The organism is Bradyrhizobium sp. KZN70725 (assembly GCF_055264925.1).
In genome coordinates, this window is sequence record NZ_JBUYWT010000012.1 from 1 (window position 1) to 112597 (window position 112597).

The window sequence follows — 112597 nt, forward strand, 5'->3', positions numbered from 1 at the left end:
AGCAGTTCCGACGTGTCGCAACCCGCTTCGAAAAAACGGCCCGGAATTACCGGGCCGTCGTCACTCTCGCTGCCATTGTTCTATGGATGCGCTAGTGTCCACACCACCTAGAGCGCCGAATGCTGCTGAAATAACGTGGTTGGAGTGCGTTTCCGGGGACGGGAGGGGTCCCACATAGGGGACATCCGAAACCGCTCCATGCTCGACGTCCGGAATCAGTTCTGACGACTACGTTTCGTCTTCAACGGGACGACGTTTGCAGGGGGAGGATTGACGAGGTTCGAGACGTGTTGATTGAGGGCCGCAACTGCGTTCGCGATTTCCGGAAGGAAGTCATAATGCGAGTATGTTCGCGAAACCTTCGATCCGACAGCGTGGCCGATGGCGTGCTCCTTGACCTCAAACGGGATTGCGGGTTGCAACTGGTCCAGGATCGTCCGGAACGTTCGCCGCAAGTCGTGCGTGACGAACGGGCGCATATGCGGCAGCTGCTCCCGCATTTTCTTCTGCAGTAGCTCCGTCATCTGGCCCCATGCGTTGAAAGGACCCTTGCCGCGGTCTGCCGCAAACACGTACGGACATTTATGGATGCGTGGTTGGGCTTCCACGATGTCCAGGGCGAGAGGAGGGAGCTTGATCTCCGCCGGATGTCCCTTTGCGCCCTCAACAACGGGAAGATGCCAGACTCCGGCGCGCAAGTGCTCCCGCCGGAGTGTGTTGGCTTTCTCTCGTCGCTGGCCTGTCAGGAGCAGCACGCGACACAACGCGCCGAATGTACCCATTTCCGCAGTCACGCGCCAGAAGACGACGATTTCCTCGTTCGTGAGCACACGCGTTCTAGCTCGCTTGTCGTATTTGCTCATGCCCTTGATGACCGGGCTGACGTAGTTTTCGGTCGGATCGAGGTTGAGCGCGTAGTAGTTCGCCATGGTCCGAAAGATCGTCAGGATCGCGTCTCGCATTGACGGGCTATCGATTGTGTCGTCGAGATGCTTGACGAGAGCCGCGCGGCGCACGAGCGCAAACTCTTGGTCCTTGAAGGCCGGTATGAGATGTTTTCGAATACGCTGCTCCATGACGTCGCCCGTGAGCAGTCCGCCTTCCTTGATGTGCTTCTCGATGAACGTTTCGGCGACGTCCTGAAACAAGGAGGGAATGTCCGCGGCCATGGCCTTCTGAGGATCGCGGAGGAAGTCAATCGCTGCGTCGCGGGCCTGCGTGATCCCCATGACGGGATATCGGCCCAGCTTTGTGATGCGCGTCTGCCCGTTGGACAGGTACCACATGACGCGCCACGTCATGCTGCCTTCCGGATTAATGCGCAAGATCAAGCCCCGGACTCGATCATCGTAGTAGTCTTTCGCGACGATTACCGGAGCGCCGTCTTGGCCCGTCTTTGTGCCGGGCTCGAGTTTGTCGATCCTGCTGTCAGTGAAATTGATGCGCTTGATGGAACGGGACATTGTGGGGAACGCAAATAATTGTTGAGTGTAAGTAGAGTGGAACGCGTTGACAGGCAGTGCCCGTCAATGACAGTCAGTATATCTGAAAATCGAGAAAATGATAGTAAAAACATCGACTTAACTGCTGTCTTTCGCAGTCCTTGACAGGGGTTAGCAAGTTAAGGGAATGACAATCGGCAATAATTATTGAGTATCTTGCGGCCGGCGATTCCCGTTAAGGGACCGTGTCGCCGCTTTGGCAAATTTTCGGCGATTTTTGGGGACATTGAACCGCATGTGCGGCATCGTCGGCATTCTTGGACGCGCTCCGGTCGCGGAGCAATTGGTGGATTCGCTCAAGCGGCTCGAATATCGCGGCTATGATTCCGCGGGTGTCGCCACGCTGGAGAATGGCGGCCTGGCGCGGCGCCGCGCCGAAGGCAAGCTGAAGAATCTCGAGGCCCGGCTCGAGGCCAAGCCGCTCGGCGGCCATACCGGCATCGGCCACACCCGCTGGGCCACGCACGGGCGGCCGACCGAGAACAACGCGCACCCGCACGCCACCGAGCGCGTCGCCGTGGTGCATAACGGCATCATAGAGAATTTCCGCGAGCTGCGCGAGGAACTCGAGGCCAAGGGCGCGGCGTTCTCGACCGAGACCGACACCGAGGTCGTGGTGCATCTGGTCGACAATCTGCTGAAGGGCGGCGTCAAGCCGATCGAGGCGGTGAGGGCGGTGCTGTCGCAGCTGCGCGGCGCGTTCGCGCTCGGCTTCATCTTCGCCGGCGAGGATGACCTGATGATCGGCGCCCGCAACGGCCCGCCGCTCGCGGTCGGCCATGGCGAAGGCGAGATGTTTCTCGGGTCCGACGCGATCGCGCTCGGGCCGTTCACCGATACGATCAGCTATCTCGAGGACGGCGATTGGGTGGTGCTGAATCGCAAGGGCGCCACGATCTTCGACAAGGACAACGCCATCGTCCACCGCGAGGCGATCAAGCACACGACGGCAACGGCGCTGGTCGACAAGGCGAACTACCGCCACTTCATGGCGAAGGAGATCCACGAGCAGCCCGAAGTGGTCGGGCACACGCTGGCGCGCTATGTCGACATGGCGACCGAGCGCGTCACCATGCCGGTGAAGCTGCCGTTCGACTTCAAGGATATCCAGCGCGTCTCGGTCACCGCCTGCGGCACCGCGAGCTATGCCGGCTTCGTCGCGAAATACTGGCTGGAGCGGCTGGCACGGCTACCGGTCGAGCTCGATGTCGCCTCCGAATTCCGCTACCGCGAGGCACCGCTGCGCAAGGGCGATCTTGCGATCTTCATCTCGCAATCGGGCGAGACCGCCGACACGCTGGCGGCGCTGCGCTACGCCAAGGCGCAGGGTGCGCACACGCTCTCGGTCGTCAACGTGCCGACCTCGACGATCGCGCGCGAGAGCGAGACCGTGCTGCAGACGCTCGCCGGTCCCGAGATCGGGGTCGCTTCGACCAAGGCGTTCACCTGCCAGCTGATGGTGCTGGCCTCGCTCGCGGTCGCCGCCGGCAAGGCGCGCGGCGAGCTGTCCGATGCCGACGAGGCCAAGCTGGTGCATGGCCTGGTCGAGATCCCGCGCCTGATGTCGGAAGCGCTGACCACCGAAGTGCAGATCGAGAAGCTGGCGCGCGAGATCTCGAAGTCGCGCGACGTGCTCTATCTCGGCCGCGGCACCAGCTATCCGCTGGCGCTGGAGGGCGCACTGAAGCTGAAGGAAATCTCCTACATCCATGCCGAGGGCTACGCCGCCGGCGAGCTCAAGCACGGGCCGATCGCGCTGATCGACGAGCACATGCCGGTCGTGGTGATCGCGCCCTACGACAAGGTGTTCGAGAAGACCGTCTCCAACATGCAGGAGGTCGCCGCCCGCGGCGGCAAGATCATCCTGATGACTGACGCCAAGGGCGCGGCGGAGGCGACCATCCAGTCGCTGGTGACGATCGTGATGCCGGACATGGGGGCGACCTTCGCGCCGATGGTCTACGCCGTTCCGGTGCAGCTGCTCGCCTATCATACCGCTGTCGTGATGGGCACCGATGTCGACCAGCCGCGGAATCTGGCCAAATCGGTCACGGTCGAATAGTCGCAAGCCGCAGCTTCACGCGGCCCTTCAAAAATGCGACAGAATGGCTTAGCTGGGTGGTGGACTACGGCCGCTTCGACGACCCTGGAACCGCAATGACCTCCAACCAAGTGCCTCCCGCCTCGACCGGTGAATTGCCCCCGGATGCCCCGCGCGGGCTGATGGCGCGGTTTCGCAACTATTTCCTGACCGGCCTGGTGGTGGCCGGACCGGTTGCGATCACCCTGTATCTGACCTGGTGGTTCGTGAACTGGGTCGACAATCTGGTCCGGCCGTTCGTGCCCACGGCCTACCGGCCGGAAACCTATCTGCCGTTCGGGCTGCCGGGTTCCGGCCTGATCGTCGCGGTCATCGCGCTGACGCTGCTCGGCTTCCTCACCGCCAATCTGATCGGGCGAACCCTGGTCGATCTCGGCGAACGGCTGCTTGGCCGCATCCCTGCGGTGCGCGCGATCTATCGTGGCCTCAAGCAGGTGTTCGAAACGCTGTTCTCCGGCAACGGCTCGAGCTTTCGCCGCGTCGGCCTCGTCGAGTTTCCCTCGCCCGGCATGTGGTCGATCGTGCTGATCTCGCAGGCGCCGAGCGCCGAACTTGCCGCTAGCCTGCCCGGAGCGGAAGAGCACATCTCGGTGTTCCTGCCGTGCGCGCCGAACCCGACCACCGGCTTCTTCTTCTACGTGCCGAAGAGCAAGATCATCGAGATCGAAATGAGCACCGAGGATGCCGCGACGCTGATCATGTCCGCCGGTGTGGTGCAGCCCGGCGGCACCGCCGATCAGAAGCGCGCCGCGGCGCTCGCCGGCATGGCCAATGCTGCGCGCATTGCGAGCCAGGCTTCGACCAACCAGGCCTCGCTGCAGCCGGCAACTCAGCCCGCGCCGGCCAAGGTCGAATAAGAGGCCCAACTCCATCCTCGTCATTGCGAGGAGCGAAGCGACGAAGCAATCCATGATTCCACATATGCGGACCGATGGATTGCTTCGCTACGCTCGCAATGACGGCGGGAAGGGGCGATGAGCACACCTAGATCAGCGTCTCGTAGAGGTCGTTCCAATCTGGATTCAGCGCCTCGATCAGCGCAATCTTCTTCGCGCGGCTGCCGGCCTTGATCTGCTTCTCACGAGTGATCGCGTTGTACATGGTTTTGTGCAATTCGTACCAGACCAAAATCTTGCAGCCATATTTGGCCGAGAAGCCCTTCACCAATCCCTCGCGATGCTCAAACGCACGCTTGGGCGGATTTGCGGTAACGCCCGTGTAAGCGGTGCCGTGACGCTTGTTGGCGAAGATGTAGACGCATGGTTGTTTCATGATGTCCCCCAGCCGCAAGTATATACCGTCATTGCGAGGAGCGGAGCGACGAAGTAATCCACGCTTCCGCATATGCGGAACGATGGATTGCTTCGCTGCGCTCGCAATGACGATGGGTAGAGCGCTCGCTGACGGGGCTGGCCGCTACCCCGCGCCGATCAGCGGCACGGCTTCGTCGCGTTCGTAGAGGTAGAGCAGGACGCGCAGCGCTTCGCCGCGTTCGCCCTTCAGCTTCGGGTTGTCCTTCATGATCCGCAGCGCCTCGTCGCGGGCCTGGGTGATGAGCTGGCCGTGCACTTCGGAGCGCGCGATGCGGTAGCCGGGCAGGCCGCTCTGGCGGATGCCGAGCACATCGCCTTCGCCGCGCAGCTTCAGATCCTCCTCGGCGATCCGGAATCCATCCGTCGTCTCGCGGATCACTTTCAACCGCGCCTTCGACATCTCGCCGAGCGGCTCCTTGTAGAGCAGCAGGCAGGTCGAGGCCTCCGAGCCGCGGCCAATGCGCCCGCGCAATTGATGCAGCTGCGCAAGCCCGAAACGTTCGGCGTTCTCGATCACCATGATGGTCGCCGCGGGCACGTCGACGCCGACCTCGACCACCGTGGTCGCGACCAGGAGGCCGATCTCGTGCGCGGCGAATTGCGTCATCACGCGGTCCTTCTCGGTGCCCTTCATCTGGCCGTGCACGAGACCGACGCGATCGCCGAACCGCTTCTGCAGGCTCTCGAAACGTTCGGTCGCGTTGGTGAGATGCTCGGTGCCCTCGGCCTCGGATTCATCGACCAGCGGGCAGATCCAGTAGACCAGCTTGCCGGCGCCGAGCGCGCGGCCGACGCCGTCCATGACGTCCTCGATCCGGCTCATCGGCACCGCGCGGGTGTCGATCGGCTGGCGGCCGGCGGGCTTTTCGCGCAGCTCCGAGACGTCCATGTCGCCAAAGTATGTGAGCACCAGCGTGCGCGGGATCGGGGTGGCGCTCAGCACCAGCACGTCGACGGCCTCGCCCTTGGAGGTCAGCGCGAGCCGTTCGCGGACGCCGAAGCGATGCTGCTCGTCGACCACGGCAAGCGCCAGCGCCTTGTAGATCACGTCGTCCTGGATCAGTGCGTGGGTGCCGACCAACAGATCGATCTCGCCGGCCTCGAGCTGTGCCAGCAGCTCGCGGCGCTCTTTGCCTTTCTCGCGGCCGGTGAGGATCGCAACCCGTAGGCCAGCGCTCTCGGCGAGCGGTGCGATGGTCTTGATGTGCTGGCGCGCCAGGATTTCGGTCGGCGCCATCAGCGCGGCCTGCTTGCCGGCTTCCGCAACCGCGGCGGCAGCCAGCAGCGCCACCACGGTTTTGCCGGAACCGACATCGCCCTGCACGAGGCGCAGCATCCGCACCGGCTGCTGCAGGTCCGCGATGATTGCCGCGACCGCCTCTTGCTGCGACCTGGTCAGCGCATAGGGCAGGGCACCGATGATCTTCCGGCGCAGATGACCATCGCCGGCGTTGCGCACACCGCTGGGGCGTCGCAGCGTGGCGCGGATCAGGGCGAGCGCGAGCTGGCCGGCCAGCAGCTCGTCGAATGCGAGACGTGACCAGAACGGACCGTCGGGCAGGATATCGGTCAGCTCGACCGGCACATGCACGCGGGTCAGCGCCTCCCTGATCGGCGGGAAGTTGCAGCGGCGCAGCACCTCGGGGCTGATCCACTCCGGCAGCTCGGGCAGCCTGGTCAGCGCCTGCGCGATGGCGCGGCGGAGCGAGCCGATCGCAAGCCCCTCGGTCAGCGGATAGACCGGATCGATGCCGGACAGTTTTGCAAAGCCCGCTTCATCGACGACGCGATCGGGATGCACGATCTGCGGGATGCCGTCATACATCGCCAGCGTGCCGGAGACGTAGCGCTTCTCGCCGACCGGCAGCAGCTTCTCGACATAGCCGGGCTGGGCACGGAAGAAGGTCAGCACGACGTCGCCGGTGTCGTCGCTGGCATAGACAAGGTAGGGCGCGCGCGAATTGCGCGGCGGCGGCGGGCGATGGCGGTCGACGGTGACCTCGAGCGTCACCATGGTTCCGACCGCGGCGTCGCGGATCTTCGGCCGGGCGCGGCGGTCGATCACGCTCGCCGGCAGATGCAGCAGCAGGTCAACCAGCCGCGGCGTCTCGCTGCGGTCGAGCAGATAGCGCAGCAGCTTGTCCTGCTTCGGGCCGACCCCTTGCAGGGTCGTGACCTGGGCAAACAGCGGATTGAGCAGGGCTGGGCGCATCGACGAATCCAAGACCGTTTCACACCGTCATGCCCGGCCTTGTGCCGGGCATCCACGTCTTTTTTTGGAGCTGATGTCGGCCGGTCCCGTCTACGCCAAGGCTTCGACGGGCGCGCAAGCCCGGCAATGACGGCATGCGCCCAGGGAAACCCCAAAACGCGGCGAATGAGGGCTGACATCGGCCATCGCCATGGCTATATCAAGCCCGCCCGGCACGTCCGGGCTTTTGGCGTTGGATGGATTTTGGGACATGACGGGATCGACACGATCGAGCAGCGGGCTCGATGACCGCCGCAAGCGGCTTTTGTTTCGCTGCTGGCACCGCGGCACCCGGGAGATGGACCTGATCCTCGGCCGCTTCGCCGACGCGACCATTGGCGAGCTGTCCGATCACGAGCTCAGCGAGCTCGAGCATTTGATCGAGGTCCCGGATCCCGACCTCTATGCGGCGCTGACCGGCGACAAGGTGCTGCCGTCCGAATATGCCACCGCGCTGTTTGCCCGCATCAAGGCGTTCCGGGTCGCGGATCCCAGCGCATGAAACAGCCGATGAAATCACCGGCCGCGATGCTCGCGCCCGGCCGGGTGCTGACCATCGCCAACGTCGCCGAGGGCGCCGAAGGGCTCGTCATCTCCGACCTGGCGCGCGCGATCGCGGCGCAGCCGAAGCGGCCGGCGGTCAGCCTTGCCGTGGTGTGCCGTGACGGCACGCGGATGCAGCAGCTCGCCCGCGCGCTGGAGTTCTTTGCGCCCGATATCGCCGTGATGCAGGTTCCGGCCTGGGACTGCCAGCCCTACGACCGCGTCTCGCCGCATTCCGGCATTTTGGCGCAACGGCTCACCGCTTTGGCCAAGTTGTCGCGGCTGGTCGGCAGCGACAAGCCGCTGATCGTGCTCACCACGGTGAATGCGGCCGTGCAGCGGGTCCCGGCGCGCGATCAGGTCGCAGCGCAAGCGCTGTCGGTTGCGCCAGGCAATGTGGTGCCGATGGATTCGGTCGTGGCCTGGCTCGAGCACAATGGCTACACCCGCTCGTCCACGGTGCGCGAGCCCGGCGAATATGCCGTGCGCGGCGGCATCCTCGATCTGTTTCCGGCCGGCCTCGACCAGCCGGTGCGCTTCGACTTCTTCGGCGACAGCCTGGAATCGATCCGCACCTTCGATGCCGAGACCCAGCGCACGCTGCTCGACATGCGCGGGCTCGATCTCGTGCCGGTGTCGGAATTCCAGCTCACGACCGAGACCATCCGGCGCTTCCGCATGGGCTATGTCGCCGCGTTCGGCGCGCCGGGGCGCGACGATCAGCTCTATGAAGCGGTCTCGGAAGGGCGGCGTCACCCCGGCATGGAGCATTGGCTGCCGCTGTTCCAGGAGCGGATGGACACGCTGTTCGATTATCTCGACGGCGCGACGGTCGCGATCGAGCCGCAGGGCGAGGACGCGGCGCGCGAACGCTTCTCGCAGATCGTTGACTACTATGACGCGCGGCGCGAGGCGCTGGAGCATCCGGGCAGCGGCGCGGTCTATAAGCCGCTGCCGCCGGACCAGCTCTATCTGACCGAGGCCGAATGGACCAAGCTGCTCGGCGATGCGCCGCTGGCGCGGCTGACGCCGTTCGCGGTGCCCGAAGGCACGCCCGACGTGTTCGACGCCGGCGCGCGGCAGGGCCGCAACTTCGCCCCCGAACGCGCCGACAGCAATGTCAACGTGTTCGAGGCCGTGGTCGGCCATGTCGGCGCGCTGCAGTCACAGCGCAAGAAGGTGGTGATCGCGTTGTGGAGCGAGGGCTCGCGCGACCGCATGGGCGCGATGCTGCGCGACCACAAGCTTCTGAACACGACCAGCGTCAACACCTGGCGGATCGTGCAGGCGACGCCGCGCAACGAAACCATGCTGGCGGTGCTCGGCATGGAATCCGGCTTCGAGACCGACGAGTTCGCCGTCATCAGCGAGCAGGACATTCTCGGCGACCGCCTGGTGCGGCCGCGCAAGGCGAGCCGCAAGCTCGACAATTTCATCTCGGAGGTGACGAGCCTTGCAACCGGCGATCTCGTGGTCCATGTCGAGCACGGCATCGGCCGCTTCGTCGGGCTGCAGACGCTCGAAGTCTCCGGCGCGCCGCATGACTGTCTCGAGCTGCATTATGCCGCCGAGACAAAACTGTTCCTGCCGGTCGAGAACATCGAGCTGTTGTCGCGCTACGGCTCCGACAGCGCCAATGTCGAGCTCGATCGTCTCGGCGGCGGCGGCTGGCAGGCGCGCAAGGCCAAGTTGAAGAACCGGATCCGCGAGATCGCGGGCGAGTTGATCAAGATCGCGGCCGAGCGGCAGCTGCACGAGGCGCCGAAATTCCCGCTGCAGCCGCACGTCTATGACGAGTTCTGCGCGCGCTTCCCGTATGAGGAGACCGAGGATCAGTTAGGGGCCATCACCTCGACCTTGAAGGACCTCGAGATCGGCCGTCCGATGGACCGGCTGATTTGTGGCGACGTCGGCTTCGGCAAGACCGAAGTGGCGCTGCGCGCGGCGTTCGCCGTGGCGCTGGAGGGCAGGCAGGTCGCGGTGGTGGTGCCGACCACGCTGCTGGCGCGTCAGCACTCGCGGACTTTCACCGAGCGCTTCAAAGGTTTCCCGGTCAATGTGGCGCAGGCGTCGCGGCTGGTGTCGACCAAGGAGCTCAACCAGGTCAAGAAGGGGCTCACCGACGGCAGCGTCGACATCGTCGTCGGCACCCACGCGCTGCTCGGCAAGGCGATCAAGTTCAAGGATCTGGGCCTCCTGATCGTCGACGAGGAGCAGCACTTCGGCGTCAGCCACAAGGAGCGGCTGAAGCAGTTGCGCGCCCAGGTCCACGTGCTGACGCTGTCGGCAACCCCGATCCCGCGCACGCTGCAACTGGCGCTGACCGGCGTCCGGGAGCTCTCGATCATTGCGTCGCCGCCGGTCGATCGTCTTGCGGTGCGCACCTTCGTCGCGCCGCATGATCCCCTGATGATCCGCGAGGCGCTGCTGCGCGAACGCTACCGTGGCGGGCAGGCGTTCTACGTCGTGCCGCGGATCGAAGACCTCGCCGGCGTCAAGGATTTCCTCGACAAGAACGTGCCGGAGATGAAGGTCGCGGTCGCCCACGGCCAGATGCCGCCGACCGTGATCGAGGACATCATGTCCGCGTTCTACGACGGCAAGTACGACATCCTGCTGTCGACCACGATCGTCGAGTCCGGTCTCGACATCCCGAACGCCAATACGCTGATCGTGCACCGCGCCGACATGTTCGGCCTCGCCCAGCTCTACCAGCTGCGCGGCCGCGTCGGCCGCTCCAAGCTGCGCGCCTATGCGCTGTTCACGCTGCCGGCACAGCAGAAGATCACGGCGCAGGCGGAGCGGCGGCTCAAGGTGCTGCAGTCGCTCGAGACGCTGGGCGCCGGCTTCCAGCTCGCCTCGCACGACCTCGACATCCGCGGCGCCGGCAATCTGCTCGGCGAAGAGCAATCCGGCCACATCAAGGAAGTCGGCTTCGAGCTGTACCAGTCGATGCTGGAGGAGGCGATCGTCAACCTCAAGGCCGGCGTCGCCGAGCCGGCCGCCGACCGCTGGTCGCCGCAGATCACGATCGGCATGCCGGTCCTTATCCCCGAGGACTATGTCAACGACCTCAGCGTGCGGCTGTCGCTGTATCGCCGGCTCGCCGATCTCGACACCGACGAGGACATCGACGCCTTCGCCGCCGAAATGCGCGACCGCTTCGGCGTGCTGCCGGACGAGGTGCGCTATCTGTTCAAGGTCGCGGCGATCAAGGCCTATTGCCGAAGGGCCAATGTCGGGAAGGTCGACGCCGGCCCGAAGGGCGCCGTGATCGCATTCCGCGACAACAGCTTTGCCCATCCGGAGCGGCTGGTGAGCTTCATCCGCCAGCACGGCCAGGCCGCCAAGGTGCGGCCCGACATGAAGGTGGTGTTCTTCCAGGAATGGGATACTCCGGAAGAGCGGCTCGCCGGCACCACCGAGATCCTGCGCCAGCTCGCCAACCTCGCCGAGAGCAAGAAGGCGGCTTAACACGCGGTCCGACGCAGGCCTCGGCTCAGGATCGGATCAAATAGGGCGCAACGTGGTCGTCGAGCAGTTTCAGGAACTGCTCGGCGAGAACGCTGAGTTCGCCGATCGTCGGCTTCAGGACTCCGACCTCGTAGTGGATCGCCGGCGCGAAGGGGCGGACGACGAGCTTGCTCGCTCCGCTGGTTCGCCTGAGCGTTTCGGACGCGCTGAGCGCGTCGACGAGGCAGACACCCGCGCCATCGATGACGAGGTTGAGCGCGACGGCAAAGAATTCACACTCGATCGCCGGATGAAACGGCGTACCGCTGGCTTCGAAGGCGCGAGATACCGCGGCATAGGTCGATCGGCTCTGCGAGGTAATGATCAGATCATGTCGCTCGAGAAGATCGGGAGTGACGACTTTCCGGTCAGCCAGTGCATGCGTTGCAGGCATCACGCAGTCCAGGGACATTCGGTAGCGCCGCAATACGACATTGGTGCGGTCGAACGGCGGCTCGGCGACTCCGAAGTCGAATGCACGTGCCGACACCAGGCTCCGGACATTCTCGGAGCTTCGGGTCAGGAGCCTGATCGTTGTTGACGGGCGCTCGCGCTGGAAGCGGCTGACGACGCCCGGAAGCCAGACTATCCCAGGTCCCGGACTCGCGATCGTCAGAACGCCGCGCTTGCCTGCGGAGATTCCGGCAGCGGCGTCCTCCAGTTCGGCAAACCCGGCGAGCGCCCGGATCGCTTCATTGTGCAACAGATGCGCCTCCGGCGTAGGCACGATATGGCGGCTCTCCCGGCGAAACAGCGCAAACCCGACATCTGCCTCCAGCCGTTTCAAGGCCGCACTCACAGCCGGCTGCGATACCCCGAGTGCACGCGCGGCCTCGGTTGCCGATCGATGCTGCATAACAGCATGAAAAATCTCAACAAGACGCCGATCCATAACTAATATCTATATATCGTTTCGATGTCGCTCGTGGTATGAGCATGAAGGGAAACGCCAATAATACAAGGAATTTTCGCACACCACGCCGGCGAAATTCCAAATAATGTTACCGCAATCTGAGCGTGACGAGCATTGGCATTATATTTGCTTATGTTTAGAGATGAAGTCGTCTGGAGGGTCTGCGGGGATGAACACAAGCCACGCATCGTGCGCCGCGTCGGTCCTGGCCGCCGAAGCGGTGGTCAAACGCTTCGGCGCCCACACCGTTCTGAACGGCGTGGATCTTGCGCTGGGCACCGGGCAGTCGACCTGCATCATCGGTCCAAGCGGCTCAGGCAAGACGACCCTTCTGCGATGCATGGCGCTGCTGGAGGCTCCTTCCGACGGGCGCGTCGTGATGGAGGGGGCGACGGTCTCGCAGGCCCGGCCATCGTCCGATGTGCGGCTCGCTGCCCGCAAGGTGCGGCCGGAAATCGGAATGGTGTTCCAGCAGTTCAATCTGTGGCCGCACATGACGGTGCTGGGAAACATCATCGAGGCCCCGATGCGCGTGCGCGGGGTCAGCCGGGATGAGGCGGTCGTCACGGCCGAACGGCTGCTTCAGAAGGTCGGCATGGAGGCGAAGCGCGATGCCTATCCGGCCAGGCTGTCCGGAGGCCAGCAACAACGCGTCGCGATCGCCCGGGCGCTTGCCATGCAGCCGAAGATACTCCTGTTCGACGAGCCGACGTCGGCTCTCGATCCCGAACTTCGCCGCGAGGTGCTGCAGGTCATGCGCACGCTCGCGCTCGAAGGCATGACGATGCTCGTGGTGACGCACGAGATGGGTTTCGCCCGCCGCGTGGCGAGCCATGTCGTGTTCATGGACGAGGGGATGATCGTTGAGCACGGCACGCCGGCCGCCTTTTTCGAACGGCCGACAACCGAGCGCGCCAAGCGCTTTCTCAATCAGTTTGACGAGTGATCACTGCACGACAGGAGATTGAAGCTCATGCCAAATCTGCGCCGACTTGCCTTCGTTTGCGCGCTCTTTCTCTCGATGACGCCGGCGGCTGCCCAGCAGACGCAGTCGCGCCTCTACGAGATCACCAAGAGCGGGGTACTCAGGGTCTGCATCTGGCCGATGTACTATTCAATTTCGTTCCGCAATCCAGATAGCGGACAGCTCGAGGGGATCGACATCGATCTCTCCAAGGAACTCGCCAAGGACATGGGCGTGAAGCTGGACTATGTGGAGACCAGCTTTGGCAGTTTCATCGCCGACCTGCAGGCCAACAAATGCGATCTCGGCATGTTCGGCGTCGGGGCGACGATGAAGCGTGCGCAGGCCGTCGCGTTCTCGGACCCGTATCTGACGAGCGGCGTCTATGCCGTCGTGCGCAAAGGCGGCCCGATCACATCCTGGGCGGATATCGATAAGCCGGGCGTCAACGCCGGCGTCTCGCTCGGCAGCTATGTCGAGAACTTCATGCGGTCCTACTTCAAGAACGCCAAGACCGTCGCGGTCGCACCTCCCGCCACGACCCAGGCTGAGCTGATGGCGCAACGCGTCGACGTCGTCATGACCGATTATCCGGCCTCGATCAAAATGAATGCCCAGTTCGACTGGACTACGACGGTGGCGCCGCCGGAAAACCTGTCCGTGACGCCTTACGCGTACGTCATGAACCAGGGTGACCAGATCTGGCTGAACTACGTGAACCTGTTCGTACGCACCATCAAGCTCGACGGCCGGCTCAAGGCCGCCGCCGAGAAGAACAAGCTCGGACCGATCGTCGCGCCCTGAGACATCAGATGCAAAGCTACAGCTTTCGCTGGGACGTCATCCCGAACAATCTGGGCTTTCTTGCCTCCGGCATGGAAATGACCCTTTTCATTTCAATTGTCACGCTCGTGGTGGCGACCCTGTTGGGGCTCGTCATCGCGATCATGCAGATGTCCCGCTTCCGCATCGCGCGCATCATCGCGCTTTCGGTCGGCGAAATCGTCCGCAATACGCCAATCCTCGTGCAGCTGCTATGGGTCTATTACGTGCTGCCGATCGTCTTCAATGTGAGGATCGATGCGCTGGCCGCATCGATCCTCGGTCTCTCGCTCTATTCGGCGGTGTTCATCTCCGAGGTCTTCAGGGCGGGCATCCAGACCGTTCCGGTCGGGCACCGCGAGGCGGCACAGGTGCTCGGCCTGACGCCCGCGCAGAGCTTTGTGCGGATCGTTGGCCCGCAGGCGATTCGCAGCGTGCTGCCGCCGCTGGCCGCCAATTTCGTCCAGCTCATCAAATATTCCTCGCTTGCGTCCGTGGTGTCGGTCGGCGAGGTCACGCGGCGCGGCATGGAGTTGTCGTCGTCAACGTTCAGGCCGCTGGAAATATTCACCTTCATCGCGGTGGTGTATTTCGCGATCTGCTGGCCGCTCACCCACTCAATCCGCATATGGGAAGCGCGCCTTGCACGACGTTGATCGAGTTCGCCGCGCGGTTTCGAGCGATCGGACCAGCCAGGTCGTCGAGCTGGCGATGCGGCTGATCGGAGTGGCGTCGCCAAATCCGGACGGCGACACGCGCGCCGTCGCGGCGCTGGCGGCCGATCTCCTCAGGGCGCATGTGCCGGGCGTTGCGGTTGAGCTGCATCCGGGGACAGCCGAGATCGTCAACGTCGTCGCGCGGATCAAGGGCCATGCCCCCGGCCGGCGCATCGTGTTCAACGGCCATCTCGACACCTATCCGTTGGGCGGGCGGATGAGCTGGTCGGTCAATCCCAACGGAGAGGTCGTGGGCGGCCGCCTTTACGGCCGCGGCGCGGCCGACATGAAGGGCGGCATTGCGGCATCGATGGCCGCGATGGCCGCACTGGCCGAGCAGCGCGAGGCATGGGCGGGAGAGGTGGTGCTGACGCTCGCCGGCGACGAGGAAAGCATGGGTCCGTACGGGACCAAATATCTGCTCGACCAGGTCTCCCATGCCAGCGGCGACGCCGTGATCATTGGCGACGCCGGTTCGCCGATGGTGCTGCGCTTCGGCGAGAAGGGATTCCTCTGGATCGAGATCGAGGCGGAGGGCAGCGCGGCGCACGGCGCGCATGTCCATCTCGGCATCAATGCGATCGATCGCTTGCGCGAAGCGCTGGACAGAGTGAGTGAGCTGCGCAGCCTGGCCGTTGCGATGCCGGTCAATGTCGCCGACGCCATCCGCCGCGCAAGGCCTGTCTCCGAACCGTTGTGCGGCGCCGGCGAAGCCGACGTCCTGTCGAGCGTCACGGTCAACATCGGAACGGTGAGTGGCGGTTCGTCACCGAACCTGGTGCCGAGCCAGGCGCGAGCGGCCATCGACCTGCGTCTGCCGGTCGGCGTCACGTCGGAAGCCGTTCTCGCGCTGTTGCGAGAGGTGCTCGATCTGCCCGGCATCACATGGCGCGTGTTGCGCTGCTTCGAACCCAATCACACCGACCCCGGTGACGAGATCGTCACGCGCTGCGCAACGGCGGCGACGGACATCATCGGCAGGGCGCCGGCGATCAACATGCGCGTCGGCGGCTCCGATGCGCGCTGGTTTCGCATGGCCGGAATCCCGACGGTCGTCTATGGACCGACACCTCACAACATGGGCGCGCCGGACGAGTACGCTGACATCGCCGAACTGGCGACGGTGTCGCGCGTGCACGCGCTGACCGCCTTCGACATGCTGACAAGAGAGAACAGAGAATGAGCGACGTGGCGGGTTTCGTGGGTCCGGAAACATTCATGGGATTGCCGGCGGGGTTACCGCGGCCGGGCAGCCGCGCTGCCGTGCTCGGCGTGCCGTTCGATTGCGGCACGCATCCGTTCCGCGTCGGCGCCCGGCAAGGTCCCCTGGAGGTCCGGCGGGAGTCGCGGCTCATTCGCCGCTATCATCCGTCGCTCGCCGACGTCGATGTGCTGTCATTGCTGGGTGCAGTCGATGCCGGCGATGTTGCCTTGGTGCCGGGACGCATCGAAGACGCCTTTGTCAAGATCGAGGCTGCCGCTGGCCGGATTCTCGAGCTTGGCGCGGTCCCGGTCGGGATCGGCGGCGACGGTTCGGTCTCGCTTCCGCTGATGCGCGCCGCCGCCCGGTATCACAAGGATCTCGTCGCACTGCATATCGACAGCCATACCGATGCATATCCGTATACGCCGGACGATCGGTACAATGCGGCCACGCAGTTCACCAACGCGGCGCAGGAAGGCGTGGTGAACGCCGGCCGATCCTGGCACATCGGCGTGCGCGGCTTCACCTATTGCCCGGGTGTGCTCGAACATACGCGGTCGCTCGGATTTCGCGTCGTCACGATCGAGGAGCTGATGCGGCGCGGTTTCGCGCAGACCGTCGCGGAATTCAGCCAGGTCGTCGGCGCGCGGCCGGTCTATCTGTGCTGGGACATGGATGTGTTCGATCCATCGGTTGCTCCCGGCGTCTGCACGCCCGCCTGGGGAGGCCTGTCGGCCCGCGAGGGGATCGAATTGCTGCGCAGCCTTTCAGGCTTGAATATCGTCGCGATGGATTTCAACACGGTCAGCCCGCCACAGGACGTTCAGGGGATGGCCGCCCAGCTCTGCGCCCATATGATCATGGAGGCTCTCGTGCTGCTTGCCGCGGGCATGGGGCTGTTGCCGGACTGAAATCGCAGCGGCTTGATCGGTCATGCTACGCCGGCGATGACCGTGCCCTAAAATCCGCGGGCCTTACGACGCCGCGCGCTCCGGCGCTCCGAACAGCCGCCCCAGCAGCGACAGTGCGGAATCGCCCGGCATCAGCGTTGCGACGCTGACGGCGGGCTCGGCGCGGGCGTCGCGGCGGCCGTTCTGGGTGTGGCGCATGACGCTCGCCAATCGCCGCGTGATCGCCTGCGCGTTGCGCAGGTCGGTGCCGGCGAATGCCACGACCAGCGAGCGCTCGTCATGCACGGCACCGAAATCGGCTCGGCGCATCAGCCGGCTGATGATCCGCGCGCCGTCGAACTGCGCGCGCGGCTGCGTGTTGTCGAAGGTGAAGCGTGCCACCGAGAGCGCGCCGCCGCGCTCGGCGGTCTGGTAGACCGCGGTCGCGAAGTCGCGCTCGAACGCGGCCTTGGTGAGCAGGCCGGTGCGGGCATCGATCAGGCCCTTGGCGTCGATCGCCTTCAGCATGCGGCCGAGCCGCGCCTCGAAGGCGTGCTGGCGGATCATCGGCAGCGCCATGTCGGCGATGCGGGTCGGCCCGGCCGTGACGATCTCGAGATTGGGCAGCTCGTATCGCGGCGTCAGCTCGCCCGAGGCGACGATCACCGGCAACGGGCGGAAGCGGACATCCTCGGTCAGCACGGTCAGGAACGCATCCATCACCCGCGGCGTGAAGCCTTCCGCCAGCACGATGCCGTCGATGTCGCGGCTCGAGAGATGCTTGGCGGCGGCCTCGATGCTCAGTGCGCCGACCACGCCGGCGCGTTCGCCGAGCGCGATCGACAGCGTCGGGTAGGCGCCGCCGCGGCCGATCAACAGCGCGGTGGCCTCTCCGATCGGATCGATGTCAGACAGGGCGATCGGTGCCGGCGGCACTAGGCGGCGCATCACGGTAGAATGCAGCGCGCGAACGCGTAAGGACGCGTTGAGCCGGGCGACCAGCCGATCCGGCAGACCCTTGCTCTGGAAGAATGCGATCACGGTGTCGGGCAGGGTGGTCGCGGGATCGACCGCGATCAGCGGCAGATACGGCGCACGGGCGGCGGCGCGCTTGGCGAGGCCCGACAGGGTGACGAAGTCGACCCCCTCGGCGGCCGCGATGATCGCGGCCGGCTTGACCTGCTCGATGGCCCGTCCGACCTCGTTCCAGTCGGTGACCACGACCGGGAAGAGTTTCGTCTCATCGAGGGCTGCGGCAAACGACGGCTTTGTCGACGCCGATACGATGAGGACCGGACCTTGCTGGGACATTCGAACGCTCGAAACCAATGCTTAAGATCAGCAACGGCTGCGATGCTAGTTCGCATGGCTTAATGCGGCGTCAACACAATGATAAGACTAACACAATGATAAGATTTTAACTCAACCCGGCGCCGCCACGGTCGCGAAATGCCTCGACCATCAAGGGGTTAAGCCCAAGTTCTGTGAGGGCGTCGCGGGCGCGCGCATTGTCCTGTGCCCGTCCGGCGAGCCGGTGGCCGCTGAGACGGTCCGGCAATGCGGTGAGCAACGCGCCTTGGCCGAGGCGGCGCGACCACTCCTGCAGCTCCTGGGCGAGGAAGCGGTAGCCGCCGACCGTCATCACCCCCGACGGCGGCGCGGTGATGTTGATGGCCCCGGTCGCGCGATCGATCCGCGCGGCATATTCGGTGTCGGCGAAATCGCGCGGCGGCGGCGCGATCAGGCTGTCGCCGGGCGGAGGCGGCGGCGCATAGGCGGCGACCGGCACCATCGGGCCGCGCAGGCCGAGCGTGCCCTTCGGCGTCAGCAGGATCTCGCCGGCGACCGATGCGCCGGGCGCTTCGCGCGGCGCACTGTGCGGCCCCGGCTTGATCACGGCCGGCGATCCGTCCTCGGCGGTGCGGCGGGCGCCGAACAGCCCGGCCTCGCCGAACAGATAGACGTCGGTCATGGTCACCCGCCGCGAGCTCCAGTGCGCGCTGGAGGCAACTTGCTCGGGCGTACGCCAGAGGCCAATCACGGTGCGCAGGCTGGGCAGGCGCTCCGACAGGCCGCGCTCGTCGAGCCGCAGTACGAGCTGCGCCGGCGCGATCAGCGTGTTGCAGGTGTGATCGTTGAACTGGGTCTCGAACGCTTCCTCGTCGAACGGGTGGTGCAGCACCAGCGTTCCGCCCGACAGCAGCCAGGTCACCAGCGACGCGCAGATGCCGGCGAACGACATCGGCGCGAACGCCGACATGATGGTGGCGCCTTGCGGCAGATCGCTCTCCAGCGACATCGCGAGCCCACCGGCGATCAGGCCGAAATGCGCCCGCGGCACCGGACGAAGACCTTCGCTGGTGACGTCGAAGGAGATCAGCGCCGGCTTGCGGCCGTCCTGGATCATCGGGCGCGAGGCCCGGGAGTCCTCCAGGATCGCCTGGTCGAGCGACGCCATGCCTTCGGGCAGATCGCTCCCGAAGCCGCAGACGTGGCGGATCGAGAACGCTTCCGCCGCGGCGTTCATGGCGATGTCGGCATAGGAGACGCCGTCGATCCGGCCGCAGCTGACGATCGCCCGCGCCGCGGTGCGGTTGAGCACGGACGTCAGCTCGGCCTGCCGCCACAGCAGCGGCAGCGGCACCACCACGAGGCCGACCCGATGCGCGGCAAGGACGGTCAAGGCGAATTCGACCGTGCCGGGCAGCTGCACGGCGATCACCGTGTTGGCCGGCAATCCGCTCTGCACGAAGTGGGCGGCGATCGCCGAGATCGCGCGGTCGGCCTGGGCATAGGTCAGGCGCTTGCGGGTCTGTCCGGTGATGCGCTGCTTGTTGAGCGGGTCGACCAGCGCCAGCGCCTCGGGTTGCCGCGCCAAAGTGCGCTTGAACAAGGTATCGAGCGTTGGCGAGGTGATCGACTGGTTCACAGGTTCAACGTCGGTTGCATCGCTTCGATCGGACCAGGTCATGCCGCATCGGGTCGCAAATCACTTGGAAATCACTTGGACTGCGCGGCGGGCTTCTGCCACCAGGTTTCCGGCAGGTAGCCCGTCAACGCCGTGGTCGAAGGCCGTTCTATCCGATTCCAGCGCGCGATCCATTGCTCTCCCAAGTTAAATAGGGGGATAGCGTAGAAGCCCGACATCAGGGCCCGGTCCAGCGCCCGCACCGCCGAGACGAAGGCCGGCCGCTCGCGCGCCGCGAGCAGCGCCGCGATCATGGCGTCGATGGCGGGATCCTTGGCGCCCATGTAGTTTCGGGTGCCCGGCACATCGGCGGCCTGGCTGCTCCAGTAGAACCACTGCTCGTTGCCTGGCGATAGCGACTGGTCCCAGCGGATGGGGATCATGTCGAAGTCATAGCCGACCCGGCGCTGCTCGAACTGCACCGCGTCGACCACCCGCACCGCGGCTTCGATGCCGGCCCGCTTCAGGTCACGCTGATAGGCGAGGGCGATCCGCTCATGCTCGCGCGTCGTCACCAGGATCTCGATGCGCAGCGGCGTCCCTGTCGAGCGCTGCTTCAAGACCGTGCCGTCGAGCGCATAGCCCGCCTCGGCGAGCAGCGCGAGCGCACTGCGCAGGAGGCCGCGGTCGCGCCCCGACCCGTCGGTGACCGGCAGTCGATAGCGGCCGTCGAGGATATCGGGCTGGATGTGCGACAGATATGGCTTGAGCAGCTCGAGCTCGCGATCGTCGGCGGGGCGGCCATAGGCGGACAGATCCGATCCGGCGAAGAAACCGCCGGCCCGCGAAAACAGTCCGAAATAATAGTTGCGGTTGACCCATTCGAAATCGAACAGCATCGCCAGTGCCTGACGCACCCGCAGGTCGGCGAATTTCGGCCACCGGCTGTTGAAAACCAGGAATTCGGACGGCCGCGGCGTGCCGATCTTGATGGTGTCGCGGATCACCTCGCCGTTGCGCGCCGCCGGGAAGTCATAGCCGTCGTGCCAGCGCAACGGCTCGGTCTCGGTCCGGAAATCATACAGGCCGCGCTTGAAGGCCTCGAACATGCCGTTGGCCTCGCGGTAGTAATCGAGCCTGATCTCGTCGAAGTTCCAGAGGCCGCGGTTGATGGGCAGATCGCGGCCCCAATAATTGGGATCCCGCGTGAAGGTCACGCTGGCGCCGGGCTTGACTGCCGTCACGCGGTAGGGGCCGGACCCGATCGGCGGCGCCAAGGTGGTTTCCTCGAACTTTTCGGGGTCGATAGCGTGCCGCGGCAGGATCGGCATCAGGCCGAGGATCAGCGGCAATTCGCGATCCGCCACGCCGCCGAAATCGAACCGGACCGTGAGCGGGTCGAGCGCCTCGGCCTTTGCGACTTTCGAATAATACTGGCGGTGCATCGGACGGCCATGGTCGCGCAGCAGCGCCAGCGAGAACAGCACGTCGTCGGCCAGTACCGGCCGGCCATCCGAGAAGCGGGCGCGTGGATCGATGTGGAATGTCACATAGCTTCTGGCGTCGTCGGTCTCGACGCTGCGCGCGAGCAGGCCGTACAGCGTGAACGGCTCGTTATTGCCCCGCGCCATCAGGCTTTCGTAGACATAACCGCGCTCATAGCCGTAGCCCCTGACCTGCTGCACGGGGACGCCCCTGATGATCAGGGGATTGAGGCTGTCGTAGGTGCCGATCACGCCCTGGATCAGGCGGCCGCCCTTGGGAGCGTCGGGATTGGCATAGGGCAGGTGGGTAAAGTCGGACGGCAGCGCGGGGGCGCCATGCATCGCGATCGCGTGGCTCTCGGCGGCGGCCGCAGGGACCAGCCCGCTCGTCATGCATCCCAAGACCAGCCAGATGGCGGCCCATGCGGCGCGCCAAGTGTGCCCGGGAACACGTGCGTGAGGCGCCGGATTTGATTCGCGAAACGTCACGTCCGGAGGTTTATCACAGGCCGCTGAAACTCGCCGCGAGATGGGCGCAAATCCGCTTGTCGGCATTGATCTTTCCGCGCGCCGCTGTATTGAAGGCGTGCAATTCGAAGGCGGGAACGCCTGTCACGTATCCGCCTCAATTGACTAGGAGACAGCCGCCCAAACGGCTATGTGTCGGCGCCTGCAGCGGTTTCGGGCTTCCGTTCAGAAAGGGTTTTCCGCAATGAATTTCCGTATCTTGGCCGCCCCGGTCCGGCCGCATGGGCGAATTGTTGCCCTGATGGCGGCGACGGCATTCTCTGCAGCGCTCCTGGTTCCTGTCGCTCGGGCCCAGCAGCCGGCAGCGCCGGCGCCTGCGGCACCGAAGGCTGCGCCCAAGGCGGCACCCAAGGCAGCTCCGAAGGCTCCGGCAGCCCAGGCGCCCGCCCAAGCACCGGCCGCCGGCCAGCCGCCCGCTGCGGCCGCCCAGCCGCCGGCGCAGGATCAGCAGATCCAGCTGATCTACGCCCCCTGGACCAAGTTCTGCCTGAAGGGCCAGGAAGCCAACGCCAAGCAGGTCTGCTTCACCGGCAAGGACGGCCGCATCGAGTCCGGCCAGCCGGTGATCGCCGCCGTGATCATCGAGCCGGAAGGCGAGCCGAAGAAGATCCTGCGCGTCACGCTGCCGCTCGGCATGCAGCTCGTGCACGGCACCCGCATCATCGTCGACGGCAACCCGCCGCAGCAGGCGCCCTATGTGATCTGCTTCCAGAACGGCTGCATGTCCGACTATGAAGCAACGCCCGAGCTGATCGCCAACATGAAGAAGGGCCAGAACCTCGTGGTCCAGGCGATCAATTCCAACGGCGCGCCGCTGACGCTGCCGCTGCCGCTCAACACCGAATTCGCCAAGGCCTATGACGGCCCGCCGACCGATCCGAAGGTGTTCGAGGAAAACTCGAAGAAGCTGCAGGAAGAGTTGCAGAAGCGCGCCGAAGAGCAGCGCAAGAAGCTGGAAGGCGCGGGCGGTGGCTCAGCGCAGGCTCCGGCGCCGGCCAACCCGGCGGCCAAGTAAGCACTTCAATCACGCGTTCAAGAAAACGCGAGATCATCGCGATCAAAAGGCGCCCGGAAGGGCGCCTTTTTTGTCATGCGAAACAGACTGGCTGCTGGCAGCCTGCTGCGCTGGTGATCGTGCAGATCGTGTGCGATGGTCGTCGAAGGGTGCTTCGATTGCGTCGCGCGATGAGCGCGCATCGTTGGTGCCTTGTCCGGACAAGTCCGGCGTCGAAGCACAATCATAAATCCGATACGGGAGGCCAGACGAAAGCGCGAACAGCGCCTTCGATGCGCAAATGCGCGCGTGGTTCTTCCGCGAATCCTGGCCGCCGCTCGCAGTCATGGAAGTCGCGCAATGTCCCAGCAAGTCAGCACGCAGCGGCGGGAACTGCGCTCCCGGCCTCGGGAGCAGCCGGCCGGCGGTGCTTCGGTCGATGCTGGCGTTCGCGTCAGCCAGGACAACGTCCCCGGAACGTTTCATCCCGGCATCGTCCATCTCGCGCTGGCGATGGGCGGCTTCGCAATCGGCATCGCCGAATTCGCGACCATGAGCCTGTTGCCGTTCTTCGCCCACGACCTGCACGTCAGCGAGCCCCAGGCCGGCCACGCGATCAGCGCCTACGCGCTCGGCGTCGTCGTCGGTGCGCCGGTCATCGCGGTGTTGTCGGCGCGCATGACGCGGCGGACGCTGCTGATCGCGCTGATGGGTTTCTTCGCGCTGATGAACGGCCTTTCGGGGCTCGCGCCCGATTATCACACCATGCTGGCGCTGCGCTTCCTGGCGGGGCTGCCGCACGGCGCCTATTTCGGCATCGCCATGCTGGTCGCGGCCTCGCTGGTCCCGACAGACAAGCGCACGGCGGCTGTCGGCCGCGTGCTGCTGGGGCTCACCATCGCTACGACGATCGGCGTTCCGCTCGCCAACGGGGTCGGGCAGGCAATCGGCTGGCGCTGGGCGTTCGCGATCGTTGCCGGCCTCGCGCTCTTGACCGCGGTCCTGGTGCTGATCTTCGCCCCGCGTGATGCCGCCAACCGCAAGGCGAGCCCGCTGCGTGAACTGTCGGCGCTCGGACGCAAGCATGTCTGGCTGACGCTGGCGATCGGCGCCATCGGTTTCGGCGGGCTGTTCTCGGTCTACACCTATCTGGCGTCGACCATGCTGGCGGTGACCCACACCTCGTCCGCGCTGGTGCCGGTCACGCTGTGCGTGTTCGGCGCCGGCCTCACCGCCGGCAACATCATCGTGCCGCGCTTCGCCGACCGCGCGCTGATGGCAACCGCGGGCGGGCTCCTGCTGTGGTCGGCGGCGACGCTCGCGCTGTATCCGCTGGCGGCCGGAAATTTCTGGACGCTGACCGCCGACGTGTTCCTGATCGGGCTGGGCGGGGCGCTCGCCACCGTGTTGCAGACCCGCCTGATGGACGTCGCGGGCGAGGCACAGAGCCTCGCCGCGGCGCTCAACCACTCCGCCTTCAACGTCGCCAATGCGCTGGGTCCGTGGCTCGGCGGAATGGCGGTCGCAGCCGGCTATGGCTGGACGTCGACCGGCCTCGTCGGCGCGGGGCTGGCGCTGGCGGGATTTGTCGTCTGGGCGATCGCGGTTGTCTTGGCCAGGCGCGAGGGGGTGTGAGCGTGGCAGCGCGAACGCCGTGGCATTCGCCGGAGCGCCGCCGGACCTCAGTTCAGCGACGGATTGCGCGGACGGTAGCCGCCCGATTTGTCCTTGATGAAGATCTCCGCCACCTGCGAATGCCGGATCGGCTCGCCGGACTCGTCGGGCAAGAGGTTCTGCTCCGAGACATAGGCGACGTACTCGGTCTCCGAGTTTTCCGCGAGCAAATGGTAGAACGGCTGGTCCTTGTGGGGCCGCATGTCCTCGGGGATCGACAGCCACCATTCCTCGGTGTTGTTGAACTCCGGGTCGATATCAAAAATCACGCCCCGGAAGGAGAACACCCGGTGACGGACGATCTGCCCGATCTGAAACTTGGCGGTGCGCGCTTTGATCATGGCTCGTCGATAGACCAACATTGTGGCCGATGCTAGGGGCTAAGGTCCGAATTAACCCGCGCTTTACCGATTCCAGCCCTGCAAAAACGACCCGAAATCCGGCCGAGAAACTACTTTCAGAATGATCGATATCCTCAATCTGGCGTTGCCGTATTTCGGCTTGATCTTCATCGGTTATGCGTGCGGCAAGGCCAAGGGTTTGCCAGAGAGCGGGCTCGCCTGGATGAATTTCTTCCTGCTTTACGTTTCGTTGCCGGCGCTGCTGTTCGGGATCATGTCCAAGACGCCGTTTGCGGAGCTGAATAACCCGCCATTTCTGATCGCCACCACGCTCGGAACCGTGCTCGCATTCTTCCTGGCGATGGTCGCGGGCAAGCTGATCGGCGGGCTCACGCTGCGCGAGGCGACGCTGGCCGGCCTGTCGGGCGCCTACGGCAATATCGGCTATATGGGGCCTGGCCTCGCGCTCGCCGTGCTCGGTGCCAAGGCGGCGGCGCCGACGGCGCTGATCTTCTGCTGCGACAGCATCTTCCTGTTCTCGATCGTGCCGCTGCTGATCGAGCTGACCGACCGCGACCATCCCTCGCTGCTGCACGCACTCGGCGTGGTGCTGCGACAGATCGTGCAGAACCCGCTGATCATGTCGGCGGTGTTCGGGGCGCTGGTCGCCGCGTTTCACATCCCGATCCCGGTCGCGCTCGATCGCACCATCCAGTTCCTGGAAAACGCCGCCGCGCCGACGGCGCTGTTCGTGCTCGGCATCACTGTGGCGCTGCGGCCGTTCGAGCGGGTGCCGTGGGAGGTCCCGGGCGTGGTCGCGATCAAGCTTTTGATCCATCCGCTGCTGGCGTTCGGCCTGATGCTGCTGTTCGGCCCGTTCGCGCAGCCTTGGGCCGCGACAGCGGTGCTGATGGCTTCGCTGCCGCCGGCGCTCAATGTGTTCGTGATCGCGCGGCAGAACGACACCTGGATCGAGCCCGCGTCGGTCGCGGTGCTGATCGGCACCTTCGCCTCCGTGGTCACGCTGACCAGCGTGATGTGGTTCATCCAGAGCGGACGGCTGGTGTTTCCCTGATCGGCGCGCTTCTTATTTGACGCGTTTTCTTAACGCGAACCGGTACCCACTTCGCTCGAAAACGCTTTGCTTACCGCCGCCACGACGGCGCGAGACCTTCGCGCATCGCGAGGCGCCGCAACGGGCTGCATGCGCCGAGCAGATGCAGGCCGGCAGCGCGCGCCGTCTGCATGCCGAGGAAATCGCTCAGCAGCGACCGGTTGGCGATGTCGATCGCCCAGGTCCGGGTGGCGACATCGGGGCGCCGCGCCGCCTGGTAGCGCGACAGCACATTGGGCGCGCCGGGATCTTCGCCACGACCGATCGCCTGACCGGTGATCTCGGCGATATCGGCGGCATCGCGCAGTCCCATATTGAGGCCCTGCGCGCCGATCGGCGGCAGCACATGGGCGGATTCCCCGACCAGCGCGATCCGGTCCTTGGCGAATTGCCGCGGCCGCTCGATCGCGAGCGGAAACACGTGACGGCCGCCCTGGACCTCGATGCGGCCGAGGATCGAATGCGATTGCCGCTCGGCGGCGAGCGACAATTCGTCGTCGCCGAGTGCCATCAGCCGCTCGGCCTCCTTGGGCGCCGAGACCCAGACCACGCTGCTTCTGACGCCGCTGAGCGGCACGAACACGCAGGGGCCGTGCTCGGTGTGGAACTCGGTCGAGATGTTGTGGTGCGGCCGGGTGTGGGTGACGTTGAAGGTGAGGGCGGACTGCCCGAGCTCGCGGCTTGTCACCTCGATGCCGGCGGCCTCGCGGGACAATGAATTGCGCCCGTCGGCACCGACCACGAGCCGGGCCTGAAGCGACTGGCCCTGCCGCGTCACCACGGTAACCGCGGCATCGTCCGGCCGCACCGAGGCGGCTTCATCGTCGAACCGCGTCAGCGCGGACATTTCGCCGGCGCGGTCCTCGAGCGCCGCGACCAGCGAGCGGTTGTCGATGTTGAAGCCGAATTGCTCGCGGCCGATCTCATCGGACGAAAAGCGCACCTCGGGCGCACGGATCAGGCGGCCGGTATCGTCGACGAGGCGCATGGTCTTGAGCGCCGCCGCTCGGTCGCTGCAGCGCCGCCAGACGTCGAGCCGATCCAGGATATCGGTCGAGGCACCGAGCAGCGCGGTGGTCCGGTTGTCGGCATAGGGCGCGCGGCGCGCCAGCAGCGCAGTCCGCGCACCTGCGTCGGCAAGGGCAATCGCAGCCGTCAATCCGGCCGGACCGCCGCCTATTACGATAACGTCATAATCCAGCGAGCTGTCGGTCATATCAGGACATTTGACATGCTTGGCCCGATTTTCAAGCCATCGGTAACCACCAAGAGTTTCCAACGCTTTGCGCGGCGGAACGCCGCAAGACCGCATATGCAAACCGGTCCGATTCCTGATAGCACTCGGCCGATGGAGCATTCGAGCCAGCCCGATGCGTTGCCAGAACGGATGCGGACCGCCGCATTCACCGTTCATATTTTCACGGCGCTCGGCGCCGGGGTCGCGCTGCTGGCGATGCTGGAGGCGGTGCGCGAGCACTGGGCCAACATGTTCGCCTGGCTCGGGGTCGCGCTCATCATCGACGGGATCGACGGCCCGCTGGCGCGCCGGCTCGACGTGGTGCGGCTGCAGCCGAACTGGTCGGGCGAGGTGCTCGACCTGGTGGTTGATTTCGTCACCTATGTGTTCGTGCCGGCCTATGCGATCACCGCGAGCGGCATGCTGCTGCCGCTGGCGGCGCCGATCCTCGGCATCGGCATCGTGGTCTCCAGCGCGCTGTATTTCGCCGACCGCCGCATGAAGGCCGATGACAACCATTTCCGCGGCTTCCCGGCGCTGTGGAATGCGGCGGCGTTCTACCTGTTCCTGCTGCATCTGCCGCCCGTGCTGTCGACGATCGTGGTCGCGCTCCTGATCGTGCTGACCTTCGCGCCGTTCCACGTGCTGCATCCGCTGCGTGTGTTGCGGCTGCGCTGGCTGACGCTGTGGCTGCTCGGCGCATGGGCGCTGCTCGGCATGTACACGCTCGCCAACGATTTCGTGGTCGGAGCCCCGATCACCTTCGGTCTCTGCGCCATCGCCGTCTACATCATCGGCAGCGATACCGTGATCCGCCGGATGAAAGCCTTCAGAGCATGATGCAACTGATCACCAGCCCGGAAGCCTGGGCGGCGCTGCTGACCCTGACTGCGCTCGAGATCGTGCTCGGCATCGACAACGTGATTTTCCTGTCGGTGATCGTGTCGCGGATCCCGCCGGCGCAGGCCAAGCGCGCGCGGCAGATCGGCCTGCTGCTGGCGCTGGTGTTCCGCATTCTGCTGCTCTCGATCCTGGTCTGGCTGATCGGGCTGACCCAACCGGTGATATCAGTCAGCGACGTCGCGCTGTCGTGGCGCGACATCATCCTGATCGGCGGCGGCCTGTTCCTGATCGCGAAAGCGACCCATGAGATCCACGGCGAGGTCGAGGCGCGCGAGGCGGACGCCGATGACAGGCCGAGCGCCAGCGCGTTCTTCTGGGTGATCGTGCAGATCATCATCATCGACCTGGTGTTCTCGCTTGATTCGATCATCACCGCGATCGGCATGGCGCAGGACATCGAGATCATGATCGCGGCGGTCGTGATCGCCTGCGTCATCATGTACATCTCGTCGGGACCGGTGGCGCGGTTTGTCGCCGAGCATCCGACCACCAAGATGCTGGCGCTGGCCTTCCTGGTGCTGATCGGCGTGGCGCTGGTGGCCGACGGATTCAAATTCCACATTCCGCGCGGCTACATCTATTTCGCGATTGCCTTCTCGGCCGCGGTCGAGGCGTTCAACGTCATGGCCAAGCGCAACCGCAGGAAGCCGGCGCGCTGATGGGCATGATCTCCGCGCAAACGCTGCGCGTTTGTCGCGAGGGAAAGCCGGTTCGCACTTTTCCGGATCGTGGCGTCGCCGGTTCCGGCCCGCTTGGTTGACAAGCCGGCCGCGATGGCATTCGCTCGCTTGACGCTGATATTGAGGGGAGCGACGACATGACCAAGGCTGTGCGCGTGCACCAGGTGGGAGGCCCGGAAGTCCTGACCTACGAGGACGTCGAGGTGGGCGCGCCGGGGACGGGCGAGGTCCGGATCCGCCAGCATGCGGTCGGTCTGAACTTCATCGACGTCTATTTCCGCACCGGCCTCTACAAGGCGCCCGGCCTGCCGTTCATTGCCGGCAATGAGGCTGCAGGCGAGGTGTTGGCCGTGGGTCCGGGCGTGACCAATTTCCACCCCGGCGATCGCGTCGCCTACTACTACAATCTCGGCGGCTACGCGTCCGAGCGCGTCATCCCGGCCGACAAGCTCGTCAAGCTGCCCGACCATATCACCTACGAGCAGGGCGCCGTGCTGATGCTGAAGGGCCTCACGGTCTGGTATCTCCTGCACAAGACCTTCAAGGTCGAGCACGGCCATCGCGTGCTGATCCACGCCGCGGCGGGCGGCATCGGGCTGCTGGCCTGCCAATGGGCGCGGGCACTCGGCGCGCATGTCATCGGTACCGTCGGCTCGAAGGCGAAGGCCGATCTCGCGCTCGCCAATGGCTGCGATCACGTCATCCTCTATAACGAGGAGAACTTCGTCGAACGCGTCAAGCAGATCAGCCGCGGCGAGCTCTGCGACGTCGTCTATGACGGCGTCGGCAAGACCACGTTCCCGGGATCGCTGTCCTGCCTCAGGCCGCGCGGTCTGTTCGTCTCCTTCGGCAACGCGTCGGGCCCGGTGCCGCCGTTCCCGCTCGCCGAACTCAATAACCACGGCTCGCTGTTCGCGACGCGGCCCAAGCTCAACGACTATGTCGGCACCCGCAAGGAATTGCTCGAAGGCGCCGACACGCTGTTCGCCGCCGTGATCAACGGCAAGCTGCACGTGCCGATCAACCACGCCTACGCGCTCAAGGACGCCGCCAAGGCGCATATCGACCTGGAGAGCAGGGCGACGACGGGCGCGGCGATCCTGCGGCCGTAATTCTCGCCGTCATTGCGAGCCACCCGGTCGGCGCAAAGCGCCGCCGGATGACAGGCTCCGCGAAGCAATCCACCTCTCCACCCGGGAAGATGGATTGCTTCGTCGCTTCGCTCCTCGCAATGACGAGGGGGGAGGATCCTACGCCACCCGCCGTGCCGCGCCGACCTTGGTCAGCACTGTATCCAGGCAGTCGACGACAAGGGAAATCTCCTCCCGCGTCACGTTCAGCGCCGGCATGAAGCGCAGCGTGTCCGGCTGCGGCGAGTTGATCAGCACGCCGGCCGCAAACGCCTCGGCAACCACGGCCGCGCCGATCGGCATCTTCAGGTCGAGCGCCAGCAGGAGGCCGCGCCCCCTGATCTCGCCGAGTCCGTGCCGCGACGACAGCCGCTGCAATTCGCGCTCGAGCAAAAGACCGGCATCGACAACCGATTTCAGGAAATCGGGCTTTCCGATCTGATCGAGCACGACAAGCCCCGCGGCGCACATCAGCGGATTGCCGTTGAAGGTGCCGCCCTGATCGCCGTGATCGAAGCACGAGGCATGCTCGGTCGCGAGCAGGGCCGCGAGCGGCACGCCGCCGCCGATGCCCTTGCCGAGCGTCATGATGTCGGGCTCGATCCCGGCGTGCTGATAGCCGAACAGCTTTCCGGTCCGGCCGATGCCGGTCTGGATCTCGTCGACAATGAGCAGCAGGCCGCGCTGCTGGGTCAGCGCCCGCAACTCCTGCAAGAACTCATCCGTCGCGGGCCAGACGCCGGCCTCGCCCTGGATCGGCTCCAGCATGACCGCGACCGTCGACGACGTGATCAGCTTTCGCACCGACTCGATGTCGTTCAGTCTGGCTTTGCGGAAGCCCGAGACCTTCGGCTCGAACAGGGGCTCGAACGCCTTCTTGCCCGAGGCCGACATGGTCGCGAGCGTGCGGCCGTGGAAGCCGCCTTCGAAGGTGATGATCTCATGCGCGCCGTTCTTGTACTTCGTGCCATATTTGCGCGCGAGCTTGATCGCACCCTCATTGGCCTCCGCGCCTGAGTTCGCAAAGAACACCTGGTCGAAGCAGCTGTTGTCGACCAGCAGCTTTGCCAGTTTCAGGCTCTGCTCGTTGTAGAACGCCGGGCTCGGCGTCAGCAGCCGTCTCGCCTGCGCCGCAAGCGCGTCGGCCACGATGACCGGCGAGTGGCCGAGGGGATTGACGGCCCAGCCCTGCACGAAATCGAGATAGCGGTTGCGGTTGCTGTCCCACAAATACGAGCCGGCGCCGCGTACGAACACGACCTCGGGGCGAGCGGTGATGTCCATCAGCGCATCGAACGGATGGGTAGCGTTGGTCATGTCGATCTCCTCTGGGGTCGGTGTTGGGAAAGGGCAGGCCGAAAAGCGAGAAGGCCGCGCTTGGGGGCGCGGCCTTCTCGAAAACCTCGGCTGATTTATAGGATCAGCGATGGCGTCGGACACGGCGCAGCCCTGCATCGTCGCGGGTGCGACGACGGCAGATGGCGCGGCGGTGGGTCCGGTTCAGCTTCATGGCGCAGGCCCATACAGCGAGAGGGGCGGTGGTGTCAAGCGCGGACAGCGCCTCATTCGACGGGCATAGCGCGGAAGCAGACCGCGCGCGGTCGCAAGCAGGACCGTGCGCGCGTCGCCGGCGGGCAGGATTACGAGGTGAGCTATGAGGCGAGGAAAACCCGGAAGTCGGCAGCATCGGTGAAGAAGGCCGTCAAGAAGGTCGGCAATAGCCGCAAGCGAGTTGAGCGCCGGCTCGGGTCGGCGATAAGGAAGACGTTAGGAACGGTACCTTCGACGCGTCGTTAGCAATGCGCCGCTCCTCGGCAGAGCGGCATTAGACGAATGAACGTGCCCCGGGTCTTGCCCCCGAAGACCCGGGGCACATTCGCGACCATCTCTATTGGGACCGTCCCATGTGGACCGAAAAAGCGCAGCTATTTTCCGCCAAGATTCACGCAGGATATTTTCGGAACCGGAAATCGTTTAGATGATCCGAGCAACAGGGCAGGTAATTTTCATTTCGAACTTTTTTCAGCCCTCGAACGACGACCGTTGCTACTCGGTGAACAGCGGTGCGGCGATCCAGCTTGGCCCCTGCATGATCCGGATGCAGGGGCCTTTTTTTTGAGTAGGAACGAAGCGCTTGCGGCCGCATTGTTCGCCCTGTTCGGTGCCGCACCGCTACCGGCACTGAGACGCCCAGCTGAACACTGGCCTCAGCTTTCGCAGCTGGGGCCCTTTCTATTGCGCGAATAGGGGTAATACGTCAGCCTCGCTGCAGACCGGCCAACTGAGAGGCCCTATTACATAAGAATGCTCGTCATCAGTGCAGCGAGCATCGTGGCGCTAAAGACCGCAACTCCTAGACAGACGCGCGCAGCCGTCGAATAGGAATCGAATTGGGGCTGGTTGATCATGGCGCGGCCTAGATCGGCGCTCGTGAACCTGGGGTCGTCAGCCACTCCGTCAGATTGGCTGGGGTCTCGCCTTGCCGGGCTCTCCTGAGCAGGGCTTCTTTTTTGCAGACGGAGAGAGTGCCTTGGCCTGCGAGCGCATGGCCTCGTCGGCTAGGCGTTCTTGCAGTGATTGGGTTTACTTGAAACGACGCCGCTTGCTGGTCATGGCGTTGCTCCCTGCTGGTGTTGGGCCGGAGCGCTAAACCGGGCGATCTCATCACCGATAGTTGCCACTGGCCGTGCGGTGATGTTCCGTTAACGAACGGAAAGAAGCGGCGTTCCTATGGAGCGGAACCCCGCGCAGTTGCTACCGGCCCGCGTGCTGTTCAAGCCTTGTTCGCAGAAGCTCGAAGGTTTCGACCTGAATGTCTCAAAATGCGCAAGCCCGTCCTCGGGTGCCCGACGAGTTGGCCGGTGTCCTTCGGCAACTCATGAAGCGCACGGCAATCACCAATGCATTGCTTGCCTTCGTGGGTATAAGCGTGACCTTGTACGTCTACCTCAAGTTTCCAATTCCCTCGGAAATCATCCGTCATGGGCTCGATAGGTTCGGTAAGCCGCTTGAGCCTGAGAACGCTCTATCCTACCTCTTCGTTTGCCCGATTTTCCTAGTTTGGCTTGTCTTGATGCCATTGTGGGGAGCCAGGCAGGCAATGAGCATGACTGATGAAGCTGTCGCTAGGGGGCGAGAGACCTTTGCTTGGGTGCGTTGGGCAAAGCCGATCGAACCGTCCGTTCCATTTTATCAGTTGCTTTGCATTCTCGTCGTGATCTTCCAGATCCTCGTACTCAGCGCAACTATCTTCCGTGATGTTTCAGCCGCGCTCGGCAGCTTCTGACGCGATTGTCGCGACAGCAGTCTCCTGCGCGGCCTCGCGCCGATAATCATCGGCGGCCTTCTTTAGCGCGCTCTTGATTTCCTCATCGGTGGCTTGGTCAGCGTGGCGCTCCGCGTTCTCGGCCTGCCTCAAAAGATCTGCTCGGCTCATCGTATTCCTCCTGGACCAACAATTTGTCGGCGACGCTTGAGTTCCGTCTAGCAACGGACGCCGTTTGGTATCCGGGGAGGTCTCGAAGGAGCGGACTGGAGCTAGAATCCGGCGACGCTGCCGTGCAGGTCGTACTGGTCGGAGCGCTCGATCTTGGCGGTCACGATCTCGCCGACCTTCAGCGGGCGGCGGCTGGTGAGGTAGACGGCGCCGTCGATCTCGGGCGCATCGGCCTTTGACCGGCCCTTCGCCACCGTGGGGCCAACCTCGTCGATGATGACCTGCTGGCGGGTGCCGACCTTGCGCTTGAGGCGCCTCGCGGAGATCTTCTGCTGCCGCGCCATCAGCGCATTCCAGCGCTCCTGCTTGATCTCGTCGGGTACGGCATTGCCAATCGCATTCGACGCGGCACCGGCAACCGGCTCGTATTTGAAGCAGCCGAGGCGATCGATTTCCGCTTCATCGAGCCAGTCGAGCAGATAGGCGAAATCGGAATCGGTCTCGCCGGGGAAACCGACGATGAAGGTCGAGCGCAGCGTCAGCTCGGGGCTCTGCTCGCGCCACTTCTGGATCCGCGCCAACGTCTTCTCCTGCGCAGCCGGGCGCTTCATCGCGCGCAGCACGTCAGGGCTCGCATGCTGGAACGGGATGTCGAGATAGGGCAGCACCTTGCCCTCGGTCATCAGGCCGATGACCTCGTCGACATGCGGGTAGGGGTAGACATATTGCAGCCGCACCCAGGCGCCGAGCTCACCGAGCTCCTTGGCGAGATCGAAGAATTTTGCGCGGACGCTGCGGTCCTGCCACGGGCTCTCGGCGTATTTCAAGTCGACGCCATAAGCCGAGGTGTCCTGCGAGATGACGAGCAATTCCTTGACGCCGGCCTTCACCAGCATCTCGGCCTCGCGCAGCACGTCATTCGTTGGCCGCGACACCAGATCGCCGCGCAGCTTCGGGATGATGCAGAAGCTGCAGCGGTTGTTGCAGCCTTCGGATATCTTCAAATACGCGTAGTGCCGCGGCGTCAGCTTGACGCCCTGCGGCGGCACCAGGTCGATATGCGGGTTGTGCGCCGGCGGCAGCGCGCGGTGCACGGCGTCCAGCACGCTCTCATATTGCTGCGGCCCCGTGATCGAGAGCACGCCGGGATAGGCGCTCTCGATCTGCTCCGGTTCGGCACCCATGCAGCCGGTGACGATGACCTTGCCGTTCTCGGCCATGGCCTCGCCGATCGCGGCGAGCGATTCCTGCTTGGCGCTGTCGAGGAAGCCGCAGGTGTTGACGATGACGATGTCGGCGCCGTCATGCTTGCGCGCCAACTCATAGCCTTCCGCGCGCAGCCGGGTGATGATGCGCTCGGAATCGACCAGCGCCTTGGGGCACCCCAAGGACACAAAGCTCACTTTCGGCGCGGCGGCCTCTTGCATATCTCTGATCTGCCTGATGAATGGGCAGGAGCTAGTCCCAATTGCCGAGAATTACAACCCTTTCCCGGGGCTTCCGGCATGATATGGATGCATCTGCCGGGCCTTAAGAGTTGTCGATGAGCGCTGAATCGTCTCCCAAGATCGTCATAGTCGACGAGAGCCCGATCCGAGCGGCCATCCTGGAGGAGGGACTGCGGGAGGCCGGGTATACGGACGTCGTGCATATCAGCGAGATGCAGAGCCTGCTCTCGCGAATCTATGCGCTCGACCCCGAGATCATCGTCATCGACCTCGAGAACCCCAGTCGCGACGTGCTGGAACAAATGTTCCAGGTCAGCCGTGCCGTCCGCCGGCCGATCGCGATGTTCGTCGACCAGAGCGACGCCGCCTCGATCCAGGCCTCGGTCGAGGCGGGCGTCTCCGCCTACATCGTCGACGGTCTCAAGAAGGAGCGGATGAAGCCGATCCTCGATCTCTGCGTCTCCCGCTTCAATGCCTTCGCCAAGCTGCAGGACGAGCTCGACCGCACCAAGCACGCGCTGGAGGAGCGCAAGGTGATCGACCGCGCCAAGGGCATCCTGATGAAGGTGAAGGGGCTGACCGAGGAGGAGGCCTACGTGCTGATGCGCTCGACCGCGATGCGCGAGAAAAAGAAAATCGGAGAGATCGCGCAATCAATCCTGACGGCGTCGGAGCTCCTGAAATGACCACACCATTGCGCATCGGGTTCATTCCGCTGGTCGACGCTGCCGCGCTGATCGTTGCCGTCGACAAGGAATTCGCGGCGGCCGAAGGCCTCGACGTCACGCTGGTGCGGGAAGTGTCGTGGTCGAACGTCCGCGACAAGCTCAATATCGGCCTGTTCGACGCCGCTCATCTGTTGGCGCCGGTGGCGATCGCCTCGAGCCTCGGGCTCGGTCACGTCAAGGTGCCGATCGCGGCGCCCTTCAACCTCGGGCTCAACGGCAATGCCATCACGGTATCGCCAGCGCTGCACGCCGCGCTGATGGAAGAGATCGACGGCGACCGCTTCGATCCGATGGCAACCGCACAGGCGCTCGCCCGCGTGGTGGCCAAGCGGCGCAAGAGCGGGGCGGAGCCGCTGACCTTCGGCATGACCTTCCCGTTCTCGACCCACAATTACCAGTTGCGGTTCTGGATGGCCGCCGGCGGCGTCGATCCCGATGAGGATGTCCAGCTTGTGGTGCTGCCGCCGCCTTACATGGTCGACAGTCTCGCCAACGGTCATGTCGACGCGTTCTGCGTCGGCGCACCCTGGAATTCGATCGCGGTCGATCTCGGCATCGGCCACATCCTGCACTTCGTCTCCGACATCCTGCTCAGCGCGGTGGAAAAGGTGCTGGCGGTGCGGCAGAGCTGGTCGGAGAAGCATCCCGACATCGTGGCGGCGCTGGTGCGTGCACATCTGCGCGCCGTGGAGTTCATCGAGCGGCCCGAGAACCGGTCCGAGGTCGCGCGCATCCTGGCGCAGCCCGAGCGGATCGGCGTCGATGCCAGCGTCATCCAGCGCACGCTCGATGGCCACCTGAAGATTTCGCCCGACGGCACCATGCGCGAGAGCAATCGCTATTTGCTGGTCGGGCGCGAGGCGGCGGCGCGGCCTGATCCGGGGCAGGCGGCCTGGCTCTATGCGCAGATGGTTCGCTGGGGCCAGGCGCCATACCGGCCGGAAGCGCTGAAGACCGCCATGGCCGTGTTCAGGCCCGATCTCTACGACGCGGCATCGGGTCGCCCGGCCGGCGCCTCCAGCGCCATCGGGGCGTTCGCCGGCCCGCCTTTCGACCCGAGCGACGTTCCGGGCCATCTGGCGGCGTTCAAGATCGGGCGCTGGAAGGCCTGAGCGCGCCGCAGCGGCCGCTTCCGGCGGCACGTGCACGACCGGTGCGTCGTGTTGCCGGGACAGGGATGGGCAACAGGCGCGGCGGCGGCAGCGCCTCGGCTATCGACCTCCGGCTACTTTGCATGGGGTTGTTTTCGAGATTTTCGGTTATCGCGGGACTGGCGCGGGTTCCCGACGCCTCGAATTGCGGCGAATAGGATTCTCGGCCGAGCGCGCGGGAAGGAATATTCCTCTCGGAACCGAGTTCCCGAAGGCGGCGGCATCGCTATTTTTGCCGCCCGCTTGAATCCGGGCGCGAACGATATTTCATATGTCCGACAATGGGGCGTTGGAGATCGACCATGCGCGAGCTATCGGCGGAGGCCCGCCTGCACCTTTACGCGCGTAACATTTCACGGAAGTCCCGGACCGGAATTCACACGGCGGCGCTGTACAGCGCCTTTGCGGTGATCGCGGCCATCGTGTTCGGCACGCTGTCCGTCCACCCGTTCTGAGTCCTTCGGCACATTCAAAAGCCGCCGTCTGATGTCCTCAGGCGGCGGCTTTGTGTTGGCTGGATGCTGACAGCTCAGTAGCCGTAACCGCGACCATATCCGTAGCCGTAGTCGCCACCGCAGGTGCTGCAGGTCTGCTGAACCGGCGCGTAGTAGGAATAGCCCGGCGAGACCATCTGCACGCGCTCCTGGGTGGCGTATTGCGGCGGAATGCGCTCATAGGCGACGCCTTCGGGCGCGACCATCACCGTCCTCGGCACCATCACGGTGCGATACTGTGCCGGCGTGCGATGCGCGACGACGCGGCCCGGCGCCACCATGACGGTCTCCTGCACCGTGCGATACTGCGGCGGCACGCTCTGCACCTGATAGCAGGTCGTGCACGGCTGCGGCGGCGGCGTATAGCAGCTGTAGCAGCCGGCGGATGCCGCGCTGGTGAAGGCGGCGGTGGCAACCGCGGCAATGGTGAGGGAGAGGCTGGTGCGGAACATGCTTTCGTACCCAATTTCCTAAGAGGACAATCAAAGGCTCGGAAGCTGCACCTAACAATCAAACGGCAAGTTTGGGTTTAAGAAGATTCTTAACGGAATCTAAAGGGCCGGCACGGCGGCCGGCCCTTTTTTGATCGATGTTCGCGGCTTAGTGCGCGGTCTTGAACGGCGCAACGGTGATGCCCGCCTGCTTCAGCGCCTCGCGCAGGCCGCGCGCAATCTCGACGGCGCCACGCGTGTCGCCATGGATGCAGACGGTATCGGTCTGCATCTTGATCACCTTGCCGGTGACCGAGACGACCGCGCCGTCCTGCACCATCCGCACCACACGATCGGCAATCGCCTTGGGATCGTGCAGCACCGCGCCGGGCTTCTTGCGCGACACCAGGTTGCCATCGTCCTCATAGGCGCGGTCGGCGAACACCTCATGCGCCATCCGCAGATTCGCCGCTTCACCTGCGCGCACCAGCTTCGAGTTGGCGAGCACCACGAAGATGAGATTGGGATCGACTGCCTTGATCGCATTGGCGATCGCTCGTGCCGTCATGTCGTCCTCGCAAGCGACGTTGGAAATCGCGCCATGCGCCTTCACATGGGTGACCTTGTGGCCGGCCGCGGTCGCGATCGCCTGCAAAGCGCCGATCTGATAGGCGATCAGGTTCTCGATCTCCGAGGACGTCAGTCCCGGCATCGGGCGGCGGCCGAAGCCGTGCAGGTCGCGATAGCCGGGATGGGCGCCGACGCTGACGCCGCGCGCTTTCGCCAGCTCGACCGTCTTGCGCATGATGTCGGCGTCGCCGGCATGAAAGCCGCAGGCGACGTTGACCGAGGTCGCAAGCTCGATCATCGCGGCATCATTGCCCATTTCCCAGGGGCCAAAGCTTTCGCCGAGATCGCAATTGAGGTCGATAGTTGAAGTCATGACGATCGATCCGTCTGTTGTTGTACAGATTCAGGGTAGCGCAACTTGCCAGGTCGACACATCGACGGCGTTGACGGCCTGACCCGCGACATTCGCATCCCGCAGCGCTTCGATGTTGAGACCAAAATCCTCAATGCCGCGGAGGCGGTCGGGCAGGGAACGCAGCAGCTCGTGGAACTTGATCGCCTCGGCCTGCGCTTCAGCCATCGTCACCGCCTTGAAGCGGAACGGCCGGCCGGCCGAGATCTGCGCGAAGCGACCGAAATCGGCCGTGATCACGGTTGCGATCTTCGGATAGCCGCCGCTGGTGCCGCGGTCCGGCATCAGCACGATCGGCTGCCCGTTGCCGGGCACCTGGATGCTGCCGTTCACGGTGCCGTCGGAGACGATGTTGTGGCCGTCGAGATGCTTGATGGCGGGACCTTCGAGGCGATAGCCCATGCGGTCGCTGGTCGCCGAGATCTTCCACTCGCTGTCGACCAACAGCTCCTTGTGGTCCTCGGCGAACTCGTCGTCCTGCGGGCCGAACACGATGCGGATCGGCGCATCGGTCGCGGCCGGCAATTCGATGCGGCGTTCTGGCGCGCCACTTGCGGCCTGCGTCGTCAACTCGTCGCCGCTTTGCAGCGGCCGCGGGTAGGGGCTGCCGAGCCCGGCGCGGGCGTTGACGGCGAGGCTGCCGAACATCGGCTCGCCTTCGATGCCGTGCTCGATCGCGAGATAGCTGAACGAGCCGCCGCGCGCGAAGCCGAGAGTGAGCGTCTCACCTTCGGCAAGCGTCGCCGAGCTGTCGAACGCGACCGGCCGGCCGCCGATATCCGCATTGCGCGACGCGCCGGCGAGGGCGACGCGCACCGCGCCCCCGCGCGCGGTGAAGCTGGCGCCGAACGGGCCGATCTCGACCGCGGCGGCGAACAGGTCGTTGCCGACCAGCGTGTTGGCGGCCGCCAGCGAAAGCCGGACCATCGCGCCGCTCGGCACGAGACCGTAGCGCTGCGAGCCCGGACGACCAGCGTCCTGCACCGAGCTCGCCGGGCCGATCGAGCTGACGACGAGCTTGCTCATGGCGTCACCAGTTCGGCGACGAACTCGCCGGCCTCGGCGGCGCGGTCCTGTTCGGCAAAGGTCTTGGCGTCGATCGCGGTGAGGGTGATGGCGTCGCCCGGCTCCAGCAGGAAGGTCGGATCGCGATGCAACTGGTAGGTTCGCACCGGGGTGCGGCCGAGCAGGTGCCAGCCGCTCGGGCCGGCCAGGCACTGCACGCCGGTCTGGATGCCGCCGATCGAAATGGTGCCGGCCGGGGTCAGGAGCCGCGGATCTTTGCGCCGGGGCATGTGCAGGAACTTCTCCAGTCCGCTGAGATAGGACCAGCCTGGCGTGAAGCCGATCATGGCGACGCGATAGTCGCCGGCGACATGGCGCGCCACGATCTGGTCGGGCGTGGTTTTGAGCGCCTTCGCGACGTCCTCGAGATCGATGCCGTGCTCGCCGCCATAGGTCACCGGGATGCGCCAGCGCCGCGTTCCGGTCTCGGTCGGCGGCGCCTTGGCGGCGCGAGCCAGCAGTTGCGCGCCGAGCGCGTCGAAGCCGATCTGCACGGGGTCGTAATGCACCAGCAGCGACCGGTAGGTCGGCACGGTCTCGGTGATGCCGGCGATCGGCTCGGCGGATATCACGCGGTCGAGCGCCAGCACCCGCCGGTTGGCGGCGTCATCGATGGTGCGGCTGAATTCCACCGTAATGGCGCTGTCGCCACTCGGCAAAAGGCGGGGAGGACTTAAGGGTTCGGCCATTGGGTCAAGCGCTGTCGTCAGCCATCAAGCTAGCGTGTTTCGAGACAAAACGGAATTCGCTTCGTGCAAAATGATGCAGCAACTTCAATAAATTAATCGGCATGCCGGCGATAAATTTGGATGATCGCAGCTTTTTCGCGCAGCCCTTGACGCAAGGCCTTTGCCCGGCAACATGCGCCGGTCTTTTCCTCCCATCGGAGCAAGCTTTCCAGATGTCACTGTCCGCCGAAGCGATCGCGACGCTGTCGCACGTGTCCACCGCCACCATCACCACCGTCCTGCTCAAGAAGGGCCTGCGCAACATCTGGATGCGCGGCACCAAGCCCTTGAAGCCGGAGCAGAAGCGGCTGGTCGGACCGGCCTTCACGCTGCGCTTCGTGCCCGCCCGTGAGGATCTGGCGACGCCGGAATCCTGGTCGTCGCCGATCTCGACCCGCACCGCGATCGAGGCGATGCCGGCGGGCTGCATTGCCGTGGTCGATGCCATGGGCATCACCGATGCCGGCATTTTCGGCGACATCCTCTGCGCCCGCATGGCCAAGCGCGGGGTGACGGCGCTGATCACCGACGGCGTGGTGCGCGACGTCGAGGGCGTGCTCGGCACCGGCCTGCCGGTGTGGTGCGACGGCTACGCGGCTCCGCCGTCGGTTGCAGGTCTGACCTTCGTCGGCTGGGGCGAACCGATCGGCTGTGGCGGCGTTGCCGTATTCCCGAACGACGTGGTGGTGGCCGACCAGGATGGCGCGGTGCTGATCCCGCAGGCGTTCCTCGATCACGTGCTGGCCGAGGGGCCGGAGCAGGAACGGATGGAAGCGTGGATCGTCAACGAGGTGAACAATGGCGCCCAGCTGCCCGGCCTGTATCCGATGAATGCCGAGACCAAGGCGCGCTACGCCGCGACCAAGAAATAACGTCAAGAAAGGGAGGTAACCCCATGGACATCCACGTTTCCGGCTCGCGGCCGACCCGCCGCGCGCCGAAGGAGAATTTTACCGGCACGGTGTTACAGGACCCGATCAACATGGCGCCTGCGCCGGCGCGGCTGAACGCCTCGCGCGTGTCGTTCGAGCCCGGCGCACGCACCGCCTGGCACACCCATCCGCTCGGACAGACGCTGTATGTGATCTCCGGCATCGGGCGCGTGCAGGCGAAGGGCGGCCCGATCAGGGAGATCCGCCCTGGCGACGTCGTCTGGATTCCGCCGAACGAGAAGCACTGGCACGGGGCCTCGCCGGACAACAGCATGACCCACATCGCCATGCAGGAAGCGCTCGATGGCGTCTATTCGACTTGGATGGAGCACGTCACCGACGAGGAATACAGCGGCAAGGTCGGCTGAAGCGTCGTAGCAGTTCGCAAGATGAAAGCCCCGCTATCAGGTGGGGCTTTTGATTTTATGAGACCGTAGCCCGGATGGAGCGAAGCGCAATCCGGGGCAGTCTCTCCCATGGTGAAAATCCCGGATTAAGCTTCGCTCCATCCGGGCTACGATTTGCAGGCAATCAATTCACCCGCGTCCAGGTCTGGCCGCCGCAGAACATGCCGCCGAACGCACAGCCCTGGACGCGTAGCGTGTCCGGGCTCCTCATCGCGATGGTGGAATCGTAGGTGCTGCCGCTGTTCGGATCGAAGATGCGGCCGCTCCACTTGTCCTTGCCCGGCTTCATGTTGACCAGCACCTGTTCGCCGTTGGCGTTCGATTTCTTGTCGACGGCGTAGCCGCAGAGATTGGCGCCACATTGCTCGATGCGGATTTTGCCTTCCTTTTCTTCGGTGAGCCAGACGCCGAGCGGCGAGTTCGCTGCTTGCACGGGATTGGCGAGGGGCTTGGGCACCGGAGCGCTCGGCGAGGCGGCGCCGACCGTTGGAGCGGTGGTGGGCTTTGCAGCCGGCGCAGTTTGCTGGACGGCTGGCGCCGCGGGCGGCGGCGGTGTGGTCGCGGCTGTAGCTGAAGGCGGCGTGGCCGCAACGCCCGTGCTGGGCGGCTCTGCCGTTGCGGCAGGCGCCGGCGGGACGGCGGCCTGATCGACGGCAGGCGGAGCAGCCGCTGCTGGCGCGCTGGGCGGCGCGGCCTGGGAATTCGTCTTAGCGTCCGTCTTAGTGTCCGACTTGGCGTCCGTGTTGGCTTCCTTCGGAGCCTTGCGCTTCTGCTCGGTGTCCTCGCTTTTGGCGCGTTTGGTGCGGCGGGGAGTATTGTCGTAGACGCCGGGGATCGAAACCGTGCCGCGATCGGGATCGATTCGAATCGTGCGGCCGCCGTAATCGAATGTGTACTGCGCCTGCGCTGCGGCCGTGCTCGCCAGTACGAGCGTGGCGATCGCCAGTAGTTTTCTCATCCCGACCTCCGGTGCAGGGAACCCGTTCGCAAGGCTATCCGGTGACCACCTCGCTGAACGTGTCCCAGATCACGGTCAGAACATGAGTCGTCTCCTCGCGGCCTAGGTTCAAATCGCTGGATTGCGGTCTGGTTTCAGGCCGTGCGCTTCAAATTATGCGCGCGGCGCGGGCTATTCGAACCACGCGGCGTAGATCCTCGCGTAGCTGCCATCTTCGCGCGCGATGTGAAGCCATTGGTCGACGAACGCCTTCAAGGCGACGTCGCGCTGCATCCAATAGGCCTTTTCCGCGAAGTCGAACGGCTTGTCGGGATGCACGGCGCACAGCACGCCGGGATGCAGCTTCTGCTGATAGCGCGTCTCGGACGCATCGGTCATCATCAGGTCGGCGTTGCCCTTGGCGATCTCGTCGAAGATCTTGGTGTTGTCGTTGAAGACGCGGATCTCGGCGGTTTTCACGTGGGCGCGCGCGAAGCGCTCGTTGGTGCCGCCGGGATTGACGATGACTCGGGTGCCGGGTTTGTCGATCTCGGCGATCGTCTCAAACTTGCCTTTGTCGGCGCAGCGCGCGATCGGCGTCTTGCCTTCGCGCATGATCGGCGTCGAGAACAGACCCTTCTTCTGCCGATCGAAGGTGATGGAGACGCCGCCCATTGCGATGTCGAAATCGTCGGCCTCGAAATCCTTGGTCATCTGCGGCCACGATGTCGGCACGAACTCGACCTTGACGCCGAGCGCCTTGCCGAGCGACTGCGCCATGTCGACATCGAAGCCGCGGAAGGCCTTGGTCTCCTTGTCGAGATAGGTGAAGGGCAAATAGTCGCCGGTCATGCCGACGCGCAGGATGCCGCGCTTGACGATCTCATCGAGCCGGGACGGCGCCTGCTGCGCGTGCGCGGCGGACAGGAGCAAAGCGAGAGCGAGGCCGGCCAGCGCGCGAAACATCGAGGTCTTCTCCATCCGCATTTGATTGCGATGCCCGAAGGGCACGTATCGCGTCTCAGGCCTCGTTGCTGTCCTTGCTCGCCTGAACGACGCTTGCAGTGCGGCTGAGCATCTCGTGCTTGAAATGCTCGAAGCGCCGCCGCGCTTGGGCCTCGCGATCGTCGACGAATTTGATCGCGGCGTCCCGCTCCATCGGGCCGTTGACGAGCGGGGTCGATGCCTCGCCGACGGTCTCGTCGACATAATATTGGGCGCCGTCCTGGCGCACCGTCCAGCGGAAGCGCAGCGCGGCCATTGGTCCTGGGCCGGACTTGGAATAGCCATTGGCCTCGATCGGTTGGGGCGGCGGCTGGATCGACTCCGGCTCCGCTTCCGGCTGGCTCGGCTCCGGTTCGGTTGGCTCCGGTTCACTTGCTTCAGCTTTACTTGCCTCGGGCTGTTCGACCGGTTCGGACGCCTCGACCGGCGGCGGCTCGCCCGCCGACGACTCGGCGGGCGCGGCCTCGACGGACACGGTCGTGATGGACACGGTCTCGACTGATACGACTTCGACTGACGACGGAAGGGGCGGCGGCATCGCGATGGAGACCGGAGGCTCCTTGGCGGGCTCGGCTTCCTTATCCGCCGTCTTGTCGGACGATTTGGCCTTCTCGGGAGGTGTCGTCGTCTGATCGAGGATGCTCGCGATTGCGGCGAGCGCATTGTCGGTCGGGTCACTCACGGTTCGGTCTCCCAGGCTCGGCGTTGGCGAAATCGCGCCGACGCCATTCCTATCTACCTGATCTGACTGGCCTTTGTCAGCCCGGGCGCTTCGGTGGGGCCTACGCGCAAACCGGCGGACGCCGGTCCTTCCAGGGGCGGACCTGTTCGAGCTGGCCGGCCAGGCGGAACAGCAGTCCTTCCTCGCCGAGCTTGGCCGCGAACATCACGCCGAGTGGCAGACCGGCCTTGTTCCAAGCCAGCGGCACCGACATCGCCGGCTGTCCGGACATGTTGAACATCGAGGTGCCCGGCATGTAGCGGCGCAGCACCGGCGCGATGTGGCCGAGGTCCTCGGACATCGTTTTCAGCTCGCCGAGGCGGAGCGGCGGCGCGCACAGCGTCGGGCTGAGGAAGATGTCGCAACCTTCGAAGAAGGTCGCAAGCGCGCGAGAGATCTGGAACGCTGCAAGCTGCGCGGCCACGTAGTCGGCCGGGTTCATCTTGGTCGCATTCTGGGCGCTGGCGAGCGTGAGCCGCTCGACATCGTCCGACGTCAGGGTGCGCCCGACGCGCTGCTCGAGCAGACGGATCGTCAGCGCCGTGTTGCCGCCGACGATGGTCGTCATGACTGCGGCGGGATCGGCCGCAAGCGGCGGCGCACGTTCCTCGACGTGATGGCCGAGGCCCGCCAGCAGCTTGGCTATGTCGCGCACCGCCGCAGCGATCTCGGGATCGATCGCATCGCCGTAGGGCGACTTGTCGGTGAAGCTGATGCGCAAATGGCCGGGATCGCGGCCGACTTCCTGCGAGAACGGTCGCTCCGGCGGCGGCGCCACGTAGAGGCTCGACGGCTCCGGACCGTGGATCGCATCCATCATCACCGCGCTGTCGCGGACGCTGATGCTGAGCACATGGCCGACGGAGAAGCCGCCCCAGCCTTCGCCGCGATCGGGACCCACCGGATTGCGGGCGCGCGTCGGCTTCATGCCGAACACCCCGGAAGCGGAGGCGGGGATCCGGATCGACCCGCCGCCGTCGCTGGCATGCGCGACGGGCAGGATGCGGGCCGCGACCGCAGCCCCAGCGCCGCCGGACGAGCCGCCGGAGGAATGGTCGAGATTCCAGGGATTGCGGGTCGGGCCGAACAGGCGGGATTCCGTCGTCGGCATCAGCCCGAATTCCGGGCTCGAGCTCTTGCCGAAGATCGCAAGCCCGGCATCGAGGAAGCGCTGGGTCAGGGTGCCGTTGTGATCGGCAACGAAGTCCTTCAGCAGGCTGGCGCCCGACGTGGTGCGTGTGCCCTCGAGCAGATCGAGGTCCTTCAGCAGGAACGGCACGCCGGTGAAGGGACCATCAGGCAGCCCTCTGGCGATCTGGCGCTCGGCATAGTCGTAATGCTTGACGACGACCGCGTTGATCTTCGGATCGACGGCGGCGGTGCGCGCGATCGCCTCGTCGAGCAGTTCCTTCGGCGTCACGTCCTTGTTGCGGACGAGTTCGGCGAGACCGACCGCATCGTAGTTGCCGAATTCCTTGAAGGCCATGTGGGTACTCCGCATCGCCGGGCCGATCCTTTCGGATCGGCCGCGGCGCAAACGAGGAAGGCTGAAAGCTCAGCCGAGGACGTCCTGGTTGATCACGTTCTGGCGCAGCGGATTGCCATCCAGCACGCTCAGGATATTGCGTGCGGTCTGCTCGCTCATGCGATCGACGGCCTCGACCGTGACGCCCGCGACGTGCGGCGCCATGATCACGTTGGGCAAAGCGTGCAGGGGCTGGCCGACCGGCGGCGGCTCGACCTCGAACACGTCGAGGCCGGCACCGGCGAGCTTGCCTGACACCAGCGCGTCGTGCAGCGCCGTCTCGTCGACGATGCCGCCGCGGGCGGTGTTGATGAGATAGGCGGTCGGCTTCATCAGCCTGATCCGCGCGGCGTTAAACAGCCCGACGGTTTCGGGATTCTTCGGGCAATGGATCGTGACGAAGTCCGCCCGCGGCAGCGCCGCTTCGAGGTTCGACACGGCCTCGCAGCCGGCAGCCGTGATCTCGCTGGCGGGCTTGTAGGGATCGTAGACCAGCACGTTCATTTCCATGGCGAGGCAGCGCTTGGCGGTGCGGGTGCCGATGCGGCCGAAGCCAACGATCAGGACGGTCTTGCCGTAGAGATCGAACGGCAGCACGCCGAGCCGGCTCGCCCAGGTGCCGTCCTTGACCATCGTGTGCATTTCCTGCGCGCGCTTGGCCAGCGTCAGCATCATGAACACAGCTTGTTCGGCGACCGACGGCGAGTTCGCCGTGCCTGCGACCATCAGCGGCACCTTGCGGCGCGACAGCGCCGGAACGTCGACGGCGTCATAGCCGACACCGATCCGGGTCACCACCATCATGCCCTTGGACGCCTCCAGCTCCGCCTCGCCGAAGCGGGTTGCGCCCAGCGCCACGCCATGGACCGGCGCATGCTGCTCGAGCATGGTCTGAAAGTCCTTGGCGGAGATCAGGTTGGGAAATTCGATGAGTTCTACGTCGTCCCGCTCGTTGAGGAGCACCCGTGCCCCCGGTGACAAAGTCTGGGTGACGAAAATCTTCTTCTTGTTGGTGGCCATTTCCTGCCCTTGAGGTTTCTTGTGCGCCGTCAAAGGACGACGCCGGTCACCTCGTTTAGCAAATGCATATTGTTGAGGTCCACAGCCAATCGGAGCGGGCTGCCATCCTGCGCACCGGCATTGGGATTGACCCGGCCGCAGACCTGGGTGCCCTCCAGCGTGAAATAGACCAGGGTCTCCATCCCCATCGGCTCGGTGACGTCGAGCGTCGCGTCGAACGGCTCGATGCCCGGTTCGGCATGCGGCCGCGCCTCCATGACGTGCTCGGGCCGGATGCCCAGCAACAGCTTGTCGGTGCGGGAGAGAGCCTGGTAGCGGGCGGCGCGTGCCGGCGGCAGCGTGAAAGCGAGGCGATCGGTCAGCCGCACGTTGAGCTTGCCGCCGGTGTCCTCGAGCCGACAGGGCACGAAATTCATCGCGGGCGAGCCGATGAAGCTTGCGACGAACCGGGTCGCCGGCTTGTGGTAGAGCTCGTTGGGCGTGCCGATCTGCTCGATCCTGCCGTGATTCATCACCACGACGCGGTCGGCAAGCGTCATCGCCTCGACCTGGTCGTGGGTGACGTAGACCGTCGTGGTGCGGACCTTCTGGTGCACCTTCTTGATCTCGATCCGCATCTGCACGCGCAGCTTGGCGTCGAGGTTGGACAGCGGCTCGTCAAACAGGAACACCTTCGGATTGCGCACGATTGCCCGTCCCATCGCGACGCGCTGGCGCTGGCCGCCGGAGAGCTGCTTCGGCTTGCGGTCGATCAGGTCGGTGATGTCGAGCATGCGGGCGGCCTCGGTGACCCGGCTCTTGATCTCGGCCTTGGGATAGTGCTTCAGCCGCAGGCCGAACGACATGTTCTCGGCAACGGTCATATGCGGATAGAGCGCATAGTTCTGGAACACCATCGCGATGTCGCGGTCCTTCGGCGGCACGTCGTTGACGACGTCGCCGCCGATCATGATGTCGCCGTCGGAAATGTCCTCGAGGCCGGCGATCATCCGCAGCGTCGTCGACTTGCCGCAGCCGCTCGGCCCGACCAGCACCACGAACTCATGGTCGGCGATATCAAGGTCGATGCCGCGCACCGCCTCGACCTCATCGTAACGCTTCACAACCTTCCGCAAACTGACATCAGCCATAAGTTCAACCCTTTGTCGCACCGGCGGTCAGGCCGGCAATGTAGTAGTCCATCAGGAAGGCATAGATGATCAGCGGCGGCGCGGCGCCGAGCAGGGCGCCGGTCATGATCTGTCCCCAGTTGAAGACGTCACCCTTGATCAGGGTCGTGATGATGCCGACCGGCAGCACCAGCTGATCGGTCGAGGTCGTGAACACCAGCGGATAGAGGAACTGAGCCCAGGAGACGGTGAAGGCGAAGATCGTGGCCGCGATCAGGCCGGGCAGCGCGACCGGGATGAAGATCCGGGTCAGCGTCTGGAACCAGCTCGCGCCGTCGATAATCGCCGCCTCGTCGAGCTCCTTCGGGATCGAGGCGAAATAGCCGATCATGATCCAGGTGCAGAACGGCACCGTCAGCGTCGGGTAGATGAACAGCAGCACGTACCAGCGATTGACCAGCTGGATGCCGGTCCAGTCGCCGAACACGGCGAACATCTTGAACAGCGGAATGAACAGCAGGCTGTCCGGAATGAGATAGGTGAGGAACACGCCGGTCGCGAGCGTCGCCGAACCCCAGAATTTCATCCGCGCCAGCGCAAAGGCCGCCGGCACGCTAATCAGCATCGTGATGGTGACCACGATGATCGAGACCCAGGCCGAGTTCCAGAAGAAGCGCAGGAACTGGTTCGAGGTCAGCAGCTCAATGTAGTTGCTGAGTGTCGGATGATAGACCCACCACGGATTGGTCGCGGCCGAGATCTCGGCGCTGCTCTTCAGCGAGGTGATCAGCATGTAGATCGGCGGCGTCAGCGAGAAGATCGCAAACAGCACCAGGAAGAAATAGGACCAGCGTAGCGCCCAGGCGCGGTCGCGGCTCATGCTGCCGTACTTGACCTTGCGGGTCGGTCCGGACTTGTCGATCGTCAGCGAGCTCATCAGGCTTCGTTCCCGCGTTTGGTGATGTCGCGCAGGATGAAGATCGCCGCGACCGCGAGGATCGGCACCATGAACAGCGAAACGCTGGCGCCGAGCGGCACATCACTGCCCTCGATGCCGACGCGGAACGCCCAGGTGGCGAAGATATGGGTATGGTCGAGCGGCCCGCCCGCGGTCAGGATGCGCACGATGTCGAAATTGGCGAAGGTCACGATCAGCGAGAACAGCGTCGTGATCGCGATGATGTTGCGCATCATCGGCAGGGTCACGTACCAGATGCGCTGCCACCAATTGGCGCCGTCGATCGCGGCCGCCTCATAAAGCTGGTCGGGTACCGATTTCAACGCCGCCAGATACATGATCATGAAGAACGGCGCGCCGTACCAGACGTTGACCAGGATCACCGAGAAGCGCGCCCACATCGCATCGCCGGTCCACGGGATCGGCCCGATGCCGAAGAAGGAAAGCGTGTAGTTGAAGGCGCTGTAGGAGGGGTCGAACAGCCAGAGCCACGCCAGCGTGCTCATCGCCGGCGGGATCACCCATGGCACCAGCAGCATGCCGCGCCACTTGCGCTGCTTGTTGGCGGGTACGTTGTGCACGAAATGCGCGACGATGAAGCCGATCAGGGCTTTGAAGATCACCGCCGAGATCGCGAAAATGCAGGATTGCTTGACCACCAGCCAGAAGGTGTCGCGCTTGAACAGGAACTCGAAATTGCCGAACCCGACGAACTTCGTCATCGCCTTGTTCAGCGTTGCGAGGTGCAAGGAGTAGAGGGCCGGGTAGAGCACCAGGATCGCGATCAGGAGGATCAGCGGCAAGGTCATCAGGAACGCGGCCATCGACTTGCGCCGCAGCGCGTTGCGCAGGCCGACGCGCCTTCGTCCCGTCTGGGCAGCGGCTGCGCGGTTGGATTGGAATGCGACGTCAACCATAACGCAGGTCCCTCGCGCGGGTTGGTTGCACAGCTCGCCAGTCCGGCGGCTGGGATGTGAAGACGGGACCTCGCGCGGCCAACATTACGGGTGGTCGCGCGAGACCTCGCTTGTCGTCAGCTTCGCATGAAGCCTTCGCACTCGCCCTCGGCCCAGGCGAGTGTCTTTTCCATGCTTTCACCCTGGTAGTACCGCAGGCACATCTTGGTCAGCGTGGCCTGGAAGTAGATCTGCTGCGCGATCTTGGGCGGCGCGGGCGAGGCCGCAATCGACAGCGTCTGGTGCTTATAGGGGTTCGGATAGTGGTAGAGCGTCCCCTTTGGCGGCGCTTGCTCCGCCCAGACCTTCAAGGTCGTGAGCTTTTCGTAGGCCGGCAGGTCATAGCCACCGCTGGCGACCACCATTTTCTCGATCGATGCAGGTTGCGACAGGTGCGTCAGCAGGCTCTTGGCCGCCTCCTTGTTCTTCGAGAACGACCAGATCGACCAGAAGAACGGCAGATAGGGCGCGAAGCGTCCCTTCGGCCCGGCCGGGAACCCGTGCGTCCAGCACTGCTCGGCGACTTGCGGAGCATCGCGCTTGGCGACCGCCCACGCGCTCGGCGGATTCAGGATCATCGCGCCCTTGCCGGCGACCAGCCACTTGTTGTTGGACGCGTCGTCCCATGCCGCCACATCGGGCGGCAGGAAGGCGAGCAGCTTCTTGTAGTAGTCGAGGGCCTGGCGCACCGCGTCGGTCTTGACGGTGAGATTGCCCTTGGCATCGACCAGCTGCGCGCCGAACGACTGGAAGATCGCGCCGGCGGTGTCGACGCTGTCGCTGGTTTCGCCAAGGCCGATACCGAACGGGAATCCGGCCTTGTGGCAGGCTTCAGCCGCCTTGAGGAACGTATCGAGGGTCCAGTTATCGGCTTTCGGCTCGCTTCCGACCGGATACATCTCCTGCACGTCGATGTTGGCGTGTTTCTTCATCAGGTCGATGCGCGAGCAAGGACCCTTGATCTGGCTGCCGACGCTGGCGGGAACGCCGAGCCATTTGCCGCCGGCCTGGCCGAGATATTTCACCGTGCCGTTGACATCGCCGTTCAGCTTGAGGAGCGGATCCATGATGTCGTTGACCGGCTCGAGCAACTCGGCGTTGGCCTGCGGCCACCATGTCGGCATCTGGAAAATATCGTGACCGGATTTCGCCTGCGCCTCGGCGGCGATGGTGACGATGTTCTTGTTGCCCTGGCTGGTGATGTAGTCGATCTGAACCTCGACCTTCTCCTTGGCAGCCCATTCATTGACCAGCTCGGTGGACGCACTGTTCGCGCCGGGCACCCAGTGATCCCAGAAGCCCATCGAGAGCTTTCCGGCTGCGTAGGCGCCACGCACGTAGGGGGCTGTAATCAGCGCGGCCGATGACAGCGCTGTCGCTGCGACGAATTCTCGGCGCGAGAGCTTCTTCCGTGACATGGCATTCCCTCCCTGGTAGCCGACGGACAAAAGACTTTTTGAATCCCGTTGTTCTTTTTTGTGCGTCGCGTTTGCGCGACGTCGCGGGATTTGCGTTGAAACCGATCAGAACAGAATTGCCGGCATCTGTCGAGAAACGAGATGCTGATGCCAACTAGAACTAACGTTGTGGTCAAATAGCAGGCAGTGCCGTTCGCATCACTGCAGTTGCCGGCGGTTTGCCGTGCGTCTTGCGATCATGCTGCGACGCACGCGGGCGGCGACGCAGACAAGGTCGCAGACGGTGCGCGGTTGAGCCGCAGCTTTCCGGTCAAGCCTCAGCGAACTCTGTTCCGCCATGTTGATGCCCGGCGCGGCCGATAGACTTGCTGAAGCCGGAAACGCTAAAGTCCGGATTTGTCGAACCTACTCCCGCATCAATTCCGCAATCCACCACCGATCACGGAGACCCGATCATGCTCATCCCGGTAGCGAAGCTGCGCGCACAATGGAGATTGTGCGCCGCGGTTGGGGCCGCCACCGTCACGTTGCTCGCAGTGCCTCATATGGTCGATGCGCAGATCGTGCAGGGCGTCGAAAAGGGGGCGCGCGAGGGCAACAAGGCTGCCGGGCCGGTCGGCGGCGTTCTCGGCGGAGCCATCGGCGGCGTTGTCGGGGTGGTGACCGGCGTGACCGGGGTGTTGACCGGCAACAATGGCAACAACCCCAATGCCGGCAGCGGGAAGAACGCACAGGGCGCGGCGGCCGGCGCCAAGGCCCCCAAGTCGGCCAAGGCCGCCGCAAAGGACAAGGGCGCGAAGCAAGCGCCGACCGTGCTGACCCAGGCCGGCGCGCCGCAGCTGACGGCCGAACAGATCGTCGCCAACAGCGACGCCAACATCGAACGGATCAAGAAGGAGCTCAACCTGACGCCGGAGCAGGAGAAGAATTGGGCCGGCTTCAACAGTGCGATGCACTATCTCGGCCACAACGGCGCCGACCGACTCAACCTGCGCATCGCGCGGGCGCAGCGCGATCCGCCGGATGACATCATCGAGCAGATGCGCAACGAGGCCCAGTTCCTCAATGACCGGGCGGTCGATCAGCGCGGCGTCGCCGACGCCGCCGAGCCGCTGTTTGCCAGCCTCGACGACAAGCAGAAACAAATCTTCATCAACGAAATGGTCCGCCTGAGCCACGAACGCGGGCTCGACTGAGGAAATCTCGCCGGCCAAGTGGGGACGAATAGCCGGGCCACCAAGCCCTGGGGTAGGTTAAAGGCGCAGCACCCGGCTATTCTGCCGCAGCGGCGCGGCCCGGTTAATTCGTCATTCAATGTTGAAGAAAAACGGACCGGATCACGCCCGAGTGATGGCCGAGTCAGGGCCTTGTCGGGAACCATCCACAGCGCCCGAGGCCAGCGCGGATTGAGCCGTCAATGACCGGGACATCGGCGCGGCAAAGCGACGATGTCCTTCGGACGGCTCTGCCCGGCAATCAGCGATCCGCAAAACGCTGGCGCTTAGCTCTTCGGGAAGTTCAGCTCCACACCGATGCCGTCCGGATCGTAGAGGAAGATCTGGGTGTCGCCGGTGCGCGGCACGATCTGCTCACGGAAGGTGACGTTCTTCGACTGCAGGCGCTTGCGCACGGCTTCGACGTCGCTGGCGGCAAAGGCGATATGGTCGAGGCGGCCGGTGTCCTCATATTTCTTCTCGGTGCCGCGCACCACGATGCCGTCGCGGGGCTTGCGGGTGCCCATCAGATGGACGGTGGCCTGACCGCCGGAATAGAGCCAGTAGCCGGGGAAATCGAGCGGCGGCCGTTCGCCGTTCTCGAGCCCGAGCACATCGCAATAGAACTCCCTGGTCTTCTCCAGATCCTGCGGCTCGATGGTGTAATGCTGTAGTCCACCCAATGGCATGGTTCTTCTCCTTGAGAAATCGGGTTAAACGAAGCTGAGGTCGGCATCGACGCCCAGCATCCAGGCGCCGACGGTCTCGAAATGACTGAAGCGGCCCTGCAATTGCTGGGTCACGGTGTGGATGTCGCGGAAGCGCCGCTCCAGCGGATGGCCGTCGAAGATCGCGGTGGCGCCGGCGGTGTTGTAGGCGAAATCGACGGCCTCCCGCGCCTTGTGGATGGCATGGGTGGCCGCCATCCGGATCGTCATGCGCTGTGCCACCGTGATGCTGTGGCCGGCAACCAGATCCTTCCAGATGTCGGCCATCGACTGCAGCAGGAAGGCGCGGGCGGCGCGCAGATTGACCTCGGCTTGGGCGAGGCCGGACTGCACCACCGCATTGTCCCGCAGTGTCTTCTTCATGCCGCGCGGCACCTTGTTGCGGGCGACGTCGACGAAATTGTCGAGCGCACTGCGGGCAATGCCGCAGGCGACTCCGGCAAAGCCGATCTGGTAGCAAGTATGGTTGCTCATCCGGTACAGCGGGCCATCCTCGCGACACTCGCGGTCGAATTCGCGGGTGATCGAATGGTCCGCGCGGACGAAGAAATCGTCGAGCGCGAACTGGTCGCTGGCGGTACCGCGCAATCCGACCGTGTTCCAGATGTCGGTCCATGCGACGTCTTCGGTCCGCACCAGCATGGTGCGCTCGACCTGCTCGCCATTGGCATCCCGGCGCGGCGAGCCGTCCGCGGCATAGACCGGGCAGTGCGCGCCGAGCCAGGTGGCGTGCCGCCCGCCCGAGGCAAACGACCAGACCCCGGTGACGCGGTAGCCGCCCTCGCACTCGATCGCCTTGACCTTCGGGCCGGGGCCCCAGGCCAGCACGGCACGCGGGTCGGCAAACACTTCCTGCGCGACCGGCAGGTCGAGATAGGCCGCCGACATCGCGCAGCCGCCGGCCTGGCTCAGGCACCACGCCGTCGAGGCATCCGCCTTGGCGATGGTCTCGATGGCATGGAAGAAGGTGACGGGATCGGTCTCGATCCCGTTGCTTGAACGCGGCAGCAGCAAGCGGAACAGCCGCGCCTCATGCAGCCGGTCGAGCAGGTCGGGCGGCAGGCGGCGCGTCGTTTCAATATCGTTGGAGGCGGCCGCCACCGCGTCCCTGATCGCCTCGGCGCGGGCGATCACGTCGCGATCACCGATAAGGTCCGCAGCAGTCACATTCATGTTCGCCCTCCCTCAGGCGCGCCGGATCGTTGCGGAGGCCGCGACATCGGCCGTCGCGTTGAGCTCCTTGTCGATCTGCTCGATCGATTTGCCCCGGGTCTCGAGCCCGAAGAACAAATAGACGGCCCCCGCCATCAGGAACCAGCAGCCGAGATAGACAAAGGCGGTCGGGATCTGGGTCAGTGGCACATCGGGCTTGAGGTAGTTGTTCGAACCGACGATCAGCGCAAGCCCGACCGGCCCGATGATCTTGCCAATGCCGCCGAAGCCATAGGCCGACCCCATCCCCGTGGTGCGCAGATGCGACGGCCAGACCTCAGCCGCGTAGGGACCGACGATCGCAAAGCCGCCGTCGGCGAAGAAGAAGGCGGCGGCCAGCAGCAGCCAGAACGCCGACATGCCGAACAAAGTCGCGTCGTAGTGGTAGCCGGCAATGATCGTCAGCGCGCCGGCGCCGAAGCCGAGCAGGCCGCCGGCAACACGCCGTCCGAGCAGCTCCGAGAACCAGGAGAACGAGATGCGGCCGAGGAAGCCGGTGATGCTGAGCAGGATCATCATCTTGGCGGCTTCCTGCGGCGTCACCTTCAGCAGCAGCACGAACAGTGCGGGCGCCCATAGCGTGATGCCGTAGACGCCGGTTTGCGCGCCTGCATTGCCGAGCCAGGAGACGATCAGGCTGCGCGGATATTTGAACAGATCGAACCAGCTCGTCGTGACGATCGGACCGGCGTCGGCCGCGCTCGGCAGCGGCAGCTCCGACGGCGGCACCTGCAGCGCCCAGGCGAGCGACTTGCGGGCTTCGTCATAGCGTCCTTGCCGGCACAGCCAGCGCGGCGACTCCGGAACCCAGATCCGAACCAGCAGCACCAGGACCGACGGCAGCACGCCGATCGCAAACAACAGCCGCCACTGATCGGTTCCCATGAAGGCTCCGAGCACCGCGCCGAGGCCGACGCCGAGCGGGATCACGCAGGTGACGAGGCCGCCGACCCAGCCGCGCTTGTGCGAGGGCATGAACTCCTGCACCAGCGGCAGGTCGACACAATAAAGACCGCCGACGCCGGTTCCGACGAAGAAGCGCAGGATCGCCAGATAGACCCAGCCGTTATCGGGTGTGAAATAGAGCAGGCCGGTCGCGATCGAGAAGTTCAGCACCGTGCCGATGAAGACGATACGTCGACCGACCCGGTCGGCGAGCCAGCCCCAGAGGTAGGCGCCGAGGATGGCGCCGATGCCGGAACTCATCAGCACGGTGGCCGACTGGCCGAAGGTGAGCTTCCACGGTCCGATCAGGAACGCGAGCACGAAGCCGATCAGGAAGTAGTCGAAGAATTCCAGCGCATCGCCGATGATGGCCGCCGCAAGGATCTTGATCTGGTTGCCGGTCAGAGTCGTCCGGCGATCGAGAATCTCGAACATGGCGCGTCTCCCCATGGCGCCTGTTCATTATTCCCCGGAGCGTGCGTCGCGCCAGCGCATCGCCCATAGGATGAGGCTATCCTCGCGCCAGCGCGAACGACAAGCCCGCGCCGACGCGGGGCTCATCTGCATTGTCGCGATAAGCGGTTCGGCGTACTGCTGCGCACAAATGGTGGTGCGAAAGCCCGATGCGAGCCGCCGGAGCCGTTGACTCCTGCAATGCCGATCGCCCACGTTTGCGTGAAGAACATTTGGGGAGGCCGGGTGGACGAAAAGCGTAAGCATCCGCGAACCGAGGTCAATGAACCCGGCTATGTCTCGTCGGGCGGTTCGGTCATGCATTGCACGATCGTGAACATCTCGCCGGAAGGGGCGGCCATCGAGGTCGAGAATCCGGCCTTCGTCCCGCACCGATTCCGCCTGGTGATGGCCCGCGACGCCTCGGTCGTCTACGAGTGCCAGGTGATCTGGAGTAAGAAGTCGCGAATTGGAGTGAGTTTCGTGGCAACCGCCTGAGCGCGGCTATCTCGATTGGGGACGCCCATGAACCTGCGTGCCAAGGCGGTCGGGTTTCGTTGCTGGAACAGCAGGTGATCCGCCGATGACTCCGGAACCTGCAACGATCTGCCTTGGCTGCTGGCAAAACCTGCATATGCCGATCCCGTTGCGCGGTCCATTGGCGGCGCCGTTGCGTCTGTTCGGCGTCCGGCCGAGCCGCATGAACCCGAACACATGCACGCTCTGCGAGATGGCCTTCTCGAAGATCATGAAGGCGCGCGCCGTGACCATCGACGCCACCATCCTGTTCGCCGATCTGCGCGGCTACACCACACTGACGCAGACCATCGCGCAGGACGGGCTGACCTCGCTGCTCGACGCGTTCTACGACGACTGTGCCGCCGCGATCTGGCGCTATGACGGCATCATCAACAAGACCAACGGCGACGCCGTGTTCGCGATCTTCAATTTTCCGGTGCGGCGCGACGATCATGCCGTGCAGGCCTTGCTCGCGGCGCGCCAGATCCAGCGCAGTTTTCGCGACAGGCACGATGCGCTGGTGCGGGCGATCGGCGCCGGCGACATCGAGATCGGCATCGGAATCGGAATGGACAGCGGTGACACCAATTTCGGTGAGTTCGGCCAAGCCCACCGCGACCTGACGGCAGTCGGCACGGTGGTCAATCGCGCGGCGCGCGCGCAGGCGGCCGCCAGGTCAGGCGAGATCCTTGTGACGACGGCCGTGCGGGATCGAACCCGCGACATGATCACGGCAGCCGGTGCCGATTACACCCTGAAGGGCTTCGACCAGCCCGTCACATTATTTCCTGCGTGAATTGGCTTTCGCGTGAATTGACGCGGCGCAAAAAAGACGGCTCCAGCGTGCAACTGCGCGCCGAAGCCGTCGGGGATGGTCGTTTGCCGATTACGAACGCCGCCTCAACGCAAGGTCGGCGGCTTGGTTCCAGCCCGTATGAAAATCTTCGAACCGGCGTCAGCGCCACATGCCGCGCATCCGGGCGCCGATGTCGATCGGCGGCGCGCGGTTGGCCGCGGAGGCCTGCGCGGCCGCGGCGCGCGGCCAGGTGGTCCGCTCGAACATCGGCAGCAGTCGTTCCGGGATGAAGCGGGTGCGCGAGGCATACATGTGGCGGTCGCCCTTGGCGGCCTGGCCGTGAACGAAGAAGCGCTGCGGCACCAGCAGATGCAGATCGTCCTTGGCGCGGGTCATCGCGACGTAGAGCAGGCGGCGCTCCTCCTCGAGTTCGGCCGACGTGCCGGCGCCGAGGTCGGAGGGCATGCAGCCGTCGACGACATTGAGCACATAGACGGATGTCCATTCCTGGCCCTTGGCGGAATGGACCGTCGACAGGATCAGATAATCCTCATCGAGCAACGGCACGCCAGCCTGGTCGCTGGTCGCATCGGGTGGATCGAGCGTAAGCTCGGTGAGAAAACGTTCGCGTGACGGGTAGCCGGCGGCGATCTGCTCGAGCTGAATGAGATCGGCGCGGCGTACCTCGCTGTCCTCGTGGATGCGATCGAGATGCGGTTCGTACCAGAGGCGGGCGCGTTCGATATCGACGGGCCATTCCGAGTAGCGAAGGTTCTCGATGGCCTCCACGAACAGCCGCCAGTCCGCACCGGCGCGGGGCGGAGCGGGCAGCGCGACGAGCGCAGCAATCGGATCGGCGGCCTCGGTCATGCGGTCGAGCACCCGCTGCGCCGAGGCCGGTCCGACGCCGGGCAACAGATGCAGGATGCGGAAACCTGCAACCCGGTCGCGTGGATTGGCGGCGAAGCGCAGCAGCGCCAGCATGTCCTTGACATGCGCGGCGTCGAGGAATTTGAGGCCGCCGAATTTCACGAACGGAATGTTGCGGCGGGTCAGTTCGACCTCCAGCGGTCCGCTGTGCGAGGAGGTGCGGAACAGCACCGCCTGGTGCTTCAACAGGGTGCCTTCCTCACGATTGGCCAGCACCTGCTCGACGATGTAACGGGCCTGATCGGCCTCGTCGCGGATCGTGACGAGCAGCGGCTTACGGGTCGAGGTCCGGTCGGTCCACAGGTTCTTGGTGAAGCGCTCCTTGGCGAGCGAGATCACGCCATTGGCCGCCGACAGGATCGGCTGCGTCGAGCGATAGTTGCGATCGAGCGTGACGATCTCGGCGGCCGGGCTGAACTGGGCCGGGAAGTCAAGGATGTTGCGCACGGTGGCGGCGCGGAACGAATAGATCGACTGTGCGTCGTCGCCGACCACGGTGAGCCCGCGGCCCGCGGGCTTGAGCGCGAGCAGGATGGAGGACTGCAGGCGGTTGGTGTCCTGATATTCGTCGACCATCACATGGTCGAAACGGCCGCCGATCTCCTCGGCCAGCGCGCTGTCCGTCACCATCTGCGCCCAGTAGAGCAGGAGGTCGTCGTAATCGAGCACGTTCTGCCGCTGCTTGGCTTCGACATAGGCCCCGAACAGCTGTTTCAATTCACTGGCCCAACCGGAGCACCACGGGAAGAACTGGCCGAGCACGGCCTCGATCGGCATCTCCGCGTTCACGCAGCGCGAATAGATCGCAACGCAGGTGCCCTTGGTGGGGAACCGGCTTTCGGTGCGGGAGAGCCCGAGATCGTGGCGGACCAGATTGATCAGGTCGGCGGAATCCTCGCGGTCATGGATCGTGAAGGCCGGGTCGAGGCCGATACGCTCGGCGAATTCGCGCAGCAGCCGCGCGCCGATGCCGTGGAACGTGCCGGCCCAACTCAGCGCGTCGGTCATGACCGAGGCGCGATCGCCGAGCACGCGGCGCGCAATGCGCTCGACGCGGCCGGCCATCTCGGCGGCGGCGCGCCGCGAAAAGGTCATCAACAGGATGCGGCGCGGATCGGCGCCAGCGACGATCAGATGCGCGACGCGATGGGCGAGGGTGTTGGTCTTGCCGGACCCCGCGCCCGCGATCACCAACAGCGGCGCGCCGACGATGCAATCCTTGCCGACCCCGTGCTCGACAGCGCGGCGCTGCTCGGCATTGAGCGCATCGAGATAGGCTGTGTTGGCAAGATCAGTCACGAATCACCCCCACGAAACGCTAACAGACATTGCGATTCATTGGGGCCGGCGCGCCGAGGCGGACGGAGAGAAATTAGATTGACATTAACGCGGCGCGGCGCACAACCCCGCCATGGGTGACGTATCCAAATCCGACACGCCGCTGAAGGCGACGTTCAAGGTGCGGCTGAACGGCGAGACGGTGACGCTCGCGACCGTCGGCCAGGCCTATAGCTTCATCAGCAATCTCAGCGCCGTCGAATGGATGGAGTTCCGCTCGCTGCATGACGAGGCATTGGTTGCACTCGAGAGAGCGGCCGGTAACGCCATGCTGACGGTGCAAGCGACCAACGCGTTGCGGATGCTGTTCGTCCGCGCGAAACTGCTTTGAAAAGAAAATGAGCCGCCTTGGTGTTCCATTGGCCCTCCAAGGCGGCCCGAGAGTGCGGCTGAAGCGCATTGCGCACCCGCCGTCGCGTGTACCGCCGTTACCTTGTTTGCGGCCATAACGAACAGCGCCTTACGCAACCACCGCCGATTCGGCTGTAGCCGCGGCACCACAATCACGGGCCAACGTCATCGACCAGGCGGTCATACACGAGCGCGGACCGGAGGTTCATGGTTGCGATCTTCAGATAGCTCGGCTCGCGCATGGCGTTGTTGAACATCATGATCGCCGTCTTCCAGTAGCCGCGCTCGCGCTGATCCAGGTTTAGCGCGGACAGGTAGTCCGCGGCGTCGCCGACCGTCGCGAGCGTTCGCCCGTCCTTCAGCGTAATCGGGAACGCAAGCGGCGACCGCTTCTCCAACTCCAGCACGTCAGGCTCCCCCAGGACCAAGCAGCAATAAGACAAAGCAGCAATAACAGGAACAGACCTAGCTGCGCCGCTATATCAAAGCCTTAAGGGGACGTCCGGCCTGGCTGGCGCGGACGGTCAGAACGAATCCGCCAGCGCGATCTCCGCCTTCAGCGCGTCGATCCGCCGTTCGGCTTCCTCGGACGTCAGGTCGCGTGCGTACTGGTTCGGCTGATAGGCCTCCTCGGCGAGGCTCCTCAACCGCAGCGCCTGGGCACGGGTCATCAGCCCGCCAAGCCGCTCCGCAACCCCACCATATCTTACCGCTGCCACGCTCATTGCTTGCCTCGCTTGCTGGATCGTGACTTGACAATATGTTCTATTTTTGTTCTAACAAGCTATGGACAACAAGATCAATGAAATTCGGCGCAAGATCAGCACGTTGCGAGCTGAGATGACCCTGATCGAGGCGTCGATCAGGGATCAGGTCAACCGCGACCTCGATTGCAGTGAAGCATCCTACCGGCTGATGGCGATGCGAGCCGAAGTGGCCCAACTGGTCGGCCGGTGGAAGGCCGCCGGCGGCGGCGAGCGTCTCCCCACGGTCCGGGAGCGGCTGAGCCGGAGCTTCGAGGACCGCGCCGGCGCGAAGGTCAAGGTGGACAAGGACAAGGCGAAGCCTACGCCCGGTCACAGCAACGCCCGGGTGTGATCCGGGGGTTTGTCCAAAGAAGGGAGCCTCGAACACCGGCTCAGGCCCAAATCAGGTTTCAAGGAAGGAACTGGGACCGCAGGATCTGCATTTTCTTGTGGTGAGAGCCAATACCATAGCATCGCCCAGCGCCATGATCGCCGATCCGACCGCGCCACCGCGGGCATCGATGAATGACGATCGCAGTCCACTGCTGACGCTGATCTCCTGCATCAGCTGCATCAGGACGATGCGGCTCGAGAGCAGCCATCCGGGCAGCGAGGGCAGGGATATTCTTCAGTACCGCTGCGAGCAATGCAGCCGCATCGAGCGGGTGCAATTGGTGCGGCGAAGCTGGCCGGCGGAACGCTAGCCTTTCGATTTTGAACTAGTGTCCCGAATCCGAAGTTCGCATCATTTGCCGCATCTTCGGAGCGAACTTCGAATTCGATAAGGACACTGGCAAACTTATGATTCTAGTGTGCTTTATGAATGCGAAGTTCGTGAAAGTGGCTGCCGCGAAATCGCACGGACTTCGCATTCAGCACACTAGGAGCGGGCTTTCGCCTTTGGTCTTGCCACGACGTCATGCGCGGTGGCATCGAACTCGCTCGAAGCGTTGCCGGATGGCCCGCTCGTCGCGCTGCCGACGCCGTGCCCCGTCAACTTTGCGAGTTCGCGGCTGAGGTCGTGGATGTGGTACGGCTTGCGTAACACCGGAAAGTCGGACCTCACGTCGCGTGCGCTCGCGCTGTAGCCTGTCGTCAGCAGGATCGGCAGCTCGGGCTTTCTGTCCCGGATCGTGCGCGCCAGCTTCAGTCCATCGATCCTGCCGGGCATGACGATGTCGCTGAACACCACATCGATCCCGTTGGCGTCGATTTCCGACAAGGCGGCCTCCGCGTTCGAGGCCCAGCGCACGGTGTAGCCGAGCTGTTCGAGCAGGCCCGTGCTCGCATCGGCGACGGCAGGATTGTCCTCGATCAGCAGGATCGTGGCCAAGCCGGGCGTGCTGTGCCCCGTAGCTGTGCGCTTTGCGGCCGCAGTCCCGCGCGGGAGATAGATGCTGACCGTCGTGCCCTTGCCGAGCGCGCTTGTAATCTCGACCCGGCCATCCGCCTGGTGCGCGAAACCGTGAACCTGGGACAGCCCAAGGCCGGTCCCTTTGCCGACCGGCTTGGTGGTGAAGAAGGGATCAAAGACCTTGTTCATGACATCGTCTGGAATGCCTTCGCCGGTGTCGGTAATGCTGACGACCACCTGGGCGGCTTCCGGGACATTGCGCGCCGCGACGGTCAGCGTGCCGCCGCCGGTCATCGCATCCCGGGCATTGACCACGAGGTTGATCAGCGCGGTCTCAAATTCCGTCGGATCGACGAAGATCGGCCAGAGATCCGGTCCGATCTCCATGTTCAGCTTGATCGCGCCGCCGAGCGCGCTGGTCAAAACCTCTCGCACCGCGGTGATCCTGTCAGCGACGTTGATGGTCTGCGGATTGACACTCTGCCGACGCGCGAAGGTGAGGAGCTGCCTGGTCAGGGACGCGGCACGCTCGGATGCGGTTTCGATCGCGCCGAGTGCAAGCATCCCCCGTTCGCTCATCACCTCGCGCTTGATCCGGTGCAGATTGCCGGAGATGATCATCAGCAGGTTGTTGAAGTCGTGCGCGACGCCGCCGGTCAGTTGGCCGAGCGCATCCATCTTTTGCGATTCCGCAAGCTGACGCTGCACCTGTTCGAGCTTCTGATGCGCGTCGCGCCGCTCGGAAATATCCCGGGTGATCTTGGCGAAGCCGACCAGGCTGCCGTCGGTATCGCGGATCGGATCGATCACGACGCTCGCCCGGAAGAACGAACCGTCCTTGCGGACCCGCCAGCCTTCCTCCACGTAATGCCCGGTCTCTTCCGCGATCTTGAGCGCATGGGCGGGCTTGCCGGCAGCCTGGTCGGCCGGCGTATAGAACCGCGAGAAGTGCTGTCCGATGATTTCGCCGGGCGAATAGCCCTTGATGCGCTCGCCGCCGGCGTTCCAATTGGCGACGATGCCGGCCGGCGTCAGCATATAGAGCGCATAGTCGGTGACATTGCTCACCAGCAGGCGGAACTGGCTTTCGCTGGCCTCGAGATCCGCGCGCGCCTGATGCCGCTCGGTGATGTCGCGGGTGACCATTGTGTAGCCGACGAGCTTGCGCTTCTCGTAGATCGGATCGATGACCACAGCGGCGTAGAATTGCGACCCGTCCTTGCGGACGGACCAGCCTTCGGCCGCTGAGTGCTTCTCCTTCCGCGCCATCTGCAGTGCTCTCGCCGGAACGCCGGATGCGCGGTCTTCGGCAGGATAGAAGACCGAGAAGTGCTTGCCGAGGATCGCCTTGGCCGGATAGCCCGTGATGCGCTCGGCGCCCTTGTTCCAGTTGATGACCCGGCCATCGGGGCCGAGCGTGCAAATGGCGTAGTCGACCACGCCGCCAGCCACCGGCCGACGATCGTGCCGGCTCTCGACGATGCCCCGTTTGAGTTGTTCTGATTTCTTAACCATCACCGATCCTGCCCCCGCCCGAAACGCGCGGGGATGGTCAATGTTCCATGCGAGCACGAGGACCGGGCGATCAGGGCCGGCTCCGTCGTTCCTCGTAAAAGTTCGGCCAACGGTCGGAACTTTTGGTTCCAATCGCGATTAAGGTACTCGGTTTGCGTCACAAATTGCGGCTTTGGCGTTTTCCCGCTTGAATAGATCAAGGGCAGTCATTCTTATGGTCACACTGGCTTTTCCGAGTCTCTGGATTCGCGGCCAGCGCGTAGGGGAAATTACATGACCGATCTCGGTTCGTCGCCTCGTCCCCGTGCTGATACGCGCCGCAGCCAACAATCAAACGGAAGCCTCGATTCCTCGCATGACCTACTGCAGTCGCTGCAGGCGATGCGCGCCGGCGACTTCTCGGTCCGGATGCGTGGCGACTATCTCGGCATCGACGGCAAGATCGCAGACGCCTTCAACGAAATCGCTGCCGCCAACGAACGCATGGCGCAGCAATTGGCGCGCGTCGGCCAGGTCGTCGGCCGCGAGGGACAGACCCGCCAGCGCGTCAATTTCGGCCTCGCCAGCGGCGCCTGGGCCGATATGGAGAGCTCGGTCAACACGCTGATCGACGATCTGCTGTGGCCGACCCGCGAGGTCACCCGCGCGGTCGCTGCGGTGGCGCAAGGCGACCTGCTGCAGACCGTGCAGCTCGACGTCGAGGGCCGGCCGTTGCGCGGCGAATTCCTGCAGTCGGCGAACATCGTCAACACGATGATCAAGCAGCTCTCGGTGTTCACCTCGGAGGTCACGCGCGTGGCGCGCGAAGTCGGCACCGAGGGCAAGCTCGGCGGCCAGGCCCAGGTGCCGGAAGTGACCGGCGTCTGGAAGGACCTGACCGAGAGCGTCAACTCGATGGCCAACAACCTGACCGGCCAGGTTCGCAACATCGCCGAGGTGACGATCGCGGTCGCCAACGGCGACTTGTCCAAGAAGATCACGGTCGACGTTCGCGGCGAGATCCTGCAACTGAAGGAAGCCATCAACACGATGGTCGATCAGCTGCGTTCGTTCGCCTCCGAAGTGACGCGCGTGGCGCGCGAGGTCGGCACCGACGGCAAGCTCGGCGGCCAGGCGATCGTGCCCGGCGTCGCCGGTACCTGGAAGGACCTCACCGACTCGGTGAACGCGATGTGCGGCAACCTGACCGCCCAGGTGCGCAACATCGCCAACGTGACCACGGCCGTGGCGCGCGGCGACCTGTCGCGCAAGATCACGGTCGACGTCAGCGGCGAGATTTTGGAGCTGAAGGACACCATCAACACGATGGTGGACCAGCTCAACTCGTTCGCGTCGGAAGTGACGCGTGTGGCGCGCGAGGTCGGCACCGAGGGCAAGCTCGGCGGCCAGGCCCAGGTGCCCGGCGTTGCCGGCACCTGGAAGGACCTGACCGACAACGTCAACTTCATGGCGTCGAACCTGACTGCGCAGGTCCGCAACATCGCCGACGTCGCGACCGCGATCGCCGGCGGCGACCTCTCGAAGAAGATCACGGTCAACGTGTCGGGCGAGATCCTTCAGCTGAAGGAAACGCTGAACACCATGGTCGACCAGCTCAACGCGTTCGCGTCGGAAGTGACGCGCGTGGCGCGCGAGGTCGGCACCGAAGGCAAGCTCGGCGGCCAGGCCAACGTGCTCGGCGTCGCCGGCACCTGGAAGGATCTGACCGACAACGTCAACTTCATGGCGTCGAACCTGACCGCGCAGGTGCGCAACATCGCCGCCGTGACGACCGCGGTCGCTGGCGGCGACCTCTCGAAGAAAATCACGGTGGACGTGCGCGGCGAAATCCTCGAGCTGAAGGACACCATCAACACGATGGTCGATCAGCTCAACGCCTTCGCCGGCGAAGTGACGCGCGTGGCGCGCGAGGTCGGCACCGAAGGCAAGCTCGGCGGCCAGGCCGAGGTGCGCGGCGTCGCCGGCACCTGGAAGGATTTGACTGACAGCGTCAACTCGATGGCCTCGAACCTGACCGCGCAGGTCCGCAACATCGCTGAGGTCGCGACCGCGGTGGCGAAGGGCGACCTGTCGAAGAAGATCACGGTGAACGTATCGGGCGAAATCCTTCAGCTGAAGGAAACGCTGAACACGATGGTGGACCAGCTCAACGCCTTCGCCGGCGAGGTGACTCGCGTGGCGCGCGAGGTCGGTACCGACGGCAAGCTCGGCGGCCAGGCCGAGGTGCCCGGCGTCGCCGGCACCTGGAAGGACCTGACGGACAGCGTCAACTCGATGGCCGGCAATCTCACGGCGCAGGTGCGTAACATCGCCGAGGTCGCGACCGCGATCGCCGGCGGCGACCTGTCGCGCAAGATCACCGTCGACGTGCGCGGCGAGATCCTTCAGCTGAAGCAAACGCTGAACACGATGGTCGACCAGCTCAACCGCTTCGCGGGCGAGGTGACGCGCGTGGCGCGCGAGGTCGGCACCGACGGCAGCCTCGGCGGCCAGGCCAACGTGCCCGGCGTCGCCGGCACCTGGAAAGACTTGACCGACAACGTCAACTCGATGGCCGGCAACCTGACCGCGCAGGTCCGCAACATCGCGGAGGTGACCACCGCCGTGGCGCGCGGCGACTTATCGCGCAAGATCACCGTCGACGTGAAGGGCGAAATCCTCGAGCTCAAGAACACCATCAACACGATGGTGGACCAGCTCAATGCGTTTGCGGGCGAGGTGACGCGCGTGGCGCGCGAGGTCGGCACCGAGGGCAAGCTCGGCGGCCAGGCCGAAGTGCCCGGCGTCGCCGGCACCTGGAAGGATTTGACCGACAACGTCAACTTCATGGCGTCGAACCTGACTGCGCAGGTCCGCAACATCGCCGAGGTCGCGAGCGCGATCGCCGGCGGCGACCTGTCGAAGAAGATCACCGTGGACGTGCGCGGCGAGATCCTGCTGCTCAAGGACACCCTGAACACGATGGTCGAGCAGCTGCGCTCGTTCGCCGCCGAAGTGACGCGCGTGGCGCGCGAGGTCGGCACCGAGGGACGGCTCGGTGGCCAGGCCGTGGTGCCCGGCGTCGGCGGCACCTGGAAGGACCTCACCGACAACGTCAACCTGCTGGCGGCGAACCTGACCACCCAGGTGCGCAACATCGCCGAAGTCACCACTGCGGTGGCGCGCGGCGACCTGTCGCGCAAGATCACGGTCGACGTGAAGGGCGAAATCCTCGAGCTCAAGAACACCATCAACACCATGGTCGACCAGCTCAACGCCTTCGCCGGCGAGGTGACGCGCGTGGCGCGCGAAGTCGGCACCGAGGGCAAGCTCGGCGGCCAGGCCGAGGTGCGCGGCGTTGCCGGCACCTGGAAGGACCTCACCGACACCGTCAACGTCATGGCGGTCAACCTGACCGAGCAGGTGCGCGGCATCGTCAAGGTGGTGACCGCGGTCGCCAACGGCGACCTGAAGCAGAACCTGACGGTGAAGTCGAAGGGCGAGGTGGCCGCGCTCGCCGACACCATCAACAACATGACCGAGACGCTTGCGACCTTCGCCGAACAGGTCACCAGCGTGGCGCGCGAGGTCGGCGTCGAGGGACGGCTCGGCGGTCAGGCCAACGTGCCTGGCGCGGCCGGCACCTGGAAGGATCTCACCGGCAACGTCAACCTGCTCGCGGCCAACCTGACCTCGCAGGTGCGCGCGATCGCGGAAGTGGCGACCGCCGTGACCAAGGGCGACCTGACGCGCTCGATCCAGGTCGACGTCCGCGGCGAGGTCGCCGAGCTCAAGGACAACATCAACACGATGATCGGCAACCTCCGTCTGACCACGGAGCGCAACACCGAACAGGACTGGCTGAAGACCAATCTGGCGCGCTTCACCAACATGCTGCAGGGCCAGCGCGATCTTGCGACCGTCGGCCGGCTGCTGCTGACCGAGCTTGCGCCGCTGATCAACGCGCATATGGGCGTGATCTACCAGGTCGACAATCCCGAGAATGCGCAGTTGCGCCTGTTGTCGGCCTATGCCAGCGACAGCAGCAATCCGCATCCGCAGATCGTCCAGTTCGGCGAGGGATTGATCGGCCAATGCGCGCTCGACAAGCGTCAGCGCCTCGTCTCCGAGATTCCCGGCGATGCGGTGCCGATCAATTCGGCCTTGATGCGGATCATGCCGAAAAACCTCGTCGTGTTTCCGGTGCAGTTCGAGAACCAGGTCAAGGCGGTGATCGAGCTGTCCTCGATCTCCTCGTTCACGACCTCGCAGATCACCTTCCTCGAACAGTTGACCGACAGCATCGGCATCGTGCTCAACAGCATCGAGGCGACGATGCAGACCGAGGCGCTGCTCAAGCAGTCGCAACAGCTCGCCGGCGAGTTGCAGACCCAGCAGAAGGAATTGCAGCAGACCAACGATCAGCTGGAGCAGAAGGCCCAGCAGCTGGCCGAACGCAATGTCGACGTCGAGCGCAAGAACCAGGAAATCGAGCAGGCGCGGCGCGCGCTGGAAGAAAAGGCGACCGAGCTGTCGCTGACTTCGAAGTACAAATCCGAATTCCTCGCCAACATGTCTCACGAGTTGCGGACACCGCTGAACTCGATCCTGATCCTGGGCCAGCAGCTCACCGAAAATCCCGACGGCAACCTGACTGGCAAGCAGGTCGAGTTTGCCCGCACCATTCACGGCGCCGGCACCGACCTGTTGAACCTGATCAGCGACATCCTCGATCTCTCCAAGATCGAGTCCGGCACGGTGACGGTCGACGCCGAGGAAATTCTGACATCGAGCCTGCTCGAGACCGTCGGACGGCCGTTCCGGCACGAGGCGGAGAACCGGCATCTCTCGTTCAGTATCGATGTCGACGCCAATCTTGCGCGCAGCATGGTCACCGACTCCAAGCGGCTGCAGCAGGTGCTCAAGAACCTGTTGTCGAATGCGTTCAAGTTCACCGCGGAAGGCGGCGTCAGCCTGACCGTGTCGGCCGCGCTCGGCGGCTGGAGTGTGGAGCATCCGATCCTCAATGCGGCGCCCGCGGTCGTTGCGTTCGAGGTGTCGGATACCGGCATCGGCATTCCGCAAGACAAGCAGAAGCTGATCTTCGAGGCGTTCCAGCAGGCCGACGCCGGCACCAGCCGCAAATATGGCGGCACCGGCCTTGGACTGGCCATCAGCCGTGAGCTCGCGGGTCTGCTCGGCGGCGAGATCCATCTGCGCAGTGCGACAGGCAAGGGCTCGACCTTCACGCTCTATCTGCCGCTGAAATATGCCGGCCCCTCGGTGGCACTGCGCCCGCAGGCTCGACCGATCGCGATGCCGCACCCACCGGCGCCGGCGCTGCAGGCGTCGGGCGCGCAGGAGCGTGTGATCGAGCAGCTTCCGGACGACCGGCTCAATCTCGAGCCCGGCGACACCATCCTGCTGATCGTCGAGGACGATCCGCATTATGCGCGGGTGCTGATCGATCTAGCGCGCGACAAGGGCTTCAAGGTGCTGGTCGCAAGCCGCGGTGCCGAAGCTCTGGATCTGGCCAAGCAGTTCCAGCCGAGCGCGGTGTCGCTCGACGTCTTCCTGCCCGACATGCTGGGTTGGACCGTGCTGAGCCAACTCAAGCACAATCCGCTGACCCGTCACATTCCGGTTCAGATCATCACGCTCGACGAGGACCGGCAGCACGCGCTGGCGCGCGGCGCGTTCTCCTTCGTCAACAAGCCGACGACGACGGAAGGCGTCAGCGCTGCGCTGTCGCAGATCAAGGAATACGCCAGACCACGCCGCAAGCGCCTGCTGATCGTGGAGGACAATGCGGCGGAGCAGCTCAGCATCACGGAACTGCTCGGGCACGAGGATATCGAGATCGTGACCACCGGCACCGGGGCAGGGGCGCTCTCGACGATGCGCGAAAATCCGTGCGACTGCGTCGTGCTCGACCTGCGCCTGCCCGACATGAGCGGTTTCGAAGTGCTGGATCAGATCCGCAAGGACGAGACGCTGTCCAATATACCCGTCGTCGTGTTTACGGGCCGGGAACTTTCAGCGGAAGAAGACGCGGAACTGCATACGATGGCGCGCAGCATCGTCGTCAAAGGCGTGGAATCGCCGGAGCGTCTGCTCGACGAAACGTCACTGTTCCTGCACCGTGTGATCACGGAATTGCCCGTCGAAAAACAGAGGATGCTGGAGAAGCTCAATAGTTCTGATGAGGATCTTATTGGCAAGACCGCACTGCTGGTCGACGACGATGCCCGCAACATCTTCGCGCTCTCGAGCGTGTTGGAGCGGCGAGGTATGAAGGTGTTGACTGCGACAACCGGTCACGAGGCCATCTCGCTGGTCGAATCCAATCCCAAGATTGCGATCGTGCTGATGGACATCATGATGCCGCAGATGGACGGTTACCAGACCATCGGCGCCATCCGGCAAAACTCCGCCTTCGCGCGGCTGCCGATCATCGCGCTGACCGCGAAGGCGATGAAAGGCGATCGAGAGAAATGCCTGGAGGCAGGCGCGTCCGACTATCTGGCGAAACCCGTGAACACCGAGCAACTGCTGCTGGCGATCCGCATGTGGCTGCACCGCTGATCGGCGATCGAACATGATGGACCACGAAAAGGTAAACATCCTTCTGGTCGATGACCAGCCGGCGAAGCTGCTGGCCTATGAGGTCATCCTGAAGGAGCTCGGCGAGACACTGGTCGCCGCGTCGTCGGGCCGCGAGGCGCTGGAGTTCCTGCTCAAGAACGAAGTCGCGGTCATCCTGGTCGACGTCTGCATGCCAGAGCTCGACGGCTTCGAGCTCGCGGCGATGATCCGCGACCATCCGCGCTTCCAGAAGACCGCGATGATCTTCATCTCGGCGATCCAGGTCAGCGATATCGATCGGCTCCGCGGCTACGAGATGGGCGCGGTCGATTACGTGCCGGTGCCCGTCGTGCCCGAGGTGCTGCGGGCAAAGATCCGCGTGTTCGCCGAGCTCTACCGCAAGACACGACAGCTCGAACGCCTCAACGCGGAGCTCGAGGACCGCGTGCGCGCACGCACCGCCGAGCTCGAGCAGTCGACCACGCGACTGGTCGAAAGCGAGGCACGCCGCAGCATGGCGATTGCGGCCGGCAAGATGGGCTCGTGGGACTGGGATTGGGTCAACGGCGACTGGATGTGGGACGAGGGGCAATACAAGATCTTCGGCGTCGACCCGAAATCCTTCAAGCTCACCTCCGACAATATACAGGCGCTGTTTCATCCCGACGATGTCGAGCACCTCCGGCAAGCCTGGACCGGCTTCGGCAAGGGCCAGACGTCCTATGAAACCGAATTCCGCGTCATGCGGCCGGACGGCGAAGTGCGCTGGTGCGTCGGTACAGCCGCGGCCACCAGCGACCGCAACGGCAAGGTGGTACGGGTGAGCGGCGTCACCGTCGACATCACCGATCGCAAGAAGGCCGAGGAGCGGCAGAGCCTGTTGACCCGCGAGGTGGACCATCGCGCCAAGAACGCGCTCGCGCTGGCACAATCGATCGTGCGGCTGACGCGCGCGCAGAACGTGACCGCCTATGTGCGGGCGGTCGAGGGCCGCATCACAGCGCTGGCACGCGTTCACACCGTGCTGTCGCTGTCGAGCTGGCAGGGCGCCGAAATCCGGCGGCTGGTCGCCGAGGAGATCGCGCCGTATTCGGAAGCCGGACAGATCCAGATCGATGGCGAAGAGGTGCAGTTGCAGCCCGCGACCGCGCAGACCTTGGCGCTGGCGCTGCATGAGCTCGTCACCAACTCCGCCAAATACGGTAGCCTGTCGGTGCTGTCGGGCCGGCTTGCGATCACCTGGGAACTGCACGACGAAACGTTGATCCTGGCCTGGGTGGAATCCGGCGGACCTCCCGTGACCAAGCCGAAGCAGAGAGGTTTCGGCACGAGAAGCGTCATCGCCAGCATCGAGACCCAGCTCGGCGGCCGCGCCGACTTCGATTGGCGCACCGAGGGCCTGGTGTGCCGGCTCACGGTTCCGCTCAAGGCGCTGGCTGGAGAGCCCGCGGCCTACCGCGATTTGTCGACGGCCGAGCAGCGCCAGCCCATGGTCAGTTCCAGGGCCGTGTAGCGCCTCCCATCGAACAGGAACCAAGCGCCGGACGCTGCGGTTAACGGGGCTTGATCGCTCCATTCGTGGCTTGAGGTGCTGCCTTGGATGCCCAAACCAGAGAGCGCGGGCCGTCCGGGGAGAAGCCGCGGCAGCCCGAGCGCAACCCCGAGCAAGGATCGCGACCCGACCGCGGATCCGCGCCACAGCAGGAAACCGAGCGCAAGCCATCGATGCGCGACCGGCTGCGCGAGCACTGGCTGCTTGCCACAGTCGGCGCCTGTCTGCTCCTGCTCGCGATCATGGGTGGCGTGAGCTATTGGCTCAACGTGCGTCACTATGAATCGACCGATGACGCGTTCGTGGCCGCACGCAGCTTTGCCGTGGCAGCAAAGGTCGGCGGCTATGTCGTCGAGGTCCCCGTCACCGACAACCAGCACGTCAATGCCGGCGATCTCCTCGCGAGGATCGACGAGCGCGACTACAAGATATCAGTCGATCAGGCCAGCGCACAGGTCGCGGTCGCAGAGGCCAATATCGCCAATGTCGAGGCCCAGATCGACAGCCAGCAGGAGCAGATCAAGGAAGCCAAGGCGCAGCAGCAACAGGCCGAGGCGCAATTGAAGTTCGCGCGGGAGGAGGCGGAGCGCGCCCAGAACCTCGTCGAAAAGGGCGCGGGCACGGTGCAGCGGCAGCAGCAGACCCGCTCGGATCTCGACGCCCAGCAGGCCAATGCCAGCCGCGCCAGAACGGCAGTGACTGCCGCTGAGCTCGGCGTCAAGACGCTCGAGGCTCAGCTCAAGAGCAGCAAGGCATCGCTGGAGCAGGCGCAGGCCCAGCTCGATCAGGCCAAATTGAACCTGCAATATACCCGCATCGTCGCGGCGCAATCCGGACGCGTCGTCAAGCTGAGCGGCGCGGTCGGCACCTATGTGGCGCCGGCCCAGAGCGTCATGATGTTCGTTCCTGACGAGGTCTGGATCACCGCCAACTACAAGGAAACGCAGCTGACGGACATGCGGCCGGGCCAGCCGGTCGAGATCAGGATCGATGCGTATCCGGGGCGCAAGCTCACTGGCCGCGTGGCTTCGGTTCAGCCGGGCTCGGGCACTGCGTTCAGCCTGCTGCCGGCGGAGAACGCGACCGGCAATTTCGTCAAGGTCGTGCAGCGCGTTCCCGTGAAGATCGTGATCGACAATTGGCCGAATGACGTTCCGATCGGGCCGGGCATGTCGGTCGTGCCCTGGACCAGGGTGCGATGAGCGACGTTGCGGCAGGCGGCGGCGCGGCCTGGTCGCCGGAGCGTTCGGCTGCCGGCGGACATAATCCTTATCTGATTGCCTTCGTCGTCTCGATCGCGACATTCATGGAGGTGCTGGACACCACGATCGCGAACGTGGCCTTGCGCCATATCGCGGGCGGCCTGGCCGTCGGCATCGACGAGAGCACCTATGTGATCACCAGCTATCTGGTCGCCAACGCGATCGTGCTGTCGATCTCGGGCTGGCTCTCGACCGTGATCGGCCGCAAGCGCTTCTACATGATCTGCGTCGGCACCTTCGCGTTCGCGTCCCTGCTGTGCGGGCTTGCCTGGAGCCTAGAGGCGCTGGTTCTGTTCCGGATCATCCAGGGCCTTGGCGGCGGCGGGATGGCGACGAGCGAGCAGGCGATCCTCGCCGACTCCTTTCCGCCGGCCAAGCGTGGCCAGGCGTTCGCGATCTACGGCGTCGCGGTGGTGGTTGCTCCCGTGGTCGGGCCAACGCTCGGCGGCTGGATCACCGATACCTATAGCTGGCACTGGATCTTTCTGATCAACGTGCCGATGGGCTTGCTCTCGCTGTTCCTGGTCGGGACGCTGGTCAAGGAGCCGTTCGGCGCCGAGCAGGAGCGCAAGGAGCTCCTCAAGGACGGCCTGCGCGTCGACTACATCGGCTTCGTACTGGTCGCGATCGGGCTCGGTTCGCTCGAATTCGTGCTCGACGAAGGCCAGCGCAAGGACTGGTTCGGGTCCAACATGATCGTCGGCTTCGCGCTGGCCTCTGCGATTTGCCTGATCGCGCTGATCCCCTGGGAGCTGACGCGCAAGGACCCGATCGTCGATCTCCGCCTGCTGGGACGTCGCCAGTTCGGATCGTGCTTCCTGGTGATGCTGTGCACCGGCGCGGTGCTGATCTCGTCGACGCAGCTCCTGCCGCAGCTGTTGCAGACCGAGCTGAACTATACTGCGCTGCTTGCCGGGCTCGCACTGTCGCCCGGCGGCGTCGTCACGCTGATCTTGATGCCGGTGGTCGGCCATCTGGTCAGCCGCGTCCAGCCGAAATATCTGATCGCGATCGGCGGCTGCATCGTCGCATTCTCGATGTGGCACCTGACGGGACTGAACGGCGACATCACCTATGGCTATGCTGCGCTCTCACGCATCTTTCTCTCCGCCGGGCTTCCGTTCCTGTTTCTCCCCGTCACGACGGCCTCATATGACGGCGTGCCGCCGGACAAGACCAACCAAGCCTCGGCGCTGATCAACGTCGCGCGCAACATCGGCGGGTCGATGGGCGTCGCACTCGCGCAGACCGCGCTGGCGCAACGCCAGCAATTCCACCAGAGCCGGCTGGTCGAACATGCCGCGCCGTCCGACATCGGGTATCAGCAGACCATCGACACGATGACGCGCTTCTTTGAGGCACAGGGGTCGAACGCATCGGACGCCGCGTCCCAGGCGGTCGCCTGGGTCGGCCAGACCTTGCAGCGGCAGGTCGACCTGCTCGCCTATATCGACGTGTTCTGGATGCTCTCGATCATCGGCCTCGTGATGATCCCGCTGGCGCTGATCATCAAACCGGTCGATCTGACGGCGCCACCCAAGGGACATTAGAGCAGACGACATTGTGAACGCGGGAGCGGCCGAACCACGCTATGAACGGCGTGGCCGAAGGGAAATCGCGCGAGGAGCATATGCCCAGGACGAGTCTTGTCGGTGCGGGTCTGTCGGTCGTCTTCCTCGCGGCGATCAGCATCACGCGGTCGGGCGCCGAGCCCGTGCTGAAAGGCGCGGAAGCCTTCGGCGACTGGCAACGCGACAAGCCGGGCACGGTGCGCCTGATCACGCCGCAGGACTTGCCCAAGCCCGGGGCAACGGCGTCGAGCAGCAAGTTTCCGCGCGTCATGCCGAGACCTGCATCGGCCACGCCGCAGGTGCCGGCAGGGTTCAAGGTCGAACTGTTTGCGAGCGGGCTCAGCGGCCCGCGGATCATCCGGACCGCGCCCAATGGCGATATCTACGTGGTGGAAACCGGCTCCGGCCGCATTCGTATCCTGCGCAGCGCCGAGGGCGCCACCAGGCCTGCGACCAATGAAGTCTACGCAACCGGCCTGAACCAGCCGTTCGGCATCGCGTTCTTTCCGAGCGGTGACAATCCGCAATGGCTCTATGTCGCCAACACCGACAGCGTCGTGCGCTTTGCCTACCGCAACGGCGATCTCAAGACGTCGGGAAAGCCCGAGACGATCGTCGCCCGGCTGCCGCCCGGCTACGGCCATTCCACGCGTGATATCGTGTTCACGCCGGACGACAAGCGGATGCTGGTGTCGGTCGGCTCCGCCGGCAACGCAGGCGAGGGGCTGGGTCGCCCGCCGAAGGGCATCGAGGCCTGGAGCCGCGACCATGCGCTCGGCGCGGCCTGGGGCGACGAGACCGATCGCGCCGCCGTGCTCGCCTTCGATCCTGATGGCAAGAACCAGAAGCTGTTTGCCACCGGGATCCGCAATTGCGTCGGGCTTGCGATCCAGCCGGGAAGCGGCACGCCGTGGTGCTCGACCAACGAGTGCGACGGCCGCGGCGACAACCTCGTGCCCGACTATGTGACGCGGGTCCGCGAAGGCGCGTTCTACGGCTGGCCCTGGTACTACATCGGCGGCAACGAAGACCCCGCGCATGCCGGCGCGCGGCCCGACCTGAAGGACAAGGTGACGGTCCCTGACGTGCTATTGCAGGCCCACTCGGCGTCGCTTGGCCTGACCTTCTACACCGGCAGCAGTTTTCCGCCGGAATATCGCGGCGATGCTTTTGCTGCCGAACACGGCTCGTGGAATCGGTCGAAGCGCACCGGCTACAAGGTCATCCGCATCAGGCTGAAGGACGGCGTGCCGACCGGCGAGTACGAGGATTTCGTCACCGGCTTCGTCATCGGCGACAATGAGGTCTGGGGCCGTCCGGTCGGTGTGACGGTCGCGCGCGACGGCGCACTGCTGGTCTCCGAAGACGGCAACGGCACGATCTGGCGCGTCAGCCGCGACTAGCGCTGCAGGCGGCGCGCGCTAGCCTAGCCCGTCCTTGAGGCCATACTCCTCGTAGATGGTCAGGGGATCGGTGTCGGGAAACAACCGGCACTTGGCCTGCGCAAGATGCAGCGTGACGGCGCCGGCCTCACATCTGGCGGTCAGGATTTTTCGGACATCCTCCATATGCGCGCGCGGCTGATGCTTTGACGGCAATTGTTCGAGCGCCACCAGCGCTGTGGCCAGGGCCTCCGTGACCACCCATTCGTCGTGTCCGGTAATTCCCTTTCGCGGCATCGCCACAACCTCCGTAGCACCGGCTGCGACATTGTAGCGCGAGATGGGTGGGGGCTGTCATCAGCCAACATGGCCAGGGCAGCGGGGAACCGGTTCGCGTGGCCCTGCCACGATGCGCCGCAGGGAACCGGCGTGGCAGCGCGCGGAAGCAATGATTAGAACCACGAGGCTCGCTTCTTCGTCTCGGGTCAGTCCACCCAAATGTTCGCTCCCTATCTCTTGGCCTGGAGTCTTGTCCCCGACGGCGCCCCGATCGTGACGCATGCCGCACGGTTGCTGCCGGTGCGCCGGCATGGGGAGCCGGCCATGCTCAAGCTCTCGCACGAGCCGGACGAGCGCCTCGGTGCCATCGTGATGGAGTGGTGGGACGGCGAAGGTGCGGCGCGGGTTCTTGCCCGTGACGGCGACGCCCTTCTGCTCGAGAGGGCGACGGGATCGGCTTCGCTCAGCGAAATGGCGCGAACCGGCCGGGACGACGAGGCCTGCAGGATTCTCTGCGCAACGGCTGATCGGCTTCACGCCGAGCGAGCGAAGCCGCGGCCGGATCTGACGCCGCTGACGCACTGGTTTCGTGAGTTGTGGCCCGCGGCGAGGGCGCATGGCGGCATTCTGAACCGATCGGCGGAAGTTGCCGAAGCTCTGCTGGGCAGTCAGCGCGAGATCGTGGTCCTGCATGGCGACCTGCACCATGACAACGTGCTCGACTTCGGCGCGCGCGGCTGGCTTGCGATCGATCCGAAGCATCTCGTCGGCGAGCGCGGCTTCGACTTCGCCAACATCTTCACCAATCCGGATCTTGCGGATCCGACACGGCCGGTCGCGACCGAACCCGGACGCTTTGCGCGGCGGCTCGACATCGTCGTTGAAGCCGCGCGGCTGGATCGCCGGCGCCTGCTGTCATGGATCGTAGCCTGGACCGGCTTGTCGGCCGCATGGTTTCTGGGGGATGACGATCCGCTCGCCGAAATCGACCTTACGATTGCACAGTTCGCCGCCAATGAACTCGACCGGATGGCGTAGGGCGCGCAGCGACTACGCCGCCGCGGCGCTGGCTCCACTCAGCGACACGCTCAAAATCCGCCACTTCGAGATATCGAAGAAATAGGCGGCCTTGATGCGCGCGGAAGCGGGGTCCGGCGCCTGAATCGCGGTGTGGAATTGCCGCGTCCCATCGCTCAGCGAAATCCGGAATGTCTGCATTGGTCGAACCTCCACGCGCGGATGCTGCGGCACGGAGAGTTAACATCCGGTTGCCGTTGACGGCGCGCGCGACACGCTTGCTTCACTCACTCAGGTGAAGCCGGCGGAAGCCGCACCATCGTGTCCTCCGCGCCAACGACGCGTCCATCTTGCGCGCGCAATTCGAGCCGTCGCACCGGCAGCCCGTTCTTGCGGTCGACCAGCAGCACATGCGCCTCATCGGGCTCAAAGAAGAAATCCTCACCCCACTGCCGGAGCGCGACAAGAAGAGGGAAGAGCCCGCGTCCCTTTTCGGTCAGCACATATTCCTGGTAGGGGCTGCCGTCGCTTGCGGGCATCGTCTCCATGATGCCGTGCGCCAGAAGATTGCGGAGCCGGGCCGAGAGAATGTTCTTGGCAAGCCCGAGGCTCTTCTGAAACTCGCCGAAGCGGCGCAGCCCGTCGAACGCATCGCGGACAATCAGCAGCGACCACCAGTCGCCGATCGCATCCAGCGGCCGGGCGACGCCGCACATCGAGTCCCTGTGGCTCACTCGCTTGGCCATCGTGATCCTCAACACTCATTCCCTGGGGATGATCGGCGCTCAGAGCGCGGCCGGAAAACCACCCGATCGTGGGTTCGATATATTGGTTGCAAAGTAAAACCTCAAGCGATACACGATGGTTGCAAATTAAAACCTCCTGAGGTGCGCCATGATCCAAGCCGACGCCGCGTTCGACGGCACTTTTCCTTTCGCACCGCATTTCAGCGCGGCGCCGGGCTTTCAGATGCATTATGTCGACGAAGGTCCGCGGGACGGCGAGGTGGTGCTTTGCCTGCACGGCGAACCAAGCTGGGGCTATCTGTTCCGCCACCTCGTGCCGAGCCTCAGTGCGACGCACCGGGTGGTCGTTCCGGATCACATGGGTTTTGGCAAGAGCGCGACGCCGGCGCATCGCAGCTATTGGCTGCAGGACCATGTCGACAATCTCGAAGCGCTGGTCCGCGCGCTCGATCTCACCGACATCACGCTGGTCATGCATGATTTCGGCGGCCCGGTCGGCATGGGGCTGGCGGCCCGGCATCCGGGCCGGATTCGTCGCATCGTCTCCGCCAACGGGCCAACGCCGTTCGGGCAGAGCGATCTGTTCGATCGCGTCGCCGCCAACGCGCAGGTCTCGCCGTGGTTTCAATGGATCGCAAAGGCCGAGGCGAGCGGCGACCTTGAGCCGGTTCTCGGACAGCTCGGCTTCAACATTTTGAGCACGCTGAAGCTCAACGGATTCGAGAACAACGCCGTCATCACGGACGCCTGGCTCGCCGCCTACGGCGCGCATTTCGCCCGTCCGGCGGACTGCCTCGGTGCGATCGGCTGGGCCAAGGGTTTTGCGATCGGCGCGCATCAATTCCAGGCGCCCGATCCCGCCGCCGACCGCTTGATCCGCAGCAAGCCTGCGCTCGCGATCTGGGGCGAGGCGGATCGCACGCTGCGCGCAGAGCATTTCCTGCCGCTGTTCTCCGCAATCTTCCCGGCGGCACCCGTCCGGCGCCTTGCCGGTGTCGGGCATTACTGCTTCGAGGATGCGCCTGAGGAAATTGCCGGCCTGATTGCGGAGTTCATCCGGCAAACCTGACTGCGCGTCACATCGTGCATTCCGCCGAGATCGCCGCCTCAAGTGCCGGCACCCAGGCCTTGTAGGCGGCGGCGGTGAAGTGAATGCCGTCGGCCATCTTCGCGCCCGGCGGCAGATGCGGGTCGATAAACCGAACACCACGCGCAACTGCGGCGGCTTCGATCGCCCGGTTGGTCGATTCGTCAGCTGCGACGGCGATGGCCACCAATGGCCGCGTCGAGAGCGACTTGACGGTCTCGATGAGGTCGGTGAAGTCGCGTTGCGCCGTTGGCGATCCGGCGTCGTTGGCGCCGACCGCGAGCACGAGCAAGAACGCGCCCTGGTCCTGCAGCACGCGCCGGGCGAGTTGCTTTGCCTCCGCGATGGTCTGACCGCCAACGCCGGCATTGACGACCGGACGTCCGCAGAGCTGCCGGGGCAGCGGAGCCATTTCGGTGATGCTATCGCCAAGCACGACGATCGGCGCCGGCGCGTCGGCGAGCGCAGCGCGTATCATGAATTCGCGCACCGCGGCATGATCGTGAAAGGCGTGCTGAGACACTTCGCCGAAACGGTTGCGCATCCTCTGCAGCTCCGCAAAGGAAGCGACAAAACCAATCAGAAAAGTAACGGCCAAAACCCAAGGTAGTGCGCGACGCATTGCTCCTCAGAGCTATCATCACGGCTCCAGCCCGAGCAATATTCGGAAACAACCGCACAACGCCGAAGCGATCACTTTCTGCGGATCACGTCCTGCGGGAGGTGGCTGGATACGGCGGCGCACAACCCGTTACCTTCGTTGCGGCCATCTGGTGGTTGGCTATCGCGGCCGCCTTGGTCTCAGCTCCGAGCCCCGGCCGGACAGTCGCCCAATCGATGAGCGGCCCGAGACATAGGTGACATTTCGTACCGGACACATGGGTTACACTTTCCGCTTTTGTTCTGCGGGAGGTGTGGATGCCGTGGAAAGCGAGTTCGGTGATGGAAGAGCGCCTTCGCTTTGTCGCCCGTCTGCTGGACGGGGAGGCCATGACGGACGTCTGCCGGGAGTTCGGCGTGTCCCGCAAGACCGGCTACAAGATTTTCGATCGCTACAGGGAACAGGGCGCGGCGGCGCTATGCGATCGGTCGCGGCGACCGGTGCGCTATGCCAATCAGCTCCCCGAGCCAATCGAGGGCCTGATTGTTCGTCTCAAAGCCGAGAAACCGCACTGGGGTGCGCGCAAGATCCGTGAGCTCTTGGTCCGGCGGCTCGACGGCGATATCCGGGTTCCGGCCAAGAGCACCATCCATGCGGTTCTCGATCGCCATGGCCTGGTCAAGCGCGCAGGCGTGCCGCGCCACCGCGCGCGCGGCACGCCTCTGTCCGCGGGGGCCGGACCCAATGATCTGTGGTGCGCCGACTTCAAGGGCGAATTCAAGCCCGGCAATGGCCGTTATTGCTACCCGCTGACCGTCACCGACCATGCCTCGCGCTTCCTGCTGTTGTGCGAAGCGCTCGATTCCACCCGCGAGGAGCCGGCCATTGCGGCCTTCGAGCGGTTGTTCCGTGAGCGCGGCATGCCGCGCGCCATTCGCTCCGACAATGGCGTGCCGTTTGCCAGTCCCAACGCCTTGTTCAATCTCTCAAAGCTCTCGGTGTGGTGGCTGCGGCTTGGCATTGCCATCGAACGCATCAAGCCCGGCCATCCGCAGCAGAACGGCCGTCACGAGCGCATGCACCTCACGCTCAAGCAGGAGACCACTCCACGATCGCGAGGTGCTCGTCACCGCCTGTGGACGGCTCTGCCTGCACCGCAAGCGCATCAACCTCTCCACCGTGCTGGCTGGACAAAAACTCGGCATCAAGGAGGTCGACGACGGCATTTGGCTCGTCAGCTTCATGCACTATGATTTGGGATACTTCGACCTGGAGCAGAAAACCCTGCAACCCCTCGACAACCCGTTCGGCACGAGGCTGTCACCATGTCTTAGGTACGACCTGTTACCCATGTCTCCGGGCTGGACATCGAAAGCAGTGGCGGAAGGGGTGTCCGTCCCGTTTGAATTCGTCAACATCCGAAGACGTTCAAATATCCTTCTAAAATAGATACTTCCTGCATTTCTACGGTCTGGCAACATCCGAAGATTTCCGGTATGTTCCACGCAGGATTTGTGCGTAGAATTGTCCAGCGAGAGAACCCCAATGGGTCGCGCCTCCAACAAGCTCTCCGTAAACTTCACGAAAAAGAATGACTTAGAGCCGGGCCTCTACGGCGACGGCAATGGCCTCTATCTGCAAGTCAGCAAATCGCAAACCAAGGCCTGGGTGTTCAGATTTATGATTGCGGGTGTAGCCCGCAAGATGGGGCTTGGCGACTACGACAGGGTGACGCTGGCAGAAGCCCGCAAGAAGGCCAGCGCGGCCCACCTGCTGGTAGTTGATGGCATCGACCCCATCGCAGACCGCGACGCCAGGAAGGCCGCCCAGGCGGCCGAGAAGGCCAAGGCGCTCACATTCAAGGAATGCGCTGAGGGGTACATAGCGGCCCATAGATCGGGTTGGAAGAACGCGAAGCACGCTGCCCAGTGGACGTCCACTCTAGAGACCTACGCATATCCGGTCATCGGCAAGCTTCCCGTTCAGATGGTCGAGACGGCGCATATCACGAAGATCCTGCAGCCGATCTGGACCGAGAAGACAGAGACCGCCAATCGCGTGCGAGGTCGAATCGAAAAGGTGCTCGATCGCGCCAAGGTCCTGGAGCTCCGAACAGGAGAAAATCCGGCGAGGTGGCGGGGCCATCTGGACCAGTTACTGCCAGCCAAGTCTCAGGTCGCACCCGTCGAACACCACCCGGCATTGCCCTATGCTGAAATCCCGGAATTCATGGCAAAGCTTCGCGCCAACGAAAGCATCAGCGCCAGGGCTCTCGAGTTCACAATCCTGACGGCAGCGCGCACGGCCGACACGATCGGTGGCAAGCTGGCTGAGATCGATGAGGTGGCGACGCTCTGGACCGTTCCCAAGGAACGAATGAAGGGGAAGAGAGGGGCTCGCAAGCGAGATCACGTCGTTCCGCTCTCAAAACAAGCCATGGCCGTTTTGGAGGCCACGCCACGCGAAGGCGAATTCTTGTTTCCGGGCGGCGAGAAGGGCGCCGGGCTCTCCAACGCAGCCATGTCCGAGTTGCTGAAGGGCATGGGTTACAAACCCGACTACGCCACCGTTCATGGCTTCAGGTCTTCGTTTCGGGATTGGTGTGGCGATATGACCAGCTATCCAAACGAGATGGCCGAGATCGCGCTTTCGCACACCGTCAGCGACAAGGTCGAGGCGGCCTACAGGCGGTCCAATATGCTTGAGCGGCGTCGGCGACTGATGCAGGACTGGGCAAACTACTGCGCTTCAAAACCGCGGGCTGTCTCAGCAGCCATCGTTCCTCTAAGGGGCGCCAAATGAACGAAGATTTGGTGAGCGCCGCAGTTCTCTCAATTGGCCAGAAGAAAGATGCCAATGGAAAGGCGAAAGCGAAGCAGGGGCTGATCGACCTTCTGCGCTCCGACTATAAGCTGACCCGACAAGACCAACTGGCGTTGGCGGACCTATTGGATGAACGAAAGCGCGGCCGGCCGGCGAAGAATCCCTTCAGCCCGGTTAGCCGCGCCGTGCGGGCAATACGCGCTTATCAGTCAAGCGGCTCCAAGCGGTCGCAGGCCATTGCGAGGTACCGGCTCGATCTTCAGTCGAGGATGGGGCTCAATGAAGGCGAAAAGCACTTTCAGAAATACTGGCTCGAGATCGAACAAGAATTGCGCAGGGCAAAACCGCGCGAAAAAGACACCTGAATTGTTGCTGACGAAACAATGCTCATTCACCGGCATCCTAGCTCGTGTTTCGGGACTTCCTCGAAACATCCGGCAAAGGAACGGTGAGCAATGGCGAAACGGTTTCTGCGTCTTGAAGATGTAAGGGCTGCTAGCGGCCTCAGCAGGTCGGCGATCTACGAGGGAATGGCGGACGGGACTTTCCCGAAGTCCTTCGCTATCGGCCGGCGATCGGTCGCTTGGGCGAGCGACGATATCGAGGCTTGGCAGACTGCTAAGCTGATAGCCGCTGGTAAGATCCAGGAGGCCGCGTAGATGGCATCTCCTAATCAGGCGCGGCTCGTTGCCTCAGTTCGCAAGTCTAGCGGAAGGGAAGAATTCAGGATCACCTTGCGCGACTACAGCGATGGCGACAGGAAGTGCGAAATCGCCGTTTTCGAGCGTCACCGAGACCACGACTGGGAGCGGACACCGCGTCACATCGTCGTCGGCGGCAGCTATCTCCTCGAGCTGATCGAGGGCCTCCTGGAGGCGAGCGCACTCCTGAAGTCATCGGAGGCCGCGTAATCCATATGGCTGAAAATGAAAAGGGCCGCCGAGAGGGCGACCCGATTCCGAATGATGGTGTCTGGCGAGACACTGCGGAATCTAAAGCACCTCTCACCAAACTTCAAGCGTCACGTCTGACGCGGCGTTGTGCGATCAGTCTGGCGATGGCTTCGATCATTGCGCCACTCTTGCATGGAGAGGTGACGCGATGAGCGATTTCGATTGGGACAGCTCCGATGTTGTCCTAGAGCACCAGCCGCGAACAGCGGTCTTTACGAACGCCCGCGGCCAGGTGGTTATTCGGCAAGAGGCGGGGTCCTTAGATCCTGAAGATGTTTGGGTCTACTTCGACGCGGCGAACGCGCTCGGCCTGTGCAAGGCGATCCTGGTGGCAGCGGGGCACGAGGATATCGAGTTCGTCCGCAACTGTGGCGGGCTCTCATACGAGGACGTCGAGATAGCGGAGCGGCCGGTTCGTCGTTCTCCGGCCGAGCAGATCGAGCAAATAAAGGCGAGCCGACCGGACATCAATTGGGCAAGCGTCGAAGCAGAGTTCGACAAGGTCGAGGCGAAGTTCGAAGCCGGACCGAAGGACAAAACCGCGGCCGAGCGGCAACGGCGCAGGCGGGAAAGGCTCCGTGACAGTCACGGCAACGGCGTGACAGCCGAGCGTGACAGGGTTGAGGAAACCCTGGAATTGGCGCTCGCTGGGCGCTCAGGGGAAGGCTAGTCCTTGGGCAAAAGGCGCAACAATCAGATAGACGGGCAGTTCTCTGCCCGGACTATCGAGATGCTGGCTAGCCCAGCATGGCGAGCCCTGAGCTTGTCAGCACATCGCGTGTTCGATCGGATCTGCATCGAGCTCGCTCACCACGGCGGCAACGATAACGGCCGGCTTCCGGTTACCTACGATCAGTTCATGGAATACGGGATCGATCGGCAGGCAATCGCGCCCGCAATCCGCGAACTGGAAGCCTTGGGATTTGTTGAGATCACTCAGCGCGGGAAACCAAGCGCCGGGGAATTTCGGTGGCCCAACTACTTCCGGCTGACATGCGTTAATTGCAAGAGCTCCCCTAATCCCTCACACGAATGGCGAAACGTCCGAACTGCTGAGGTGGCCGTTCAACTCGCCCGATTGGCACGCATGGCGAAAAATAAATCCCCAGGGTGGAAAACCCACACTGTCACAGTAGGGGAAACCCACACTGTAGAGGGCAATTCCCAGGGTGGAGTTTCCACACTACTGTCCCAGTAGGGAAAACCCACACTACCTCTATATCTCGGGGGGATACCCCGCAGGGAGCAGGTACATGAGAAGGCCGGCAGCGGTGGGGTACCAGACCCCTCAGGTAAGTTGGAAGTTCGGCGCTTGAAGTGACCCAAACATGCGTCGCGGGCAGGCAGGTCCGCTGCAGGAGCAAACCCGTGCGCTACCTAGTTTTGGTTCTTTTGCTGTCCGCAATGCCCGCGAATGCGGCGGACCGCAACGTAGTGGTTCAGGGCTATCATTGCGAGACCACCTACCGCGGGACGCGGATCATTCGTGATACTTGCAGGATAAACGCCGTCTTGCGGCGGATGCATCCTCACGATCAGAAAGAATTCAGGCGGCTACTCAAACAGTACGAGCGGGAGCATCGTTAAGCTTGCGCTCGCCGCCTGCAGATCAATCGCGCTAGTGCGGACTTTTTCCTGGGCTCCTTCCGGCCGAACATTCTCCGCCGATTACGCAAGCCGACTGCGCGCCGCGACGCTAGTCAGCACCTGTCGCGTGGCTTGGGGTAAACTAGGCGGATGCTATTTCCGCCCGCACTTCACAAAACTCCTGTGAAACGGACGTCTTCGGATGTCACGTGCACCTAAGCACAGCGCTACGCACAAATAGGCCTTTGAGCGCGACGGCTTATCGCGTATATTCGCTGCATCGGGTTCGCCCGATGTGCCCATGGCCGCGCAAGCGGAGCGGGCTTTCCACGGATGTACTGGAAAGTCACGCTACCCATGGGCGTCACAACGCGCTCCCAACGTTGCCAAGTCTGTCGCCACCCCGAGCGGTGGCGCATTGAGCTATTGAAGGCCGGCGGCGCTTCCCTCGATAGCCTGGCTCAGAAGTTCGATCTCGAGCGCGACAGCATCCACCGGCACTGGCACAACCACGTCTCGGATGAGGCGAAGGCGTCCTACCTCTGCGGTCCGGCTCAACTAGCCGAGCTGGCAGAGAAGGCGGCCACCGAGGGCGACAGCGTCCTGGACCATCTCCGCATGGTCCGCACCGTCCTGTCGGGCCAACTCGCGACCATGAACGAAGCTGGCGACGGCCGCGGCGCTGCACTTGTTGCCGGCCGGCTGGTGTCGGTGCTCGAGGTGATCGCCCGCGTCACGGGCGAACTGGGCTCGATGGCCCAGAGCATCAATATCACGAACAACGTGGCCATTCTGGCTGAGCACCCGGCTTTCCTGCGGATGCAGGCAACCATGCTCAAAGCCCTTGCGCCGTTCCCTGATGCACGCGCGTCGGTGGTGGCCGCACTTCGCGACCTGGACGGACAGGACTCACCAGCGGCCTTGCCAAGCCCGTCTGCGAGTCAGGTAGTCGAACATGCAGCCTAGCCTCGCATCAACCCTGGCGGACGCGCTGGCCGATGGCGGTTGGCGCGCGAAGGCTCGCCCGAACCAACTCCCGCCGGAGGGCGATTGGCTAGGCTGGCTGCTCATGGCAGGCCGCGGTTTCGGCAAGACGTTCACTGGCGGCGGGTGGGTGAACGAACTGGTTGAGACCGGGGCTGCTGGCAGGATTGCTCTGGTGGCACCCACGGCCGCCGACGCCCGCGACACGATGATCGAGGGTGTTTCCGGTTTGCTTAGACTGGCTCCCTCGTGGAATAGGCCAATTTATGAGCCTTCCAAACGTCGATTGACCTGGCCGAACGGCGCCACCGCCACGACGTTTTCCAGTGAGGAAGCCGACCGGCTCCGTGGCCCGGAGCACGATGCGGCGTGGGCGGACGAATTGGCCGCTTGGACGGATGCCCAAGCGTCGTGGGATATGCTGATGTTCGGACTTCGGCTCGGCAAACATCCTCGTTGGCTCGTAACGACCACGCCTAAGCCAATCAAGCTGCTGAAGGAGTTGCTAGCCCGCGAGGGAAGGGACGTCGTAGTCACCCGCGGCTCGACGCTTGATAACGCGGCGAACCTTCCGCCGAGCTTCCTCAAGGCGATCCAGGACAGATACGGCGGCACCCGCTTAGGCCGCCAAGAAATCAACGCTGAGCTTCTTGAGGATGTGCAGGGGGCGTTGTGGCCCCGCGATCTGCTAGAGAAGGCGCGCTTCACTGGCGCCGTTCCCGATCTAAAGCGGGTGGTCGTCGCGATCGATCCATCGGGTACCGCGGGCCAAGATGACGGCGGCGATGCTGTCGGCATTGTCGTTGCTGGCCTCGGTGTTGATGGCTTCGGCTATGTGTTGGCCGATCGCACCATCAAGGCATCGCCTGGCATTTGGGGCGCGCGGGCCGTGGCTGCCTTCCATGAGTTTAAGGCCGACCGCATCATTGGTGAGCGCAATTTTGGCGGCGCGATGATTGAACATGTCGTCCGCACAGTCGATGCGAGCGTGCCTTACCGTGAGGTGACTGCATCGCGCGGCAAGATCCAGCGCGCCGAACCGATCGCGGCCTTGTACGAGCAGCGCAGGGTTCGTCACGCCGGCAATTTCACTGAGATGGAAGACCAGCTCGCTGCGATGACGGGCGAGGGATACCTCGGCGAAGGATCGCCCGATCGGGCTGACGCGCTCGTGTGGGCTTTGACTGAGCTGATGACGAAGCCGCAGCCAGTCGGCGCAGTCATGGGCTCTTGGAGCATGGGCTGTTCAATAAAGCTCGACGGCACCAAGCGAAGCAAATTCGACGGTCAGATCACCGAAGGCCCCTTGGCCGGCGGCTTTGCCGTTTCACGATAGGAGAACAGGCGAATGAGTTCGATTGGCGAGAAGTTCGGCGTCAAAGGTCGCCGCAAGATCTTGCAGGCAAACGGTGGGCCCGCGTCGAGGGCGGAAGGACGGCCGAAATTCTTGCCTTCCCTTCGTACCAACCATGCAATTCGGATGTGGGACCTAAAAGCCAAGCCGGGCTCCACTGTTGAACGCTTGGAAAAGGCCTATCTCGCCGCATTGTCCGCCGTCGACCTTGCGGAAAGCATTGGCCGCCAGCTCGCTGCCGACGCCCGATACACGGAACAGGGCCGCCAGGATCAGCACCGGAATCACGTCCTGCATCAGGGTGTGCCGGTGTTTCACCAAGGACGCCGCACGATCTCGAAGGCCAAGCAGGAGCTGGACGACATGCGCCGACGCCTTCAGCTGCCAAAGGCCGATCCGACCGACGCAGCCGGGGCCATTGCGCGGATGGAGATCAGGACTTGGCTCCGCGGTCTACCGCAGAGCGAGCGCGACAAGATCACGAGAGCGGATGACATTGACCCGCAGATCCGCGCCGCGATCATTGAAGCGCCATCGGCGATGACCGGGGTGGCTGACAGCCACCTGAACCTCCTCAAAGAGAATGTGCTGCGCGCGGTGCACGGCTCACTGATCGACGAAATCGCGGAGTTGTCGGCCGCCATCGATATTGCCGCATCTGCCGTAGAGGCGGGCCGCGATAGCGCGCGCATCGACACTGGAATGTCGGCCGAGCAGTTTGAGGCCGCTGCCCAGCCAATCGAAGCGAGGGAGCAGGTGCCGTGGCTGCGCAAAGGTCGTGTGATCGATCTCGATCGCGGCTTGGCTCGTGAGCCGACCGCAGACGAACTCGCCAGCGGCATCGAGGCGGAAACGCTCGATGAATTCAACCGCCTCAAGGCGGCATAACCACACACAATCCTCGAAAGGGAATCGAAATGACTGCACTTCCTCCGGGAACGAACCATCGAGCCGCAACGGACGCGCTCGCCAATGCTACCGAGGCCAATGTCAAGGCGGGCATCGCGCAGCAAACTGCACCGCGCCCTGCGGGACCGAAAGCCACCATCACCGTCGAACTGCCGGCAAAGAATCTTCGATCGTCTGGCGCGGCCTAATCCCACCGCACCGGCGAAAGCCGGGCTCTGGTGGGATGCCAGAGCCCGGTGCAGCACTAGGAGAAATTTAGCAAATGCCAACCCTCGATAACTGCATCAATTCGATCTTTGAGCCGGGCAACATCGGCTCGAGCAGTGGTCAGCCGCCGACAACTATTCGGGTCGGAACGATCTACACGCCCGGTAACTATGATCCGGATGCCGTCACGTACTCCCACGACTTCGGAAAATTCTACAATAGCTTTGTTCATCACCACAGGGTTCGATAATGAGCGGCGCTGCAACCACGAAGCCATATAAAGACGGAAACGCTGGCTCCTTCAGCGGCCGAGAATGGGACGAGAGCGGGACTGGGACCGGGCCGTTCTCTGCAATGCCGGTGCTGAGCGACGGAGCTGGTGGGACACTTGCAAAGGCGGAGGACGCCCCAGCGGCGTCCGGCGACCCCGGCCTGCTTATCTTGGGCGTAAGGCGCGACACCGCGGCGTCAAGCTCTGGCACGGATGGTGATTATTCAACGTTCAATTTCGATTCAAGCGGGAAGCTTTGGGTTCATGCTGATGCGACCGTAACCGGCGGAATCGGTGGCGATACTGCCAACGATGCGGTCGATAGCGGCAACCCCGTCAAGACGGGATCGAAGGCCATTGCCGGCCAGTCGACCGCGACGCTTGTTTCGGCCGGGGACCGGGTCGAGAACTATGCTGGGCTGGATGGCGTCAAGCTGATGCGTCCGCACTGCGGGCTCGAGGACATCGTCACCGGCAACGCGACGGATACCTCTGGTGGTTCGGTGTCGTGTATCTCGGCGCAGGGCTCCGGCATCCGGACTTACCTAACGTCGGTCGTGCTTTGCAACACGTCAGCCACGGCCATCACGGTCGATATCAAGGACGGCTCGACTGTGAAGGTATCGCTCCCGGTCCCGGCCGGAGGCGGATGCATTTTCAATCCTCCGGTTCCTATCCCAGGCTCCGCCAACACAGCCTGGAATTTCGACGGATCAGCCGCGGCGACGACCGTGACCTGCTCGATGGTTGGCTTCAAGTCAAAGGTCTGACATGGCCCTTCAGTCACTTCCCGGCGCCAGGAATTTGCTCGGCCCGCTTCCTTATGTCGTGCCATCGTCTGGCTTCCAGGCCAACTTCATGACGGGCAATGGGAACGAAACCTACATCATCGGACGGATGCGGACGTCGGACGGCAATTCGCATACGATCGACACCACGGGTTCGTCGGCGATCGGCTGGCGCAATAACGGTGTGGTCTTTGCGAGCGGCACGACGGTTCTCAATGTCGGCCTCGCCGCGGTCGATACGACGAATGGTGGTCCGGGTCGTCCAGTTAATAGCGGGGGCTCGACGACGTTCGATGTCAAATGCGCGCACACGGCGGCGACCACAACCCCACCCAACAATGCCTGGACCACGAGTGTCCCGACGACGGGATCGAAGACGATTGCCGACGGCGATCTCGTCGCGTTCGCAGTGCAGTACTCGGCACTGGGCGGATCGGACTTCTGCCAAGTCTCGTTTGGCCGCGCTGCGAGCAACAACAGCGTGCTCTTTCCGTTTGTCGGCACGTACCAAGGATCATTTTCCGGTGTTCAGGGCAGCGTCCCCGGAATCACCGTCGTATTCAACGACGGTGCGATCGGCTATTTCGATGCCAGCGATGTTGTTTCGGTCTACAATAACCAGAACTGGAACAACACGTCCGGCACCAAAGAGTTCGGCCAGCTCTTTCAGATGCCGTTCCCGATGAAGGTGTGCGGCATGTACGCATACATGTCGGGCAGCGGCGATCTGAATTTCAACCTCTATAGCGATCCGCTCGGGACGCCTGTCGCCCAGGTTGCTCACGCCTACACGAACAAGATTTCAGTGACGACCGGCAACCCGGCGTGGCTCTACGATTATTTTCCAACTCCCTACAACGTGGCCGCGAACCAGCCGATCGGAGCGGTAATCCAACCGAGCACGTCGACTAACGTGCAACTTTATTACAAGACCATCGCCAATGCCGCGCATCGTGCGGCCGATCCCTGGGGCACCAGTGGATACGGCATCAGCAGATCATCCGGCGCGTTCGCAAACACTAACTCGAGCCTCGATCATTACTACGTCGGGCTGCTCGTCAGCGCATTTGACGATGCGGCCGGCGGAGGTGGCGGCGGCGGTTCAGGCAGCGGCTACGTGATCGGATCCTAATGCCCGAGATCTATTTGGCCAGCCCAACAGTCGGCGACCAACCTAACCGATTACCTCGGGCACCCGTGTTTTTACGTTAGTTGTGGCGCTTGCCGATTTGAATCTATGGTTGTATGCTCCCTTTTTTCAAGGGGCATTTTCATGAGATTCATTGTTGTTCTGGCATTGCTGGCGTTTGGTTCAGTCGCCAGCGCACAAGACGCGCGCGAATACGCCAAACCGAACCTCGGCGAGACCAACCTGAGAGAGCCGCCGAAGACGCCAAATTCGTCGGCGGGCAACGCCTCGGATTATCTGCTGATCTCCTCGGATTTCATTGGCGCCGATCGCTACCTCCGCTTCGACATTCCGGTAAGGGAAGTGAAGGTCGATGACCCAACCGTGCTCATGGCATCGGTTGGCCCGACAGACGAATTCACGTTGATCCTGCGGCCGAAGAGCGTCGGTCAAACCAGGGTGCTCGTATTCGGGGCCGCGGGGTCAGAATTCGCGACCCTGAAGCGGCTGATCTATGACGCAAACATCGCCGTTGGTTCTCGGATCGTGACGTATCGGGACAAGGGCGTTAGGGAGGTGATGGACTGCGCGCCGGCCTGCTATCCGTCGCCAACGGATAAGCCGCGGGAGCCGGACCAAATCATTGAGTACAGGAGCGGCGGCGGCAGTGTGGTTGTCGGTGGGGCTACGGCTCCACGATGATGCGCACGGGAGAGCCGAGATCTAATCGGGGTCGGTCTCTTCTTTGTGCCCTCGCCACGGCTTCTGAACGGCCTCACGGGGCCTTTTACTTCTTCTGCGGCTGGCGTAGCTCTTCAATCTTGGCGCCGTGACCGGCCGCCTCGGTTGCGCTCGGGGCCACAGCCTCAGGCTTGCATCGCGTGTTGGGCGGAGTGCCGCATACGCGGCCTATCTCAGTCCACCCGACGCATTTGCCATTCGGACCACGATAACCAGGGCCGCCTCGTTCTCCGCATGCGGCGGCTGCCGGCGTTGCGAGACAAAGCAATATGGCGATCGCGGGGAGGAGCGTATCCGTCATCGTGCGACGTTCAACCCCGCGTCAAAGTTATGTTCGAGGTTTGACGCAAGGATCGACGGCATACGCGCATTGTTCGCCCGCAGTGATGAGGCCGCCTGTCGGTCCTTGGTAGTTGACTGCTGAGACTGCACCGCCGGACATCACGACATTGATCTGGCAAAACCGCCGAGATGCGACGCCGGAATAATTTCCGTAGGACGTCGAGCCGCTGGCAACTACTGTGCCGTCGCCAGAATTATAAGACCAAACCTCAGTCTGGCCTTCGGCGGCTTTATTGGCGGGCGGGCCCATGCAGGTGAGTACCTGCTCTTTGGACATGCCGACCATCTGTACGCGCGCATCTTGGGCAACTTGCGCTCGTTGGATCGCACATCCACACAACATGGCGGCAAGCGCCACCATCCCAATATATTTCATGAAAAAGCCCCCCAGTTGCCCGGTACTACGCGCAACCACCGGTGGAGCGCAATCCCGTAGCCGCCCGGATAGTCGAAAGTAGAATGTCGGGACGCAAGGAGTCCGTCCGGTAACATCGTCTTTTCGGATCGGTAAAAGCGCAGGCCGCCAGCGATACACTGGGCCGGGGACGCTGACTATTTTGAGACAGACGACGTACTCAGCGCGAGTTATCGCGATCGCGTCTGCTGAACATGCTTCGAAACCCTCGCGGCAGCCGCGGAAATTTGTCGTCTGGCTTCGGCCTATTGCACTTCGGGCAGGGCGCGCCAGCGCCGCCGCACCTGCACGCGTGATTTCCGGTCCATGGCTGGTCAGGATGGTTCTCGCAAACCCATCCGGCGTCGTCGCAGAGGATGCATGCCGGCTCAGTCATCGCATCAACTCGAATAGGTCGAGGACATCTGCCAACCACCCTTCGGCATGTGCTGGAGGAGCAGGTGCCTGATGTCCGCGGCGATCTCGTCCCGCTTGAGCGGGCTGCACTCGGCATGGAACGCCTGCATCTTCGCGGCGAACTGCCGGGCGACCTCAAGCGGGATTTCGAGCGGCTTTCGGGTTATCGGCATGCCCCGAAGGTAGGTATCATGAGCCGGATTTGCGAGTCGCCAGCCGCTCCGCCAGAATCTCAGCTTGTTCTCTTGTCAGCTTCTCGGCGAATGCCCCGTTCTTTTCTATCTGGGCTGGTCCTTTGAGCTCGCTGTCGTAGACCATCCAACCATTGCCACCTTGCCGAACGAGGAAGCGGCCTCGCATCGGGCGTCCAATAAATTCCATTTGCAACCACCATCTGCGAATTCCAATCGAGCAATAGACTTACAGGATAGCATCGCCAAGCATTGAACATGTGAATCGGCTCCATCAACTTTAGTCGAGCAGATTCTCGCCGGCCTTGGTCGATTGGGTGCCGTCCTGCTGTTCCCAGTTTGGGAACAAAAGGGTAGTTTGCGGCGTTGGCAGGCTTGCTCCCGGTTGAAGAGTAGAAAAATCGGTCTCAGCGTTCTCCTCCGGGCGCGGGGGCCGTTGCTTTTCTAGGCGGACCCATGACGGAAGAACGCCGAGGCGATTGGTTTCTCATCATCGTAATTCTGAGCGTCGTCGGCGCGGTGCTGGTGCTTGATTTTGTCTTCTAAGCTCTAGTGATTTAATGAGGCCCGAATGGAGCTGGCAGAAGGGATCGTCGCAATCGTCGGAGCGCTCAGTGCGGCCGCCGCGGTTGGGACCGGATATTGGTACATCGTGTCAGAACGGCAGAGGCGATAGGCTCAACTGAGAAAGACCTGGCGGCCCTCGGTCAGACGAGCAGGTCTTTGCCCGGTTGAAGCATTCTCACGAACATCCTGCTCTCGTGGTACTCGAGCCAGCCCTGATCCTTGGCGTACTCCAAGCAAAATCCTGACGAGTTGAAAACTGCGGTGGGGATAATCTCTGGGCTTGACCGACGCCTTGGGTCGAAGCTGGCACTGAAGCGCTAGCCGTCGTGGGATTGAAGGTCGGCGCCGCGAGCGCTGTAATGGCTCGCATGACGGACTATCCCACCAAGATCACGTTCGGCGAAATGCGCGAGACCGGCGCAACGCGGATCATCGTCTTTTGCAAGGACTACAGGTGCTCTCACAATGTCCAGATGGACGCGTCGCGATGGCCTGACGAGGTGCGCATTTCCGACGTCGAGCCGCGGTTCGTCTGCACGGTTTGCGGGAAGCGCGGATCGAACATTCGCTCGGTGGACGTGCCAGTGAGAATGGGGACCGGGTAGGTCTGCCAGCGAGCCGGCCAGCCGTGCCGGAATTCCTTATGGCGGGTTCGCCGGGGTTGTGTCCCCCTGGGGCCTAATTCCAACGAGAGTAAAAAAAGCGCGGGTATCACCCGTTATCGTTTCGTCGATCTCAACTTTCTCAAGAGTCGCAATACACTGCCGACCGAAAAATTCTCGGAGCTTGAACTTAACGTCTCGCGCAAGCTTACCTTCGATGATATCGCGCTGCGCATCCATCAATTCAAACCTATCGCGGAGCAGGCTGGCGCCCAGCAATACAGCTGGTATCGAAATCTCGATGCTCCTTTTTGTCCGATATCTTGCGACATTTCTTTGAAGCGCGGGGATAGTCTCGTTATCGGCGGACCAGCTAAACTTACTACCTGCCATGTCTGTCCAATCGAGCGAGAACCCCGCGTGCGAGCGTGACAGATCATCTAGTACATGCCGCAAATGACCAACTGCGCGTTGACCGAGCTCCCCAGATAGGCGCGAAATTTCTCCCTCTTGATTGGTCGCTCGCAGAAGGGCGAAAAGCGTCTGAAGGGTGCTTGCAGCAATGCTCTCGCCGAACACGTCGAATCGAGGACGGATGAAGATTTCCATGCCGAAAGACGACGGAAAGACATCCGCGAATCTCATCGCCGTGGAATTTATGATGTCGTGAGATAGTGGTCCCCTACGACTTGGTCCAGTCGTTATCGCTTGCGCGATGCTCGAGTAGAGCTTCTGTAGCCGAATGAGAAAAACGCCCAATTCACCGACGCCCGCCGAGTGATCAGCATAAGAATGACCGGATAGCGAAATGGTTAGTCTCTCGCGGGTTCGGTACTTTACCAGTTCAAGTCGCTCTTGCTCTAGCCGCTGCTGTAAATGCGAAAGGCTCGATAGGCTCAACTCCGCCGAGAAGCTATCGGGATGCAGCGCGCGAATATGTTGTGCAGACTTGAGCGCTTCATCAAGCTCCGATAAGCGCCGCGATAGACCGCGCATGCGGGACTCGGCTTCGCTGGGATCTATGCCTTCCCATAGGTTCATGGCGCGGGTACCGCTGGTGGTGTGATCGGCGTCGGACCGGGCAGCGCGACATGCACAATGCCTTTGGGGACGTCGTTCCTGTCGAATCCAAACTCTCCTAGCCAGTACTTGCGCTGCTGCCGCGCGTGGTCGCTCATCGCATGACCCACTGGATAGACCGGACAAAAGTAGGCATCACACATATAAGCCGCTTTTGTAACGGGGCCAGAGACGAGAGCCCTCAATTCGGCCTGCTTGTTGGGTGGCAGGGCATCGACGACGGTGGCATCCAGAAGCATTACCAGATCTACGTCGCCGGGATCGTTCTTACTTGTAGTGAAGCTTCCGTCGATCAATTCAGCGCAGTTTCCGACTATGCTGACGATGTCTTCGCAATGCTTCTTATATCCAGCAAGGATTGTGGCCCTCGTGGATGAATGAGGGAAGCTTGTGACGAATAGGGCCTCAATGTCGTTCTTTGTCAGATGGTGAATTCCGGCGTCCAAATAACCGTGCGAATTAAACTTGGCAGTCAAACGATCCCCCCGAAGTATGACGCTGACTCAACTTAGGTAAAGTAACGCAACCTGGAGGCGTGCGGAAGGTGGGTGCGGGCCGCGATTTGAGATCAAGAGTTCGTCATCTCTTCGACTTTAGGCCTAACTCCACCAGCCGACGGATAGCCTCAGGGCGGCCGGGTAGGTCTTCCTGCTGGCGGCGAAAATCATCAATCTTCTTAGCCATTTCGGGTTGAACGCGGACCAGAACCGGCTCGCCGGTTGCCTCGGCACGCTTCTTTGGTGATTTCGTGATTTCACGACTTGATTTGCTCATGCGCCCATGATATCACGAAATCAAGCCGGGGCAAGGCGGCAACCTCGCTCCCGGCTCTAACCAAGCGAGAAAGGATCTTCTTCGCCATGGCTACCAATCATTCTAACACAAAACCGCTTTCCCAGCTCTTCCGCGACCCCTTCCTGCGTGCCGCGTTCGCTGCGGCTGAGAACGATGGCCTGAACGGCGAACCGGTCGAGACCGACCGTCCGCGCACCCTCGACGGTGGCGCCGCAGAGCGCATCCTCGAGACGGCTTGACGGAGGGCTCAACCATGAAGGCACTGAGCAACAGCGCCGCGGGCGCTGAACAATTGTCGTCGCCGAAATTGATTCCCGATAGCCGCGCGACCGCAGGGCAGGGAGTCAAAAACGAGGGCGAACCTTCCGGCGCGTCGCAGATTCCCTCCGGCGGGACTGGGATGAACCGGAGGACACTCATGAATTCGCTAGTTGCGCTTCCTATCGCCGCCGCAACCCCTGTTGCCGCACCCAACCTCTTGGCCGCTCCGACGCCCGAACGCCGGGCCATGGAGGCGTATGCTTCGTGGCTGTTCATGGAGCGTCGGCTCCTGTGCCGTGAGCTCTACCCGCACCTGGATGCCCGCATTGAAGCGTTCGATTTCGCGGACAACGCCGGCTGGGGCTGGCACACGCGCGGCGAAGGGGACTGGCGCGACCTGCCGCAACCCTCGACGCGAGCGGCTGGCGTCCTTGACCTAGTCGGCGTTGATTGGAGACGAGAGCCGGAGCCGGACGCGTGGAATGCGGATCTTATGGGCCCGGTCAATCTAAAGCTGATGCCGGCAAATTGGCCGGAGCGGGACGGCGATTTGCGCCAGGCGTGCGACGATATGCTGGCGGTCGATCGGAGCCTTGCCCAACTCCACAATGAGCACGGAGACGACGCGGATAGCCGCGAGGACTACGTGGAGCTTGAAAACCAACGGGACGTTTACATCGCGACATTGGGGGAAACAGCATCGTCGTCGATGGCGGGCATCGTCGCCAAGGCCAAGGCGCTCCAGCAGCAGACACTCATTGAGGACTATGAGGGCCATCAACTGATCGCAATATCCCTCGCTGAGGATTTGGTTCGCCCATCCCAGGCAGGCCATGAGGTGGGCTCACGCGCTATAACTGCGGCATCGGCAAATCCAGATCGCGAGCTGATCGAGCTGGGGGAACAGTTTATCCTCATATCGCAGCGCAGGGATGCAGCCATCGCCGAATCCAGCCGCCTTGTGGCGATCGGCGCTGACAATGCGGCGGCGGAAGAGGCGTTTGATGACGCCATGGATCAGCTGCGAACAATCTACGCTCGAATGATCACCATACGCCCCAGCACTACCCAGGGAATGCGGGCTATCGCCTCGGCGGTGTTGCATTTCGAATGGGACGGTAACGTGAAGTACGACGAAGGCAGCATCGAAGGCGCGGCGCTTGCCGCGCTGGTTGCCGGCCTGCTCGATAAGCCGCTTCCGGATCGTTTGCCCGACTGGGCAGCAGCCTGGGTCTGATCCCAAGAAAATACGCCGCCGGTCTCAGAAATATGCGCCCGGCGGCGTTTCCGTTCTGAACTGGGACACTGAAATCCCCAGCGTCAATCAAACTGCATGGCTTATGCCAGGCCTTGTCATCGTCAGGACAGCGGACGGCATGTCGTTACAAAAACGGCTTTGCTGCATTGCCACTCGCTACCGAGCGCAACGCTGGAGACAGGACGGGGCGCAAGTATCACCGACAGGATAGCGGCGATGGCCAGCAAATTTGCGATCACCAGCAAGCGTACTTTGCGATTCTGCAGGGAGCCTGTCATAGCCGTCGCCTCCTTCTGGAGTTTAGGGAGGCTGCGCCGGGTTTGTTTCAAGACTGCTTCACCGAGTCGGGAAAATGGTTTCTTCGAGCCCACAATATCATTGTGCAGTCGTTTGTGCGCAGATTTCGCAATCAACGAAATAATCGTTATATTTCAATAAGTTATGGCGGAAGGGGTGGGATTCGAACCCACGGTACCCTTGCGGGCACGCCGGTTTTCAAGACCGGTGCCTTAAACCACTCGGCCACCCTTCCGGATCAAGGATCAGGCCCTTAGCGTAGGGCGGCGCCGAACGCAACGCGAACTTGGCAGCGAAACCCGGGCGGGCCCGTCATTCGCCGGTCCGTGAACTCAAAGGGCCCACGCTTGCAACGCCGTTGACCGCGAGGGCCCACGTTGGCCATGATGAGGCCCATGAAGCGTGTCCTCTTTCTCTGCACCGGCAACTACTATCGCAGTCGATACGCCGAGGAACTGTTCAATCATCTTGCAAGAGCCGAACAACTGGCGTGGCGCGCGTCCTCCAGAGGCGCGGCCGAGCGGGGATCGCCCGACAATGTCGGGCCGATGTCAGTCTTCACCGACGATCGTCTCCGCGCGAGCGGCATCGTTCCGGAAGGCGCGACGCGCTTCCCGCAGCCCTGTTCATTGGCCGACTTCGACGATGCCGACCTCGTGATCGCGCTCAAGGAGACCGAGCACCGTCCGCTGATCGAGCGCCGGTTCCGAGAGGTCGCCGACAGGGTGACTTACTGGCACGTTGACGATATCGACTTTGCTCATCCGTCAGTCGCGTTGGCCATGATCGACGATCACATCCGCGCACTGGTTTCGGCGCTTAGGTCATCGGTTTGCGCTTCAGGAAGATCTCCAGCGCAAACGTAGCCGGTCGCGCGAGCACGTCGCTGATGCGTTCGAGATCGTCGATGGCGACGATCTCGAGGCGGCCTTCGGTCACCGTCAATTGGTCGATGGGCACATCGCGCGCGAGGAACACCTCGCCGCGAAGCGTGCCGTTTGGCGTTGCATGATCGGGACCGGAATAGCGGCCGATCAACTCGAAACGCTCGGGCGGCAGGTAGTAGCCGATCTCCTCGTGGATCTCGCGAACGACGCATTCGAGGAAGGTCTCGGCGCCCTCCCGCCGTCCGCCAAACAGGCTGATCTTTCCGCGATCGGTAACATGCGGGAGGTCGTCGCGCAGTTGCATCAGCAGCCGGCCATCTGTGCTGACGAGAAGGGCGGACGTTCCCTCCCTGACACTGCCGGTCATCCGTACATCCTCTTCGGGAAACGGCGAGGATGCGTCACGAGTGGGGCGGGGAGAAGACAGCGCGTCTGCCGCAACCCGTTTGGCGGGGAATGAGTAGGGGTAACCGATGCCCGTCGCACGGGCGCCGGTAGAATCTCAAAAATGTTCAGCCGAAAGCGAACGCCAGCAGGCTCGAGCACAGCAGCACGAGGCTTGCTGCGGTCAGGGTCAGAAACCCGTCGGAGACCAAATCGTGATTACGCATGATACACCTGCCTTCAATCGATGCTCATCCGAATTGATTAAAGCTTTCCGAACATTCACTCCTGGAAAGAGGTGACGCGTCTTTCCGCCTTCAACGGACTGTCAGGCCCGGTACCGATAGCCTTCCACGGCGTGCGCCAAGAAGATCGCCGCACTCACCAGGCCCATCACCGCTGTAACCGTCTCGATCATCGCAAACTTCCTTTGCGCCCCACACGGAGGAGAGAACGATTGCAGGCTTGCACAGTCAAAAAGATTCAATTGTTGGAATCCAAGATGCGCCCGGACTGATGATTTGCTGCAACAGTGTGTCTGATCGCGGGACAGGCGAGGGCGTTTGGCGGGGGCGAAGGTCAGTAGAACGACGGAGGAGGCGCAACAGACCATTCACCAAGACGCCACCGCCCGCCGGCTCTCCCCATTTCCGCCGTGTTCCGGTTGCGATATCGTCACGCTCTGGTGCGGAGGTGGGCCGCACAGCGACGGCAAGGGACTTCGACGCCTCGGAGTGGGCGCAGGTCCGGCAGAATGGTACTTGGGGCAGATGGGGATTAGACGGCCAGATTCGATGATCCGGACGGCGCGCGGCGCCGTTGCGGTGGCGACGTGCCTCGTCCTCGCCAATTGTGCCTCCTCGAACAAGTTCGCCAGCCGGGTCGACCCCAAATACGGGGTGTCGTCGAGCCCGCGCGTGGTGGCGCTGGGTGATCCCGTGCCGAAAGGCGGCGGCACCTATCGCATCGGCAAGCCGTACGTTGTTGCCGGCCGCACCTATGTGCCGGAGGAAAACGAGAACTACCGCGCCGAGGGCATGGCGTCCTGGTACGGCGACGATTTCCATGGCCGCCTGACCGCCAATGGCGAGGTGTTCGACATGGGCTCGCTCACCGCCGCCCATCCGACCTTGCCGATGCCGAGCTACGCCCGCGTCACCAATCTGAGCAATGGCCGATCGCTCGTCGTTCGGGTCAATGACCGCGGCCCGTACCACGGCAATCGCCTCATAGACGTCTCGAACAAAGCCGCAGAACTGCTTGAATTCAAAGGCAATGGCGTGGCGCGCGTCCGCGTCGAATATGTCGGCCGGGCGCCGCTCGAGGGGTCCGACGACCGCCAGCTGATGGCGACCTTGCGCACCGGTACTCCAGCGCCGTCCCCGTCGATGGTCCGCGTCGCCTCCGCACGGCCGTTCGTGCCGGAGATGTCGTCCTCCTCGGGCCGGGTCCGTGGCGACGTTCCGTTGCCTGAGGGGCGGCCCTACAGCCTCGGCAACACCCAGGCCGACTACGCCTCGGTGAGCGCCACCTCGGAAATGTCGGCCTCGAGCCGGTCACACCGCCGCGCCCTGAACAATCCGCGCGAAGTCTCCTATGAGGGCGACGCGCGCTACGCCGCAAGCCCGAGCCCGGCGGCCGCCTATGTCCCGATCGACGCGCGCGGACCGGCCGAAGTCCTGAGCGGGCGCGGGCTCTACTGAGCCATGCGTTTACAGATCAGGCTGTTGGCCTGATCACTTCAGAAACGCGATCAGCGCCGCGTTGACCTCGTCGGGACGCTCCTGCTGGATCCAGTGGCCGGCGCCCTCGATGATCAGCTTCTGCTTGAGGTTCGGCAGCACGCGCTCCATGTCCGCGACCCGCTTGGCGCCGATCAGCCCGGTGATCACCGAATCATTCGAGCCGGCGATGAACAGCGACGGCTGATGGATCTGCGCGTCCTGCCAGGGCGCGGTCAGCTCCCAGTTGCGGTCGAGATTGCGGTACCAGTTGAGGCCGCCGCGGAAGCCGGATTGCTGATAGCCTTCGGCGAATTCGGCAATGTCGGCCTCGGTCAGCCAGGCCGGCAATGGCATTCCGGCCGGCAGCTTGCCGAGGAAACCCTTGGCCTCGTCGACGAACATCGAGCTTGGATCGGAGACGCCACGCCCGAGCACCAGGCGCATGGTGTGGGCGATGTCGCGCTCGAACTCGGCCTCGGCCACGCCGGGCGGCTGGAAGTACTGCCAATAGAAATTGGTGATGCCGCTGTCGCGCAGGGTCTCGAGCGGGCGACCGCGGCCGCGGAACGGCGGCGGCACGCTGAGGCCGGCGACTTTCGTGAAGATGTCGGGACGGAACAGGGCCGCGTGCCAGGCCACCGGCGCGCCCCAGTCATGGCCGACGATCATCGCGCGGGTCTCGCCGAGCGCGGCAACCAGCGCCACCATGTCTCCGACCGTATCGAAGATCGTGTAGGCGCCGACCTCGGCCGGCGCGCCGGTGCGGCCGAAGCCGCGCATGTCAGGCGCGACGACCCGAAAGCCTGCCGCGGCCAGCGCCGCGATCTGGTGCCGCCATGAATAGGACAGTTCCGGCCAGCCATGGCAGAGCACGACCAGCGGGCCTTGCCCGGCCTCGCGCACGAACATGTCGATGCCGTTGGCGGAGATGGTGCGGGAGGATGACATTCGCGTTTCCGCCTTGTTTGCCGGTTCTGCTGACGTTAGCTGGTTCCAAGGATAGGGACGTTCAACGCAACCGGCAATCCGGCCGGCCGTGCACAAGCGCAGAAACCTCAGTTGTTTGCGATACTTCCAGCTGTTAGAACGCAGTCTCTCAGGACATCGCCGATGGCAGCCCAGACCGCAGTTCCCCGCACGTTGTCAGCTCGCGCCGGGCGTTGCTGGCGCGGCCTGGTCGCGGCCGCGGTCGCGCTGGCGATCGGTTTCGGCGGAATGGTCTATGCCGCCAACAACAGCGTCCAGGGCGCCAAGAAGGAAGAGGGCGGGTTCGACGGCGATGCGCCGACCGCGATCCTGGTCGAGGCCAGTAGCGGCAGCGTGCTGTTCGAGAAGAACGCCGACGAGCTCCGCGCGCCCTCCAGCATGATGAAGCTGATGACGGCCGAGGTGGTGTTCGACGCCATCAAGAAGGGCGACGTCAAGCTCACGGACGAGTACCGGATCAGCGAGAACGCCTGGCGGCGGGGCGGGGCGCCGTCCGGCACCTCGACGATGTTCGCGGCGATCAACAGCAAGGTCTCGGTCGACGATCTCCTGCATGGCGCGATCATCCCGAGCGGCAACGATGCCTGCATCGCGCTCGCCGAAGGCATTGCCGGCAACGAGCATAGCTTTGCGACCGACGTCATGACCAAGCGCGCCCGCGAGCTCGGCATGACCAAGTCGACCTTCGGCAATTCCAACGGGCTGCCCGACCCGGCCAACAAGATGACGGTGCGGGAGCTCGCAACGCTGGCGCGCCACATCATCCTGACCTACCCGGACCGGTACAAGCTGTTCGGCGAGAAGGAATTCACCTGGAACAAGATCCGCCAGCAGAACCGCAATCCGCTGCTGAACGCGTTGCCCGGTGCCGACGGCTTGAAGACCGGCTACACCAAGGAAGGCGGCTACGGCATGGTCGGCTCGGCGGTGCAGAACGACACGCGGCTGATCGTCGTGGTCAATGGCCTCGAGGATTCCGAGGACCGCGCGACCGAAGCCAAGAAGATGCTGGAATGGGGGTTCCGCAGCTTCGAGACCCGGACCCTGATCGCGGCCAACCAGCCGGTCGGCTACGCACGGGTGTTCGGCGGCGAGAGCCGCTCGGTCAAGCTCGTCAGCCCCGATCCGATCAAGGTGATGGTGTCGAAGAACGGCAACGACAAGCTGCTCGCGCGCATCATCTATAGCGGCCCGGTCAAGGCGCCGATCACCGCCGGCCAGAAGATCGGGGTGGTGCGGGTGTGGCGCGGCGCCAATGTCGCGATGGAGGCTCCGGTCTTCGCAGCGGACGCGGTCGGCACCGGATCGACGATGCGTCGCGCGCTCGATGGCGCCCAGGAGCTGGTCATCGGCATGTTCCGCGCAGGGGTCGAGAAGCTCTGACATGGCGGAAGCAGCAGTCCAATGGCCGAGCTTGCGCGGTCGCTTCATCACCTTTGAGGGCGGCGAGGGGTCGGGCAAATCGACCCAGATCCGCAAGCTCGCCGAACGGCTCGATGCCGCCAAGCTGCGCGCGATCGTGACCCGCGAGCCGGGCGGCTCACCGGGGGCGGAGATCATCCGTCACCTCGTGCTGTCGGGGATGGGCAAGCTGCTGGGGCCGGAGGCCGAGACGCTGCTGTTTGCCGCTGCGCGCGACGACCATGTCCGCACCGTGATTCTGCCGGCGCTCAATCAGGGCATCTGGGTGCTGTGCGATCGCTTCTTCGATTCCACGCGTGCCTATCAGGGCCAGCTCGGGCAGGTGTCGCCCGAACTCGTCAACGCCATGCAGCGCGTGACCATCGGCGATCTCAAGCCCGATCTGACCTTCATCCTCGATGTGCCGGTCGAGGTCGGACTGCAACGCGCCGCCGCGCGCCGCGGCACCGCTACGGCCGATCGCTTCGAAGCCGAAGGCATCAAGTTCCATCAGGATTTGCGTGACGCGTACCGCCGGATCGCGGCCGAAGATCCGGAGCGCTGCGTGCTGATCGACGCTACGGCCGATCCGGACACGGTCACGGCCAGGATATGGACCGCGCTGCGCGAACATCTGCGCGCAACGCTTGCGGCGGACAGCATCGCATGAGCGCGCGCAAGGTCGAACAGGAGAGCGCCGCCCGCCATCCGCGCGAAACGCCGGATTTATTCGGGCATCGCGAGGCGGAGACCGCCTTGCTCGATGCCTATCGCAGCGGACGAATTCCGCACGCCTGGCTGATCGGCGGGGCGCAGGGCATCGGCAAGGCGACGCTAGCCTACCGCATGGCGCGGTTCGTGCTGGCGTTTCGCAATCCGAAATCGTCCCAGGTGCAGCAGGCGCCGACGCTGCTGGTCGATCCGGCCGACCCCGTGGCGCGGCAGGTCGCGGCAGGCGCTCATGGCGGGCTGCTGGTGCTGGAGCGCGGCCTCAACGATCGCGGCGTGATGCGGACCGTCATCACGGTCGACGAGACGCGCGAGACCATCTCGTTCTTCGGCTCGACCGCTGCGGTCGACGGCTGGCGCGTCTGCATCGTCGACACCGTCGACGAGCTCAATCCCAACGCCGCGAACGCGCTGCTGAAGATTCTCGAGGAGCCGCCCCAGCAATCGCTGTTCCTCCTGGTCAGCCACGCACCGTCACGGGTGCTGCCGACCATTCTGTCCCGCTGCCGCAAGTTGCTGCTGCGGCCGCTGGAGACGGACGATGTGGTGCGCGCGGCCGCGGCTGCAACCGATATCGAAGCCGACGATCCCGCGCTGGCGGAAGCCGCCGCAGCATCCGAAGGCAGCGTCGGGCGGGCGCTGTCGCTGCTCGGCGGCGATGCGCTGAAACTGCAGCAACGCACGGCCGCGCTGCTCGCGACGCTTCCGAGTGTCGATCCGCGTGAGCTGCATGCGCTGGGCGAAGCGCTCGGCACCAGCGACCGCGTCGCGCTCGCCGCCTTCATCGACGGCATCGATCGCTGGATGAGCGAGCGCATGCGCACGGGCGATGCCAATGCCAATCTGCCGCGCCTTGCACGGCTGGCGGAGGTATGGGAAAAGATCGTCCGCGCCGCGCGCGATACCGAAGCCTACAATCTGGAGCGCAAGCCGCTGGTTTTCTCGGTGTTTTCGATGCTCGCGGATGCGACCCGATAGACACCGCGTCTTAAACGCATCTGCTGAAAACACATCCGTCTGACAACACTCCCGACAATCTCGTTTCGATCTGCAAAGGATTCCGTGGTGGCGACCGCTAAGAAGAAATCGTCGAAAAAAGCCAAGAAGACGAAGAAGGCATCGCCCGCTCGCGCGACCAGCAAAGCAACGGCGAAGGCGCGCGCAGCCAAGAAGGCCGGGCGCGTCGCCAAGAAAGCGAAGAAGGCCGCCAAGTCCAAATCCAAGACCGGAGCCAAGGGCGCCAGGAAATCGGCGGCAAAGAAGGTCGTCAAAAAGGCCGTCAAGAAGGCTGCGAAGCAGACGGCCAAGAGCACGGCCAAGAAGGCTGCTGCGAAGGCCACCAAGGCTGCGCCGAAGAAAGCAGCCGCAGCCGCCGCCGCACCGGCGGCAAAGAAGCCCGCTCCGCCGATGGCTCCCGTTACCGAGAAGGCGCAGAGACCGGCAAAGGTTCGCGCGCCGAAGCAGCCCAAACCCGCGGCGGTGGCTCCTGCGGCCGCTTCCGTTCCGGTGCCCGCCGCGGACCGCGGCAACGTCTTCTACATCACGACCGCGATCGCCTATCCGAACGGGCAGCCGCATATCGGCCACGCCTATGAGGCGATCGCGACCGACGCATTGGCGCGCTTCCAGCGGCTCGACGGCAAGGACGTATTCTTCCTGACCGGCACCGACGAGCACGGACAGAAGATGATCCAGACCGCGGCCGGCGAGGGCATGACGCCGTTCGATCTCGCGACCCGCAACGCCGCGCGGTTCAAAGAGATGGACGAGCGGCTCAACGTCTCGTTCGACCGCTTCATCCGCACCTCGGAGCCTGCTCACCACAAGTCGGTGCAAGAGATCTGGCGCCGCATGCAGGACAATGGCGACATCTATATCGACACCTATGCCGGCTGGTACTCGGTGCGCGACGAGGCCTATTACGCCGAGGAAGAGACCGTCGTCGGCGAGGACAATGTCCGCCGCGGCCCGCAGGGCACGCCGGTCGAATGGGTCGAGGAGAAGAGCTATTTCTTCAAGCTGTCGGCCTACCAGGACAAGCTGCTGCACCTTTATGAGAGTCAGCCCGATTTCATCGGCCCGGATTCGCGCCGCAACGAGGTGATGAGTTTCGTGCGCGGCGGGCTCAAGGACCTCTCGATCTCGCGCACCACGTTCGACTGGGGCGTCAAGGTCCCGGACGATCCCGAGCACGTGATGTATGTCTGGGTCGACGCGCTGACCAACTACATCACCGGCGTCGGCTATCCCGATGAGAACGACAAGCATTGGCGCTACTGGCCGGCCGACGTGCACATCATCGGCAAGGACATCATCCGCTTCCACGCCGTGTACTGGCCGGCCTTCCTGATGTCGGCAGGCATTCCCGTGCAGAAGCGGGTCTATGCACACGGCTTCCTGTTCAACAGGGGCGAGAAGATGTCGAAGTCGGTCGGCAACGTGGTCGACCCCTTCAATCTCGCCGAGCAGTACGGCGTCGACCAGATGCGCTACTTCTTTCTGCGCGAAGTGCCGTTCGGCCAGGACGGCAACTACAACCACGAGGCCATCGTCGCGCGTATCAACGCCGACCTCGCCAATGATTTCGGCAATCTGGCGCAGCGCTCGCTGTCGATGATCGCCAAACAACTCGGCGGCGTGCTGCCGGAGCCCGGCGAATTCAGCGACAACGACAAGGCGATTCTGGCGCAGGCCGACGCCATGCTGGAGACGTCGCGGACCGCGATGGCGACGCAGCAGATCCATCAATGGCTCAACACGGTCTGGGCCGTGGTCGCCGAGGCCAACCGCTATTTTGCCGGCGAGGCGCCGTGGGCGCTGGCGAAGACTGATCCCGCGCGCCAGAAGACGGTGCTGTATGTCACCGCCGAAGTCGTGCGCCAGATCGCGATCATGGCGCAGGCCGTGATGCCGGAGTCCTGCGGCAAGATGCTCGACAGCCTCGGTATCGCTGCTGACGCGCGCAGCTTTGCCGCGGTCGCCGAACGGATCAAGCCGGGTACGGTTTTGCCGGCGCCTGTCGGCGTCTTCCCGCGCTATGTGGAACCGAAGACCGAGTGAGCGGTTCGAAATTCATGCTGGTCGACAGTCATTGCCATCTCGATTTCCCTGATTTCGCCGACGATCTCGACGGGATCGTCGGGCGCGCCGAGGCGGCCGGCATTGGCCGTATGGTCACGATCTCGACCCGGGTGAGAGGGCTCGGCGGTCTGCTCGCGATCACGGAGCGCTTTCCCGACGTCTACTGCTCGGTCGGCACCCATCCGCATCATGCCGATGAAGAGGACGGCATCCCGGCCAGCGAACTGATCGAGCTGACGAAGCATCCGAAGGTCGTGGCGCTCGGCGAGGCGGGGCTCGACTATTTCTACGAGCACGGGTCGCGCGAGGCGCAGGAGCGCGGCTTTCGCGCGCACATCGCCGCGGCGCGCGAGACCGGCCTGCCGCTCGTCATCCATACCAGGGAGGCCGATGAGGATTGCGGCCGCATCCTGGAGGACGAGGTCGCGAAGGGCCCGTTCAAGGCGGTTCTGCATTGCTACACCGGCGGGCGCGAACTCGCGACGAAGGCGATCGCGCTTGGGCTGTCGATCTCGTTCACGGGCATCCTGACCTTCAAGAAGTCCGACGCGCTGCGGGCCCTGGCAGCCGAGCTGCCGGCCGACCGCATCATGGTCGAGACCGACGCGCCATATCTTGCGCCCGGCAAATTCCGCGGCAAGCGCAACGAGCCTTCCTATGTCGTCGAGGTCGCCAGGGTGCTCGCGGAAACCCGCGGCGTCTCCCTGGAGGAGATCTCGCGGCAGACCACCGAAAACTTTTTCCGGCTGTTCTCCAAGGTGCCGGCGCCGAAGGTTGCTGCATGACGCTGACACTGACCATTCTGGGCTGCGGCTCGTCCGCCGGCGTGCCGCGCCCGGCACTCGGCTGGGGCGCCTGCGACCCCAGCAATCCCAAGAACCGCCGCCGCCGCTGCTCGATCATGGCCGAGCGCACCATGGAGCACGGCACCACGCGGGTCGTGATCGACACTTCGCCCGATCTGCGCGAGCAGCTGATCGACAGCAATGTCGAGCACATCGACGCGGTGTTCCTGACGCATGAGCATGCCGACCAGACCCACGGCATCGACGATTTGCGCTCGGTCGTGCTGCATCAGCGCCGCCGCATCCCGGTCTACTTCAACCAGTCGACCGCCAAGGACATGATGGCGCGGTTCTCCTATTGCTTCATCTCGCCGGAAGGGAGCGACTATCCGCCGATCCTGACGCGGCATTCGATCGAGGCCGGCGAGAGCCATACGGTCCAGGGGAAGGGCGGTCCGCTGAAGCTCGCGGCCTTCCTGGTGCATCATGGCAAGATCCCGGCGCTCGGCTACCGCATCGGCGGCGCCGCCTACACGCCCGATCTGCACGACATCCCCCAGGAAAGCTGGCCGGCGCTCGAAGGTCTCGATCTCTGGATCGTCGACGGCTTGCGCTATGCGCAGCATCCCAGCCATTTCAGCGTTGCGGACGCGCTGTCGTGGATCGAGCGCTTCAAGCCGAAGCGCGCGGTCATCACCAACATGCATTCCGACCTCGACTACGAGGTGCTGCGGCAGAGTTTGCCGGCCGACGTCATCCCGGCCCATGACGGCATGCGGCTGACGCTCGACCGGGCAGGCTGAAGACTCAGGCCGAGATCGCCTTGGCGGATCCGACCTGGTTGCGCAGCAGGAATTTCTGGATCTTGCCGGTCGAGGTCTTCGGGATCACGCCGAACACCACGGATTTCGGCGTCTTGAACCCCGACATGTGCTCGCGGCAATAGGCGATGATCTCGGCCTCGGTCGCCTTGGCGCCGTCCTTCAGCTCGATGAAGGCACAGGGCACTTCACCCCATTTCGGGTCGGGCTTGGCCACGACTGCCGCAAACAGCACGGCCGGGTGCTTGTAGAGGATGTCCTCGACCTCGACGGAGGAGACGTTCTCGCCGCCGGAGATGATGATGTCCTTGGAGCGGTCCTTGATGATGACGTAGCCGTGCTCGTCGAGCACGCCGAGATCGCCGGTGTGAAACCAGCCGCCGGCAAAGGCTTCCTGCGTCGCCGTCGCGTTCTTCAGGTAACCCTTCATCACGATGTTGCCGCGGAACATGACCTCGCCGATGGTCTCGCCGTCGCGCGGCACCTCGCGCATGGTCTCGGGATCGAGCACCGTGACGCCTTCCTGCAGCGGATAGGACACGCCCTGGCGCCGCTTCAGCTGCGCGCGCGCATCAGCCGACAGCTCGTCCCAGCCCGGCTGCTCGGCGCAGACGGAGGCGGGGCCATAGACCTCGGTCAGCCCGTAGACGTGGGTCAGCTTGATGCCGATGCGCTCGCCACCCTCGAGCACCGCAACCGGCGGCGCCGCGCCGGCGATCAGGCCGACGACGGGCTTTGCCTTGCCACCCTTTGGCGCATCGGGCGCGTTGATCAGCGTGTTGTAGACGATCGGCGCGCCGCACATGTGGGTGACGCCGTGCCTCGGGATCAGTTCGAAGATCTTGGCCGGGTCGACCTTGCGCAGGCAGACATTGACGCCGGCGGCCGCCGCGATCGTCCAGGGGAAGCACCAGCCGTTGCAATGAAACATCGGCAGCGTCCAGAGATAGACCGGATGCTGGCCGAGATTGCCGGCGAGGATGTTGCTGACCGCGTTGAGATAGGCGCCGCGGTGATGCGTCACGACGCCCTTGGGATTGCCCGTCGTGCCCGACGTATAGCTCAGCGCGATCGCGTCCCATTCGTCGGCCGGCGGCCGTTCCACGAAGCCGGGATCGCCCGCCGCGACGGCTGCCTCATACTCGATCTCGCCGATCCGCTTGCCGCCGCCAAAGGCCGCGTCATCGACGTCGATCACGAACGGCTTTGCGCCCTTCATCAGGGTCAGGGCCTCCGCGATCACGCCGGAGAATTCGGGATCGACCAGAATGATCTTTGCGCCGCCATGCTCGAGCTGGAACGCGATCGATGCCGCGTCGAGGCGGATGTTGAGCGCGTTGAGCACCGCGCCGGTCATCGGCACCGCGAAGTGCAATTCGTTCATCGCCGGGATGTTCGGCAGCATCGCCGCGACCGTGTCGCCATGGCCGATGCCACGGCCCGCGAGATAGGACGCAAAGCGCCTGCAGCGCTCGTAGGTCTCTTTCCAGGTGAAGCTGCGGCCCTCATAGACCGCGCTGAGATGGTCGGGATAGACGGCGGCCGACCGCGCCAGGAAGCTCAGCGGCGAGAGCGGCACGTAGTTGGCCGGCGTCTTGTCCAACCCGATCGAGTACTGGTTCTGAGCTGCACTCATGGCTCTATCCCATCCGCAAGGTGCTTTACAGGAAACCGATCGATATCCAGGGGAAGATGGCGACGATGATCAGGCCGATCAACAGCGCCAGCATGTAACCCCAGATCGGCCGGATACCCTCGGCCGGATCGACGCGCCCGATGGCGCAGGCGGCATAATAGCCGACCCCGAACGGCGGCGCGAACAGCCCGATGCCCATCGCCAGGATGATGATCATGGCGTAGTGCACCTCGTGGACGCCGACCTGGTGCGCAATCGGAAACAGCAGCGGCCCGAACAGCACGATCGCCGGGATGCCCTCGAGCACGCTGCCGAGGATCACGAAGGCCAGGATCGAGACCGCAATGAAGGTCGCTGAACCGCCCGGCAGCCCGGTCATCGCCGCCGCCAGCGCCCGCGAGAAGCCGGACTGGGTCAGGCCCCAGGCCATGCCGGTCGCGGTACCGATGATGAACAGGATCGCCCCCGACAGGCATGCCGTGTCGATCAGCATCGGCAACAGACGTCGCCAGTTGAACTGGCGGTAGATCAAGAGGCCGATGACGAAGGCGTAGACGATGCCGATGGTCGACACTTCGGTGGCGGTGGCGATGCCTTCGACCACGGCGTAGCGGATCACGAAGGGCAGGGCCAATGCGGGCAGGGCGAACACCAACGCCTTGCCGATCTCGCTGCCGGTGGCGCGCTGGACGTGGCTGCGGTCTTCGCCGCGGTAGCGCCACCACACCAGCCCCGACAGCGTGATCGCCAGCACCACGCCGGGCAGCAGGCCGCCGGTGAACAGCGCCGAGATCGAGACGCCGGTCACCGAGCCGATCGTGATCAGCACGAGGCTCGGCGGAATGGTTTCGGTCTGCGCGCCGGTGGCGGCGAGCAGGGCGACCAGATCGCCCGGCTTGGCGCCGCGCTGCTTCATCTCCGGGAACAGCACGGGCGCGACCGCGGCCATGTCGGCGGCCTTCGATCCGGAGATGCCGGAGACCAGATACATGGCGCCGACCAGCACGTAATGCAGGCCGCCGCGGACATGGCCGAGCAGGCTCGCCAGGAACGCCACCATGGCCCGCGCCATGCCGGTCATCTCGATCAGGAGACCGAGGAAGACGAACAGCGGCACCGACAGCAGGATCAGATGGCTCATGCCCTCGTCCATCCGGCCGACCAGTACCATCAGCGGCGTTCGGGTCGTCAGCGCCAGATAGCCGAAGATCGCCATGCCGAAGGCAAAGCCGATCGGCACGCCGGCGAACACGCAGAAGCCGACCACGCCGACGAAGAAGATGATCAGGTTGAGATTGCCGAGCGGCCGCAGCATCGGCTGTGCCAGCCAGAACAGCCCGATCAGCGCAGCTACGGTCAGCGCGGCCAGCAGGAAGGTCCTGAAATCGCCGACCCGCGCCAGCCGCAGCAGCGCGAACAGCGCCATCAGGCAGGTGCCGACCGGCAGCGCCGCCGCGCGCCAGGTGTTGGATATCTGCAGCGCCGGCGTGGTGATGAAGCTTTCCTCGTAGGCATATTCATAGGCCGGCCGCACGATCAGGATCAGGAACGCCAGCGCGGCGCAGGTCGCGATCACATCGAGATAGGCCCAGAGCCGCGGTCCCGCGCTTGCGACCAGCGCCGTCATCCGCATGTGCTCGCCGCGGCGGAACGCAACTGCCGAGCCGAGCATCGCGAGCCACAGGAACAGGATCGACGCCAGTTCGTCGGACCAGATCAGCGGCGCATGGAGCACGTAGCGCGACACCACGCCGGCGAACAGAATCACGACCTCGGCGACGACAAGGATCGCCGCCGGGATTTCCACCAGCATTCCGAGCGCCGCGTCGATGGAACCGAGAACGGAGCGGCGGCGAGGGGGCTGCGACGCCGCCTCGCCGGCCACGGCCGGCGTCATCTCGACATGAGCCATGGCAAGCCTCCTGCTTTGATCGATCAGGACAGTTTGCCGACGGACTTCTCGAGCAGATCCCAGGCCTTCTCGCCGTACTTGCCCTTCCACTCGGCGTAGAAGCCGGCGGCGCGGAGCTTGTCGCGGAACGGCCCGACCTCGGGCTGGTTGAAGACGAGCCCCTTGCCCGTGAGCTCCTGCTTCACGGTGGCGTTCAGCTTCTCGGTGTCCTCACGCTCCTTGACGGCCGCCGCGTTGACGTTCTTGGCGACGATGGTCTTGATATCGTCCGGCAGCGCCGCCCAGGCCCGGCGGTTCATCAGGAACCAGAAGCCGTCCCACATGTGGTTGGTCATCGAGCAGTATTTCTGCACCTCGTAGAGCTTCGCCGCCGAGATCAGCGCCAGCGGGTTTTCCTGGCCTTCGACGATCTTGGTCTGCAGCGCCGAATAGACCTCGCTGAAATTGATCGAGGCGGGCGATGCATCGAACGCCTTGAACATCGAGGTCCACAGCGGCGACACCGGCACGCGGATCTTGAAGCCCTTGAGGTCGTCGGGACCGGTGATCGGCTTGGTCGACGATGTGGTCTGCCGGAAGCCGTTGTCCCAGATCTTCTCCATGACCTCGAGGCCGGCCTTGTTGATCTCGCCGCGCACATAGGCGCCGAGCTCGCCGTCCATGGCCTTCCAGACCGTGGGATAGTCCGGGAATGCGAAGCCGATGCCGTTGATCGAGGCGGCCGGCACCAGGGTTGCCAGGATCAGGCCGGACAGCGTGAAGAACTCGACGCCGCCGGAGCGCACCTGGCTCAGCATGTCGGTATCGGAACCGAGCTGGCTGTTCGGGAACACCTGCAGGTCAAACCGGCCGTTGGTCTCGGTCTTGATCGCCGCGGCCATCTCCCGGGCGCGCGCCACGAACGGATGCGACTCCGGCAGGTTGTTGGCGAACTTGTAAGAGAATTCGGCCGACTGGGCGCG

The 112597-nt window shown here is 64.0% G+C and carries 104 protein-coding genes, 1 tRNA gene and 1 pseudogene (1 of these 106 cut by a window edge); 57 read left to right on the plus strand and 49 right to left on the minus strand.

What is annotated here, in order from left to right:
• Nucleotides 1-215 precede the first annotated feature (215 nt).
• Nucleotides 216-1463 (minus strand): tyrosine-type recombinase/integrase, encoded by a 1248-nt coding sequence (locus ACZBJS_RS13730; protein ID WP_463438803.1) that lies wholly within the window; start codon nt 1461-1463, stop codon nt 216-218.
• Between the two features lie 274 nt (nt 1464-1737).
• Between ACZBJS_RS13730 and glmS the strand changes: the two genes are divergently transcribed.
• Entirely contained in the window at nt 1738-3564 is a 1827-nt protein-coding gene (glmS, locus tag ACZBJS_RS13735; protein WP_057018713.1) for a glutamine--fructose-6-phosphate transaminase (isomerizing), read from the plus strand.
• 95 nt (nt 3565-3659) lie between these two features.
• Entirely contained in the window at nt 3660-4460 is an 801-nt protein-coding gene (locus ACZBJS_RS13740; protein ID WP_057018726.1) for a DUF502 domain-containing protein, read from the plus strand.
• A 127-nt stretch (nt 4461-4587) separates the two neighbouring features.
• On the opposite strand, the gene ACZBJS_RS13745 is transcribed toward ACZBJS_RS13740, so the two are convergent.
• Both ACZBJS_RS13745 and recG read right to left on the minus strand, forming a co-directional pair.
• Nucleotides 4588-4875: a GIY-YIG nuclease family protein gene (locus ACZBJS_RS13745; RefSeq protein WP_057018725.1), complete on the minus strand. Its 288-nt coding sequence runs from the start codon at nt 4873-4875 to the stop codon at nt 4588-4590.
• Between the two features lie 144 nt (nt 4876-5019).
• Nucleotides 5020-7128: an ATP-dependent DNA helicase RecG gene (gene recG / locus ACZBJS_RS13750; RefSeq protein ID WP_316397766.1), complete on the minus strand. Its 2109-nt coding sequence runs from the start codon at nt 7126-7128 to the stop codon at nt 5020-5022.
• Between the two features lie 250 nt (nt 7129-7378).
• Here recG and ACZBJS_RS13755 point away from each other — a divergent pair, with 250 nt between their 5' ends.
• Both ACZBJS_RS13755 and mfd read left to right on the plus strand, forming a co-directional pair.
• On the plus strand, nt 7379-7669 hold the full coding sequence (locus ACZBJS_RS13755) for an FAD assembly factor SdhE (RefSeq protein ID WP_076828908.1): 291 nt from the start codon (nt 7379-7381) through the stop codon (nt 7667-7669).
• Nucleotides 7666-11184, plus strand: a complete 3519-nt coding sequence (mfd, locus tag ACZBJS_RS13760; protein WP_229190566.1) for a transcription-repair coupling factor — start codon at nt 7666-7668, stop codon at nt 11182-11184. The genes ACZBJS_RS13755 and mfd overlap by 4 nt, the downstream gene beginning before the upstream one ends.
• Before the next feature lie 25 nt (nt 11185-11209).
• Here the strand turns inward: mfd and ACZBJS_RS13765 are convergent, their stop codons facing one another.
• Entirely contained in the window at nt 11210-12115 is a 906-nt protein-coding gene (locus ACZBJS_RS13765; RefSeq protein WP_076828905.1) for a LysR family transcriptional regulator, read from the minus strand.
• Nucleotides 12116-12305: 190 nt separating this feature from the next.
• On the opposite strand from ACZBJS_RS13765, the gene ACZBJS_RS13770 reads away from it, so the two are divergent.
• The 5 genes from ACZBJS_RS13770 to ACZBJS_RS13790 are packed head-to-tail and all read left to right on the plus strand — an operon-like array spanning nt 12306 to nt 16753.
• Nucleotides 12306-13082 carry an amino acid ABC transporter ATP-binding protein gene (locus tag ACZBJS_RS13770; protein WP_038386315.1) on the plus strand — a complete coding sequence of 259 codons (777 nt, stop codon included), beginning with the start codon at nt 12306-12308 and terminating at the stop codon, nt 13080-13082.
• A 27-nt stretch (nt 13083-13109) separates the two neighbouring features.
• Entirely contained in the window at nt 13110-13904 is a 795-nt protein-coding gene (locus tag ACZBJS_RS13775; RefSeq protein ID WP_141341311.1) for an ABC transporter substrate-binding protein, read from the plus strand.
• 8 nt (nt 13905-13912) lie between these two features.
• Complete coding sequence (locus ACZBJS_RS13780) at nt 13913-14578, plus strand: amino acid ABC transporter permease (RefSeq protein ID WP_092084788.1); 666 nt, start codon at nt 13913-13915, stop codon at nt 14576-14578.
• A complete protein-coding gene (locus ACZBJS_RS13785; protein ID WP_463438804.1) occupies nt 14565-15821 on the plus strand; it encodes a M20/M25/M40 family metallo-hydrolase in 1257 nt (418 codons plus the stop codon). Before ACZBJS_RS13780 ends, ACZBJS_RS13785 begins: the two co-directional genes overlap by 14 nt.
• A complete protein-coding gene (locus ACZBJS_RS13790) occupies nt 15818-16753 on the plus strand; it encodes an arginase family protein (RefSeq protein ID WP_018271602.1) in 936 nt (311 codons plus the stop codon). The genes ACZBJS_RS13785 and ACZBJS_RS13790 overlap by 4 nt, the downstream gene beginning before the upstream one ends.
• A gap of 63 nt (nt 16754-16816) precedes the next feature.
• On the opposite strand, the gene ACZBJS_RS13795 is transcribed toward ACZBJS_RS13790, so the two are convergent.
• From ACZBJS_RS13795 to ACZBJS_RS13805, 3 genes are all read right to left on the minus strand, one after another.
• Nucleotides 16817-18043, minus strand: a complete 1227-nt coding sequence (locus ACZBJS_RS13795) for a GGDEF domain-containing protein (protein ID WP_463438805.1) — start codon at nt 18041-18043, stop codon at nt 16817-16819.
• Nucleotides 18044-18149: 106 nt separating this feature from the next.
• Nucleotides 18150-19703, minus strand: a complete 1554-nt coding sequence (locus tag ACZBJS_RS13800) for an AMP-binding protein (RefSeq protein ID WP_316397770.1) — start codon at nt 19701-19703, stop codon at nt 18150-18152.
• Nucleotides 19704-19732: 29 nt separating this feature from the next.
• Nucleotides 19733-21517 (minus strand): extracellular solute-binding protein, encoded by a 1785-nt coding sequence (locus tag ACZBJS_RS13805; protein ID WP_463438806.1) that lies wholly within the window; start codon nt 21515-21517, stop codon nt 19733-19735.
• Nucleotides 21518-21836: 319 nt separating this feature from the next.
• Here ACZBJS_RS13805 and ACZBJS_RS13810 point away from each other — a divergent pair, with 319 nt between their 5' ends.
• Nucleotides 21837-22667 (plus strand): invasion associated locus B family protein, encoded by an 831-nt coding sequence (locus ACZBJS_RS13810; RefSeq protein ID WP_316397772.1) that lies wholly within the window; start codon nt 21837-21839, stop codon nt 22665-22667.
• A 339-nt stretch (nt 22668-23006) separates the two neighbouring features.
• Nucleotides 23007-24281 carry an MFS transporter gene (locus tag ACZBJS_RS13815; protein ID WP_463438807.1) on the plus strand — a complete coding sequence of 425 codons (1275 nt, stop codon included), beginning with the start codon at nt 23007-23009 and terminating at the stop codon, nt 24279-24281.
• Between the two features lie 47 nt (nt 24282-24328).
• Here the strand turns inward: ACZBJS_RS13815 and hspQ are convergent, their stop codons facing one another.
• Nucleotides 24329-24661 (minus strand): heat shock protein HspQ, encoded by a 333-nt coding sequence (gene hspQ, locus ACZBJS_RS13820; protein WP_021081543.1) that lies wholly within the window; start codon nt 24659-24661, stop codon nt 24329-24331.
• A gap of 121 nt (nt 24662-24782) precedes the next feature.
• Here hspQ and ACZBJS_RS13825 point away from each other — a divergent pair, with 121 nt between their 5' ends.
• Nucleotides 24783-25736 carry an AEC family transporter gene (locus tag ACZBJS_RS13825; RefSeq protein WP_229191882.1) on the plus strand — a complete coding sequence of 318 codons (954 nt, stop codon included), beginning with the start codon at nt 24783-24785 and terminating at the stop codon, nt 25734-25736.
• A gap of 70 nt (nt 25737-25806) precedes the next feature.
• Here the strand turns inward: ACZBJS_RS13825 and ACZBJS_RS13830 are convergent, their stop codons facing one another.
• On the minus strand, nt 25807-26991 hold the full coding sequence (locus ACZBJS_RS13830) for a UbiH/UbiF family hydroxylase (RefSeq protein ID WP_463438808.1): 1185 nt from the start codon (nt 26989-26991) through the stop codon (nt 25807-25809).
• A gap of 132 nt (nt 26992-27123) precedes the next feature.
• Between ACZBJS_RS13830 and pcsA the strand changes: the two genes are divergently transcribed.
• From pcsA to ACZBJS_RS13845, 3 genes are all read left to right on the plus strand, one after another.
• Entirely contained in the window at nt 27124-27852 is a 729-nt protein-coding gene (gene pcsA, locus ACZBJS_RS13835) for a phosphatidylcholine synthase (RefSeq protein WP_463438809.1), read from the plus strand.
• The gene (locus ACZBJS_RS13840) at nt 27849-28574 is read left to right on the plus strand and encodes a TerC family protein (RefSeq protein ID WP_456856085.1); all 726 of its coding nucleotides are present in this window, start codon (nt 27849-27851) and stop codon (nt 28572-28574) included. The genes pcsA and ACZBJS_RS13840 overlap by 4 nt, the downstream gene beginning before the upstream one ends.
• Before the next feature lie 158 nt (nt 28575-28732).
• On the plus strand, nt 28733-29707 hold the full coding sequence (locus ACZBJS_RS13845) for a quinone oxidoreductase family protein (RefSeq protein WP_050384723.1): 975 nt from the start codon (nt 28733-28735) through the stop codon (nt 29705-29707).
• A gap of 138 nt (nt 29708-29845) precedes the next feature.
• Here ACZBJS_RS13845 and ACZBJS_RS13850 read toward each other — a convergent pair whose 3' ends face one another.
• Nucleotides 29846-31042: an acetylornithine transaminase gene (locus ACZBJS_RS13850; RefSeq protein WP_076828892.1), complete on the minus strand. Its 1197-nt coding sequence runs from the start codon at nt 31040-31042 to the stop codon at nt 29846-29848.
• 258 nt (nt 31043-31300) lie between these two features.
• Here ACZBJS_RS13850 and ACZBJS_RS13855 point away from each other — a divergent pair, with 258 nt between their 5' ends.
• Both ACZBJS_RS13855 and ACZBJS_RS13860 read left to right on the plus strand, forming a co-directional pair.
• Entirely contained in the window at nt 31301-31522 is a 222-nt protein-coding gene (locus ACZBJS_RS13855) for a DUF3606 domain-containing protein (RefSeq protein ID WP_076828958.1), read from the plus strand.
• Between the two features lie 1081 nt (nt 31523-32603).
• Complete coding sequence (locus ACZBJS_RS13860) at nt 32604-33011, plus strand: hypothetical protein (RefSeq protein ID WP_463438810.1); 408 nt, start codon at nt 32604-32606, stop codon at nt 33009-33011.
• Here ACZBJS_RS13860 and ACZBJS_RS13865 read toward each other — a convergent pair.
• Both ACZBJS_RS13865 and rimO read right to left on the minus strand, forming a co-directional pair.
• A complete protein-coding gene (locus tag ACZBJS_RS13865; RefSeq protein ID WP_156436349.1) occupies nt 32988-33161 on the minus strand; it encodes a hypothetical protein in 174 nt (57 codons plus the stop codon). The genes ACZBJS_RS13860 and ACZBJS_RS13865 overlap by 24 nt on opposite strands.
• 101 nt (nt 33162-33262) lie before the next feature.
• On the minus strand, nt 33263-34588 hold the full coding sequence (rimO, locus tag ACZBJS_RS13870; protein WP_463438811.1) for a 30S ribosomal protein S12 methylthiotransferase RimO: 1326 nt from the start codon (nt 34586-34588) through the stop codon (nt 33263-33265).
• A gap of 116 nt (nt 34589-34704) precedes the next feature.
• Between rimO and ACZBJS_RS13875 the strand changes: the two genes are divergently transcribed.
• The 3 genes from ACZBJS_RS13875 (at nt 34705) to ACZBJS_RS13885 (ending at nt 36943) form a co-directional block, all read left to right on the plus strand.
• Nucleotides 34705-35295 carry an ANTAR domain-containing response regulator gene (locus ACZBJS_RS13875; protein ID WP_028332037.1) on the plus strand — a complete coding sequence of 197 codons (591 nt, stop codon included), beginning with the start codon at nt 34705-34707 and terminating at the stop codon, nt 35293-35295.
• Nucleotides 35292-36449, plus strand: a complete 1158-nt coding sequence (locus ACZBJS_RS13880) for a CmpA/NrtA family ABC transporter substrate-binding protein (protein WP_456861019.1) — start codon at nt 35292-35294, stop codon at nt 36447-36449. Before ACZBJS_RS13875 ends, ACZBJS_RS13880 begins: the two co-directional genes overlap by 4 nt.
• Before the next feature lie 341 nt (nt 36450-36790).
• Entirely contained in the window at nt 36791-36943 is a 153-nt protein-coding gene (locus tag ACZBJS_RS13885; protein WP_463438812.1) for a hypothetical protein, read from the plus strand.
• 74 nt (nt 36944-37017) lie between these two features.
• Here ACZBJS_RS13885 and ACZBJS_RS13890 read toward each other — a convergent pair whose 3' ends face one another.
• From ACZBJS_RS13890 to pxpB, 4 genes are all read right to left on the minus strand, one after another.
• Complete coding sequence (locus ACZBJS_RS13890) at nt 37018-37434, minus strand: hypothetical protein (RefSeq protein WP_316398998.1); 417 nt, start codon at nt 37432-37434, stop codon at nt 37018-37020.
• 148 nt (nt 37435-37582) lie between these two features.
• On the minus strand, nt 37583-38356 hold the full coding sequence (locus ACZBJS_RS13895; RefSeq protein WP_057018693.1) for a LamB/YcsF family protein: 774 nt from the start codon (nt 38354-38356) through the stop codon (nt 37583-37585).
• Between the two features lie 30 nt (nt 38357-38386).
• Complete coding sequence (locus ACZBJS_RS13900) at nt 38387-39421, minus strand: 5-oxoprolinase subunit C family protein (RefSeq protein WP_463438813.1); 1035 nt, start codon at nt 39419-39421, stop codon at nt 38387-38389.
• Nucleotides 39418-40149, minus strand: a complete 732-nt coding sequence (gene pxpB, locus ACZBJS_RS13905; RefSeq protein ID WP_463438814.1) for a 5-oxoprolinase subunit PxpB — start codon at nt 40147-40149, stop codon at nt 39418-39420. Before pxpB ends, ACZBJS_RS13900 begins: the two co-directional genes overlap by 4 nt.
• 212 nt (nt 40150-40361) lie before the next feature.
• Between pxpB and ACZBJS_RS13910 the strand changes: the two genes are divergently transcribed.
• Nucleotides 40362-41060, plus strand: coding sequence for a ribonuclease activity regulator RraA (locus ACZBJS_RS13910; protein ID WP_057018690.1), 699 nt, complete (start codon nt 40362-40364; stop codon nt 41058-41060).
• A gap of 23 nt (nt 41061-41083) precedes the next feature.
• Entirely contained in the window at nt 41084-41488 is a 405-nt protein-coding gene (locus ACZBJS_RS13915; protein WP_076828878.1) for a (R)-mandelonitrile lyase, read from the plus strand.
• A 163-nt stretch (nt 41489-41651) separates the two neighbouring features.
• Here ACZBJS_RS13915 and ACZBJS_RS13920 read toward each other — a convergent pair whose 3' ends face one another.
• The 9 genes from ACZBJS_RS13920 to ACZBJS_RS13960 form a co-directional block, all read right to left on the minus strand.
• Complete coding sequence (locus ACZBJS_RS13920) at nt 41652-42485, minus strand: DUF2147 domain-containing protein (RefSeq protein ID WP_463438815.1); 834 nt, start codon at nt 42483-42485, stop codon at nt 41652-41654.
• 171 nt (nt 42486-42656) lie between these two features.
• Nucleotides 42657-43430: a transporter substrate-binding domain-containing protein gene (locus ACZBJS_RS13925; RefSeq protein ID WP_463438816.1), complete on the minus strand. Its 774-nt coding sequence runs from the start codon at nt 43428-43430 to the stop codon at nt 42657-42659.
• Between the two features lie 55 nt (nt 43431-43485).
• Nucleotides 43486-44151 (minus strand): hypothetical protein, encoded by a 666-nt coding sequence (locus ACZBJS_RS13930; RefSeq protein WP_057018687.1) that lies wholly within the window; start codon nt 44149-44151, stop codon nt 43486-43488.
• Between the two features lie 100 nt (nt 44152-44251).
• The gene (locus ACZBJS_RS13935; protein WP_463438817.1) at nt 44252-45676 is read right to left on the minus strand and encodes an amidase; all 1425 of its coding nucleotides are present in this window, start codon (nt 45674-45676) and stop codon (nt 44252-44254) included.
• Nucleotides 45677-45745: 69 nt separating this feature from the next.
• Complete coding sequence (locus tag ACZBJS_RS13940) at nt 45746-46735, minus strand: hydroxyacid dehydrogenase (RefSeq protein WP_057018686.1); 990 nt, start codon at nt 46733-46735, stop codon at nt 45746-45748.
• 29 nt (nt 46736-46764) lie between these two features.
• Nucleotides 46765-47865: an ABC transporter ATP-binding protein gene (locus ACZBJS_RS13945; protein WP_057018685.1), complete on the minus strand. Its 1101-nt coding sequence runs from the start codon at nt 47863-47865 to the stop codon at nt 46765-46767.
• Between the two features lie 4 nt (nt 47866-47869).
• On the minus strand, nt 47870-48781 hold the full coding sequence (locus ACZBJS_RS13950; protein WP_016847559.1) for a carbohydrate ABC transporter permease: 912 nt from the start codon (nt 48779-48781) through the stop codon (nt 47870-47872).
• Entirely contained in the window at nt 48781-49719 is a 939-nt protein-coding gene (locus ACZBJS_RS13955) for a carbohydrate ABC transporter permease (RefSeq protein WP_028340672.1), read from the minus strand. Before ACZBJS_RS13955 ends, ACZBJS_RS13950 begins: the two co-directional genes overlap by 1 nt.
• Before the next feature lie 116 nt (nt 49720-49835).
• On the minus strand, nt 49836-51176 hold the full coding sequence (locus ACZBJS_RS13960) for an ABC transporter substrate-binding protein (protein ID WP_076828868.1): 1341 nt from the start codon (nt 51174-51176) through the stop codon (nt 49836-49838).
• Between the two features lie 455 nt (nt 51177-51631).
• On the opposite strand from ACZBJS_RS13960, the gene ACZBJS_RS13965 reads away from it, so the two are divergent.
• Nucleotides 51632-52372: a Spy/CpxP family protein refolding chaperone gene (locus ACZBJS_RS13965; protein ID WP_076828866.1), complete on the plus strand. Its 741-nt coding sequence runs from the start codon at nt 51632-51634 to the stop codon at nt 52370-52372.
• A gap of 305 nt (nt 52373-52677) precedes the next feature.
• On the opposite strand, the gene ACZBJS_RS13970 is transcribed toward ACZBJS_RS13965, so the two are convergent.
• The 3 genes from ACZBJS_RS13970 to ACZBJS_RS13980 are packed head-to-tail and all read right to left on the minus strand — an operon-like array spanning nt 52678 to nt 55710.
• A complete protein-coding gene (locus ACZBJS_RS13970) occupies nt 52678-53079 on the minus strand; it encodes a VOC family protein (RefSeq protein ID WP_463438818.1) in 402 nt (133 codons plus the stop codon).
• Between the two features lie 24 nt (nt 53080-53103).
• Nucleotides 53104-54291 (minus strand): acyl-CoA dehydrogenase family protein, encoded by a 1188-nt coding sequence (locus ACZBJS_RS13975; RefSeq protein ID WP_141342397.1) that lies wholly within the window; start codon nt 54289-54291, stop codon nt 53104-53106.
• A 12-nt stretch (nt 54292-54303) separates the two neighbouring features.
• Nucleotides 54304-55710: an MFS transporter gene (locus ACZBJS_RS13980; RefSeq protein WP_316398990.1), complete on the minus strand. Its 1407-nt coding sequence runs from the start codon at nt 55708-55710 to the stop codon at nt 54304-54306.
• 219 nt (nt 55711-55929) lie between these two features.
• On the opposite strand from ACZBJS_RS13980, the gene ACZBJS_RS13985 reads away from it, so the two are divergent.
• A complete protein-coding gene (locus ACZBJS_RS13985) occupies nt 55930-56226 on the plus strand; it encodes a PilZ domain-containing protein (RefSeq protein WP_256527878.1) in 297 nt (98 codons plus the stop codon).
• An 85-nt stretch (nt 56227-56311) separates the two neighbouring features.
• The gene (locus ACZBJS_RS13990; protein ID WP_141342396.1) at nt 56312-57043 is read left to right on the plus strand and encodes an adenylate/guanylate cyclase domain-containing protein; all 732 of its coding nucleotides are present in this window, start codon (nt 56312-56314) and stop codon (nt 57041-57043) included.
• A 159-nt stretch (nt 57044-57202) separates the two neighbouring features.
• On the opposite strand, the gene ACZBJS_RS13995 is transcribed toward ACZBJS_RS13990, so the two are convergent.
• Nucleotides 57203-59272 carry an ATP-dependent helicase gene (locus ACZBJS_RS13995; protein WP_316398989.1) on the minus strand — a complete coding sequence of 690 codons (2070 nt, stop codon included), beginning with the start codon at nt 59270-59272 and terminating at the stop codon, nt 57203-57205.
• 112 nt (nt 59273-59384) lie between these two features.
• Between ACZBJS_RS13995 and ACZBJS_RS14000 the strand changes: the two genes are divergently transcribed.
• The gene (locus tag ACZBJS_RS14000) at nt 59385-59642 is read left to right on the plus strand and encodes a hypothetical protein (RefSeq protein ID WP_057018676.1); all 258 of its coding nucleotides are present in this window, start codon (nt 59385-59387) and stop codon (nt 59640-59642) included.
• Nucleotides 59643-59814: 172 nt separating this feature from the next.
• Here ACZBJS_RS14000 and ACZBJS_RS14005 read toward each other — a convergent pair whose 3' ends face one another.
• Together ACZBJS_RS14005 and ACZBJS_RS14010 are read right to left on the minus strand one after the other, a co-directional pair.
• Nucleotides 59815-60069 carry a hypothetical protein gene (locus tag ACZBJS_RS14005; protein ID WP_028332017.1) on the minus strand — a complete coding sequence of 85 codons (255 nt, stop codon included), beginning with the start codon at nt 60067-60069 and terminating at the stop codon, nt 59815-59817.
• 117 nt (nt 60070-60186) lie between these two features.
• Entirely contained in the window at nt 60187-60387 is a 201-nt protein-coding gene (locus ACZBJS_RS14010; protein ID WP_026192767.1) for a DUF3072 domain-containing protein, read from the minus strand.
• Between the two features lie 61 nt (nt 60388-60448).
• Here ACZBJS_RS14010 and ACZBJS_RS14015 point away from each other — a divergent pair, with 61 nt between their 5' ends.
• Both ACZBJS_RS14015 and ACZBJS_RS14020 read left to right on the plus strand, forming a co-directional pair.
• Complete coding sequence (locus tag ACZBJS_RS14015; protein WP_141342394.1) at nt 60449-60760, plus strand: hypothetical protein; 312 nt, start codon at nt 60449-60451, stop codon at nt 60758-60760.
• A gap of 169 nt (nt 60761-60929) precedes the next feature.
• Complete coding sequence (locus ACZBJS_RS14020) at nt 60930-61112, plus strand: hypothetical protein (protein ID WP_225646739.1); 183 nt, start codon at nt 60930-60932, stop codon at nt 61110-61112.
• 176 nt (nt 61113-61288) lie between these two features.
• Here ACZBJS_RS14020 and ACZBJS_RS14025 read toward each other — a convergent pair whose 3' ends face one another.
• Nucleotides 61289-63277, minus strand: a complete 1989-nt coding sequence (locus ACZBJS_RS14025; RefSeq protein WP_076828855.1) for a hybrid sensor histidine kinase/response regulator — start codon at nt 63275-63277, stop codon at nt 61289-61291.
• Between the two features lie 273 nt (nt 63278-63550).
• Here ACZBJS_RS14025 and ACZBJS_RS14030 point away from each other — a divergent pair, with 273 nt between their 5' ends.
• The 5 genes from ACZBJS_RS14030 (at nt 63551) to ACZBJS_RS14050 (ending at nt 75629) form a co-directional block, all read left to right on the plus strand.
• Nucleotides 63551-69841 (plus strand): HAMP domain-containing protein, encoded by a 6291-nt coding sequence (locus ACZBJS_RS14030; protein ID WP_141342393.1) that lies wholly within the window; start codon nt 63551-63553, stop codon nt 69839-69841.
• Between the two features lie 16 nt (nt 69842-69857).
• On the plus strand, nt 69858-71354 hold the full coding sequence (locus ACZBJS_RS14035) for a sensor histidine kinase (protein ID WP_057018673.1): 1497 nt from the start codon (nt 69858-69860) through the stop codon (nt 71352-71354).
• A gap of 83 nt (nt 71355-71437) precedes the next feature.
• On the plus strand, nt 71438-72595 hold the full coding sequence (locus tag ACZBJS_RS14040) for an HlyD family secretion protein (protein WP_168856379.1): 1158 nt from the start codon (nt 71438-71440) through the stop codon (nt 72593-72595).
• Nucleotides 72592-74205 (plus strand): DHA2 family efflux MFS transporter permease subunit, encoded by a 1614-nt coding sequence (locus ACZBJS_RS14045; protein WP_057018671.1) that lies wholly within the window; start codon nt 72592-72594, stop codon nt 74203-74205. Before ACZBJS_RS14040 ends, ACZBJS_RS14045 begins: the two co-directional genes overlap by 4 nt.
• A gap of 80 nt (nt 74206-74285) precedes the next feature.
• Nucleotides 74286-75629, plus strand: coding sequence for a PQQ-dependent sugar dehydrogenase (locus ACZBJS_RS14050; protein WP_463438819.1), 1344 nt, complete (start codon nt 74286-74288; stop codon nt 75627-75629).
• 18 nt (nt 75630-75647) lie between these two features.
• Here the strand turns inward: ACZBJS_RS14050 and ACZBJS_RS14055 are convergent, their stop codons facing one another.
• Entirely contained in the window at nt 75648-75905 is a 258-nt protein-coding gene (locus ACZBJS_RS14055) for a hypothetical protein (RefSeq protein ID WP_028340659.1), read from the minus strand.
• Nucleotides 75906-76106: 201 nt separating this feature from the next.
• Here ACZBJS_RS14055 and ACZBJS_RS14060 point away from each other — a divergent pair, with 201 nt between their 5' ends.
• A complete protein-coding gene (locus ACZBJS_RS14060; RefSeq protein WP_057018670.1) occupies nt 76107-76925 on the plus strand; it encodes an aminoglycoside phosphotransferase family protein in 819 nt (272 codons plus the stop codon).
• Nucleotides 76926-76937: 12 nt separating this feature from the next.
• Here the strand turns inward: ACZBJS_RS14060 and ACZBJS_RS14065 are convergent, their stop codons facing one another.
• Together ACZBJS_RS14065 and ACZBJS_RS14070 are read right to left on the minus strand one after the other, a co-directional pair.
• Nucleotides 76938-77105, minus strand: a complete 168-nt coding sequence (locus ACZBJS_RS14065) for a hypothetical protein (RefSeq protein WP_016847764.1) — start codon at nt 77103-77105, stop codon at nt 76938-76940.
• Between the two features lie 86 nt (nt 77106-77191).
• Nucleotides 77192-77650 carry a winged helix-turn-helix transcriptional regulator gene (locus tag ACZBJS_RS14070; protein WP_082653901.1) on the minus strand — a complete coding sequence of 153 codons (459 nt, stop codon included), beginning with the start codon at nt 77648-77650 and terminating at the stop codon, nt 77192-77194.
• A 148-nt stretch (nt 77651-77798) separates the two neighbouring features.
• Here ACZBJS_RS14070 and ACZBJS_RS14075 point away from each other — a divergent pair, with 148 nt between their 5' ends.
• Complete coding sequence (locus tag ACZBJS_RS14075) at nt 77799-78719, plus strand: alpha/beta fold hydrolase (RefSeq protein WP_463438820.1); 921 nt, start codon at nt 77799-77801, stop codon at nt 78717-78719.
• Nucleotides 78720-78726: 7 nt separating this feature from the next.
• On the opposite strand, the gene ACZBJS_RS14080 is transcribed toward ACZBJS_RS14075, so the two are convergent.
• Nucleotides 78727-79281, minus strand: a complete 555-nt coding sequence (locus tag ACZBJS_RS14080) for an SGNH/GDSL hydrolase family protein (RefSeq protein WP_057018668.1) — start codon at nt 79279-79281, stop codon at nt 78727-78729.
• 374 nt (nt 79282-79655) lie between these two features.
• Between ACZBJS_RS14080 and ACZBJS_RS14085 the strand changes: the two are divergent.
• The 12 genes and pseudogenes from ACZBJS_RS14085 to ACZBJS_RS14140 form a co-directional block, all read left to right on the plus strand.
• A pseudogene (locus ACZBJS_RS14085) lies at nt 79656-80658 on the plus strand (DDE-type integrase/transposase/recombinase); the annotation flags it as partial.
• A gap of 225 nt (nt 80659-80883) precedes the next feature.
• Nucleotides 80884-82140 carry a tyrosine-type recombinase/integrase gene (locus tag ACZBJS_RS14090; protein WP_463438821.1) on the plus strand — a complete coding sequence of 419 codons (1257 nt, stop codon included), beginning with the start codon at nt 80884-80886 and terminating at the stop codon, nt 82138-82140.
• Nucleotides 82137-82526, plus strand: a complete 390-nt coding sequence (locus tag ACZBJS_RS14095) for a hypothetical protein (protein WP_463438822.1) — start codon at nt 82137-82139, stop codon at nt 82524-82526. The genes ACZBJS_RS14090 and ACZBJS_RS14095 overlap by 4 nt, the downstream gene beginning before the upstream one ends.
• 90 nt (nt 82527-82616) lie before the next feature.
• Entirely contained in the window at nt 82617-82820 is a 204-nt protein-coding gene (locus ACZBJS_RS14100; protein ID WP_463438823.1) for a helix-turn-helix transcriptional regulator, read from the plus strand.
• Entirely contained in the window at nt 82821-83072 is a 252-nt protein-coding gene (locus ACZBJS_RS14105; RefSeq protein WP_463438824.1) for a hypothetical protein, read from the plus strand.
• Nucleotides 83073-83262: 190 nt separating this feature from the next.
• Nucleotides 83263-83784: a hypothetical protein gene (locus tag ACZBJS_RS14110; protein ID WP_463438825.1), complete on the plus strand. Its 522-nt coding sequence runs from the start codon at nt 83263-83265 to the stop codon at nt 83782-83784.
• 1250 nt (nt 83785-85034) lie between these two features.
• Nucleotides 85035-85667 carry a hypothetical protein gene (locus ACZBJS_RS14115; protein ID WP_463438826.1) on the plus strand — a complete coding sequence of 211 codons (633 nt, stop codon included), beginning with the start codon at nt 85035-85037 and terminating at the stop codon, nt 85665-85667.
• On the plus strand, nt 85657-87021 hold the full coding sequence (locus ACZBJS_RS14120; protein WP_463438827.1) for a DNA-packaging protein: 1365 nt from the start codon (nt 85657-85659) through the stop codon (nt 87019-87021). The genes ACZBJS_RS14115 and ACZBJS_RS14120 overlap by 11 nt, the downstream gene beginning before the upstream one ends.
• A gap of 12 nt (nt 87022-87033) precedes the next feature.
• Nucleotides 87034-87927 carry a hypothetical protein gene (locus ACZBJS_RS14125; RefSeq protein ID WP_463438828.1) on the plus strand — a complete coding sequence of 298 codons (894 nt, stop codon included), beginning with the start codon at nt 87034-87036 and terminating at the stop codon, nt 87925-87927.
• Between the two features lie 582 nt (nt 87928-88509).
• Nucleotides 88510-89196, plus strand: a complete 687-nt coding sequence (locus tag ACZBJS_RS14130; RefSeq protein WP_463438829.1) for a hypothetical protein — start codon at nt 88510-88512, stop codon at nt 89194-89196.
• A 1-nt stretch (nt 89197) separates the two neighbouring features.
• Nucleotides 89198-90346 carry a hypothetical protein gene (locus ACZBJS_RS14135; protein ID WP_463438830.1) on the plus strand — a complete coding sequence of 383 codons (1149 nt, stop codon included), beginning with the start codon at nt 89198-89200 and terminating at the stop codon, nt 90344-90346.
• Between the two features lie 141 nt (nt 90347-90487).
• Nucleotides 90488-91045 carry a pilus assembly protein N-terminal domain-containing protein gene (locus ACZBJS_RS14140; protein WP_304495466.1) on the plus strand — a complete coding sequence of 186 codons (558 nt, stop codon included), beginning with the start codon at nt 90488-90490 and terminating at the stop codon, nt 91043-91045.
• Nucleotides 91046-91412: 367 nt separating this feature from the next.
• Here the strand turns inward: ACZBJS_RS14140 and ACZBJS_RS14145 are convergent, their stop codons facing one another.
• The 6 genes from ACZBJS_RS14145 to ACZBJS_RS14170 all read right to left on the minus strand — a co-directional run bounded on the left by ACZBJS_RS14145 (nt 91413) and on the right by ACZBJS_RS14170 (nt 95451).
• A complete protein-coding gene (locus ACZBJS_RS14145; protein ID WP_463438831.1) occupies nt 91413-91802 on the minus strand; it encodes a hypothetical protein in 390 nt (129 codons plus the stop codon).
• A gap of 419 nt (nt 91803-92221) precedes the next feature.
• A complete protein-coding gene (locus ACZBJS_RS14150) occupies nt 92222-92410 on the minus strand; it encodes a hypothetical protein (RefSeq protein ID WP_463438832.1) in 189 nt (62 codons plus the stop codon).
• Between the two features lie 16 nt (nt 92411-92426).
• Nucleotides 92427-92618, minus strand: a complete 192-nt coding sequence (locus ACZBJS_RS14155; RefSeq protein ID WP_229162894.1) for a hypothetical protein — start codon at nt 92616-92618, stop codon at nt 92427-92429.
• A 1018-nt stretch (nt 92619-93636) separates the two neighbouring features.
• Nucleotides 93637-94638 (minus strand): hypothetical protein, encoded by a 1002-nt coding sequence (locus tag ACZBJS_RS14160; RefSeq protein ID WP_463438833.1) that lies wholly within the window; start codon nt 94636-94638, stop codon nt 93637-93639.
• Nucleotides 94635-95153: a DUF6932 family protein gene (locus tag ACZBJS_RS14165; protein WP_463438834.1), complete on the minus strand. Its 519-nt coding sequence runs from the start codon at nt 95151-95153 to the stop codon at nt 94635-94637. Before ACZBJS_RS14165 ends, ACZBJS_RS14160 begins: the two co-directional genes overlap by 4 nt.
• Nucleotides 95154-95256: 103 nt before the next feature.
• Nucleotides 95257-95451 (minus strand): hypothetical protein, encoded by a 195-nt coding sequence (locus ACZBJS_RS14170; RefSeq protein ID WP_463438835.1) that lies wholly within the window; start codon nt 95449-95451, stop codon nt 95257-95259.
• An 86-nt stretch (nt 95452-95537) separates the two neighbouring features.
• Here ACZBJS_RS14170 and ACZBJS_RS14175 point away from each other — a divergent pair, with 86 nt between their 5' ends.
• A complete protein-coding gene (locus ACZBJS_RS14175; RefSeq protein WP_463438836.1) occupies nt 95538-95711 on the plus strand; it encodes a hypothetical protein in 174 nt (57 codons plus the stop codon).
• Nucleotides 95712-95725: 14 nt separating this feature from the next.
• On the plus strand, nt 95726-96970 hold the full coding sequence (locus tag ACZBJS_RS14180; protein WP_463438837.1) for a hypothetical protein: 1245 nt from the start codon (nt 95726-95728) through the stop codon (nt 96968-96970).
• Nucleotides 96971-97092: 122 nt separating this feature from the next.
• Here the strand turns inward: ACZBJS_RS14180 and ACZBJS_RS14185 are convergent, their stop codons facing one another.
• Nucleotides 97093-97404 carry a hypothetical protein gene (locus ACZBJS_RS14185; RefSeq protein ID WP_463438838.1) on the minus strand — a complete coding sequence of 104 codons (312 nt, stop codon included), beginning with the start codon at nt 97402-97404 and terminating at the stop codon, nt 97093-97095.
• Between the two features lie 29 nt (nt 97405-97433).
• Nucleotides 97434-97523, minus strand: a tRNA-Ser gene (locus tag ACZBJS_RS14190).
• 160 nt (nt 97524-97683) lie between these two features.
• Between ACZBJS_RS14190 and ACZBJS_RS14195 the strand changes: the two genes are divergently transcribed.
• Nucleotides 97684-98154 carry an arsenate-mycothiol transferase ArsC gene (locus ACZBJS_RS14195; protein WP_463438839.1) on the plus strand — a complete coding sequence of 157 codons (471 nt, stop codon included), beginning with the start codon at nt 97684-97686 and terminating at the stop codon, nt 98152-98154.
• Here the strand turns inward: ACZBJS_RS14195 and ACZBJS_RS14200 are convergent.
• Nucleotides 98108-98542, minus strand: coding sequence for an NUDIX domain-containing protein (locus tag ACZBJS_RS14200; RefSeq protein ID WP_316398957.1), 435 nt, complete (start codon nt 98540-98542; stop codon nt 98108-98110). The genes ACZBJS_RS14195 and ACZBJS_RS14200 overlap by 47 nt on opposite strands.
• Before the next feature lie 787 nt (nt 98543-99329).
• Here ACZBJS_RS14200 and ACZBJS_RS14205 point away from each other — a divergent pair.
• Complete coding sequence (locus tag ACZBJS_RS14205; protein ID WP_080666931.1) at nt 99330-100262, plus strand: septal ring lytic transglycosylase RlpA family protein; 933 nt, start codon at nt 99330-99332, stop codon at nt 100260-100262.
• A gap of 33 nt (nt 100263-100295) precedes the next feature.
• Here the strand turns inward: ACZBJS_RS14205 and ACZBJS_RS14210 are convergent, their stop codons facing one another.
• On the minus strand, nt 100296-101231 hold the full coding sequence (locus ACZBJS_RS14210) for an alpha/beta fold hydrolase (protein WP_168856387.1): 936 nt from the start codon (nt 101229-101231) through the stop codon (nt 100296-100298).
• A gap of 267 nt (nt 101232-101498) precedes the next feature.
• Between ACZBJS_RS14210 and ACZBJS_RS14215 the strand changes: the two genes are divergently transcribed.
• From ACZBJS_RS14215 to ACZBJS_RS14240, 6 genes are all read left to right on the plus strand, one after another.
• Nucleotides 101499-102653 (plus strand): D-alanyl-D-alanine carboxypeptidase family protein, encoded by a 1155-nt coding sequence (locus tag ACZBJS_RS14215; protein WP_410469826.1) that lies wholly within the window; start codon nt 101499-101501, stop codon nt 102651-102653.
• A gap of 1 nt (nt 102654) precedes the next feature.
• Complete coding sequence (gene tmk, locus ACZBJS_RS14220) at nt 102655-103341, plus strand: dTMP kinase (RefSeq protein WP_316398955.1); 687 nt, start codon at nt 102655-102657, stop codon at nt 103339-103341.
• On the plus strand, nt 103338-104378 hold the full coding sequence (locus ACZBJS_RS14225) for a DNA polymerase III subunit delta' (RefSeq protein ID WP_076828832.1): 1041 nt from the start codon (nt 103338-103340) through the stop codon (nt 104376-104378). Before tmk ends, ACZBJS_RS14225 begins: the two co-directional genes overlap by 4 nt.
• A gap of 87 nt (nt 104379-104465) precedes the next feature.
• Complete coding sequence (gene metG, locus ACZBJS_RS14230) at nt 104466-106460, plus strand: methionine--tRNA ligase (RefSeq protein ID WP_316398953.1); 1995 nt, start codon at nt 104466-104468, stop codon at nt 106458-106460.
• 14 nt (nt 106461-106474) lie between these two features.
• Nucleotides 106475-107266: a TatD family hydrolase gene (locus ACZBJS_RS14235; RefSeq protein WP_316398961.1), complete on the plus strand. Its 792-nt coding sequence runs from the start codon at nt 106475-106477 to the stop codon at nt 107264-107266.
• Nucleotides 107263-108069, plus strand: coding sequence for an MBL fold metallo-hydrolase (locus ACZBJS_RS14240; RefSeq protein ID WP_057018661.1), 807 nt, complete (start codon nt 107263-107265; stop codon nt 108067-108069). The genes ACZBJS_RS14235 and ACZBJS_RS14240 overlap by 4 nt, the downstream gene beginning before the upstream one ends.
• Before the next feature lie 4 nt (nt 108070-108073).
• On the opposite strand, the gene ACZBJS_RS14245 is transcribed toward ACZBJS_RS14240, so the two are convergent.
• The 3 genes in view from ACZBJS_RS14245 to ACZBJS_RS14255 are tightly spaced (at most 25 nt apart) and all read right to left on the minus strand, a layout consistent with a single transcriptional unit that may run on beyond the window.
• Nucleotides 108074-109723 (minus strand): acyl-CoA synthetase, encoded by a 1650-nt coding sequence (locus ACZBJS_RS14245; RefSeq protein ID WP_310884697.1) that lies wholly within the window; start codon nt 109721-109723, stop codon nt 108074-108076.
• 25 nt (nt 109724-109748) lie between these two features.
• Nucleotides 109749-111635, minus strand: coding sequence for a TRAP transporter large permease (locus ACZBJS_RS14250; RefSeq protein ID WP_076828829.1), 1887 nt, complete (start codon nt 111633-111635; stop codon nt 109749-109751).
• 23 nt (nt 111636-111658) lie between these two features.
• A protein-coding gene (locus tag ACZBJS_RS14255; RefSeq protein ID WP_018271684.1) for a TRAP transporter substrate-binding protein crosses the window boundary here: on the minus strand, nt 111659-112597 show its 3' portion. The gene runs 81 nt beyond the window's last position; 939 of the gene's 1020 nt are visible here — the last part of the coding sequence; the start codon falls outside the window, past its right edge; the stop codon is at nt 111659-111661.

Bases quoted from the DNA above. Each gene is read 5' to 3' on its own strand.
- ACZBJS_RS13775 (WP_141341311.1), top strand. From the start codon at position 13,110: ATGCCAAATCTGCGCCGACTTGCCTTCGTTTGCGCGCTCTTTCTCTCG.
- ACZBJS_RS13910 (WP_057018690.1), top strand. From the start codon at position 40,362: ATGTCACTGTCCGCCGAAGCGATCGCGACGCTGTCGCACGTGTCCACC.
- ACZBJS_RS13920 (WP_463438815.1), bottom strand. From the start codon at position 42,485: ATGAGAAAACTACTGGCGATCGCCACGCTCGTACTGGCGAGCACGGCC.
- ACZBJS_RS13885 (WP_463438812.1), top strand. From the start codon at position 36,791: ATGCGCGAGCTATCGGCGGAGGCCCGCCTGCACCTTTACGCGCGTAAC.
- ACZBJS_RS13900 (WP_463438813.1), bottom strand. From the start codon at position 39,421: ATGAGCAAGCTCGTCGTCAGCTCGATCGGCCCGGCGAGCTCGGTGCAG.
- ACZBJS_RS13730 (WP_463438803.1), bottom strand. From the start codon at position 1,463: ATGTCCCGTTCCATCAAGCGCATCAATTTCACTGACAGCAGGATCGAC.
- ACZBJS_RS13975 (WP_141342397.1), bottom strand. From the start codon at position 54,291: ATGAATGTGACTGCTGCGGACCTTATCGGTGATCGCGACGTGATCGCC.
- ACZBJS_RS13840 (WP_456856085.1), top strand. From the start codon at position 27,849: ATGATGCAACTGATCACCAGCCCGGAAGCCTGGGCGGCGCTGCTGACC.
- ACZBJS_RS14100 (WP_463438823.1), top strand. From the start codon at position 82,617: ATGGCGAAACGGTTTCTGCGTCTTGAAGATGTAAGGGCTGCTAGCGGC.
- ACZBJS_RS14135 (WP_463438830.1), top strand. From the start codon at position 89,198: ATGGCCCTTCAGTCACTTCCCGGCGCCAGGAATTTGCTCGGCCCGCTT.
- ACZBJS_RS14095 (WP_463438822.1), top strand. From the start codon at position 82,137: ATGAACGAAGATTTGGTGAGCGCCGCAGTTCTCTCAATTGGCCAGAAG.
- ACZBJS_RS13990 (WP_141342396.1), top strand. From the start codon at position 56,312: ATGACTCCGGAACCTGCAACGATCTGCCTTGGCTGCTGGCAAAACCTG.
- ACZBJS_RS14120 (WP_463438827.1), top strand. From the start codon at position 85,657: ATGCAGCCTAGCCTCGCATCAACCCTGGCGGACGCGCTGGCCGATGGC.
- ACZBJS_RS14115 (WP_463438826.1), top strand. From the start codon at position 85,035: ATGTACTGGAAAGTCACGCTACCCATGGGCGTCACAACGCGCTCCCAA.
- ACZBJS_RS13950 (WP_016847559.1), bottom strand. From the start codon at position 48,781: ATGAGCTCGCTGACGATCGACAAGTCCGGACCGACCCGCAAGGTCAAG.
- ACZBJS_RS14010 (WP_026192767.1), bottom strand. From the start codon at position 60,387: ATGAGCGTGGCAGCGGTAAGATATGGTGGGGTTGCGGAGCGGCTTGGC.
- ACZBJS_RS14070 (WP_082653901.1), bottom strand. From the start codon at position 77,650: ATGGCCAAGCGAGTGAGCCACAGGGACTCGATGTGCGGCGTCGCCCGG.
- pxpB (WP_463438814.1), bottom strand. From the start codon at position 40,149: ATGGCCGAACCCTTAAGTCCTCCCCGCCTTTTGCCGAGTGGCGACAGC.
- ACZBJS_RS14160 (WP_463438833.1), bottom strand. From the start codon at position 94,638: ATGAACCTATGGGAAGGCATAGATCCCAGCGAAGCCGAGTCCCGCATG.
- hspQ (WP_021081543.1), bottom strand. From the start codon at position 24,661: ATGATCAAAGCGCGCACCGCCAAGTTTCAGATCGGGCAGATCGTCCGT.
- ACZBJS_RS14125 (WP_463438828.1), top strand. From the start codon at position 87,034: ATGAGTTCGATTGGCGAGAAGTTCGGCGTCAAAGGTCGCCGCAAGATC.
- tmk (WP_316398955.1), top strand. From the start codon at position 102,655: ATGGCGGAAGCAGCAGTCCAATGGCCGAGCTTGCGCGGTCGCTTCATC.
- ACZBJS_RS13935 (WP_463438817.1), bottom strand. From the start codon at position 45,676: ATGGCCTTCAAGGAATTCGGCAACTACGATGCGGTCGGTCTCGCCGAA.
- ACZBJS_RS14105 (WP_463438824.1), top strand. From the start codon at position 82,821: ATGGCATCTCCTAATCAGGCGCGGCTCGTTGCCTCAGTTCGCAAGTCT.
- ACZBJS_RS14015 (WP_141342394.1), top strand. From the start codon at position 60,449: ATGGACAACAAGATCAATGAAATTCGGCGCAAGATCAGCACGTTGCGA.
- ACZBJS_RS13805 (WP_463438806.1), bottom strand. From the start codon at position 21,517: ATGACGAGCGGGCTGGTCCCTGCGGCCGCCGCCGAGAGCCACGCGATC.
- ACZBJS_RS14235 (WP_316398961.1), top strand. From the start codon at position 106,475: ATGCTGGTCGACAGTCATTGCCATCTCGATTTCCCTGATTTCGCCGAC.
- ACZBJS_RS13945 (WP_057018685.1), bottom strand. From the start codon at position 47,865: ATGGCTGATGTCAGTTTGCGGAAGGTTGTGAAGCGTTACGATGAGGTC.
- ACZBJS_RS13780 (WP_092084788.1), top strand. From the start codon at position 13,913: ATGCAAAGCTACAGCTTTCGCTGGGACGTCATCCCGAACAATCTGGGC.
- ACZBJS_RS14200 (WP_316398957.1), bottom strand. From the start codon at position 98,542: ATGACCGGCAGTGTCAGGGAGGGAACGTCCGCCCTTCTCGTCAGCACA.
- ACZBJS_RS14240 (WP_057018661.1), top strand. From the start codon at position 107,263: ATGACGCTGACACTGACCATTCTGGGCTGCGGCTCGTCCGCCGGCGTG.
- ACZBJS_RS14170 (WP_463438835.1), bottom strand. From the start codon at position 95,451: ATGAGCAAATCAAGTCGTGAAATCACGAAATCACCAAAGAAGCGTGCC.
- ACZBJS_RS14050 (WP_463438819.1), top strand. From the start codon at position 74,286: ATGCCCAGGACGAGTCTTGTCGGTGCGGGTCTGTCGGTCGTCTTCCTC.
- ACZBJS_RS14045 (WP_057018671.1), top strand. From the start codon at position 72,592: ATGAGCGACGTTGCGGCAGGCGGCGGCGCGGCCTGGTCGCCGGAGCGT.
- ACZBJS_RS14090 (WP_463438821.1), top strand. From the start codon at position 80,884: ATGGGTCGCGCCTCCAACAAGCTCTCCGTAAACTTCACGAAAAAGAAT.
- ACZBJS_RS14245 (WP_310884697.1), bottom strand. From the start codon at position 109,723: ATGAGTGCAGCTCAGAACCAGTACTCGATCGGGTTGGACAAGACGCCG.
- ACZBJS_RS14175 (WP_463438836.1), top strand. From the start codon at position 95,538: ATGGCTACCAATCATTCTAACACAAAACCGCTTTCCCAGCTCTTCCGC.
- ACZBJS_RS14035 (WP_057018673.1), top strand. From the start codon at position 69,858: ATGGACCACGAAAAGGTAAACATCCTTCTGGTCGATGACCAGCCGGCG.
- ACZBJS_RS14000 (WP_057018676.1), top strand. From the start codon at position 59,385: ATGGGTGACGTATCCAAATCCGACACGCCGCTGAAGGCGACGTTCAAG.
- ACZBJS_RS13925 (WP_463438816.1), bottom strand. From the start codon at position 43,430: ATGTTTCGCGCGCTGGCCGGCCTCGCTCTCGCTTTGCTCCTGTCCGCC.
- ACZBJS_RS13895 (WP_057018693.1), bottom strand. From the start codon at position 38,356: ATGACTTCAACTATCGACCTCAATTGCGATCTCGGCGAAAGCTTTGGC.
- ACZBJS_RS14250 (WP_076828829.1), bottom strand. From the start codon at position 111,635: ATGGCTCATGTCGAGATGACGCCGGCCGTGGCCGGCGAGGCGGCGTCG.
- ACZBJS_RS14210 (WP_168856387.1), bottom strand. From the start codon at position 101,231: ATGTCATCCTCCCGCACCATCTCCGCCAACGGCATCGACATGTTCGTG.
- ACZBJS_RS13985 (WP_256527878.1), top strand. From the start codon at position 55,930: ATGCCGATCGCCCACGTTTGCGTGAAGAACATTTGGGGAGGCCGGGTG.
- ACZBJS_RS14075 (WP_463438820.1), top strand. From the start codon at position 77,799: ATGATCCAAGCCGACGCCGCGTTCGACGGCACTTTTCCTTTCGCACCG.
- ACZBJS_RS13790 (WP_018271602.1), top strand. From the start codon at position 15,818: ATGAGCGACGTGGCGGGTTTCGTGGGTCCGGAAACATTCATGGGATTG.
- ACZBJS_RS13815 (WP_463438807.1), top strand. From the start codon at position 23,007: ATGTCCCAGCAAGTCAGCACGCAGCGGCGGGAACTGCGCTCCCGGCCT.
- ACZBJS_RS13825 (WP_229191882.1), top strand. From the start codon at position 24,783: ATGATCGATATCCTCAATCTGGCGTTGCCGTATTTCGGCTTGATCTTC.
- ACZBJS_RS14180 (WP_463438837.1), top strand. From the start codon at position 95,726: ATGAAGGCACTGAGCAACAGCGCCGCGGGCGCTGAACAATTGTCGTCG.
- ACZBJS_RS14130 (WP_463438829.1), top strand. From the start codon at position 88,510: ATGCCGGTGCTGAGCGACGGAGCTGGTGGGACACTTGCAAAGGCGGAG.
- ACZBJS_RS14150 (WP_463438832.1), bottom strand. From the start codon at position 92,410: ATGCCGATAACCCGAAAGCCGCTCGAAATCCCGCTTGAGGTCGCCCGG.
- ACZBJS_RS13970 (WP_463438818.1), bottom strand. From the start codon at position 53,079: ATGCCATTGGGTGGACTACAGCATTACACCATCGAGCCGCAGGATCTG.
- recG (WP_316397766.1), bottom strand. From the start codon at position 7,128: ATGCGCCCAGCCCTGCTCAATCCGCTGTTTGCCCAGGTCACGACCCTG.
- ACZBJS_RS14060 (WP_057018670.1), top strand. From the start codon at position 76,107: ATGTTCGCTCCCTATCTCTTGGCCTGGAGTCTTGTCCCCGACGGCGCC.
- ACZBJS_RS13770 (WP_038386315.1), top strand. From the start codon at position 12,306: ATGAACACAAGCCACGCATCGTGCGCCGCGTCGGTCCTGGCCGCCGAA.
- ACZBJS_RS13800 (WP_316397770.1), bottom strand. From the start codon at position 19,703: ATGACCTGGTCCGATCGAAGCGATGCAACCGACGTTGAACCTGTGAAC.
- ACZBJS_RS13955 (WP_028340672.1), bottom strand. From the start codon at position 49,719: ATGGTTGACGTCGCATTCCAATCCAACCGCGCAGCCGCTGCCCAGACG.
- ACZBJS_RS13860 (WP_463438810.1), top strand. From the start codon at position 32,604: ATGAAGCGCACGGCAATCACCAATGCATTGCTTGCCTTCGTGGGTATA.
- ACZBJS_RS14140 (WP_304495466.1), top strand. From the start codon at position 90,488: ATGAGATTCATTGTTGTTCTGGCATTGCTGGCGTTTGGTTCAGTCGCC.
- ACZBJS_RS14225 (WP_076828832.1), top strand. From the start codon at position 103,338: ATGAGCGCGCGCAAGGTCGAACAGGAGAGCGCCGCCCGCCATCCGCGC.
- ACZBJS_RS13880 (WP_456861019.1), top strand. From the start codon at position 35,292: ATGACCACACCATTGCGCATCGGGTTCATTCCGCTGGTCGACGCTGCC.
- ACZBJS_RS13755 (WP_076828908.1), top strand. From the start codon at position 7,379: ATGACGGGATCGACACGATCGAGCAGCGGGCTCGATGACCGCCGCAAG.
- ACZBJS_RS13965 (WP_076828866.1), top strand. From the start codon at position 51,632: ATGCTCATCCCGGTAGCGAAGCTGCGCGCACAATGGAGATTGTGCGCC.
- ACZBJS_RS13765 (WP_076828905.1), bottom strand. From the start codon at position 12,115: ATGGATCGGCGTCTTGTTGAGATTTTTCATGCTGTTATGCAGCATCGA.
- ACZBJS_RS13845 (WP_050384723.1), top strand. From the start codon at position 28,733: ATGACCAAGGCTGTGCGCGTGCACCAGGTGGGAGGCCCGGAAGTCCTG.
- ACZBJS_RS13740 (WP_057018726.1), top strand. From the start codon at position 3,660: ATGACCTCCAACCAAGTGCCTCCCGCCTCGACCGGTGAATTGCCCCCG.
- ACZBJS_RS13795 (WP_463438805.1), bottom strand. From the start codon at position 18,043: ATGTCCCAGCAAGGTCCGGTCCTCATCGTATCGGCGTCGACAAAGCCG.
- ACZBJS_RS13940 (WP_057018686.1), bottom strand. From the start codon at position 46,735: ATGGCCACCAACAAGAAGAAGATTTTCGTCACCCAGACTTTGTCACCG.
- rimO (WP_463438811.1), bottom strand. From the start codon at position 34,588: ATGCAAGAGGCCGCCGCGCCGAAAGTGAGCTTTGTGTCCTTGGGGTGC.
- ACZBJS_RS14020 (WP_225646739.1), top strand. From the start codon at position 60,930: ATGAATGACGATCGCAGTCCACTGCTGACGCTGATCTCCTGCATCAGC.
- ACZBJS_RS14055 (WP_028340659.1), bottom strand. From the start codon at position 75,905: ATGCCGCGAAAGGGAATTACCGGACACGACGAATGGGTGGTCACGGAG.
- pcsA (WP_463438809.1), top strand. From the start codon at position 27,124: ATGGAGCATTCGAGCCAGCCCGATGCGTTGCCAGAACGGATGCGGACC.
- ACZBJS_RS14195 (WP_463438839.1), top strand. From the start codon at position 97,684: ATGAAGCGTGTCCTCTTTCTCTGCACCGGCAACTACTATCGCAGTCGA.
- ACZBJS_RS14205 (WP_080666931.1), top strand. From the start codon at position 99,330: ATGGGGATTAGACGGCCAGATTCGATGATCCGGACGGCGCGCGGCGCC.
- ACZBJS_RS13890 (WP_316398998.1), bottom strand. From the start codon at position 37,434: ATGTTCCGCACCAGCCTCTCCCTCACCATTGCCGCGGTTGCCACCGCC.
- ACZBJS_RS14065 (WP_016847764.1), bottom strand. From the start codon at position 77,105: ATGCAGACATTCCGGATTTCGCTGAGCGATGGGACGCGGCAATTCCAC.
- ACZBJS_RS13915 (WP_076828878.1), top strand. From the start codon at position 41,084: ATGGACATCCACGTTTCCGGCTCGCGGCCGACCCGCCGCGCGCCGAAG.
- ACZBJS_RS14215 (WP_410469826.1), top strand. From the start codon at position 101,499: ATGGTCTATGCCGCCAACAACAGCGTCCAGGGCGCCAAGAAGGAAGAG.
- ACZBJS_RS13875 (WP_028332037.1), top strand. From the start codon at position 34,705: ATGAGCGCTGAATCGTCTCCCAAGATCGTCATAGTCGACGAGAGCCCG.
- ACZBJS_RS14145 (WP_463438831.1), bottom strand. From the start codon at position 91,802: ATGAAATATATTGGGATGGTGGCGCTTGCCGCCATGTTGTGTGGATGT.
- ACZBJS_RS13745 (WP_057018725.1), bottom strand. From the start codon at position 4,875: ATGAAACAACCATGCGTCTACATCTTCGCCAACAAGCGTCACGGCACC.
- ACZBJS_RS14025 (WP_076828855.1), bottom strand. From the start codon at position 63,277: ATGGTTAAGAAATCAGAACAACTCAAACGGGGCATCGTCGAGAGCCGG.
- ACZBJS_RS13865 (WP_156436349.1), bottom strand. From the start codon at position 33,161: ATGAGCCGAGCAGATCTTTTGAGGCAGGCCGAGAACGCGGAGCGCCAC.
- mfd (WP_229190566.1), top strand. From the start codon at position 7,666: ATGAAACAGCCGATGAAATCACCGGCCGCGATGCTCGCGCCCGGCCGG.
- ACZBJS_RS13830 (WP_463438808.1), bottom strand. From the start codon at position 26,991: ATGACCGACAGCTCGCTGGATTATGACGTTATCGTAATAGGCGGCGGT.
- ACZBJS_RS13960 (WP_076828868.1), bottom strand. From the start codon at position 51,176: ATGTCACGGAAGAAGCTCTCGCGCCGAGAATTCGTCGCAGCGACAGCG.
- glmS (WP_057018713.1), top strand. From the start codon at position 1,738: ATGTGCGGCATCGTCGGCATTCTTGGACGCGCTCCGGTCGCGGAGCAA.
- ACZBJS_RS14080 (WP_057018668.1), bottom strand. From the start codon at position 79,281: ATGCGCAACCGTTTCGGCGAAGTGTCTCAGCACGCCTTTCACGATCAT.
- ACZBJS_RS13850 (WP_076828892.1), bottom strand. From the start codon at position 31,042: ATGACCAACGCTACCCATCCGTTCGATGCGCTGATGGACATCACCGCT.
- ACZBJS_RS14155 (WP_229162894.1), bottom strand. From the start codon at position 92,618: ATGGAATTTATTGGACGCCCGATGCGAGGCCGCTTCCTCGTTCGGCAA.
- ACZBJS_RS13980 (WP_316398990.1), bottom strand. From the start codon at position 55,710: ATGTTCGAGATTCTCGATCGCCGGACGACTCTGACCGGCAACCAGATC.
- ACZBJS_RS14030 (WP_141342393.1), top strand. From the start codon at position 63,551: ATGACCGATCTCGGTTCGTCGCCTCGTCCCCGTGCTGATACGCGCCGC.
- ACZBJS_RS13810 (WP_316397772.1), top strand. From the start codon at position 21,837: ATGAATTTCCGTATCTTGGCCGCCCCGGTCCGGCCGCATGGGCGAATT.
- ACZBJS_RS14110 (WP_463438825.1), top strand. From the start codon at position 83,263: ATGAGCGATTTCGATTGGGACAGCTCCGATGTTGTCCTAGAGCACCAG.